This window comes from Paenibacillus sp. PAMC21692 (assembly GCF_014303795.1).
Lineage (GTDB): Bacteria > Bacillota > Bacilli > Paenibacillales > Paenibacillaceae > Pristimantibacillus > Pristimantibacillus agaridevorans.
Genome location: NZ_CP060293.1, coordinates 5,003,325 through 5,118,667 on the forward strand (window position 1 = coordinate 5,003,325; position 115,343 = coordinate 5,118,667).

The 115,343-nt window shown below is 49.2% G+C and carries 107 protein-coding genes, 2 pseudogenes and 1 riboswitch (2 of these 110 cut by a window edge); of the genes and pseudogenes, 58 read left to right on the plus strand and 51 right to left on the minus strand.

Annotation, left to right across the window (positions count from 1 at the left end):
* The 3 genes in view from H7F31_RS20000 to H7F31_RS20010 are tightly spaced (at most 22 nt apart) and all read left to right on the plus strand, a layout consistent with a single transcriptional unit that may run on beyond the window.
* Positions 1-654, plus strand: partial view of an ABC transporter substrate-binding protein gene (locus H7F31_RS20000; protein WP_187100214.1) — the end only. It extends 717 nt beyond the left edge of the window; only the last 654 of its 1,371 coding nucleotides appear in the window; its start codon lies off the left edge, out of view; its stop codon occupies positions 652-654.
* Between the two features lie 22 nt (positions 655-676).
* A complete protein-coding gene (locus H7F31_RS20005) occupies positions 677-1,711 on the plus strand; it encodes a Gfo/Idh/MocA family protein (RefSeq protein WP_187100215.1) in 1,035 nt (344 codons plus the stop codon).
* Positions 1,704-2,720: a Gfo/Idh/MocA family protein gene (locus tag H7F31_RS20010; RefSeq protein WP_187100216.1), complete on the plus strand. Its 1,017-nt coding sequence runs from the start codon at positions 1,704-1,706 to the stop codon at positions 2,718-2,720. Before H7F31_RS20005 ends, H7F31_RS20010 begins: the two co-directional genes overlap by 8 nt.
* Before the next feature lie 145 nt (positions 2,721-2,865).
* Here the strand turns inward: H7F31_RS20010 and H7F31_RS20015 are convergent, their stop codons facing one another.
* Positions 2,866-3,240 (minus strand): transposase, encoded by a 375-nt coding sequence (locus H7F31_RS20015; protein WP_261800063.1) that lies wholly within the window; start codon positions 3,238-3,240, stop codon positions 2,866-2,868.
* A gap of 1,073 nt (positions 3,241-4,313) precedes the next feature.
* On the opposite strand from H7F31_RS20015, the gene H7F31_RS20020 reads away from it, so the two are divergent.
* The 3 genes from H7F31_RS20020 (at position 4,314) to H7F31_RS20030 (ending at position 8,791) form a co-directional block, all read left to right on the plus strand.
* Complete coding sequence (locus tag H7F31_RS20020; protein WP_187100217.1) at positions 4,314-5,633, plus strand: deoxyguanosinetriphosphate triphosphohydrolase family protein; 1,320 nt, start codon at positions 4,314-4,316, stop codon at positions 5,631-5,633.
* 168 nt (positions 5,634-5,801) lie between these two features.
* Positions 5,802-8,084, plus strand: a complete 2,283-nt coding sequence (locus H7F31_RS20025; RefSeq protein WP_187100218.1) for a heavy metal translocating P-type ATPase — start codon at positions 5,802-5,804, stop codon at positions 8,082-8,084.
* Positions 8,081-8,791 (plus strand): sulfite exporter TauE/SafE family protein, encoded by a 711-nt coding sequence (locus tag H7F31_RS20030; protein ID WP_187100219.1) that lies wholly within the window; start codon positions 8,081-8,083, stop codon positions 8,789-8,791. Before H7F31_RS20025 ends, H7F31_RS20030 begins: the two co-directional genes overlap by 4 nt.
* Positions 8,792-8,905: 114 nt before the next feature.
* Here H7F31_RS20030 and H7F31_RS20035 read toward each other — a convergent pair whose 3' ends face one another.
* Positions 8,906-9,385 (minus strand): hypothetical protein, encoded by a 480-nt coding sequence (locus H7F31_RS20035; RefSeq protein WP_187100220.1) that lies wholly within the window; start codon positions 9,383-9,385, stop codon positions 8,906-8,908.
* 192 nt (positions 9,386-9,577) lie between these two features.
* Positions 9,578-9,799, plus strand: a riboswitch (cobalamin riboswitch).
* A 167-nt stretch (positions 9,800-9,966) separates the two neighbouring features.
* On the opposite strand from H7F31_RS20035, the gene H7F31_RS20040 reads away from it, so the two are divergent.
* The 20 genes from H7F31_RS20040 (at position 9,967) to H7F31_RS20135 (ending at position 32,174) form a co-directional block, all read left to right on the plus strand.
* On the plus strand, positions 9,967-10,956 hold the full coding sequence (locus tag H7F31_RS20040) for an ABC transporter substrate-binding protein (RefSeq protein WP_261800064.1): 990 nt from the start codon (positions 9,967-9,969) through the stop codon (positions 10,954-10,956).
* A gap of 4 nt (positions 10,957-10,960) precedes the next feature.
* Complete coding sequence (locus tag H7F31_RS20045) at positions 10,961-11,998, plus strand: FecCD family ABC transporter permease (RefSeq protein ID WP_187100221.1); 1,038 nt, start codon at positions 10,961-10,963, stop codon at positions 11,996-11,998.
* 1 nt (position 11,999) lies between these two features.
* A complete protein-coding gene (locus tag H7F31_RS20050; protein ID WP_187100222.1) occupies positions 12,000-12,833 on the plus strand; it encodes an ABC transporter ATP-binding protein in 834 nt (277 codons plus the stop codon).
* 25 nt (positions 12,834-12,858) lie between these two features.
* Positions 12,859-13,926 (plus strand): nicotinate-nucleotide--dimethylbenzimidazole phosphoribosyltransferase, encoded by a 1,068-nt coding sequence (cobT, locus tag H7F31_RS20055; protein ID WP_187100223.1) that lies wholly within the window; start codon positions 12,859-12,861, stop codon positions 13,924-13,926.
* Between the two features lie 13 nt (positions 13,927-13,939).
* Positions 13,940-14,572, plus strand: a complete 633-nt coding sequence (locus H7F31_RS20060) for a bifunctional adenosylcobinamide kinase/adenosylcobinamide-phosphate guanylyltransferase (protein WP_187100224.1) — start codon at positions 13,940-13,942, stop codon at positions 14,570-14,572.
* On the plus strand, positions 14,569-15,546 hold the full coding sequence (gene cbiB, locus H7F31_RS20065) for an adenosylcobinamide-phosphate synthase CbiB (RefSeq protein ID WP_187100225.1): 978 nt from the start codon (positions 14,569-14,571) through the stop codon (positions 15,544-15,546). Before H7F31_RS20060 ends, cbiB begins: the two co-directional genes overlap by 4 nt.
* Positions 15,528-16,340 carry an adenosylcobinamide-GDP ribazoletransferase gene (cobS, locus tag H7F31_RS20070; protein ID WP_187100226.1) on the plus strand — a complete coding sequence of 271 codons (813 nt, stop codon included), beginning with the start codon at positions 15,528-15,530 and terminating at the stop codon, positions 16,338-16,340. The genes cbiB and cobS overlap by 19 nt, the downstream gene beginning before the upstream one ends.
* Before the next feature lie 49 nt (positions 16,341-16,389).
* Positions 16,390-17,499 (plus strand): threonine-phosphate decarboxylase CobD, encoded by a 1,110-nt coding sequence (gene cobD / locus H7F31_RS20075; RefSeq protein WP_187100227.1) that lies wholly within the window; start codon positions 16,390-16,392, stop codon positions 17,497-17,499.
* Positions 17,496-18,200: an adenosylcobinamide amidohydrolase gene (locus tag H7F31_RS20080; protein ID WP_187100228.1), complete on the plus strand. Its 705-nt coding sequence runs from the start codon at positions 17,496-17,498 to the stop codon at positions 18,198-18,200. The genes cobD and H7F31_RS20080 overlap by 4 nt, the downstream gene beginning before the upstream one ends.
* A gap of 187 nt (positions 18,201-18,387) precedes the next feature.
* Positions 18,388-20,175, plus strand: a complete 1,788-nt coding sequence (locus H7F31_RS20085) for a copper amine oxidase N-terminal domain-containing protein (protein WP_187100229.1) — start codon at positions 18,388-18,390, stop codon at positions 20,173-20,175.
* A gap of 236 nt (positions 20,176-20,411) precedes the next feature.
* On the plus strand, positions 20,412-21,242 hold the full coding sequence (locus H7F31_RS20090; protein WP_187100230.1) for a phosphodiester glycosidase family protein: 831 nt from the start codon (positions 20,412-20,414) through the stop codon (positions 21,240-21,242).
* A 22-nt stretch (positions 21,243-21,264) separates the two neighbouring features.
* Positions 21,265-23,748, plus strand: coding sequence for an ATP-dependent helicase HrpB (gene hrpB, locus H7F31_RS20095; protein ID WP_187105440.1), 2,484 nt, complete (start codon positions 21,265-21,267; stop codon positions 23,746-23,748).
* Between the two features lie 37 nt (positions 23,749-23,785).
* On the plus strand, positions 23,786-24,085 hold the full coding sequence (locus H7F31_RS20100) for a DUF1294 domain-containing protein (protein WP_261800065.1): 300 nt from the start codon (positions 23,786-23,788) through the stop codon (positions 24,083-24,085).
* A gap of 63 nt (positions 24,086-24,148) precedes the next feature.
* The gene (locus tag H7F31_RS20105) at positions 24,149-26,275 is read left to right on the plus strand and encodes a HelD family protein (protein ID WP_187100231.1); all 2,127 of its coding nucleotides are present in this window, start codon (positions 24,149-24,151) and stop codon (positions 26,273-26,275) included.
* A 100-nt stretch (positions 26,276-26,375) separates the two neighbouring features.
* Positions 26,376-27,518: a DUF3900 domain-containing protein gene (locus H7F31_RS20110; protein ID WP_261800066.1), complete on the plus strand. Its 1,143-nt coding sequence runs from the start codon at positions 26,376-26,378 to the stop codon at positions 27,516-27,518.
* A 141-nt stretch (positions 27,519-27,659) separates the two neighbouring features.
* Positions 27,660-28,973 (plus strand): hemolysin family protein, encoded by a 1,314-nt coding sequence (locus H7F31_RS20115; protein WP_187100232.1) that lies wholly within the window; start codon positions 27,660-27,662, stop codon positions 28,971-28,973.
* Positions 28,974-29,081: 108 nt separating this feature from the next.
* Positions 29,082-29,525: a MarR family winged helix-turn-helix transcriptional regulator gene (locus H7F31_RS20120; RefSeq protein ID WP_187100233.1), complete on the plus strand. Its 444-nt coding sequence runs from the start codon at positions 29,082-29,084 to the stop codon at positions 29,523-29,525.
* A 51-nt stretch (positions 29,526-29,576) separates the two neighbouring features.
* Positions 29,577-30,518, plus strand: coding sequence for a ring-cleaving dioxygenase (locus H7F31_RS20125; protein WP_187100234.1), 942 nt, complete (start codon positions 29,577-29,579; stop codon positions 30,516-30,518).
* 15 nt (positions 30,519-30,533) lie between these two features.
* Complete coding sequence (locus tag H7F31_RS20130; RefSeq protein WP_187100235.1) at positions 30,534-31,592, plus strand: LLM class flavin-dependent oxidoreductase; 1,059 nt, start codon at positions 30,534-30,536, stop codon at positions 31,590-31,592.
* A 15-nt stretch (positions 31,593-31,607) separates the two neighbouring features.
* On the plus strand, positions 31,608-32,174 hold the full coding sequence (locus H7F31_RS20135; RefSeq protein WP_187100236.1) for an NADPH-dependent FMN reductase: 567 nt from the start codon (positions 31,608-31,610) through the stop codon (positions 32,172-32,174).
* Positions 32,175-32,293: 119 nt separating this feature from the next.
* On the opposite strand, the gene H7F31_RS20140 is transcribed toward H7F31_RS20135, so the two are convergent.
* Together H7F31_RS20140 and H7F31_RS20145 are read right to left on the minus strand one after the other, a co-directional pair.
* Complete coding sequence (locus H7F31_RS20140) at positions 32,294-32,587, minus strand: DUF3817 domain-containing protein (protein ID WP_187100237.1); 294 nt, start codon at positions 32,585-32,587, stop codon at positions 32,294-32,296.
* Between the two features lie 218 nt (positions 32,588-32,805).
* Entirely contained in the window at positions 32,806-33,420 is a 615-nt protein-coding gene (locus H7F31_RS20145) for a TetR/AcrR family transcriptional regulator (RefSeq protein WP_187100238.1), read from the minus strand.
* A gap of 163 nt (positions 33,421-33,583) precedes the next feature.
* Here H7F31_RS20145 and H7F31_RS20150 point away from each other — a divergent pair, with 163 nt between their 5' ends.
* Together H7F31_RS20150 and H7F31_RS20155 are read left to right on the plus strand one after the other, a co-directional pair.
* Positions 33,584-35,815 carry an MMPL family transporter gene (locus tag H7F31_RS20150; protein ID WP_187100239.1) on the plus strand — a complete coding sequence of 744 codons (2,232 nt, stop codon included), beginning with the start codon at positions 33,584-33,586 and terminating at the stop codon, positions 35,813-35,815.
* A 166-nt stretch (positions 35,816-35,981) separates the two neighbouring features.
* Positions 35,982-36,566 (plus strand): hypothetical protein, encoded by a 585-nt coding sequence (locus H7F31_RS20155; protein WP_187100240.1) that lies wholly within the window; start codon positions 35,982-35,984, stop codon positions 36,564-36,566.
* On the opposite strand, the gene H7F31_RS20160 is transcribed toward H7F31_RS20155, so the two are convergent.
* On the minus strand, positions 36,567-37,979 hold the full coding sequence (locus H7F31_RS20160) for a hypothetical protein (protein ID WP_187100241.1): 1,413 nt from the start codon (positions 37,977-37,979) through the stop codon (positions 36,567-36,569). It lies immediately after the preceding gene.
* Positions 37,980-38,197: 218 nt separating this feature from the next.
* On the opposite strand from H7F31_RS20160, the gene H7F31_RS20165 reads away from it, so the two are divergent.
* Entirely contained in the window at positions 38,198-38,467 is a 270-nt protein-coding gene (locus tag H7F31_RS20165) for a hypothetical protein (protein WP_261800067.1), read from the plus strand.
* Positions 38,468-38,539: 72 nt separating this feature from the next.
* Here the strand turns inward: H7F31_RS20165 and H7F31_RS20170 are convergent, their stop codons facing one another.
* A complete protein-coding gene (locus H7F31_RS20170) occupies positions 38,540-39,169 on the minus strand; it encodes a DedA family protein (RefSeq protein WP_187100242.1) in 630 nt (209 codons plus the stop codon).
* 211 nt (positions 39,170-39,380) lie between these two features.
* Between H7F31_RS20170 and H7F31_RS20175 the strand changes: the two genes are divergently transcribed.
* The 7 genes from H7F31_RS20175 to H7F31_RS20205 all read left to right on the plus strand — a co-directional run bounded on the left by H7F31_RS20175 (position 39,381) and on the right by H7F31_RS20205 (position 44,305).
* Positions 39,381-39,641 carry a hypothetical protein gene (locus H7F31_RS20175; RefSeq protein ID WP_187100243.1) on the plus strand — a complete coding sequence of 87 codons (261 nt, stop codon included), beginning with the start codon at positions 39,381-39,383 and terminating at the stop codon, positions 39,639-39,641.
* Between the two features lie 39 nt (positions 39,642-39,680).
* Positions 39,681-40,613: a serine hydrolase domain-containing protein gene (locus H7F31_RS20180; RefSeq protein ID WP_187100244.1), complete on the plus strand. Its 933-nt coding sequence runs from the start codon at positions 39,681-39,683 to the stop codon at positions 40,611-40,613.
* 284 nt (positions 40,614-40,897) lie between these two features.
* Positions 40,898-41,323, plus strand: a complete 426-nt coding sequence (gene fosB / locus H7F31_RS20185) for a metallothiol transferase FosB (protein WP_187100245.1) — start codon at positions 40,898-40,900, stop codon at positions 41,321-41,323.
* The gene (locus H7F31_RS20190) at positions 41,313-42,110 is read left to right on the plus strand and encodes a GNAT family N-acetyltransferase (RefSeq protein ID WP_261800068.1); all 798 of its coding nucleotides are present in this window, start codon (positions 41,313-41,315) and stop codon (positions 42,108-42,110) included. Before fosB ends, H7F31_RS20190 begins: the two co-directional genes overlap by 11 nt.
* Positions 42,111-42,154: 44 nt before the next feature.
* Positions 42,155-42,514, plus strand: coding sequence for a VOC family protein (locus tag H7F31_RS20195; RefSeq protein WP_187100247.1), 360 nt, complete (start codon positions 42,155-42,157; stop codon positions 42,512-42,514).
* Between the two features lie 77 nt (positions 42,515-42,591).
* Entirely contained in the window at positions 42,592-43,338 is a 747-nt protein-coding gene (hisA, locus tag H7F31_RS20200; protein WP_187100248.1) for a phosphoribosylformimino-5-aminoimidazole carboxamide ribotide isomerase, read from the plus strand.
* 235 nt (positions 43,339-43,573) lie between these two features.
* On the plus strand, positions 43,574-44,305 hold the full coding sequence (locus H7F31_RS20205) for a ZIP family metal transporter (RefSeq protein ID WP_087568550.1): 732 nt from the start codon (positions 43,574-43,576) through the stop codon (positions 44,303-44,305).
* A 193-nt stretch (positions 44,306-44,498) separates the two neighbouring features.
* Here H7F31_RS20205 and H7F31_RS20210 read toward each other — a convergent pair whose 3' ends face one another.
* Positions 44,499-45,626 carry a GntR family transcriptional regulator gene (locus H7F31_RS20210; protein WP_187100249.1) on the minus strand — a complete coding sequence of 376 codons (1,128 nt, stop codon included), beginning with the start codon at positions 45,624-45,626 and terminating at the stop codon, positions 44,499-44,501.
* A gap of 436 nt (positions 45,627-46,062) precedes the next feature.
* On the opposite strand from H7F31_RS20210, the gene H7F31_RS20215 reads away from it, so the two are divergent.
* The 9 genes from H7F31_RS20215 to H7F31_RS20255 all read left to right on the plus strand — a co-directional run bounded on the left by H7F31_RS20215 (position 46,063) and on the right by H7F31_RS20255 (position 59,877).
* Complete coding sequence (locus H7F31_RS20215; protein WP_187100250.1) at positions 46,063-47,079, plus strand: Gfo/Idh/MocA family protein; 1,017 nt, start codon at positions 46,063-46,065, stop codon at positions 47,077-47,079.
* A 4-nt stretch (positions 47,080-47,083) separates the two neighbouring features.
* A complete protein-coding gene (locus H7F31_RS20220; protein ID WP_187100251.1) occupies positions 47,084-48,127 on the plus strand; it encodes a zinc-dependent alcohol dehydrogenase in 1,044 nt (347 codons plus the stop codon).
* Positions 48,128-48,133: 6 nt separating this feature from the next.
* A complete protein-coding gene (locus H7F31_RS20225; RefSeq protein WP_187100252.1) occupies positions 48,134-50,515 on the plus strand; it encodes a GxGYxYP domain-containing protein in 2,382 nt (793 codons plus the stop codon).
* Positions 50,516-50,579: 64 nt separating this feature from the next.
* The gene (locus H7F31_RS20230) at positions 50,580-52,595 is read left to right on the plus strand and encodes a GxGYxYP domain-containing protein (protein ID WP_187100253.1); all 2,016 of its coding nucleotides are present in this window, start codon (positions 50,580-50,582) and stop codon (positions 52,593-52,595) included.
* Between the two features lie 98 nt (positions 52,596-52,693).
* Positions 52,694-54,013 carry a sugar ABC transporter substrate-binding protein gene (locus tag H7F31_RS20235; protein ID WP_187100254.1) on the plus strand — a complete coding sequence of 440 codons (1,320 nt, stop codon included), beginning with the start codon at positions 52,694-52,696 and terminating at the stop codon, positions 54,011-54,013.
* Complete coding sequence (locus tag H7F31_RS20240) at positions 54,010-54,981, plus strand: carbohydrate ABC transporter permease (protein WP_187100255.1); 972 nt, start codon at positions 54,010-54,012, stop codon at positions 54,979-54,981. Before H7F31_RS20235 ends, H7F31_RS20240 begins: the two co-directional genes overlap by 4 nt.
* Positions 54,982-55,087: 106 nt before the next feature.
* Positions 55,088-55,906 carry a carbohydrate ABC transporter permease gene (locus H7F31_RS20245; RefSeq protein WP_187100256.1) on the plus strand — a complete coding sequence of 273 codons (819 nt, stop codon included), beginning with the start codon at positions 55,088-55,090 and terminating at the stop codon, positions 55,904-55,906.
* A 58-nt stretch (positions 55,907-55,964) separates the two neighbouring features.
* Positions 55,965-58,721, plus strand: a complete 2,757-nt coding sequence (locus H7F31_RS20250; RefSeq protein WP_187100257.1) for an alpha-mannosidase — start codon at positions 55,965-55,967, stop codon at positions 58,719-58,721.
* 13 nt (positions 58,722-58,734) lie between these two features.
* On the plus strand, positions 58,735-59,877 hold the full coding sequence (locus H7F31_RS20255; protein ID WP_187100258.1) for a sialate O-acetylesterase: 1,143 nt from the start codon (positions 58,735-58,737) through the stop codon (positions 59,875-59,877).
* Positions 59,878-60,413: 536 nt separating this feature from the next.
* Here H7F31_RS20255 and H7F31_RS20260 read toward each other — a convergent pair.
* Positions 60,414-61,010 (minus strand): hypothetical protein, encoded by a 597-nt coding sequence (locus tag H7F31_RS20260; protein WP_187100259.1) that lies wholly within the window; start codon positions 61,008-61,010, stop codon positions 60,414-60,416.
* Between the two features lie 133 nt (positions 61,011-61,143).
* On the opposite strand from H7F31_RS20260, the gene H7F31_RS20265 reads away from it, so the two are divergent.
* Both H7F31_RS20265 and H7F31_RS20270 read left to right on the plus strand, forming a co-directional pair.
* Positions 61,144-62,079: a methylenetetrahydrofolate reductase gene (locus tag H7F31_RS20265; protein WP_187100260.1), complete on the plus strand. Its 936-nt coding sequence runs from the start codon at positions 61,144-61,146 to the stop codon at positions 62,077-62,079.
* Positions 62,080-62,532: 453 nt separating this feature from the next.
* Positions 62,533-63,342, plus strand: a complete 810-nt coding sequence (locus H7F31_RS20270) for a PP2C family serine/threonine-protein phosphatase (RefSeq protein ID WP_187100261.1) — start codon at positions 62,533-62,535, stop codon at positions 63,340-63,342.
* A 1,289-nt stretch (positions 63,343-64,631) separates the two neighbouring features.
* Here the strand turns inward: H7F31_RS20270 and H7F31_RS20275 are convergent.
* The 12 genes and pseudogenes from H7F31_RS20275 to H7F31_RS20330 all read right to left on the minus strand — a co-directional run bounded on the left by H7F31_RS20275 (position 64,632) and on the right by H7F31_RS20330 (position 74,062).
* Entirely contained in the window at positions 64,632-65,972 is a 1,341-nt protein-coding gene (locus tag H7F31_RS20275; protein WP_187100262.1) for an FAD-binding oxidoreductase, read from the minus strand.
* Positions 65,973-66,299: 327 nt separating this feature from the next.
* Entirely contained in the window at positions 66,300-67,112 is an 813-nt protein-coding gene (locus H7F31_RS20280) for an arsenite methyltransferase (protein WP_187100263.1), read from the minus strand.
* Positions 67,113-67,137: 25 nt separating this feature from the next.
* Positions 67,138-67,314, minus strand: a complete 177-nt coding sequence (locus H7F31_RS20285; RefSeq protein WP_187100264.1) for a hypothetical protein — start codon at positions 67,312-67,314, stop codon at positions 67,138-67,140.
* Between the two features lie 62 nt (positions 67,315-67,376).
* The gene (locus tag H7F31_RS20290; protein WP_187100265.1) at positions 67,377-67,826 is read right to left on the minus strand and encodes a MarR family winged helix-turn-helix transcriptional regulator; all 450 of its coding nucleotides are present in this window, start codon (positions 67,824-67,826) and stop codon (positions 67,377-67,379) included.
* Positions 67,827-67,925: 99 nt separating this feature from the next.
* Positions 67,926-68,354, minus strand: a complete 429-nt coding sequence (gene arsC / locus H7F31_RS20295) for an arsenate reductase (thioredoxin) (protein WP_187100266.1) — start codon at positions 68,352-68,354, stop codon at positions 67,926-67,928.
* Positions 68,355-68,358: 4 nt separating this feature from the next.
* Positions 68,359-69,783 carry an arsenic transporter gene (locus tag H7F31_RS20300; RefSeq protein ID WP_187100267.1) on the minus strand — a complete coding sequence of 475 codons (1,425 nt, stop codon included), beginning with the start codon at positions 69,781-69,783 and terminating at the stop codon, positions 68,359-68,361.
* A 15-nt stretch (positions 69,784-69,798) separates the two neighbouring features.
* Positions 69,799-70,110 carry an ArsR/SmtB family transcription factor gene (locus tag H7F31_RS20305; protein ID WP_187100268.1) on the minus strand — a complete coding sequence of 104 codons (312 nt, stop codon included), beginning with the start codon at positions 70,108-70,110 and terminating at the stop codon, positions 69,799-69,801.
* 313 nt (positions 70,111-70,423) lie between these two features.
* Positions 70,424-71,242, minus strand: a complete 819-nt coding sequence (locus H7F31_RS20310; protein ID WP_187100269.1) for an SDR family NAD(P)-dependent oxidoreductase — start codon at positions 71,240-71,242, stop codon at positions 70,424-70,426.
* A gap of 73 nt (positions 71,243-71,315) precedes the next feature.
* Positions 71,316-71,885, minus strand: a complete 570-nt coding sequence (locus H7F31_RS20315) for a TetR/AcrR family transcriptional regulator (protein WP_187100270.1) — start codon at positions 71,883-71,885, stop codon at positions 71,316-71,318.
* A 298-nt stretch (positions 71,886-72,183) separates the two neighbouring features.
* Positions 72,184-72,423 (minus strand): annotated as a pseudogene (locus H7F31_RS20320) (winged helix-turn-helix transcriptional regulator); the annotation flags it as partial.
* A gap of 28 nt (positions 72,424-72,451) precedes the next feature.
* Positions 72,452-73,363, minus strand: coding sequence for a hypothetical protein (locus H7F31_RS20325; RefSeq protein WP_261800069.1), 912 nt, complete (start codon positions 73,361-73,363; stop codon positions 72,452-72,454).
* A gap of 27 nt (positions 73,364-73,390) precedes the next feature.
* Positions 73,391-74,062: an HAD family hydrolase gene (locus H7F31_RS20330; RefSeq protein WP_261800540.1), complete on the minus strand. Its 672-nt coding sequence runs from the start codon at positions 74,060-74,062 to the stop codon at positions 73,391-73,393.
* 243 nt (positions 74,063-74,305) lie between these two features.
* Between H7F31_RS20330 and H7F31_RS20335 the strand changes: the two genes are divergently transcribed.
* Positions 74,306-75,088 carry an alpha/beta fold hydrolase gene (locus tag H7F31_RS20335; protein WP_187100272.1) on the plus strand — a complete coding sequence of 261 codons (783 nt, stop codon included), beginning with the start codon at positions 74,306-74,308 and terminating at the stop codon, positions 75,086-75,088.
* A 489-nt stretch (positions 75,089-75,577) separates the two neighbouring features.
* On the opposite strand, the gene H7F31_RS20340 is transcribed toward H7F31_RS20335, so the two are convergent.
* Positions 75,578-76,429, minus strand: coding sequence for a LysR family transcriptional regulator (locus H7F31_RS20340; RefSeq protein WP_187100273.1), 852 nt, complete (start codon positions 76,427-76,429; stop codon positions 75,578-75,580).
* Positions 76,430-76,652: 223 nt separating this feature from the next.
* On the opposite strand from H7F31_RS20340, the gene H7F31_RS20345 reads away from it, so the two are divergent.
* Positions 76,653-78,248, plus strand: coding sequence for an MFS transporter (locus tag H7F31_RS20345; RefSeq protein ID WP_222622714.1), 1,596 nt, complete (start codon positions 76,653-76,655; stop codon positions 78,246-78,248).
* Between the two features lie 174 nt (positions 78,249-78,422).
* Here the strand turns inward: H7F31_RS20345 and H7F31_RS20350 are convergent, their stop codons facing one another.
* The 4 genes from H7F31_RS20350 to H7F31_RS20370 all read right to left on the minus strand — a co-directional run bounded on the left by H7F31_RS20350 (position 78,423) and on the right by H7F31_RS20370 (position 81,594).
* Positions 78,423-78,938: an SRPBCC family protein gene (locus H7F31_RS20350; RefSeq protein WP_187100275.1), complete on the minus strand. Its 516-nt coding sequence runs from the start codon at positions 78,936-78,938 to the stop codon at positions 78,423-78,425.
* A 228-nt stretch (positions 78,939-79,166) separates the two neighbouring features.
* Positions 79,167-79,850 (minus strand): DUF998 domain-containing protein, encoded by a 684-nt coding sequence (locus H7F31_RS20355; RefSeq protein ID WP_261800070.1) that lies wholly within the window; start codon positions 79,848-79,850, stop codon positions 79,167-79,169.
* A 13-nt stretch (positions 79,851-79,863) separates the two neighbouring features.
* Positions 79,864-81,171 (minus strand): alpha/beta fold hydrolase, encoded by a 1,308-nt coding sequence (locus tag H7F31_RS34270; protein ID WP_261800071.1) that lies wholly within the window; start codon positions 81,169-81,171, stop codon positions 79,864-79,866.
* Positions 81,172-81,273: 102 nt separating this feature from the next.
* A complete protein-coding gene (locus H7F31_RS20370; RefSeq protein WP_187100276.1) occupies positions 81,274-81,594 on the minus strand; it encodes an ArsR/SmtB family transcription factor in 321 nt (106 codons plus the stop codon).
* Between the two features lie 108 nt (positions 81,595-81,702).
* Here H7F31_RS20370 and H7F31_RS20375 point away from each other — a divergent pair.
* Positions 81,703-81,849 (plus strand): annotated as a pseudogene (locus H7F31_RS20375) (CatA-like O-acetyltransferase); the annotation flags it as partial.
* Positions 81,850-81,959: 110 nt separating this feature from the next.
* On the opposite strand, the gene H7F31_RS20380 reads toward H7F31_RS20375, so the two are convergent.
* Together H7F31_RS20380 and H7F31_RS20385 are read right to left on the minus strand one after the other, a co-directional pair.
* Positions 81,960-82,334 (minus strand): hypothetical protein, encoded by a 375-nt coding sequence (locus H7F31_RS20380; RefSeq protein WP_187100277.1) that lies wholly within the window; start codon positions 82,332-82,334, stop codon positions 81,960-81,962.
* 207 nt (positions 82,335-82,541) lie between these two features.
* A complete protein-coding gene (locus H7F31_RS20385; protein ID WP_187100278.1) occupies positions 82,542-83,585 on the minus strand; it encodes a substrate-binding domain-containing protein in 1,044 nt (347 codons plus the stop codon).
* A 121-nt stretch (positions 83,586-83,706) separates the two neighbouring features.
* On the opposite strand from H7F31_RS20385, the gene H7F31_RS20390 reads away from it, so the two are divergent.
* The 3 genes from H7F31_RS20390 (at position 83,707) to H7F31_RS20400 (ending at position 86,454) form a co-directional block, all read left to right on the plus strand.
* Positions 83,707-84,981: an FAD-dependent oxidoreductase gene (locus H7F31_RS20390; RefSeq protein WP_187100279.1), complete on the plus strand. Its 1,275-nt coding sequence runs from the start codon at positions 83,707-83,709 to the stop codon at positions 84,979-84,981.
* Between the two features lie 236 nt (positions 84,982-85,217).
* On the plus strand, positions 85,218-85,883 hold the full coding sequence (locus tag H7F31_RS20395; protein ID WP_187100280.1) for a YjgB family protein: 666 nt from the start codon (positions 85,218-85,220) through the stop codon (positions 85,881-85,883).
* A 127-nt stretch (positions 85,884-86,010) separates the two neighbouring features.
* A complete protein-coding gene (locus H7F31_RS20400; protein WP_187100281.1) occupies positions 86,011-86,454 on the plus strand; it encodes a CBS domain-containing protein in 444 nt (147 codons plus the stop codon).
* A 67-nt stretch (positions 86,455-86,521) separates the two neighbouring features.
* Here the strand turns inward: H7F31_RS20400 and H7F31_RS20405 are convergent, their stop codons facing one another.
* Positions 86,522-88,051, minus strand: a complete 1,530-nt coding sequence (locus H7F31_RS20405) for a glycine betaine uptake BCCT transporter (protein WP_187100282.1) — start codon at positions 88,049-88,051, stop codon at positions 86,522-86,524.
* Positions 88,052-88,207: 156 nt separating this feature from the next.
* Between H7F31_RS20405 and H7F31_RS20410 the strand changes: the two genes are divergently transcribed.
* Positions 88,208-90,055 (plus strand): stalk domain-containing protein, encoded by a 1,848-nt coding sequence (locus H7F31_RS20410; RefSeq protein ID WP_187100283.1) that lies wholly within the window; start codon positions 88,208-88,210, stop codon positions 90,053-90,055.
* Positions 90,056-90,107: 52 nt separating this feature from the next.
* Here H7F31_RS20410 and H7F31_RS20415 read toward each other — a convergent pair whose 3' ends face one another.
* Entirely contained in the window at positions 90,108-90,632 is a 525-nt protein-coding gene (locus H7F31_RS20415) for a cyclase family protein (protein WP_187100284.1), read from the minus strand.
* Positions 90,633-90,769: 137 nt separating this feature from the next.
* Here H7F31_RS20415 and H7F31_RS20420 point away from each other — a divergent pair, with 137 nt between their 5' ends.
* Positions 90,770-91,552, plus strand: a complete 783-nt coding sequence (locus H7F31_RS20420) for an SDR family oxidoreductase (RefSeq protein WP_187100285.1) — start codon at positions 90,770-90,772, stop codon at positions 91,550-91,552.
* An 81-nt stretch (positions 91,553-91,633) separates the two neighbouring features.
* On the opposite strand, the gene H7F31_RS20425 is transcribed toward H7F31_RS20420, so the two are convergent.
* Entirely contained in the window at positions 91,634-92,170 is a 537-nt protein-coding gene (locus tag H7F31_RS20425) for a hypothetical protein (RefSeq protein ID WP_187100286.1), read from the minus strand.
* Positions 92,171-92,205: 35 nt separating this feature from the next.
* A complete protein-coding gene (gene eis / locus H7F31_RS20430) occupies positions 92,206-93,420 on the minus strand; it encodes a GNAT family N-acetyltransferase (protein ID WP_087568590.1) in 1,215 nt (404 codons plus the stop codon).
* A 166-nt stretch (positions 93,421-93,586) separates the two neighbouring features.
* Here eis and H7F31_RS20435 point away from each other — a divergent pair, with 166 nt between their 5' ends.
* Positions 93,587-93,877 (plus strand): DivIVA domain-containing protein, encoded by a 291-nt coding sequence (locus H7F31_RS20435; RefSeq protein WP_187100287.1) that lies wholly within the window; start codon positions 93,587-93,589, stop codon positions 93,875-93,877.
* Between the two features lie 53 nt (positions 93,878-93,930).
* Here H7F31_RS20435 and H7F31_RS20440 read toward each other — a convergent pair whose 3' ends face one another.
* From H7F31_RS20440 to H7F31_RS20515, 16 genes are all read right to left on the minus strand, one after another.
* Positions 93,931-95,364 carry a DHA2 family efflux MFS transporter permease subunit gene (locus H7F31_RS20440; RefSeq protein WP_187100288.1) on the minus strand — a complete coding sequence of 478 codons (1,434 nt, stop codon included), beginning with the start codon at positions 95,362-95,364 and terminating at the stop codon, positions 93,931-93,933.
* A 179-nt stretch (positions 95,365-95,543) separates the two neighbouring features.
* Positions 95,544-96,683 (minus strand): toxic anion resistance protein, encoded by a 1,140-nt coding sequence (locus tag H7F31_RS20445; protein WP_187100289.1) that lies wholly within the window; start codon positions 96,681-96,683, stop codon positions 95,544-95,546.
* 29 nt (positions 96,684-96,712) lie between these two features.
* Positions 96,713-98,401, minus strand: coding sequence for a vWA domain-containing protein (locus tag H7F31_RS20450; protein ID WP_187100290.1), 1,689 nt, complete (start codon positions 98,399-98,401; stop codon positions 96,713-96,715).
* A 13-nt stretch (positions 98,402-98,414) separates the two neighbouring features.
* Positions 98,415-99,149, minus strand: coding sequence for a hypothetical protein (locus tag H7F31_RS20455; RefSeq protein WP_187100291.1), 735 nt, complete (start codon positions 99,147-99,149; stop codon positions 98,415-98,417).
* 303 nt (positions 99,150-99,452) lie between these two features.
* Positions 99,453-100,268, minus strand: a complete 816-nt coding sequence (locus H7F31_RS20460; RefSeq protein ID WP_187100292.1) for an EcsC family protein — start codon at positions 100,266-100,268, stop codon at positions 99,453-99,455.
* Positions 100,269-100,434: 166 nt separating this feature from the next.
* Positions 100,435-101,145: an FAD-dependent oxidoreductase gene (locus tag H7F31_RS20465; RefSeq protein ID WP_187100293.1), complete on the minus strand. Its 711-nt coding sequence runs from the start codon at positions 101,143-101,145 to the stop codon at positions 100,435-100,437.
* A 33-nt stretch (positions 101,146-101,178) separates the two neighbouring features.
* Positions 101,179-103,434, minus strand: coding sequence for an ATP-binding cassette domain-containing protein (locus H7F31_RS20470; protein ID WP_187100294.1), 2,256 nt, complete (start codon positions 103,432-103,434; stop codon positions 101,179-101,181).
* Positions 103,435-103,471: 37 nt separating this feature from the next.
* Positions 103,472-103,867: an SRPBCC family protein gene (locus tag H7F31_RS20475; RefSeq protein ID WP_187100295.1), complete on the minus strand. Its 396-nt coding sequence runs from the start codon at positions 103,865-103,867 to the stop codon at positions 103,472-103,474.
* Positions 103,864-104,193, minus strand: coding sequence for an ArsR/SmtB family transcription factor (locus tag H7F31_RS20480; protein WP_187100296.1), 330 nt, complete (start codon positions 104,191-104,193; stop codon positions 103,864-103,866). The genes H7F31_RS20475 and H7F31_RS20480 overlap by 4 nt, the downstream gene beginning before the upstream one ends.
* Positions 104,194-104,386: 193 nt before the next feature.
* On the minus strand, positions 104,387-104,776 hold the full coding sequence (locus H7F31_RS20485) for a VOC family protein (RefSeq protein ID WP_187100297.1): 390 nt from the start codon (positions 104,774-104,776) through the stop codon (positions 104,387-104,389).
* Positions 104,777-105,011: 235 nt separating this feature from the next.
* Positions 105,012-105,542, minus strand: coding sequence for a type 1 glutamine amidotransferase domain-containing protein (locus tag H7F31_RS20490; protein ID WP_306299327.1), 531 nt, complete (start codon positions 105,540-105,542; stop codon positions 105,012-105,014).
* A gap of 80 nt (positions 105,543-105,622) precedes the next feature.
* Complete coding sequence (locus H7F31_RS20495; protein ID WP_187100298.1) at positions 105,623-106,663, minus strand: NADH:flavin oxidoreductase; 1,041 nt, start codon at positions 106,661-106,663, stop codon at positions 105,623-105,625.
* Positions 106,664-106,753: 90 nt separating this feature from the next.
* A complete protein-coding gene (locus H7F31_RS20500; protein ID WP_187100299.1) occupies positions 106,754-107,182 on the minus strand; it encodes a MarR family winged helix-turn-helix transcriptional regulator in 429 nt (142 codons plus the stop codon).
* A 113-nt stretch (positions 107,183-107,295) separates the two neighbouring features.
* Positions 107,296-109,362 carry an Ig-like domain-containing protein gene (locus H7F31_RS20505; protein ID WP_187100300.1) on the minus strand — a complete coding sequence of 689 codons (2,067 nt, stop codon included), beginning with the start codon at positions 109,360-109,362 and terminating at the stop codon, positions 107,296-107,298.
* 203 nt (positions 109,363-109,565) lie between these two features.
* Entirely contained in the window at positions 109,566-110,630 is a 1,065-nt protein-coding gene (locus H7F31_RS20510; RefSeq protein WP_187100301.1) for a saccharopine dehydrogenase family protein, read from the minus strand.
* Positions 110,631-110,681: 51 nt separating this feature from the next.
* A complete protein-coding gene (locus H7F31_RS20515) occupies positions 110,682-110,966 on the minus strand; it encodes a MarR family winged helix-turn-helix transcriptional regulator (RefSeq protein WP_261800072.1) in 285 nt (94 codons plus the stop codon).
* Between the two features lie 134 nt (positions 110,967-111,100).
* On the opposite strand from H7F31_RS20515, the gene H7F31_RS20520 reads away from it, so the two are divergent.
* Together H7F31_RS20520 and H7F31_RS20525 are read left to right on the plus strand one after the other, a co-directional pair.
* On the plus strand, positions 111,101-112,471 hold the full coding sequence (locus H7F31_RS20520) for a PepSY-associated TM helix domain-containing protein (RefSeq protein ID WP_261800073.1): 1,371 nt from the start codon (positions 111,101-111,103) through the stop codon (positions 112,469-112,471).
* 18 nt (positions 112,472-112,489) lie between these two features.
* Complete coding sequence (locus H7F31_RS20525) at positions 112,490-112,996, plus strand: FixH family protein (RefSeq protein WP_187100304.1); 507 nt, start codon at positions 112,490-112,492, stop codon at positions 112,994-112,996.
* A gap of 61 nt (positions 112,997-113,057) precedes the next feature.
* Here H7F31_RS20525 and H7F31_RS20530 read toward each other — a convergent pair whose 3' ends face one another.
* The 4 genes in view from H7F31_RS20530 to H7F31_RS20545 are tightly spaced (each overlapping or abutting the next) and all read right to left on the minus strand, a layout consistent with a single transcriptional unit that may run on beyond the window.
* Positions 113,058-113,801 carry an ABC transporter ATP-binding protein gene (locus H7F31_RS20530; RefSeq protein WP_261800074.1) on the minus strand — a complete coding sequence of 248 codons (744 nt, stop codon included), beginning with the start codon at positions 113,799-113,801 and terminating at the stop codon, positions 113,058-113,060.
* The gene (locus H7F31_RS20535) at positions 113,794-114,615 is read right to left on the minus strand and encodes an ABC transporter permease (RefSeq protein WP_261800075.1); all 822 of its coding nucleotides are present in this window, start codon (positions 114,613-114,615) and stop codon (positions 113,794-113,796) included. The genes H7F31_RS20530 and H7F31_RS20535 overlap by 8 nt, the downstream gene beginning before the upstream one ends.
* Positions 114,612-115,202: a nitrous oxide reductase accessory protein NosL gene (locus tag H7F31_RS20540; protein ID WP_187100306.1), complete on the minus strand. Its 591-nt coding sequence runs from the start codon at positions 115,200-115,202 to the stop codon at positions 114,612-114,614. Before H7F31_RS20540 ends, H7F31_RS20535 begins: the two co-directional genes overlap by 4 nt.
* Positions 115,199-115,343, minus strand: the 3' end of a protein-coding gene (locus H7F31_RS20545; RefSeq protein WP_261800076.1) for a right-handed parallel beta-helix repeat-containing protein. It continues 1,241 nt past the right edge of the window; only the last 145 of its 1,386 coding nucleotides appear in the window; its start codon lies beyond the right edge, outside the window — the gene reads right to left on this strand; its stop codon occupies positions 115,199-115,201. The genes H7F31_RS20540 and H7F31_RS20545 overlap by 4 nt, the downstream gene beginning before the upstream one ends.

The window sequence follows — 115,343 nt, forward strand, 5'->3', positions numbered from 1 at the left end:
GAAGATAATCGACTAGGCTATAACGATGAAAATCTTAAAGCATGGATGAGCATGTGGGAGACAGCACGCAAGGAAGGTATAGCTCCTCCCGCTAATATTACGGCTTCAGCCTTGCCGCTAAGCAATGCGGATCCGAATAAGGATGCGCTGTTAAAAGGAACAGTCGCGATGATGGGACCTACTTGGATTGCCGCTTTCCCAGCTTATCAATCCGTCATGACAGACAATGTGGATATGATATCTTATCCGCGCGCAGAGCAAACAGGCAGCGTACTGCAAACAGCGATGTTCTTTAGCGCCTCCGCTAAATCCAAGAAGCAAGAAGCAGCCGCTTTGTTGATTGATTTTCTAGTCAACAGCGAAGAGGCGGCAGATGTATTGGAAACGGAGCGCGGACTGCCAGAGAACAAAAAAGTACGCGAGTATTTAGCTCCGAAATTTACGGATCGCGACAAAAAGATGATTGCGATGCTGGAGCATGTATCGCAAAGCAATCCAGCCTGGTATGATGCAGGTCCAAAGGGAGCTGGCGAAGTAACGGCATTATTCGAGAAAGTTATTCAGAAGCATCAATTTGGCAAAGCCACGATCGAAGAAGCGGTTAAGGAATTCCGCGTAGAGGCCGACAAAATTTTTGCTAGAAATAACGGATAGTGTAAGACAGAGGAGAAGAGATATGGGAGAAAAAAAGTTTGCTATTATCGGCTGTCAGCATAATCATATTGAAATATTCATAGAGCAAATGTATCAGTCGGGCTACAGCTGTGCCGGTATTTTTGAGGAGCATGATCGAACATTAGCTGAAGTGATTGCGGAGAAGTACGAAATCCCGCTCGTGGAGAACAAGCTCTCCTTGTTGGGGGAAGCTATTGAAATCGTAGGCTGCGCAAGCATGAATAATGAAAAAATAGATGTGATTGAGCTGTGCGAGCAGTACGGTAAATCGATTATGGTCGATAAACCGGCTGTCGTAAATCAAGATGGACTGGCGCGTTTGGAAGCGATTATCGAGCGAAATCGGATAAAAGTAGGGATGCTTTTGACCGAAAGGTTCCATCCGGCTATTTATACGCTAAAGCAATATGTCGACCAAGGCAAGCTGGGGGAGCTTGTTCATATTGGCATGAGAAAGCCGCATAAGCTTAACGCTTCTTCACGCCCTGCATGGTTTTTTAACAAGGAGCAATGCGGCGGGATTTTGATCGACTTGTTAATTCATGACTATGACCTTCTGCGCTGGTTTACGGGGCAAGAGATTAAGAACTCTGCAGGTCTGGTAGGCAAAAGCGTTCTTCCGGAGCATCCAACCTTCTATAATACGGTGAATGTTCAAGTAGAGCTTGACGATGGTTTACTGACGCAGCTTTACGCCGATTGGCATACGCCGTCAAAGAGCTGGACCTGGGGCGACGGGCGTATCTTCGTTACAGGAACGAAGGGCTTTGCCGAGCTGAGGCTTAGCGGCGATCCTTTATTGGGGTCGAGCACTCCAATCATGCTTTACGCTAGCGAGGAAGAGGAATGGAACATGGTGGATCTAATCCAGCCTCATGCCACCATTACGGCAGATTTTCTTGGTTTTATAAGAGGAGAAGCATCTTTGCTTACGCACGAGGAGCTGATCAAAGCAAGCAGTGCTGTACTGGACGCTGATGCTGCCGTACTCTATAAGTTAATTCCATCATCCAAGGAGAGTGGGCCGCATGTTTAAGCCAGTTCGATTTGCGATTATGGGCTGTGGAGTTATCGCCGATATTCATGCGCAGGGCATTAACCGGCTTGAAGAAACGGTACTGTCCGCCGTTTGCGATGCAGATGAGGAGAAGGGCCGGGCATTCGCGGACAAGTTTGGCGCCAAATACTATGCGAGATATGAGGAAATGCTTGCGGATCCAGATATTGAGGTTGTAAATATATGCACGCCAAGCGGGATGCATCCCGAGCACACGATGCTTGCCGCTCGTGCAGGCAAGCATATTATTTGCGAGAAGCCGCTGGCAATCAAACTGGACGACCTGCTGCATATGATTCGGGTATGCAAAGAGGAGAACGTAAAGCTGGCAACGGTGTTTCCTAGACGGATGGCGCCAGCTGCGCAATATGTGAAGCAGCTGCTGGGAGAAGGCAAGCTGGGCAGACTCACCTTATGCGATGCTTACGTAAAAATTTATCGTTCTCAGCAATATTACGACAGCGCCGGCTGGAGAGGAACATGGGCGGTTGACGGCGGCGGAGCGATGATGAATCAAGGCATTCATATCGTTGACCTTCTGCAATGGTTTGCAGGTCCGGTGAGAACCATCTATGGAAAAGCCTGTGCTCTGCAAAGAAACATTGAAGTAGAAGACACAGCCGTTTCATCGCTTACCTTTGAAGGAGGCGGACTGGGGGTCATGGTCATGACGACAACCTCTAATCCGGAGCTTGGACAACGGGTTGAGCTTCATGGAGAAAAAGGGACTCTCGTCTATGAAGATGATCAAATCAAGCAGCTTATGATAGACGGTGAAGCCGTAGAGCTGCCGGCATTCGAGCCATTCGCCGTTCTTCCTGACGGCCACCGTATTCAGATCCGCGATATGGCGTATGCCGTGCGCGAAGGCCGGGAGCCTGTCGTAACGGGCGAGGACGGCATTCATGCGCTGCAAATGATATTGGGCACGTATGAATCTTCTCGAATAGGTAAAGAAATTGATTTGTGCATGACCGCAGACTGGTGAAGGATATTGGGTAAAATAAAAAAAGCGAAATATGATTAATTCCAGTCGGTATGGGGCTATCTCAAAAGTAAGATCGTTCGCTTGATGTAATAGCTCACTTGATGAATGAAACGTCTAAAATGAAAAAATGGTGGTGTTAGGGAGGCTATCCCTGCACCACCATTTTTGCTTTTTGGTCTATTGCCGCCTTCTTGAGCAAATTTTGGGCGAGCGAAAGCCGCCCGATCTCAATGCTTACCTTCGGCAGGCCTCGAAGCAGGAAACGTCGGAATCCCCGGTTATTCTTTATTTGCCCAAACACGCTTTCCGGTTCAATCATCCTTCGAACCGATAACGCATATCCTTCCTCGCTTCTGAGTTTTTCACGGGCTTGTTGCTTGTAACTTAAATACTTCATACTTACACTGATTTCGCGATTTCCTTTCGCTTTCGTGCACAATTCCTTAAACGGACAACCCTCGCAACTCTCGCTCCGATGGTGCCGCTTCTTTAGCTCATATCCACTTTCTGATTTCTCCACTGACGATGACTTGTGGGACAGACCCTTGGAGTCGCGCGGAGCGACTTGGGATGCGATAGCCCGAGAAAAGAGGCTATCGATTCATTGTTGCAAAGCTGGAAATGAAGCTATAATCGATCATCGACAACCTGTAAAGGAACTGAGAAGCCTTATTTTGATCATTTGGCGTGTTAGTAGAATCTAACGGAACTGGGCGACGTTATTTGTGAGAAATCGAGGCAAACCGCGAACTTGTGCCCCTCTTAAGAGCTGTCAGTTCCGTTAGAATTGCGGAAATGGCGTTTTTTGATGAAATAACGCCTTTCAGTTCCGTTGCAGTTGAGTCGCATGTATCGGTTGCATTTGGACACCTTGGGAGTGATTAATCCCAGGACCCAGGTGCCCTGGTCATGACGGCTTGGTTATGGCGCTCTCGGATGCAGATTAGTTTGTGCTGTTTACGCAACAATTGAGCGAAAATACACAATGATGGCGAGGTAAGAGCCATTCATTCGTATATTTGTACATATATACATAAATATTGGTTCAAAGGGGTCCCGAACGACGATGTGAAGTGAGGATTTGTGTATTTTCGTACAAATCGCTGTACAGGGGCCAAATAGGTTTCGGAAATTGGGGAGAAGTGTACAAATGTGCAGAGAAGCCGATGTTTGGGCCTCGCAATGTGCAAACGAATCCCTCTGAACGATATCCCATCGACTCAGACAAGATTGCATATTCATTTGCATGTATAGAGGGGTTACTAATACACCATGCAAAAATACTCCATACGTATGCGACAAGTCCGCTATGTTCATGCTATTTGGCGGCACTCGAACGTAAGGAGGGCTGTCCCAAAAGTGTTCAAATGATAGGGAAGCGTTCCAATTTACACGCAAAAGGACCTCGAATTCCACTGTAAAGTGGGATGAGGTCCTTTTCTTGAAAAAAACCGACTTGACGTGGGGCTCGAAAAATCCCAAATTGGCTTTTGGGACAGCCCCTGTTTTCTATAACTTATTAGATGTTTTTTTGCCAAACAGGGGCAAGTTATGCCATTATCATCTTAGACAATGCGGAAAAGGTGATGACAGATGAATATTCGCAAGCTCAGGCTGCATGACATAGGCAATACGCTATCGAGCGAGGATCGCGACGAATACGAGAAGGACTACGCCAGACTGATCCAGTCGCCGGCATTCCGGAGGCTGCAAGGCAAATCGCAGGTGTTCGGGGCGGGCTCCGGAGATTACTATCGCACCCGGCTGACCCACTCGCTGGAAGTATCGCAGATCGCCAGAGAGGTGGCGCGCCGGCTAGGCAAAACGTATTCGTTCCTGGCGAAGAACGAGCATCCGGGCTTGCTGCTGGTTCCCGAGGTGGTGGAATGCGCGGCGCTCGCGCACGACCTCGGCCACCCGCCGTTCGGCCACAAAGGAGAAGAGGTGCTGAATGATATTTTGCGGGCCGGATACGGCATTCCGTATGAAGGCAACGCGCAGAACTTCCGTATTCTCATGTTTCTGGAAAAGCGGGCCGGAAGCGAGCGCGGCCTAGACTTATCTGCCGCCGTACTTCTTGCGACAAACAAATACCCCTTTAATCTGAACGACCCTGGGCGGATGAAGGGCGTTTATCCCATGGAGTGGGCGGGAATCGACTATTTGCGCGGATTATGGGGGATGCCGGAGGGCTGCAGCACGCTGGAAGCCCAGCTCATGGATCTTTGCGACGATATCGCCTATTCCACCCACGACATCGAAGACGGCATTCGCGCGGGCAAAATCCTGTTGTCCGACGACTTTTTTGAGGACGATCGGCTTGTGAAGCGGGTCGTGCAGGAGATCATCGATGATCCCGCAACGATGGAGGCTGTCCATTGGGAGAAGGCCGATCTGAGGGGCATGGTAAAGACGGTCCTCGACGACTACTACCGGCAGTGGAAGGAAGTGTACGTCCAGTACGGTCGCGAAGCTTCGCGAACACGCCGCGAGATGAAGGCGCGGTGGGTCAGCAGGTTCGCCAACAGCGTCGGTATCATCGACGATCCCAGGACGGGGTGGAAACGAATTACATTCGTGAGAGACGGAGCCGAGGATCTGGAGCTGCTGCGGACGATGGAAATATTGAAGAAGCTCGCATGGGTGACGCTGATCAAGGATTTCCGCGTACAACGGCTGCAGAAGCGGAGCGAGAATATGTTGAAGCGTCTATGGGACAGCCTGGAAGATTACGAGACCGGGCGTCTCATCTTGCCGCCGGATTGGGTGGAGAGCTACGACACGCAAAATGGCGCATGGCCATGGGAACGGCTTGTCGCCGACTACATCGCCGGCATGACGGACGCTTACGCCGAGAAGGTGTATACGGAACTGTTCGCCAGCCGCTCGGGCTCCATCTATGAGCGGGATTAAGGGAAGTCGAAAGAAGCGGATCAAACAGCAGATGATTCCCGGCAGGAAGCGGGAATCATCTTTTTTGTTCTTCTGCATATAGTTTAGGGCAGAAGTACGAGCCCGTTCCGCTGGCGCCAGCCTGTTGGAGACGAGCCGTCAGTCCCTGCGGATCGGAGTCGATGGAGGATGAAGAGAAGCGCAACTTTCGAGGAGGCCGGTCGCGACGGAGTCGCGACGGAGCTGGATTTTACGATACAAGGGATGAGCTGCTCGGCCTGCGCGGGCAGAATTGAACGTGCGGTTGGCCGAATGGAAGGAATCCGTGAAGCGGCGGTCAGCTTTCCGCTTCGTACAGCGTGGGTGCAGATGGATGCCGGCAAGGTTTCGCGCGAGGAAGTCGAGCGCAAAATCAATACTCTCGGATTTACCGCTATGACGACGGAGTCGGCGGGACGAGGGCTGCGCAAGGAACGTATCGCATTGCTTATCCGCTTTATCGCTTCGGCGCTGCTCACGCTGCCGCTGCTGGCTTCGATGCTGCAGCATATTCCCTTCTTGCAGCCCCTAGCGAGCTTCTTGCCTCTATGGCTTCACCAGCCTTGGCTGCAGTTGATTCTGGCTACGCTGATCCAGTTCGTCATCGGAATGCCGTTCTACTTCGGCGCTTATCATGCCATCAGGCAGCGCAGCGCCAATATGGATGTCCTTGTTGCGCTGGGCACGACGGCGGCTTATCTGTACAGCCATTACGTCGTTTTTACGGAAGGTTTTGTTCATTCGGCGGATTGGCCGCATCATGCGGCTCCGCTTTATTTTGAGACGTCGGCGGTCGTCATTACGGCCATTCTCCTCGGCAAGCTGATCGAGACGAACGCCTCTCTGCGCACGTACGACGAATCGTTCGGTTTCGGGCAACTTCAGAGCGGCACGGCGAAAGTGGAGAGAGAAGGGGAGATCGTCGAGATCCGGACGGAATTCGTCCGCGAAGGAGAGATCGTCATCGCGAACGGCGGCGATCTGATTCCGGTAGACGGTACGGTCGCAAGCGGCGAATCCATGGTGGATGAGTCGTTGCTGACCGGCGAAAGTCTAGGCGCGGCGAAGCTGCCCGGCGACGATGTATGGGCGGGGACAAGAAATGTATACGGCACGCTGCGGATCAAGACCAAGGCGGCCGGTCACGATACGATGGTAAGCCGAATTGCGGAGCTGGTCAGACAAGGGCAACGCTCCAAGTCGAGCATACAATTCCAAGTAGACGCGGCTGCGGGCTGGTTCGTTCCGATGATGCTTATAGTGGCTGCCTTGAGTTTATTGTTATGGGGATTATGGCTGAAGCCCGGCGATTGGGGGCATGCGGCGACTTGCGCCATTGCCGTCCTGCTCGCCGCTTGTCCGTGCGCGCTGGGACTGGCGGCGCCAATCTCGCTCGCCATCGCATCGGGCAGACTGGCGAAGCGTGGCATCATCGCAAAGGAAGCGAGCGTGCTGGAGCGGCTTGCCGCGATTCGGACGATCGTTCTCGACAAGACGGGAACGTTGACGGAGGGCAAACCGAAGGTAAAGCATATGCAGGCATTTTCGATGGGCCAATCAGTTTTGCTGCGAGTGACCGCAGCCTTGGAAGCGGAATCCCGCCATCCCTTGGCCGAGGCGTTGCGGGAGGAAGCGCGAAGGCTCGGCATGAAGATCACGGCAGCGGAGGAAATTGTGACGACCGTTGCCGGTGGCGTGAAGGGACGCATACATGGCATTAATTACACGTACGGCAATCTGAGGCATATCGAACGCGAAGGATATCGCATTGGAGCTGCTGCCGGGCAGGCGGCCAAGCTGCGGGAGCGGCTAGGGGAGACGGTGCTGTATGCGATGAAGGAAGGGGAATGTATCGGTATCGTCGGTTATTCGGATCGTTTGAAAAGCGACGCGGCACAGACTGTCAAGGATCTTCGCAAGCTCGGCGTCGAACCGATGATCGCGACCGGAGATCATGAAGCCCCCGCGAGAGCCGCGGCATCGACGCTTGGCATCCGCGATGTAAGGTCGTCCATGCTTCCGGAAGACAAGCTTGCTTATGTCGAAAGCTTGAAGTCTCATGGCGCAAAGGCTGCTTTTGCCGGAGACGGCTGGAACGACGCGCCGGCGCTGGCTGCCGCGGATGTCGGGATCGCGATGGGAGACGGGACGGAAGGCGCGTTGGCTGCCGGCCATATGACGCTGCTGTTCTCGAGGTTGCCCGCCATACCGGAGGCCATACGGATCAGCCGACAAACCTTGCGCAATATTCGGCAAAATCTGGCTTTCGCGCTGCTTTATAACGCCTTCATTATCCCCTTCGCCGCGATGGGCATGTTGCAGCCATGGATGGCCGGAACCGCGATGGCGCTTAGCTCGGTATCGGTAGTCGGCAATGCGTTGCGCCTGCGGGGAGGCTTGAGTATGACGGAAGCAAGAGGATTGCAAGGATGATCACCTGGCAGACGGCCGGACTGGTGCTTCTAACGGGATTGTTCAGCGCTCCGCATTGCATCGGCATGTGCGGCGGCATCGTATCGTCGGTATCGCTGCATTCGGGATTGACGGCTACGAGGTCGATGCTGTTGTACAACGCGGGACGGATTTTGTCTTATAGCGCAATGGGCGCGATGATGGGCGCCGTAGGTTCGTTCGTCGATGTTGCGGGCGACCTGGCTGGCGTGCGGGGGCTGGCCTCCATCATCGGAGGCGTGTTCGTGCTTCTCTGGCTTTGGCGCAGATTTCAACTTCCGCTTATGGGCAGGCTGTCCGGCATGCTTCATCGAGGTCTGGCGGGCGGGGGGGCTTCGGCGGATGGAGAATCCGTTGCGCGCCCGAGTCGTACCAGCGACTCCATGCACGTGATCGCGACGGGAATCGCCTTCGGCTTTTTGCCTTGCGGCTTAACTTATGCCATGGGGATGAATGCAGCGGCATCAGGCTCGATGCTGGAAGGCGCTTTGATCATGATGCTGTTCGGTCTCGGCACCTTCCCTGCGTTGGCGGCAGCCGCATCCATCGCGGCATTCGCGAACCGTCGCTGGCGGCGTTTTATGCGGAGGGCAGGTGTCGTCACGGCGGCTGCCGTCGGCATTGTCGCGATTCTCAGAGGGCTGGCGGTAAACGGATGGATTCCGTCGATCTCGCCTTGGTTGTGGTAATCCGCCGGCGAATGCGAACACGAACACGAACGACTTACGGTGCAAGGCAGGGCGTCATCGCATAGAGCAGCATCAGAAAGCTGTACAAGTTATTGTAATTAAATATTAATGACATTAATATATTGCCTTCAAAGTTCTGGAGATTGTAAAAGATTCGCCGTTAGCAGGCTCAATAACTGCGGTCGCACGCCATAGGCCAGCCATAAGCGGCATGCCATCTCCTTCGTATTGACCGGGGTATGTTTCCTGCAAGTCGAATAAATAATCGCCGCATAACATATTCAGCATTTCCAGCTTTACGTTAATAACGGAATCCGTTAGGGGCTCGCCGAAGTCGTCCCGCAAGACGAGTACAAAAGGATTCGGTTGAAGTACGACGGCCGGATATTGTTCGATGGACCATTCGATTTGCACATCGGGCCGATCATGCAGCGTTGTTGCGGAATCGGCAGCGTCGGCAGACAATGAGAGCGTGGTCAAATAGATGACAATAGCTATTAATAGAATGGCTGCTGCCCAAAGCATATATTTCCATCGGTTTGACGATCCTGCTGCATTCTGCCCGGTTGCATTCGTAAGCTCGGTTTTATACAAGCGATTACCTCCTTTAAACATGTGCCGCCGGGTTCCGGAGCAGGTTCCCGTTTCTTACTCGTATGCAGGGACGCGCACCCGTTATGCGAATCAGTCATTAAAAATACGGATATACGATGGACAAATAGGGGGAGCAAGTGTATAGTTACTACTGACCAAGTTGAATAGCATTGATAGAGGCGTCAAGCTCTACCGCAAGGCCGCTGCACAGCGTCCCGCGCGGTTGAGCCTTGACTTAATTGGGGAAGCCGGTTGAAATCCGGCGCGGACCCGCCACTGTAAGGAAGGGAGCCTGCAGAGATTGTTTGCATGGTCTCCGAGCGCGGCAGCATGAAAACATCGAACATTCCGTTCGATAAAACATGCCGACTCAACTTCCAAGCCAGGATACCAGCCTGTATCTTTACGCCGTTGCCTACGCGGAATTAGGCTGGTGTTGGATGGGGCAATACCTGGCCGATTTGGCGGGTATACGCGAGCATTTCCGGCACATGTGCTGGAAGTGCTTTTTTGTTGTTAATTTCGCTGAAATCATGAACTGTGAAACGGGTCTAAGATGAAGAGAGAGTGGGGAACCAACCTTGAAACAAAAAAAAGTATGGAGCGCGAAATCCTGGCTTAGCTTGCTGATGATCGTCCTTATGCTGACGCTTGCGGCATGTTCGGGCAACAATGACAAAACGGCGGGAGGCGCATCGGCCGAACCATCGCCAACGGCGTCGACACAACCGCAAGAGACGGAAGCAACAGCCGAAGAGACGGTTTATCCGCTGACGATAGTCGACGTAACCGGGACGGAGCTTGTGTTTGACAAAGCGCCGACTGCTGTCGTATCGATCGCCCCTAGCGAGACAGAATCCATCTTTGCCATCGGCGGCGGCGAAAAAGTCGTTGGCGTCGACAGCAACAGCAATTATCCGGAGGAAGTGAAGGGATTGCCGCAGGTCGGCGATTATATAACGAATATCGAAGCCGTTGCCGCGCTGAATCCGGATCTCGTCCTGGCTGCTTCTATGAACGGCGATGCCATTACGAAGCTCCGCGAACTGGATATTCCCGTATACGTAACGGATCCGAAGTCTTACGAAGAAGTCGTTGCCAAACTCGAAGATCTTGGTAAAATAATGAATATGAATACTGCCGCTGCGGAAGCGGCCGATAAAATGCGCTCAACGCTTGCCCAAGTGACGAACGCGGTGAAGGATGCCGAAAAGAAAAAGGTTTACCTGGAGATTAGCCCAGGCTGGACCGTCGGCTCGGGCGAATTTCTGGACGCTATGATTACGCTGGCCGGCGGCACAAACGTCGCAGCTTCTCAGCCAGGGTGGTTCGAGGTCAACGTCGAGGAAGTCATTACGCAGAATCCTCAAATTATTATCTATCCTGAATACGGAGAAGGAAGCCCGACTGAAGCGGATATCGTGGCGCGCCCAGGCTGGTCTGAACTTGACGCCGTGAAAAACGATGCCATCATCGCCGTCGCGAACGATCCCCTCGTACGCGTGGGTCCGCGCCTGGCCGACTCCTTGCTGGAGCTGGCCAAGGCTATTCATCCCGAGCTTATAAAATAAGCACATGAACAGAACATTAATCGGTTATGGAGGAGCAGCTATGCTCCTTCTTGCTGTTTCTATCACTGCCAGTTTGTCTATGGGCTCCGCGGGGCTGTCTTTCGCGGACGTATGGGGCATCTTGCTCCATCAGCTGCCCTGGATGCCGGAAGCGGATACGATATGGTCCCGCGGCGAGGTGGCGATCGTCATGCAGGTCAGACTGTCGCGCGTGCTGCTAGCCGTGCTAGTCGGCGCTTGTCTTGCGCTTGCGGGCACGGGTTTTCAAGGCGTGCTTCGCAACCCGCTTGCTGATCCGTACACGCTTGGCGTTGCGTCGGGGAGCTCGGTTGGCGCTGCTTTCTTGATTTTATTCGGCTTTCAGCTGGCCATTGGAGTCTGGACGATTCCGATTGTCGCTTTCCTGACGGGAATTGCGACCCTGCTAGGCGTAATCGCCTTATCGCGTTCCAATGGCGTGATGCAAATCCAGACGCTTATTTTGTCGGGAGTCATTCTGCAATCATTCCTTGGCGCTTTCGTTTCGCTGATGGTGTCGATGTCGGAGGGCGTCGTCAATCAAATCCTGTTCTGGATCATGGGCTCGCTCGCGATGCGAGGATGGGAGCATGTGACGATGCTGCTTCCGTTTCTATTGATCGGGCTGGTCATATTGATCGCATACAGCGGCACGATGAATTTATTCGTACTCGGAGAAAGGCAGGCCGCCCATCTTGGCGTGCGGGTCGAACGAACCAAACTGATTGTCTTGGTCGCGTCCACGCTGCTAACGGCAGCCGCGGTGTCCGTCTCCGGCGTAATCGGCTTTGTAGGTCTCGTTGTGCCGCATATGATCCGGCTAATCGTCGGACCGGATTATCGGTACATCACTCCTTTGTCGGCGATTGCCGGCGGTATTTTTCTACTGTGGGCGGATACGCTGGCCAGGACGGCGCTTAGTCCAAAGGAACTGCCGCTCGGAGTCGTTACGGCGCTGGTCGGCGCGCCCTTTTTTGCTTACTTGCTGCATCGCCGGATGAAGGATCAGAGAGGAGAGGAGTAGGATGGAGCTTTCGCTGAATAACATCTCCTATTCCGTGCCAGGCAAACGAATCTTGCAAAATATAAACGAGAGTTTTAAACCGGGGCGATTCTACGGCATTATTGGGCCTAACGGCGTTGGCAAGTCGACGCTGCTCAAGCTGCTGTCCGGGATCGAGAAACCTGAGCAGGGCGAAGCTCGTTTGGACGGACGCGACATTAGCGCTATCCCGCGCAAGGAACTTGCTCGTGACGTTGCGGTTCTGCAGCAAGGCGGCTTAGCGCCGGTTGGTTTTACCGTAAAAGAGATTGTGCGGATGGGCCGTTTTCCATATCAGAGCTGGCTTGGAGGCGAGTCCGCCGATCCGGAGCCGTTAATTAATGAAGCGTTGGAGTCGATGGGATTAACCGGGCTGCAGCATCGTCGCTTGCATCAGTTAAGCGGAGGCGAACGTCAGCGCGTTGCGCTTGCCAAGCTGATGGTGCAGCAGCCTCGGATTTTGCTGCTCGACGAACCTACGACGTATCTCGATATCGGGTATCAGCTCCAATTGCTGGACAATGTGCGTGCCTGGCAAAAGAGCGAAGGGCTGCTCGTTATCGCCGTTTTGCATGATCTGAATTTGGCGGCGATGTATGCGGACGAGCTTCTTGCTTTGCATGACGGCAAAGTGCTGGCGAGAGGCGTGCCGGATGCCGTTTTGCAGCCTGATCTCATCGAGACGATGTATGAGACGCGAGCGACGATCATTCGTCATCCCGAGCTGGACGTTCCTCAGGTTATGCTTGCACCTGGCGTTATAAAATCTAACGGACTATTATCCCGAAGTTTAGAAGCGCATGTAAGACGTCTTTAGCCGATATCAAGGAGGAAGTTTCATAATGGCAATCGAGGAATTGGAGCAGAAGTTGAAGGACGTCATCATGTCTATTCCTGCATATGACACGGATGCCGCTGAACGGGCACGGCGACATTCGGATCAATTGACGAAGCCTCCCGGCAGCTTGGGCAAGCTGGAGGAAATGGCGGCAAGGCTGGCTGGCATAAGCGGCAAGCTGTGGCCGGACCTGTCGCGGCGAGCGGTTATCGTGATGGCCGGCGATCATGGCGTATGCGAGGAAGGGGTCAGTGCGTTTCCATCCGCCGTAACTCCGCAGATGGTCATGAACTTCCTGCATGGAGGCGCGGCAGTGAATGTATTAGCCCGCCAGGCCGGCGCGGAGGTGGTCTGCGTAGATATGGGGGTAGCGGCAGATCTGTCTCATCCGGATTTGATATCGCGTAAAGTTGTTTATGGAACCGCCAATATGGCGAGAGGCGCGGCAATGAGCCGAGAACAGACACTTCAGGCCATTGTGGCAGGCATTAATATCGCCGAAGAGAAGGCCAAGCAAGGCATCGCCCTGTTCGCTACCGGAGAGATGGGAATCGGCAACACGACTGCAAGCGCGGCAATCGCATCCGTGCTGGGCGGTTTGTCTGCGGAGCTGGCCGTCGGCAGAGGGACGGGTATCGGAGATGAAGCTCTGATGCGCAAGATCGAAGTCGTACGCAAGGCCATCGCGGTAAATGAGCCAAATCCGGGCGATCCCGTCGATGTTTTGGCCAAAGTGGGCGGCGCGGAGATCGCAGGACTGGCGGGCGTTATGATAGGGGCCGCGGCGAACCGTTGTCCCGTCGTTATCGACGGGTACATTTCGTCTGCCGCGGCATTGGCGGCTGCGCGGCTGGCGCCAGGGGCGTTGCCTTATATGTTGGCGTCCCATTTGTCGCATGAACACGCGCATGGCGCTTTGCTGGAGGTGATCGGTCTGTCTCCGATCATTCATCTTGAGATGCGTTTGGGTGAAGGAACGGGAGCTGTGCTTAGCTTCCACTTGATCGACGCAGCTATTCAGTTAATGACGGAGATGGCGACGTTCGACAGTGCGGGCGTCTCGAAAGGATAGGAGGAAACGAAGTATGGCCGTTCTTATTACGGGAGGAGCGCGCAGCGGCAAAAGCGCGTTCGCGGAGCGTTACGCCCGCTCCATCCGCAAGGAAGGCATCTACGTGGCGACAGGACAAGCGTTTGACGACGAAATGGCGGATCGAATCCGGCAGCATCGCCTCGATCGCGAGAAACAGGCCGGGATAACGTGGACAACAGTCGAAGAACCTTTCAAGCTAGCGGAATGGCTGCAAACTTACACGGACAATGGCCATTCTAATGGTAGCCTCCAATCAGAGCCCCATCATTCCCGTCCGAATGCGATAAGCGGCAATTTGCGTAGTCCCGTTATTCTTGTAGATTGTTTGACATTATGGCTGACCAATCATCTCCTGAGGGAAGAGGAAGACCCGTCTGTACAGCTATCCGTGGAAATCGACAAGCTGATCGCCGCCATTTCCGCGTTCCCCTTGCCACTGCTCCTTGTCACCAACGAGGTCGGCGACGGAATAGTACCCAGCTATCCGCTCGGGCGGCGATTCCGCGACGAAGCAGGGCGATTAAATCAACGCGCAGCTGCCGTGTCCGAACGCGTTTTTCTCGTGACGTCCGGCATCCCGGTTGATCTTCGTTCCATCGCGTTCCGCTTCGAAGAGGATATATGATCTACAGCTTTCAGGAGCTCCTGCTGTTATCGGCTGCGGCCATCGTTATTGACTGGATCATCGGCGATCCCCGTTGGCCGACGCATCCCGTTATCTGGATAGGGCGATGGATACGCTGGATCGAGAAGCGGCTATTGACGGATCGGCATCGGAAACATCCGTTCGCGGGGCGATCATTAGGTTGTCTGCTTACAGTTTCTACTATGCTGCTCTGCATGGGGACGGTATGGGGAATAGTCGCAATCGCCGACTTCATTCATCTTTGGCTTGGTTATGCGGTTTCGGCTTGGCTGATCTCGACGACGATTGCGGTCAAAGGGCTGAAAGATGCGGCAATGCTTGTCTATACACCGCTTGCCAATGGCGATCTGCCGGAGGCTCGCCGTTATGTCGGCTACATCGTCGGCAGGGATACTTCCAGTCTCGATGAACGGGAAGTGACGCGGGCGACAGTCGAGACCGTTTCGGAGAATACGGTTGATGCGTTCGTTTCGCCCATTTTGTTCGCGCTTTTGGGAGGCGCGCCACTGGCCATGTTGTATCGTGGCGTTAACACGCTCGACTCTATGGTTGGTTACCGCAATGACCGTTATCGTTATTACGGATGGTGTTCCGCCCGAATGGATGATCTTCTCAATCTTATACCGGCCAGAGTAACCGGCCTCTGCATGATTATCGCGGCAGCTATTATGCCGGGAATGAATCCATGGAGAGCATTGACAAGCATATGGGTTTTCGCCCGCCGTCATCCGAGCCCGAACAGCGGCATTCCGGAATCGGCAACTGCTGGCGCGCTCGGAATTGAGCTTGGGGGACGCAATGTATACTTTGGCACGGTCAGCGAACGGGCGAAAATGGGTTATCCGTTGCGGCCGATTTCTATTGAAGATACCCGCTCCGTCATCAGGTTGTTATATGCCGTTAGTTGTATGGTTGGAATAGGAGTGCTGCTGACATGGTTCGTCGTTCGTTGAAGGAAGAATGGTTCGCGGCCATTGCGGCCATCCAATTTCTCACCAGATTGCCTATACCCGTTGTCGTGCCTTTCGAGCCGCGTGTTTTGGCGCGGAGCGTGGCTTACTTTCCATTGGCTGGTCTGGCTATTGGCGTTTTGACTGCTGGATTGGCATGGTTGCTGTCATTCGTGTTGCCGCTCTGGCCAGCATCGATTCTTACGTTAGCCGTTTGGCTCGGACTAAGCGGCGGACTTCATCTCGATGGCTGGATGGATACGGCAGACGGCGTACTGAGCCATCGTTCCCGCGAGCGAATGCTGGATATTATGAAGGACAGTCGGGTTGGCGCGATGGGAGCGGCGGCGGCAATTCTGCTTCTCATGCTCAAAGCATCGCTACTGGTTGAACTGATGGGTTATGGGATAACCGCTTTGTTGCCCGCACTGATTGCTGCTTCCTGTTTTGGAAGAACCGCGATGGCTTTGGCGATTGTCGGCTGGCCGCCAGCACGTAAAACGGAAGGTTTGGGCTCGTTGTTTAATGGGGTTAATAAACGACGGACGGCCGTTAATTATGTTTTATCTGTCGTATTTTGTTACATTATATTAAATGTTAACGGGGTTAATGAAATAAATTCATTGTCGATATCGCTCGTCGCATCATTGTTTATGTCGTTAATTGTCTGGGGATTTGGCGGCTGGTTGGCCCGGAAGCTTGGAGGTTTGACCGGCGATACATATGGAGCGATTAACGAAGCGGTCGAAGCGGCGATTCTGATCCTGACTGTCGTCGGTGTACGACTTTGGATGTAAGTGGCAGTTTTGAAAAGCAAACGATTATTGGCATTCGGGAGGTGCAATCATGTTAGAGAGGTATGGACACGGAGGCGATCTGAGGACGGCCTCGGAAGTGTTCGGCAGAAGCACGGAATCCTTCGACGATTTCAGCTCGAATATGAATCCGCTTGGACCGCCGCCGTCGATAAGGAATGTACTTGCAGGATACCTGGAACATATTCATGCTTATCCGGACCCGGCTTCACGGGCATTAAAGAAGACGCTTGCGGACAGACACGGCATACCGGAGAACGCGATTCTTGTCGGCAATGGAGCGGCCGAGAGTATTGATCTTGCCGTAAGAGCGATTAAGCCGGGAGTAACCGCGCTTGCGATGCCATGCTTCGACGAATACGGGGATGCCGTTCGCAAGTTGGGCGGAGAGATCTATCCCATCCCGTTGGATGCGGCGAAAGAATTCGAATTGGGCGAAGCGGAGATCGATGCGGCAATAGAGCGATCCGGCGCCGACTTATATATGTTGGGTTCGCCAAATAACCCGACGGGGAGGCTGGTAGATTCCGGCCTGATTTACAGGTTGCTGGACAGCGGCGCGCATGTCGTACTGGATGAAGCCTTCCTTGACTTCGTCCCGGACGAAGGAAAGGTCACGCTTGTGCAAGCAGCTGCGCGGCATGAACGTTTTATCGTCATTCGTTCCATGACGAAGTTCTATTCGGTTCCGGGCATACGGTTAGGGTATGCCGTCGGAAAACCTTCGACAATCTCTCGGTTGCGCAAGCTCCAAGTGCCGTGGAGCGTCAATTCGCTGGCGCAGCAGATCGGGGAAGCAGCATTGATGGACGCGGAATTTGAGGCGAGAAGCAGGCAATGGCTGGTGACCGAACGACAGTGGTTAACCGATGAGCTTAGACGTTTGGACATGCAAGTCACTCCAAGCGAAGCGAACTATTTGCTGCTCCGCTTGCCGGAAAGTTCCCGGCTTAGCGCAAGTCAGCTGCAATTGGAGATGGGACGGCGCGGCGTCCTCATTCGCGATGCTTCCCGCTTTCAGGGTCTGGATCATCGCTACATTCGTGTAGCGATTAAGCTTCGGGAGCAGAATGAACGGCTGCTGCGCGCATTATCGGAATGCCTGGTCGCCGCAGAAGACGGAAGCGGGGATTCCGCATGACCCAGCCCTTCCGAACAATGGCCCAATACTCGCCTGTAATATGGCCGGAGCTGAGTCTGGAGCTGGAGGAAGATTTGCTTCGCGTCACGTTTCCTGTCGGGCTGCATGTACTGAGCAGCGCCATATTGCCCGGCGGCTTCTCGAAGGCCGAAACGCTGCTAAACTGGAAGGTGCCGCTCGATTACGGCGGCGGCGATCCATTGTCCCAGCTCAGGTCACGATGTCAGCTGGCGGGGGAGGACCCGGCACGAACGATTGGATTTATGACGGCGGCGAAGCTGACCCATGCCTCCATCCAGGAGCGTGACGGAGATCAGTGCAAACTTGTATGCTGCGCGACCGCCGGCACGCGCAACGCCGCGCGTGCCGGCTATGGACGCGAGACTTATTCGGCCTATGATCCGGGGACGATCAATATAGCGATCTTTATAGACGGACGCATGACAGAATCCGCGATGGCAGGAGCTATCATCACGGCAACGGAAGCGAAGAGCGCCGCGCTGCAAGAGCTGGGTATCAAGGAATGGGGGACGGAGCGTCTGGCGACCGGCACCACGACCGACGCCATAGCCGTCTGCGTCAGTCAGCGAGGGAGCAAGACGCATGCTTATGCAGGCGTTGCGACGACGATCGGCTGCGCGATTGGCGAAGCTGTCTTCCAAGCCGTATGGGAAGCGGTTGCTACGCAAAGCGAAGCCTAGCGGGAGGTTTGAGCCGGATTCGACAGGGGAATGCTGAACAAATCGATCTTTTTTTGTAATGACCCTGCAACTTTTCCATTATCTGAACGTCTATACGATAGCGCGCAGGGACGGCTTAAGAGGGCGGCATACGCCTCTAGCGGACCATACATGGCATTGCGCAGGAATAGATAGAGGAGTTGTAGAGATGCTGCAAGGACAACGCAGACAAACCTGGAAACGGAAAGCCGCTGCACTGACGATAGCCGCTGCACTAATCGCTTCGCCAATCGGACGGGTGTCGGCGCTGGACTCGCCTATTACATCGGGCACCAGCTACGTCATTTTGTATTTGAATAACCAGGAGGCTTTCCTGAACGGGGAGCAGGTTACGCTGGATTCGCCCGCGACCGTCAAGAATGGACGTACATACGTACCTGTCAAATTCCTCGGAGATGCCTTCGGCATGAAGGTGGAATGGCAGGAGTCCACACGGACGATCGTCATGGAGACGCCGTCTCACGAAATTTTGTTGGACACGGTGAACAAGTTTGCATGGGTCAACGGCATCCAGTTTCCATTCGATGATGTCGCGATGCTCAAGAACGGCAGGCTGCTTATTAAATTGACGTGGTTATCGGATTACATGGGCGCCACATACACGTACAACCATGAGCTTCGGCGCGTCGATGTTCTGTACGTCAACAAGCCGGAGGGCAATTATGACCCGGACCAGAACAATTCGAAGCCGGTTGCAAAGTTCGCTTTCGGCAAACCAACCTACCGGATCGGCGAACCCGTCAAATACATCAATCTGAGCTACGACCCCGATGCGGAAGGCGTTCGCATGGAGTGGGAAGGCAATGAAGAAGTTTTCTTTAAAGCAGGAACTTATCCCGTTACATTGACGGTTACGGATCAGAAAGGCAACAAAAGCAAGTCGTACACCCGTCACCTTGTCATTGAAGACGAAATCTACATGAACGAGGTCGAATATCCGATCTATACCAAGCCGATCGGCGGTTACATTGCGACGGATTGGAAGACGTTGTACGCTCATTATTTCAACCTGCCTGATTTGGCAAAGACCGTGACCGAAGACAAATCGCGGACCTTGCTGCTCAGCGATAGTCCGGAGACGTTTACGGAAACCGGCATTCTGTATCAGGATGTCATTAATGGCAAAGGCCGACTGTACGCGGATCATCTCAATGGTACGGGCAGCAAGGTCGGTTTCGCCATTATGGCAACAAACAAGACGGAAAACCCCGTCAAAATCCTGACGACGAACAAAGGCGAGGTGTTCCCGTCCATCTACGCGCATCTTATCGGCAGCGAAGCCATGGTGGACTTTCTTGCGTACGACGCAAAAACCGAGACGATGACGATTCCGCCTGGCGAGACATTCGTATACAAGCAGTTCCCGGATTTCTATCCCGGACAAGGCGTTAATTTGATGTACGATGTCGAGACGGACGGCGAGGTTCAATTTACATTCGCGACAGCCGATACCGTGTCGAAGAACATGCTGGATATGACCAAGCTTCCTTTCACCGGCCATATTCGCGGGACATTCCAGATTGCGGGCTTTGATTGGAAGGTAGACTTAACCGCGAACGGCTTAAAGAAACCGACTAAACTTGTCATCGGCGACGGCAAGATCGATCCGTTCCAAATGGGCTACGATCCGCAGCGCGGCGAAGAAGCTACGCTTTGGGGCAACTATGGGACGGTGTACCGCATCCATTCCGACAAGCCGCAGAAGATGGCCATCATGATACTGGCCAAAGGCGGTCCCTTCAAAGGTCCGTTCAAAATTAACGGAGAGCTTGTAAAGGTGCCGGCTTCCGGCGTATTGACGGCTTTCGACGGCATGATTATGCTTCACAAAACAACGGGCAAGGAAAAGTCGCTCGATATTGAATTCAGCCCGCCGGCCGGATCGGCTTTCCCGATTAACCTGATCTTCTATCCGCTCGACGATCGCTCGTTATAAGCGCAGTTATGTCAAGGCCATATGCCGCACCAATGAACAGGCATCGCTTCCTTCCTTCGAAGGCTGCGATGCCTGTTCCGCGCTAATCTTCATCTGGACAACTTGTGCGCTTCATATTAAAATATTAGTTCGGGTTTATTCGGGTCGTCGTTTTTGAACAGTCGGAATTTAGAAAGCGCTCTAACGCTTGCGGCACGCAAACCCCGGCATGAAGGAGCGATGTAAGGAGGAAGTTGATGAATCACGAAGCAGGGATGCCGCCCGGCAGTAGAAGAAAGCAGATCATCATTGTCGTATCGGTGTTCATAGCCGTCATTGCAGTCGCGGCGGTCATTTTCATGTTGCTCGTCCAATCGCTGAATCAGAAATCGGAACAAAAAAACAATGTGCTGGATTCCGTGTCGGGCTACACCTACCTGGCGGCCGAAGCGACGAATGGTTTGAAGCTGCATATCCTCAAGACGAAACCTTCGAACGTGACATTGGAGGTTATCTCGAACAATGTGACGTTGTCCGGCAAAGCGGGCGTTAACGGCGGCTTCTTTTACGGGACGGATCTGATGAGTCTAGCCGTGATCGGGGGCCATCCGGTTAACGGTGCCAAAAGTGATTACGGCAGCGGCTGGGAAAATATGAAATATGCGCGAGGCACCCTCGTTTGGGACGGAAAGTCGGATTCTCTAAGCGTTCAGGTCGTGAGGCAATCCGCGGAGCTGAAGATAAAGGATGTCGAGCGCTTCTGGGCGCAAGGCGGAATCAGCATGTCGCTTGGCGATGATGCGGGCTGGCAAGCGCAAACCCTTGCAGAGGCAGCGCCATTTCCGGATGATCTAAGGCTGCGATCGGGCGCCGTATATGACGATAAAGGTTTCCTGTATTTAATCGTGAGCGAAACGCCTGGCACATTAGAGTCGTTCCGGGACGGGATTAAGGAACTGCTGGACGATCAGGGACTAGTCGACGGCATTTTTCTGGATGGAGACGGATCCTCGCAGCTGCTCAGCAAAGAAGCGGCGCTGCCGGGGGACAATCGGCCAGTCGTTCAGATGATTCGTATTATGAAATAAAGCTTGGAAGGGTTGGATGGAGATGGGGCCGTTGCCGATCGACGAAGTGTTGCCGGAGCTGCTGGACTCGCTTGCGCGCGGACGCAATGCCGTGCTGGTCGCAGAGCCTGGAGCAGGCAAAACGACACGTGTGCCGCTGGCGCTGCTGAAGCAGAATTGGCTTGCCGGCAAGCGCATCGTTATGCTGGAGCCAAGACGGCTTGCCGCCCGTTCCGCCGCCATCTATATGGCTCGCGAACTTGGCGAGCAGGTCGGCGACAGGGTCGGTTACCGCGTACGGCTGGAATCGAAGATCGGTCCGCGTACCGTCATCGAGGTAGTGACGGAAGGAATTTTGACAAGAATGCTTCAGGACGATCAGGCGATCGAGGAAGTTGGAGCCATTTTGTTCGACGAATTCCATGAGCGGCATCTGCATGGGGATCTCGGTCTTGCGCTGAGTCTTCAGACGCAGACATTGCTTCGCAACGATCTGCGCCTACTCGTGATGTCCGCGACGCTGGACTCCGCTCCCGTTGCGGAGCTGCTTGGCGGAGCGGACATCATTACAAGCAAGGGGAGAAGTTATCCGGTTGAGACTGTGCATGCTCCCATGAAGCGGGATCGCGTATCGATTGACCGTTCTATGGCGGCGACGATTGCCAATGCTCTGCGCGTGCATGACGGAGACGTGCTGGCCTTTCTCCCGGGAATCGGGGAGATCCGTCGAACGGCAAGAGCGCTCCAGTCGCTTAACCTGCCTTCCGAAGCGGATATCCGCGAGCTGCATGGCGGCATGCGGCTCGAGGAGCAAACGGAAGCTGTCGCGCCTTGTCCGGCCGGCAGACGCAAGATCGTGCTCGCGACGTCCATCGCAGAATCCAGCTTGACTGTAGCAGGCGTGAAAATCGTCGTCGACAGCGGGCTCATGCGCGTCTCGCGCTTCTCGTCACGGACCGGGATGAGCCGCCTGGAAACTGTACCCGTGTCCAAGGCTTCCGCGGATCAACGACGGGGACGCGCGGGCAGACTGGCGCCAGGCGTCTGCTATCGCATATGGTCCGAGGAAGAGCACCGTTATCTCCCGGAGCAAGGCAAGCCGGAGATTGCGGAGACGGATCTTGCGCCTCTGGCGCTGGAGCTGTCCGTGTGGGGCATTAGAGATCCCGGCGAGCTGGATTGGATGACGCCTCCTCCGGAGTCTGCCTACGGACAAGCCGTTACGCTGCTTCAGGAGCTTGATGTGCTGGACGCATCCGGCTTGCCGACAGCGGAAGGCAAGCGGATCTGCAAGCTGGGTTTGCATCCCAGGCTTGGTTCCATGCTGCTTCGTTCCGCCAGGGAGGGCAGCGCCCGGGAGGCATGCGAGCTTGCCGCTCTCATCAGCGAACGAGACCTGCTGCCGTCGGAGCGCAGTCCGGATATAGGCCTGCGCCTGGCGGAGCTTCGCCGAGGCAACGGCTATGATCCTGCCATCCAGCGGATAAGACAGCTGGCGGAGCAGTGGAACAGAATGCTTGATCGGGAAGAATCGGCGGTTAGAAGCGGGGCAGAGCGTTTATCCATCGGCCGGATGCTGGCGTATGCCTTCCCGGACCGGGTGGCCAAACGCAGAAGCGACGGCCGTTATTTGTTGGCGAACGGCCGTGGCGCCGTGATGAAAACAGACGGTCCGCTGGCGCAGCTCCCGTATCTGGTTGTAAGCGAGCTTGACGACGCGGGGCAGGAGGCCAGCATCCGATTGGCGGAAGGGATCACCAGCGCAGAGATGGAATCCGGTCTTGAGGACTTCCTGCGACTCGACAAGGTTGTGGAATGGGATAGCGGAGCGAGAGCCGTAAGGGCGCTTGAACGGTTAAGATTGGGAGCTATCGTGCTGCAGGAGAAGCCAATGGCTGACGCCGATCCGGACCGGGTTGCCAATGCGCTGCTCGAAGCCATTAGGCAGCGAGGGTTGACTATGCTCCCGTTCAGCAAACAGGCACTCTCCTTGCTGGGGCGCATACGGCTGATAAATGGAAGCGGAGCCGCGGACTGGCCCGATGCAAGCGAAGAGGGGCTGCTGTCCACGCTAGACGAGTGGTTGAAGCCTCATGTGTACGGCATACGCAGGGAAGCCGAGCTGCAGAAACTAAATATGCAGTCTATCGTAGAGGACATGCTGACATGGAAGCAGCGTCAGGAGCTCGATGAGGAGGTACCCACTCATTATGTGGTGCCGAGCGGCTCGCGTATCCCTATCGATTATAGCAATCCCGAGATGCCTGTACTGGCTGTCCGCCTGCAAGAGATGTTCGGGCAAAAAGAGACACCTCGCATAGCGAGGGGCACGCTGCCGCTTACGCTTCATCTGCTGTCGCCCGCGCAAAGGCCCGTTCAGGTTACCCGGGATCTCGCAAGTTTTTGGGAAACTGCTTATTTTGAAGTAAAGAAAGACTTAAAGGGGCGCTATCCGAAGCATGTATGGCCGGATAATCCATACGAGGCCGTGGCGACAAACAGAACGAAGCCGCGGCCAAAGTCTTGAACGAGGGAAAAGGAATCTTGATTAAGGGAGGAACGGCATGATGACGATCATCTATGTATGTATCTTGTTATGGTTCGGATTAAGCGGGTGGGCGTTCCTCTTGATGGGCTGGGACAAACGAAGGGCCAAGCAGCGCGGGAGACGGCGCGTGCCGGAGAAACAGTTGTTTTTGCTTGCCGCCATCGGAGGAGCGATTGGCATTTGGGCGGGCATGAAGACGTGGCGACACAAGACGCAGCACCGAACATTTACGGTAGGCATACCTTATCTGGTCGCCGTGAATATCCTGGTTTATTTGACGTTGATCGGGTTTAGCGCCATGCGGGCAATGGAATAACAGTAAATGACAAAGCAGCTGAGTCTGAACGGACTCGGCTCTTTACGGTTGGGAGGAAGAGAGATGGAAGAGCAGGACATCTATACGGAGGAACAACGCAGATTGGCAGAGTCGCTCCGGGATATCGAGGCGCAACTTGGAGAGATCGGACCGCGCTATACGGGCAACGATTTCACCGAGCAAATGCTCGATTTGCAGCGCGAGGAGCGGAAGCGCCGGCTGGAAATTGCGAGGAAAGAGCCTTATTTCGGACGAATTGACTTTCAGGAGTTGCCGGAGTCCAAACAGACTTCGATAGAAGCGGAAGCGGGCAAAGAGAAAGCTCTATATATCGGCAAGGCAGGAGTGGCCAAGGGCGGCAGCAACGAGCTGCTCGTCATCGATTGGCGGGCGCCCGCCGCCAGCTTGTTCTATTCGTTCACGGGCGGCGATGCGCCGGCGGTATATGACTCTCCCGACGGGGAGGTCTCCGGTTACGTTCACCTCAAACGAAATCTGATGGTGCGCAGCGGCGAGCTGATCCGTGTCGTCGACAGTTATGTTCGAGGCCAGGAGGAAGGCGCCGTATCCGATGAATTCCTGCTTTATCGCCTGGGGGAGAACAAAGACAACAAGCTGAGGGATATCGTCTCGACGATTCAAGAGGAGCAGGACCGCATTATCCGTGCGGAGCGGAATAAGGCGCTATTTATTCAGGGCGTCGCGGGCAGCGGCAAAACGACAGTGGCGCTCCATCGATTAGCTTTTCTGCTATATCAGTACGAAGGCCGGATCAAAGCAGAACGAATGATTATTTTTGCGCCCAACCGCATGTTCCTGGATTATATCTCAGGCGTATTGCCCGAACTCGGCGTTGGCGACATTAGCCAGACGACCTATTCCGATTGGGCGATCGGACTGCTCCAGCATGAAGTGGCGTTATCCGATCCTTCGGAGACAATGGCTTATTGGTTCGAGCAGCCCCGGACGCACGCGGAGCTTGATCAAGCCTCCGGATTATTTAAGGGAAGCCTTGACTTCAAGGAGGCCATCGACGAGCAATTGAAGGAGCTTGCGGACAACATCGTTCCGGATGTATCGTTTATGCCGTTGCCGCGGATGGAGCTTAAACCGGAGCAAATGCAGGAGTGGCACGATACCGATTATGGCGAGCAATCGCTTATGGAGAAGCGGGATCGTCTTGCCAGCCGGATTCGCCGCTGGTTGGAGTCGGAGCTTAAGACAAAAGGAATCGCCGACAAGAAACTGCGTTCCACGGCGTTATCGAAGCTTAACGCCTTCGTAAAACGTATGCCATCTTATACGGCTGTTAAGCTGTACGCCTCGCTGTTCAAAGGAAAACAGGCGCTGACTACCGTACCGAAGCCGATCGCCAAAACGACGTCGGAGCGGCTGGCCCGAGGCGAAGCGGCGGCCGAGGACTTGGCGGCGCTTGCTTATATCCAGCTTCGATTATACGGATTGCAAAATGCTCCGTTCGATCATGTCGTCATCGACGAAGCGCAGGATTACTCGCCGTTCCAGCTCGAGACGTTGAAGCTATGCCAACGGACCGTGTCCATGACCGTGCTCGGCGACCTGCAGCAAGGCATTCATGGCTATACGGGGATTCGGCATTGGGACGAGCTTAAACAATTATTCCCGGACGATCAGGCGGACTACTTCGAGCTGAACCGAAGCTATCGATCGACGATGGAGATCATTGAGTTCGCGAACGTCATCCTGGGAGGCATGACTGGCGGCGTCAAACCGGCCGTACCTGTTTTCCGCAGCGGAGACCCCGTTACAGTAGAACATGCCGGGGCGACGAATGAGGATTGGCTGCGGCGTATTGCGGACACGGCCAGGCAGTGGCAGGAGGCTGGCGAATACGATACGATCGCGATTGTTGGCCGAACGGCCAGAGAATGCGAGGACATTTACAGCTATTTTATGCGAGATGGAATGACGGCATCGCTTGTCCTCAGCAAGCAGCCCGCTTATGAAGGAGGACTTACCATCGTTCCCGTCTACTTGTCCAAAGGGTTGGAGTTCGACGCCGTGCTGATTGCGGATGCAGGAGCAGATGCTTATGGTCCCATGGACGCTAAACTCCTATACGTAGGCTGTACCCGCGCGCTGCACAAGCTTACGTTATTCTATCGCGACACTAGAACATCGCTATTGGAAGGCTGGCATCCTGCCGATTAATCAACATTGACAAGGGTACGACTAAATACGTTATGTCTCCTCCGCGTTCCGTATGATATTCTATAATAACGACACAATTTTATCGGGGGGAAAAACTGGCGTGGATTTTCGTATGGAGTTTTTATCTTTTTTTGTCATCCTGACCGACGGGGACGGAGACGATTCGTCCGGCAGGCGGTTCAAACATTATCAGACGCTGGATGGCGTCGATTACGAGCAAAGCGAGATCAAAAATTTTTTGGATGAGGAATTCAAACGAATCGTGAAACGCAAGGTGGAGCGCAACCCGAACAGCGCCGGTGCGCCGACGAAGATCGGACGATTTATGGTGGAACCGGGATACGAGCTTGGAAGCAATCAGAACTACAATCTGTTCCAGCGGCTCCGCGACGCCGATACGCGAGAGAGGTTCATTGGCATTGCCGACGAGCTCGTGCGCATCTATATGGATACGAGCGCGGTGCGCGGCGGCGCCTTCGTCATCGCCCGCGCCAAGCTGAATACCTATTTCGACGAACCGTTTTTGTTTTTGTTGAAATGCGATTTCGAGCCCAAGATCGCCCGGATCTCCGACGAACGTAGTTTGATCTCCCATGTGGAGATGGCGATCAGCGCCAGGAGCATCAAGTCGATCCAATATCCTCATATGCCGGAGGAGGGTTCGCTCGATCAGTGGGAGCTTAAAATTCATCAAGCCTCGCATGCGCGTTATTTCGAGGATTTCTTGAAATATGTATCTTACGAGAAACCGCTGCCTGAAGTCATCGGCGATCAGGTGGTAGAGATGGTCCATCAATATATTGCGGACAAATGGCAGGAGGAGACAAGCTCCGAACGCAGCGAGGAAGAAAACGCGGTTGAAGTATGGGCGGCAAGCGAGAAGCGGGAGCTGCAAGAATGGTGGTCGCAAGAGCAGGTCGAGACGGCAGCCGCCGCGCTGGTAGAGCAGAAGCCGGATCTTCCGTTTAGCTTCAAGCTGGGCGGCGTAACGGTAAAAGGATTGTTGTCCGACTTCGGAAATTCGCTTCGCTTCGCCAAACATAACGGCCGATACATTGCGGTCATCGAAGGAGACTTTTTCCAATTCGAGAAGGGAATGTCGCCCGTCGAGCTGTTGCAGCCGATGGAGCTTGTCGACGTCATCCCCCTCATCGGCACGAAGGTGGAACAGCAGGAGGACGCAACCGGCCGCTACAACGAATCAGAAGCAGCGGCAGGCAGCGATGACGACGTTCCCTGGTAAAGAGTTAATGGACTGGCTAGGTATGCCGACCCGTTTTGCGGGCAAGGATGATAGGTAGACGATCAAACCCTGGGGAGACGGTCCTTGACCGTCTTTCCAGGGTTTGCTTGTTCCAACTAACCTTTTGAAGGGAGTCCTATCATGATTATTAATCTTGCCGCATTCGCCTTGTTGCTTATATGTACGGCTTTTTTCGTCGCGGCGGAATTCGCAATTGTACGGATGCGCCCCAGCCGGGTTGCGCAGATGGTGGATGAAGGCGTCAAAAACGCCAAGTCCGTTCATCATGTGACGTCGCATCTCGACGGCTATCTGTCCGCATGCCAGCTCGGCATTACGGTCACGGCCCTTGGATTAGGCTGGCTTGGCGAACCTACGGTGGAAAAGCTTCTGCATCCTCTTTTCCATACGCTCGGTATTGAAGGCAAGGGGCTTGCGGTACTTTCCTTTCTGATCTCGTTTCTACTTGTCACTTATCTGCATGTCGTCCTGGGCGAGCTGGCTCCCAAAACCGTCGCCATCATTCAACCTGAGCGGATCAGCTCATGGACGGCGCCTGTTCTGATCGGATTCCACCGCGTAGCGTATCCCTTCATCTGGCTGCTTAACGGCTCCGCTAATGGATTGGTCCGACTGCTTGGCTTACGTCCAGCCAGCGAGCATGAGGCGCACTCCGAGGAGGAGATTCGCCATATTTTATCCGAGAGCTTCGAAAGCGGCAAAATCAATAGCAACGAATTTGGTTATGTAAACCGAATCTTCGACTTCGACGAACGGCTTGCCCGTGAAATCATGGTGCCTAGAACGGATATGGTATGTTTGTTCGTCGGTCAGGATCGCGAAGAGCATGCTGCCATCATTCGGCGAGAACAATATACCCGATATCCGGTGGCGGACGGAGATAAAGATACGATTATTGGTATTCTAAATACAAAACATCTGTTTATCCACGATTACGGGGAGGTAAAGCCCAGCCTTCGGGAGCTGCTACAGCCAACGATGTCCGTACCCGATGTTATGCCTGTCAGCAAGCTGATGGGGCTGATGCAGATGAATCGGGTACATATGGCTATTCTTCTGGACGAATACGGCGGCACTTCCGGACTGCTTACGATGGAGGATATCGTCGAAGAAATCGTTGGAGAAATTCGGGACGAATTCGACGAGGACGAAACCGTTGAGATTGAAAGGCTGGAGAGTCGTCATTATCTGGTTGATGGCAAAGCATTAATTAATGAGGTTAATGATGCAGTAGGCATTGGGTTGCCTGTGGATGAAGCGGATACGATTGGCGGTTGGATCTATCGGCAGCAGCCGACGTTGTCCGAGGGCGAAGTCTGGCGTTATCACTCGACGCGATTCATTATTCGGGAGCGGGACGAACACCGCATTCGCAAAATCGAAATTTTCGCCGACGATGCGGAAAGTGAAATGAGCGAGTATGGACATGCATAGCTAAAAATCAACTAAAAATTAATAATCTCAAATTAAAGATTCTTAGCTTGCATTTTATTCATTTGAGTGGTAAAGTGATAACGAGGTTACCGAAGGGGAGGAAACGAAATGCGCAATAATACAAGAGGTTCATTAATCTGGTTGAGATTATTGCGTTTTTCGAACCAGAGTAACCAGTTTTCGAACGAATTTTTAAAAAGATTTGATCTAACAACAGCACAGTTTGATGTACTAATACAAATCAAAGTATATCAGCCGCTTACGCAAATGGAGTTAGCAGAAAAAGTAACCGTCACGCAAGGAGGTATTTCCCGCATGCTTGCACGTCTTGAGAAAGAAAAATATATTGTTCGCAAGCAAGATTGGAAAACGAAAACGATTCGTTTAACCGAGAAGGGTGAAGCGATTGTGGAAAAAGCAATGCCCGCTCAGCTTGCGCTGCAATCTTCCTTTTTTGAGGATGTATTAAATGAGGAGGAAATGAAAACATTATATTCACTGATTACACGCGTGCATAAACATAGCTTAATCAAAGAAATACCGCCCGAGTAGTTTTTTAAAGTATCACTTGATTAATCAAGCGAAAATAGAGGAGGAATTATTATGTATAAAATCCCCGGACATCATCATATCTCGATGATCACAAAAAATGCTCAGACGAATAATCATTTTTATCAACATGTGTTGGGTTTACGAAGAGTTAAAAAGACGGTCAATCAAGATGATCCATCCATGTATCATTTGTTTTACGGAGATTTAACGGGAAGCGCAGGCACGGAGTTATCCTTTTTCGAAATGCCTATGGTTGGAAGAACCGTTCGCGGGACAAATGCAATTACTCAAATCGGTTTATTGGTACCATCCATTGAAAGTCTGGAATATTGGAAAAATCGTTTTGATCATTTTAGTGTCAAGCATGGAGAAGTGACCATGTATGCAGGTCGAGCGGCACTTCCGTTTGAGGACCCAGAAGGGCTGCGGCTTATTTTACTAAACAATAATGGCGAAGAGATACCCGACTTCTGGTCGCCTTGGGATGGTTCTGCAGTTGAGCAAGACCATCGTATTTTAGGTATGGGTACAGTGGAATTGACTGTGCGTTCTTTGGAAAAAACGGCGAGAACATTAAGGGATATGTTTGGATATATACAAGTGTCGCACTCGGATCGCGAAACCATATATCAGTCCGTTGCAGGACAAGCATTTGGCGAAATTGTTGTAAAGCAAGAAGATGGGCCGAGTGAAAAGCCTGGTCGAGGAAGTATTCATCATTTGGCGATTCGGGTGAAAAACGAGGAGGAGCTCGGTTATTGGGACAAAGCGGTTAAAGATCGCGGCTTTCATTCGTCAGGTATCGTCGATCGCTTTTACTTCCAAAGCTTATATTTCCGTGATCCGAATGGCATTTTATTTGAAATCGCAACAGATGGACCCGGGTTTACAATAGATTCTCCCGTTGAAGCGTTAGGAAAAGAATTGGATTTACCGCCATTTCTAGAAGCGAGACGACAAGAAATCGAAGCCAATTTAAAGCCGCTTGATTAAAAGGAGAGGACGATAATGGAACAATATCGCATTGATACAAAAAAAGGTTTGGAATTTGGTTTATATTCGATTGGCGATCATGTACTAAATCCCGTAACAGGGAGCCAGATTAGCGCCGAACAACGAATCCATGAATTAATTGAGGCAAGCAAGTTAGCCGATGAAGCGGGTTTAGATGTATTTGCCGTTGGCGAAAGTCATCAATTGCATTTTACTACCCAGGCCCATACAGTCATTTTGGGAGCTATAGCTCAAGCGACAAAAAATATTAAAATTGCGAGTTCCGCAACAGTGCTGAGTACGTCTGATCCCGTACGTGTATATGAAGATTTCGCAACACTCGATTTAATCTCAAAAGGCAGAGCCGAAATTGTTGCTGGCCGTGGCTCACGCGTCGGGGCATATAGCTTGCTTGGATATGATGTACGCGATTATGAAGAATTATTTGAAGAAAAGATGGATCTTCTAATCCAATTAAATGCCGAAGAAAAGGTGACCTGGAAGGGAGAATTCCGTGCACCGCTGGAAAATGCGACGATTCTTCCACAACCTCGAAACGGTCATATGCCGATTTGGCGAGCTGTAGGCGGCCCTCCGGCAAGCGCCATTAAAGCCGGCTATTCTGGTGTACCTATGATGTTGACTACATTAGGAGGCCCCGCTATTAGTTTTAAAGCCTCTGTGGATGCGTATCGTGAGACCGCAGAGCGCAGCGGGTTTGATCCATCGACACTGCCAATTGCGACAACCAGCTTATTTTATACAGCAGAAAATTCTCAGGATGCACTACGTGAATATTATCCATTTATTAATTCAGGCATGCAGGCATTACGCGGCGGCGGCTATCCAAAGCAACAGTTCGCACAAGCTACTGATTATCGAGATGCGTTAATGATTGGAAGTCCGCAGCAAATAATCGAAAAAATGTTATATCAATACGAGCTTTATGGTCAACAACGATTCATGGCCCAAATTGATTTTGGCGGCGTGCCGTTTGATAAAATCGCAAAAAATATCGAGCTGATTGCAACTGAGATCTTGCCGGCAATCAGGAAGCATACAGCCCAAAAGTAAGGAGGAGAAGAGACCATGAATATCGTAGGAATAGCAGGATCAAATGTTGGATCGAAAACAAGAACCGCGATCGATTATACCCTTAAGATGGCGCGCGATAAATATCCGGATGCAACGATTACGTTACTTGACCTTGCAGAAAATAAAATGGTTTTTAGCGATGGACGTAATTACTGGGAATATGAGGGTGACACTAAATATGTGACAGAAACAATAATGGCAGCGGATGCCATCATTATAGGCACGCCTACGTTTCAAGCTTCTATTCCGGCCACATTAAAAAATATTTTCGATTTGTTGCCGGTTAACGCTTTTCGGGATAAAGTGGTGAGTATGCTAGTAACCGCAGGAACAGCCAAACATTATTTGATGGCCGAACAACAGTTAAAGCCGATTTTAGCTTATATGAAGGCTCATATTGTACCGACTTATGTATTTATAGAAGATAAGGATTACCTTAGAAAAGAAATTGTAAATGACGATATTCTTTTCCGATTGGATCGACTCGTAGAAGATACCGTAGTTCTGGTCGATGCTTATGCAGCGATTCGACAAGCAAAAGATGCGGAATATGATTTTTAACGAACAACTCATTCGCAAAAATCTTATCCACGCGAACAATCGCGGCTCCTCGGTGCAACTGCCGACTGCCGCGATTGTTTTGTGTTCTGGCATATAAACCTATGTGGCAAGGTTAGCCGTTATTTCTCTTCGCGCAGAATCTTGCGGTCGAAGATGAACGGGCCAAATGGAACGACGGACGCGATACATGCGGCGCCGAGCTTAAGGATCGTCCAGCGGTAACGGAAGGCTGCCCAGACGGCAGCGACCAGATAAAGCACGAACAAGCCCCCGTGCAGCGCGCCGACCACAGCTACAGCCTCCGGAATATCCGCCCAGTATTTGAGAGGCATGGCGACAAGCAGCAGGACGAGGAACGAGGTGCCCTCGAGCAATCCGACAAAACGAAGTCGGCCGATTGCGGTATTATTCATACAAAATAACCTCCGGATGCAGTAATCGTTTAATGTAGTTCAAAAAGTCCGCTTTTGATCACGAAGTATGCCAAGAAGCTTACTCGACATCGAATCTTGAATTCAGGCGAAACTTCCGGTGCTCACGTAGCTTCCACTACGCTCCGCTCCTCAGTTTCTACCTTCTTTCAATCTTCTCGGTGCTGAAAACCGAACTTTTTGAACTCGCACTATTAAGTCTAGACAGGAGCAATGCCCGTCCATAGCAATTGTACGATTTCTTCGGCGGCTTGTCCCGAAGTTCTCAGATCGTTCACAATTTCCGTCCGATTGCGAACTGTCATCATGGCCACGAACGCATGGGAGAGCAGCAGAGGATCGCACCGGTTCATCTCGCCGTCATCCATTGCCTTGGCGAACAATCGCTCCAGAAGCCGGTGAATATCCGCTTCACGCTCGCGTACGGAACGGATTTGCTCCTCCGAGAGATCGGCTGAAGCTTCTCGCATCATCGTCTCGAAGTCGACATGTTGATTGCGCATATGGCGCCTCGCCACCTCTTGCAGCCGTTCCTTCAGCGTTCCAGGACCTTCGATGACGGCAGCAGTCTGGTCATGCGCCATCTTGAGGACGAACAGCAGCGCCTCGGTAAAGATGACGGATTTATTGGCGAAATAATAATAAACGCTCGCTTTGGTAACGCCGCATGCCTGCGCAACCGTCTCCAGCGACACTTTCTCGTAGCCATGTTCCATAAAAAGGAAGGAAGCGGTGCGCAACAGCAGCGCCATTGTCTGCGGAGACTCGCTCGCTTTAGGACGTCCCGGCTTTCTCTTGATTTTGTCCGACTTCAATGTCGTGTACCTCCTGTAGATACCCGTTCAACGAATGTTAACAAATTGCTCATTGATTAATTAACCTTTGGGTATATATAATAATGTCATCAACTTTATTTTACCACGAGTTGCCGTCCGAACCAAAGTCTTAACATCGTTCGGGATCGAACAAGGAGGAGTAATGCACATGCTGGAGAAAATGGGGGCCTGGTTCGCCGGGCCGCGATCACGCTGGGTGACGCTTCTGGTCTGGATTGCCATAGCCGCAATCTTGACGTTGACGTTGCCGGCGGTAGGGGACAAAGAGATTAACAATGCGCCGAACCTGCCTGCCGACAGTCCATCGGTCATCGCGGACGAACTTATTCGTACGCACTTTCCGAATGAATCGGGATTGCCGGCTTTGCTGGTCTGGAACAGAGCTGGCGGACTGACGGAACAAGATTATGCCGCCATGCAGGCTTTAACCGCGGAGCTTGCCGAATCCCCTCTGGAAGGGCAAGAGGCAATCATCCCCCTTCACGAGATGCCGGCACCTGCGTTAAAGGGTATTTCATCGGAGGACGGGACTACACTCGTGTTGCCTGTCACCTTTGAAACTTATCTGGAGACGGATATCGTAAAAGAAAATTTGCATGCGATTCAAGAGAAAATTGAAGGTTTGACAGGCGGATTGCCTTTCGAGGCTGCCATTGATTCGGATTCGGAACTCAGCGTCCGTGTAAGCGGGCCAGCAGGAATTAGCGTTGACGCAACCGGCTTGTTCGAAAATGCGGACTTCGTGCTGATGGTAGCGACAGTATTGCTTGTCCTGGTGCTGCTGCTGCTCATCTACCGCTCGCCCATCCTTGCAATTATTCCGCTTATCGGCGTCGGGTTCGCTTATGCCGTAACAAGTCCCATCCTCGGCTGGATGGCCGGAGAAGGCTGGATTACGGTGGATGGACAAGCGATCGCCATTATGACGGTGCTGCTGTTCGGCGCAGGCACAGACTATTGCCTCTTTTTCATCACCCGCTTCCGTCAAGAGTTAACCCGGGAAGGCAACCGGATGTCGGCGCTCCGCCGCTCCTATAAAAATGCGACCGGAGCGATTGCGATGAGCGGTTTCACGGTTGTTCTGTCGCTGTTCGCATTATTGTTCGCACAATACGGTGCCGTCCATCGATTCGCGGTTCCGTTTAGCCTCTCGATTTTCATCATGATGATTGCAAGTCTTACGCTAGTACCGGCGCTTTTGTCCATTATCGGCCGCGCATCGTTTTATCCGTTCATCCCGCGTACGGAGGAGGAGGCCAAAGCTCGTGCCGCTGCAAAGGGGAAAACGTATGTTCGCCGGGATCCGGAGAAGAAGCTTGGCGCGAAGATCGGCAATCTTGTCGTTCGCAAGCCATGGACCGTTGCGCTCGTAAGTACGCTGTTGCTAGCAACGCTTGCTTCCTTTGCGCTGCCGGTCAAATACACGTACGATCTGCTGTCTACGTTCCCCGAAGATACGCCATCCGTTGAAGGCTTTAAAGTCATCTCGGAGGCTTATACGCCGGGCGAGCTGGCACCTGTTACCGTTGTCGTTCGTTCGGAAGGAGGAGCGCCTGCCGCCGTCGCGGAGAAGCTGTCGCAGCATCCTCTGGTCGATCACGTAGGCGAACCTGAGGTCAGCACCACTGACACTGCGCTCACGGCGTATTCCGTTGTTTATCGTATGAATCCTTACAATCAAGAGGCAATGAATGCAATTCCGGAGCTTAAGGAAGCTGCTGTTGCAGCGCTTGCCGAAGCAGGGACGGCCGATGCGGCCAGCAACGTCTGGATCGGCGGGCAGACGGCCGAGCAGCATGATTCCCAGCAAGTTACGGTGCGTGACAACCAATTGATCATTCCGATCGTAATCGGTCTAATCGTAGTCTTGTTATTGGCTTATCTGCGCTCCATTACGGCAACGATCTATCTTGTCGCCACGGTCTTGCTCTCTTACGCCGCTGCACTTGGTCTGGGCTGGCTGATCCTGCACGAGCTAATGGGAATCGAGGCGATACAGGGCTCCATACCGCTGTACGCGTTCGTATTCTTGATCGCCCTTGGGGAGGACTACAATATCTTTATGATCTCGAGCATCTGGCAGAAACGCAAGTCCATGCCTCTGCGTCAGGCAATCAAGGAAGGCGTTGCGGAGACGGGCGGCGTAATTACGTCAGCCGGCCTGATCCTCGCCGCCACATTCGCGGTGCTAGCTACGTTGCCTATCCAGGTGCTTGTCCAATTCGGCTTGATTACCGCCATTGGCGTACTGATGGATACGTTTATCGTACGTCCGTTCCTGGTGCCGGCCATAACTACGATTCTGGGCAAACGAGCGTTTTGGCCAGGCAAGGCGGAGGAAGCAGGCGTTAAGATGAAAGAAGCGGGACGTTAATCGGCTTATATCGTTATAAATCTGTAAAGGCTGCATAACTTGCCCTTATTAATAGGGAAGGTTAGGCAGCCTTTTCAATTTGCCTGGCGGAATGCAACATTTTACCATTCTTGTTCGTTGTATAGTGGAATGGTATTCATAATAGAGTACAAGCAAGGGGGACACAATGAGAAAAAGAGTACATTTGGGAATTTCCATGCTCCTCGCCATCATTATTCTGGCTTCCAGTCTCGCATTGCCGCCAAAGCCGGTCTATGCGTGCAGCTGCGCCATATCGGATTCCGTGTCGGAGGCGCTGAATCGCAATGATGCCGTATTCGACGGAACGGTTGTTGCCAGCCATACGCCGCGGAAGTGGTTCAGCTTCAGCCAATCGTCGGCCGATCCCGTCACATGGACGTTTGAAGCCCATGAAGTATGGAAGGGAAAGGTTGCTCCCCGAATTACAGTAACCTCTGCGCAGAGCAGCGCAAGCTGCGGCTTTGAATTCCAAGAGGGACAGCGATATATCGTGTACGCGAGAGGGACGGGTGACTCGCTGGAGGTCAGCTTGTGCAGCCGGACGACATTGACGTCAGCCGGCGGCTCCGATCTGGCAGAGCTCGGCAGCGGTTCGATTCCTCCAAAGCCTTCATCGGGAGAGGATGGAGCGGGAGCATTCGGTATTAGTCAAGTGATGATATTGCTCGGTCTTATCGTGGTATTAGCAGCAGCTATCTACGCAGGGTTGCGTATCAAGCGGCAAAAGTAATTAAATCAAGAAAATCGCGACTAGCGTTGTTACAGCCAGACCAATCAATACAGGCTTCAAATTGCGGCGTGCCAGCTCGAAAGGGCTGACGCCGCAAATCGCTGCGGCAGGAATGAGCGCCCAAGGAATGATAGTCCCTCCGCCTACCCAGATAGCCGCGACTTGCCCGAGCGCGGTCAACGTGGCAACGCCCGATCCGAGTGCGTGACCGAACAGCGCAGCGACGGAGCCGGCAAGCGATATTCCGGAAAATCCCGAACCGTCAAGCCCGGTAATAGCCCCTACAACAGTCAATGTGATCGCTCCGATCGTACCGTTTAAGGGAACTTCCGCTGCAAGCGCGACGCCAAGATCGTTGACAATACCGGCAGATGCCTCAGGAAGCTTCTCGCCGAACAAAGAGAAAAAGCCGGCGTCGCCCAGATAAAAGAACGCCGCGATTGGAATGACGGGTCCGAACACACGGAAGCCGAATACAAAACCTTCGATCAAATACCCCGTTGTTTTCTCCAGCCCTTTGCCCCGATGCGCCAACATGGTAATGGCAAGCATAATCAGAATCGACGTGCCGCCAATAAGCGCCGTTGCATCGCCTCCCTGCAGATTCAGCAAGAACATCGCGACTACATTAAGCGCGAACAGGAGCGGGATGATAACCGCAAGCCACCGCCTCGTCACCAGCGACAACAATTCGCGGTCAACCGCTTCATTGCTGTTTTCGCCAGAACCACTTGTATCCACAGACGCAATTAAGCCATCATTCCAGCGACCCAGACGTTGATCGCGACGCATCATCCAGAAAGCGGTCACCGTCGTTACGACGCCCATGACGATAACCAGCGGAATGCTCGCAAGCATCACTTCGTCGACATGAATGCCCGCAGCGCCGGCTGTCAGCCCGGGAGCGCCTTGTATAATATAGTCGCCGGACAACGCGATGCCATGACCGAACAAGTTCATCGCCACCGCAGCGCCAAGAGCAGGCAACCCTACTCTCATCGCGACGGGCAACAGGACAGCGCCTATTAACGCCACCGCCGGAGAAGGCCAAAAAAATAACGATACGGTGAACATGATGATGCCGATACCCCAGAAGGCGAGTGTTGGCGTTTTCAAGAATCGTGTGAACGGAGCAATCATAATTTCATTAATTCCGGTTCGAATGAGAATCCGGCTTAATGCAACGATCACGGATATGATGAGAATCGTACCGAGCAATTCCTTAATGGCATAAATAAAACTGTTAAAAATACCGCTCACGGAACCGTCGATCGACACCGTCGCCAATATGCCGATGCCGAGTATGCCCGCGATGCAGACGAGCGTAGTGTCCTTGCGCATCAGCATAAAGCCGATGATCGCAACGATGAAGGCCAGATAGACCCAATGCAGTGCAGTCAGTTCGATAACCATGCCTCTTCATCCTCCCGACGAATTGCGACAGCCTGCAGGCGCTGCCGTAGTGTACAGTATGCAGACGGGAGGGTAGGCGTTCATCCAAGTATCGCCTGTGGTTCCTTGCCGGACGCAGCCTCTCAATTGGGAAGCAGCCATTGTTGCACAGGCGATGACAGCTGTGCTATTCTACTTAGCAGACAGCACCGGATGTAGGGAAAGGAAGGGATATACATATGTTGCAGATCTTCATTATCGACGCTTCGATGACTCATTCCAAAGAGGATGGTTTTGTAGGCAAAGTGCAATTTAGCGTAGAGGGCCACGACAACGAATATGAGATCGCCTTGCAAAGCAAACGCGGTTCGGATTGGGGGTACGGGTTGTTTTTCTTGCACAATTCGGGTAACGAGGAGCAGCTTCTGGCGCTGGAGGACGAATTGGAAGAGGATGACGAATTGTTCGATTACCTGATTCAAACGGCAAAGAGCAAGCTGGAAGCATAACGAAAACGAAGAAACCTCTGCTTGCCGGGAACGGCTGATTGCCATTCTCGAGCTTTGCAGAGGCTTCTTTTTTTACATCTGACGTTCGATGGAGGAATCTTGGCCTCGGACCTTGTTGCGCTTCTGGACACGGTACACGAAGTAAGCAGCCGCGACAATGGCAAGCGCTACAATGATCCAAATGCCATACCGGTAGATGACATCCGCAATATGCTGAACCTGGTCGCCGACGAAACCTCCGATGAGGAAGTAGATCATCGTCCAAACGAACGCAGAGGGATAAGCAAATAACGCGAAGCGGCCGTACTTCATTTTGTTCATGCCCATTACATAAGGAGTCACGTGTCGCAGGAACGGCAAGCATAAGCTGATGCTGATCGCATATCCGCCGAATCGATGGCTCAGCTCCTCGGAACGGTCGATAAAGGCTCCGATATTTTTGCGCTTGCGGAACCAGTTGGCGAGTCTGGCGCCAGCGAATCGTCCGATGCTGTAACCGAAGCTCATGGCCGAACATATGCCCAGGCAAGTCATGATAAAGGCGGGAACGGGAGATAATACGCCTGAGAAGGCAAGAGCGCCTCCCGTCATTACAACGGCTTCGTTCGGGATCGGCAAGCCGATCAGACCCAGACATAACACCAGGAACAGCGCGACATAACCGAGTTGTTCAATTATAGATAATAATAAATCATAGCCCATATGGCATTTGCTCGCTTTCTGAACATCACTCGTTTGATATTCGTACAGTCTATAATTATAAGTTATCACAATTTCGAAGGCCTGAGAACCTTACTTACGTCTCCTGAGCGGTCGGCGTTTCACTCTTTAACCATTTCGTAACTATTTTCGACGGCTGTTGCGCTAACATAGAAAATAGCGAATTGGGAGTTCCGAGGGAGAGAACGTCGAGATGTATGCATTCCAGCAAAAGGTGGCAGAGCTTAGAGAGATTGAGCCTATTGTATATACAATATGTTTGTCCCTGACGGATAACGAGCAGGCTGCTTGTGACGTCGCCAAGAGGGCGTTAACGGCTTTATTTCAGGATAACGAATTTTGGATACTGGATGCGCGGAATCGAAGGCCCTATATTCTCAAGCAATGTTTGCGCAGTCAAATGGGGCAAGAAACAACGAATTTTCAGAAAAAGCAAGCTGCTGCAGGTATTTGAACGAATAAAATGACAACATTTACATACAGGAGCGCTATCATGTCTTACTTACTCGAAAAGGGGCAATGGAGAGATTGGCAAATCACTTCGGTAATCGTCCATAAAGGAGATCGAAAGGAGACAGAGTGGCACGAGGGGGGCGAGGACGCCATCGGACCGCTCTATTCGTGCACCAAAAGCGTATTATCGGCGCTAATCGGTATCGCCATCGACAGAGGTGACTTGCCGGGAGTAGATGAACCCATTGGCAGGTGGTTCCAGCGATATGCAGCAGGCGGCGGGGACGACTCTTGGGGGCAAATCACGATAAAACAATTGCTTACCATGACGCCTGGATTCGAATGGCCGGATTTCGACAAGCCTTATTGGGAGCTGCGCAAATCCAGGGATCCCGTCGCCTATGCGTTAAATCAGCCCCTAGTACATTTACCGGGGCATGCTTTTACATACAACTCAGGCGGATCGCATCTTTTATCTGCGATTCTGACGGAAGCGACTGGGAAGTCTGCTCTCCAATATGCGAGGGAGCATCTGTTCGAGCCGCTTGGATTCCGCGCGGCAAAGTGGTCGGAGCGGGGAGGCATTAGCGAGGGCGGGACGGGACTTGCGCTGACAGGAAACGATCTGGTGAAGTTCGGGGTCCTTTATTTGAAGGAGGGCCTATGGGATGGCAAGCGGATTCTGTCCACATCGTGGATATCGGATTCAACGACCATGCATCATCGTGCCTTATTGCATTACGAGCCCCCGATCTACGGCGGCTTCGGGTATCATTGGTGGTGTACGCCATCCAACCATAACGGCGTAGCCGATGGTTACTTCGCTTTCGGCCATGGCGGCCAATATTTAATGATCGTGCCGGAATTGGATACGGTCATTATGGTGCGCAAACGGATTACGAAGCGTAATGAAGCGATCTGGTCGCGCAAGCTGATATTTGACATTATTCTTCCGGCGCTGCTCCGGACCTAGTTAGTCCTAACAAGTTCTAACGTTGTCATCAATCGGCTTTCGTTCCTGTCGTCAGTTGCCAAACCGATTCGTCGAATGATGTCCGACATGTTCGAATTACGATGACAATTGTACGATATTAGTCAGAATTACCCAAAACTAGTGATTGGCAAAGAATAGGGCTTTAACGCTGGCTACAAAAGTTGTATAATCATGGAAGCTGCCAAGCGACACAAAACCCAACCTAAGAGAGAATAGCTGATCTTGGGCTGGGTTGTTTTCTTTAGAAATGGAGATTAATAGCGATGAACGTACATTCTATCAACCATTTATGTTTTTCAGTCACGGATCTTGAACGATCTATCTCCTTCTATCAACATGTGTTCGACGCGAAGCTGAAAGTAAAAGGAAGGAAGCTAGCTTATTTCGAGTTTAACGGATTATGGATCGCGCTTAATCAAGAAGATATCGAACGGCATCACAATGTTCGCACGTATACGCATATTGCGTTTACGATTGCGGAAGAAGAATACGACAACGAAGTCAGGCGGCTTGAAGCGCTGGAAGTTGAGTTGTTCGCAGGGCGGCCAAGGGATGATCGGGACAAAAAGTCGATCTACTTCCTCGATCCGGACGGTCATATGTTCGAATTGCATACCGGAACATTAAACGATCGGCTTGCCTACTACAAAGCGGATATGAGTCATATGGAGTTTTATGATGAATCCTGACGAACGCGTAAAGGCACTGGTACAGTCCGAGATGGATTATATGTCGGACCGGATGACGGCTATGCTGGAGCAGCCGGGCAACCCTATGGGAGTCGAGATGCTGCGATTGGACAATGCCATCGCTTATTACAGTCGGAGTATGCCATGGTCGCTATTCAATCATGTAAAGGGGCGATTGTCCCCCGATGATGTTGAAAAAGTAATCTCGTTCCATGAGGAACGAGGTCGTCAGCCGGAGCTTCAAATCGCGCCAAGTCTTTATGAAGCCGATACATTAAAGCTACTCGCTAAGCGGGGGTTCTACCAATCCGGCTTCCATGTATCCATGTATAAGGATTCGGTTAAGGAGTCGGATGCACGCTTACCCGATGACAAGATCGAAGTCCGAGAGCTGTCGGATGACGAATGGTCAACCTATGGTGACATTCATTGTCTGGGTACAGGACTTTCCATCACCGGAAGGGATCACGTCGTGGATAATAACCGATTGCTTCATGACAGACCAGGCTGGCATTATCGGATAGGCCTTGTAGATGGACGGGCTGCTTCTGTAGGCGTTATGTTCGTGAAGAACGGAGTGGCTTCATTTACCTTCGCGGCTACATTGCCGGAGGAGCGGGCTAAAGGTCTTCATACCGCTATTCTCAAGGGTCGTCTGCTTCTTGCTCGTCAGCTTGGATGCAGTCTTGTTGTTGCACAATGCGCATATGGATCTGCAAGCCATCGCAATATGGAACGGGTTGGCATGAGGATCGGCATGACTCGATCCACTTGGTCCAAACTTTAGTTGACATAACTAATATTATGACACTTTACGGAGGCTTTCCTTTTATGCAAAGTCCTATACTTAATCGGATAAGCGGCATTTTTGTACCCGTGAGCGATATTGAAGCGGGAAGAGCCTGGTATTGCGAATTGTTGGGGATGGAGCCAAGTATGGATATTATCTCAGGCCATTTGTGCTGTATCTCCATGCAAAGCGGACAAAATATCGTATTGGATAGCAAAGTGTATACGCCTGAGAACGTGTTTAAGACGCCGATGTTTCATTTTGACACGGACGATATTGATGAGGCTTTTTCCTATATGAAGGAAAAGGGAGTAACGCTGACAACCGGCATTGAAAACGGCCATTGGTTCGGATTCCAGGATCCAGACGGAAACCATCTAATGATCTGCAAGATCGATTAATGTATTGCTTACCATAAAGGTGTGTGTCACAATAAGGGCAGCACGAGCAGAACAACAGAAAGAATCGAGGGTTATCCGTGAAATTCAGACCTTGTATCGATCTACATGACGGCAAAGTGAAGCAGATTGTAGGCGAGACGTTAACAGAGGGCGTCATCGTCGAAAACTTCGTCTCCACATACGATTCGGGCTATTACGCCGAGTTGTTCAAACGAGACGCTCTGACAGGCGGACATGTTATCATGCTCGGCCCAGGCAACGAAGCTGCAGCCATAACGGCACTTAACCGGTACCGGAACGGCCTGCAGATCGGAGGCGGCATTAAAGCCGACAATGCCGCTCTTTATCTGGAGCAAGGAGCGACCCATGTTATTGTAACGTCCTATATTTTCCGGGATGGCAGATTGGATGAAGACAACTTGTCCCGAATCGTTAGCGAAGCCGGCAAGGACAAGCTCGTCATCGATCTAAGCTGCAAGCAGAAAGACGGCAAGTGGTACGTGGTTACGAATCAGTGGAAGCTCTTCAGCGACTTCGAGGTCAATGCGGACAATATCCGTTATCTGGAGCAGTATTGCGACGAATTCCTCGTACATGCTGTAGATGTGGAAGGAAAGCAGGGCGGGATTCAACAAAGCTTGGTAACCGATCTGGCAAAGTGGACCTCCATTCCGACTACGTATGCGGGCGGAGCCAGATCCATTGCCGATATGGAGCAATTCCGCGATTTATCCGGCGGCAAGCTGGATTTGACTATCGGCAGCGCGCTGGATATATTCGGCGGCTCCTTGCCGTATGAAGATGTGGTGCGGTTCGGACGTTGATGTTTCATAATCTCGTTAAGTCATAAGAATAGGATTGCCGCAATACATTAATAGAAGTTCTTAACACCAGGAAGCCGACGTTCCCGTAGAGGAACTCGGCTTTTTCGGACTTTCTGCATGACAAAGGGTATCGAGTGCATTATAATGTGAAACGATGGTAAAATCGGGATCGTAAGGGAAGGGATCTCTTTAAATAGGCTTAATCGTATTTATTCGTAAACAGGAGGGATTCCGAATGACCGCCGCGCTGCTAGGCAGCTTTATCTCCGCAATGGCCACCGTTCTAGGGGCGGTGCCGTTGTTATTCGTTCGATCATTGTCCGAGCGCTGGAAGGATATACTGGTCGCCTTTACAGCCGGAATTATGGTATCGGCATCGATGTTCGGTCTGCTCCCGCAGGCACTTAAGGAATCGGGGCTGATCCAGCTCACGATTGGGCTTATACTGGGCGTCGTGGCGCTCGATTGGATTGAGAAATCCATTCCTCATATCGACGTTGAGCAAAAAAAATATGTCAGCTCCTTCGATTCGAAATCTCTGCTCGTTATGTTTGCGTTATTTATCCATAACATACCGGAAGGGTTAAGCACGGGGTTCAGCTACGCGAGCGCGAATGAAGGGCTGGGACCCATGGTAGCCATTGCGATCGGGGCGCAGAATATGCCTGAGGGGCTGGTTTTGGCCGTATTTTTGACAAGATCCAATGTAAGCAAGCTCAAGCTGATGCTTATCGTCACGTTAACCGGACTTATGGAGGTCGTATCGGCGATTGCGGGCTACTTTACGGCGAGCTATATCAACGCATTAATCGGGTATGGCCTGGCATTCGCTTCCGGAGCGATGCTGTTTATCGTGTATAAGGAACTGATCCCGGAATCGCATGGACATGGCTTCGAAAGGTCTGCTACTTATTCGTTTATATTGGGATTGCTGCTTATGATCTACATTAGTCATTTCTTCGGATAAGGATAACCTTTGGGTTGTCCTTCAACCACTTAAAAGTTTACATAATAAATTATATGTTAATATACTGATGTTCGATAACGTAATAATTATTATGCAAACAATTGCGACTAGTGATTTTATTTAATGTGATTAAGTATAAATAAAAAACGCGAGTTTCGGGCTGAAGCGGTCCCGGAACTTGCGTTTTTTTGTTTCATCTTTGACTTCTTGTGAAAATTTGCGTGGTTTGTCTCTCGTGCAGCGATACCGGGATAACGATTTGCTCCAGGGTGGAGGGGTCTCGAATGGTTTTCAGTAACAGTTTAACGGCTTCAGTGCCAATCAGCTCAAAGTTTTGTTCGATCCAACTGAAGTAATCATTGTCCAAATTTCTGATTTGGGGATGATCAAAGCAGAGGATCGCGAGATCCTCGGGAATTCTCTTGCCAAGTTTGCCTGCCATCATGGCAAGATAAATGGCTGTTTGCGGAGAAAAGGTGAAAACGGCAGTAATTTCTTGTTCTTTTTGCAGCCACTCTTCTATCATTTCTTTCATGCTGTCTTCGTCCTGATAAGAGATATCATCAAATTGGGTCAACCAATAATTGGTTTCAAGTTTAAGCTTATTTTTTTGGGCTGCATCCAGATAACCACGAAACCGGTCTTCCGAGCTGGATGTCTTGGATTTGGTGAAAGACAAAATACCAATATGCTGATGGCCCAGTTTGGCCAGGTAATCGGTGCCGATCTGCCCGCCATCATAGTTGTCGGAGTAGACCGCATTTGTTTTAATGCCAGGGAGATAGCGATCGACCAGGACAAAGGGGAACTGCTCCGATTTAAGCCTCAGTATTTCATCACTGTAAGCTTCTCCATCAACGGGAAAGATAATTAATCCATTTGCACCGGCTTCAATCATTTGGCGGATGGCGGCACGTTCTTCAGACTGCGTCAAAACGGATTGAACCATCAAAATGATCCCTTCATCCCGGCACACCTCTTCGATGCCTCGTAATAACTGGATGCTTAGGACATCTCCGATTGCAGGCATCAAAAAACCGATTTTATTAACTTGGTAATCCAAGACTCCTTCTTGTCTCGTCGGTTGAAGCTTAGGCGAGGAAACAAAAGAGCCTTTGCCTGCCACGCGATAAATCAGGCCTTCGTCCACAAGATGTCTTAGCGCTGTCTTGATGGTAATCCGACTGACTTGAAATTGATTAGTCAGATCCGTTTCTGTAGGGATTTGATCTTCTGGTTTAAGAGCGCCTATGTCAATCTGATTTTTTATATATTCTCTGATTTGAATGTAAAGCGGTTTGTTTTTTTGTTGGCTTTTCATATTTATCCCTTCCGACTAAATAGTAGGAAAACCTAAAAGCATATTATTATATGATATTATCATCTTTCTTAATAAAGTTCCATACATAATACTTCGCTACGAAGCTTGGGCCCCCTTATCGATAAAAACTTTTTGAAAACAAGAGTTGAATCAGAGAGGTGTTTGCCTATTTTATTATAACAAAGTTTTTCAAAAAGCCAAATATTATATTGACATATTACAATATGAAATATAGGATGGTGAAGAGCAGAATTGCTTGACTAGCCAGAGCTTGATTTTGGTTATTTTGGGGAAGAGGGGAGGGAGGCGCGTATCTTGTAATGTGGAAGTGATCAATATCGTTTTGGTAAGCGGTTGCAAGATGAAGGATACTTTCATTTTCAGACATGGATTAAGGGGCCAGGAATCATTTCAAGGGAGAGGAAAGGTACGAACTATGAAAGTGAATATTATTGGGGCTGGCAACATTGCGGATTACCACGCACGGTCCATAAAGGCTTTGGGCTATGAATTGGGAATTATTGCGGATTTTAATGAGAAGGCGGCACGGCAATTGGCAGATAACTATGGCTGCCGCTGGACAACGAATACGGATGAGCTGTTGGCAGAGAAAGCGGATTTAGTGACGGTCGCGGTTCCAAACGCTTTTCATTTTGATGTTGCAATGGCTGCTGTAAAAGCGGGGCATGCTGTTCTATGTGAAAAACCGATGACTCGCTCAGCGCAACAGTCCAGACAACTCGTTGAGCTTGTCGAGCAAAACGGACAGCCATTTTTTGTTGGCTACATGAAGCGGGTGCACCCAACGGTGCAGAAGTTTAGAGATTATGTAGCGCGAATTGGAACGATGCGAAGCGGATTGGTCAGGGTGTATCATCCCATGCCAAGTTCGAGTTGGTCAATCATAAGAAACCAGCTTGCCCAATCTCCAAATGCGGCATTGGACGGGGTGTTCGTTAATTCAGGCAGCCACATGCTGGATTTGCTGCTCTATTTGGCAGGACCGGTAAAGAAGGTACTGGCTGCGCGCATGCAATACCAGGAAGGCTGTTATCCAAAAGTGGATCAGATGACCCATGCGCTGCTGGAGATGGAGAATGGGGCGACAGTAACTGTCGAGTGCGGGTGGCTTCCCTTGTTCGGCGTTGGAAAAAGGGAGAACGGATGGGATGAGCTCATCGAACTTCGCGGCGAAACGGGATTAAGTACGCTTCATACCACACTGTGGGAGCGTCCGCAGTATGAATCGCCGGTAGCTGAATTGTGGGATGAATCGATAAAAACGAAAGAGTCGTTTAATGCGGGCATGGTGGATAACTTCCAGGAAGAATATCGCTTAATCGAAAAAGCGTTGTCGGGAGAAGCGGTCGCTTTGGCTACGGCGCAAGAGGCCTTCGCTGTTGATCAATTAATTGATGATATCTTTGCTGCCGCCCGACAGACAGGAGAATAATGTCATGTTAATTAGAACCGCCTACTTAAAGTCGCCCTGGCAATGCACATTACGGACTATAGATTTGCCTAATGAAATACCGGATGGCCATGTGTTGATACGAGTTGAGGCATGTGGCATTTGTGGTACAGATTTGAGCAATGCAGCCGAAGGAACGGCGGATTGGCAGCCATTCGGTCATGAAATAGCCGGAGTTATTCATGGGCTGGGCAGTAATTGCGAAGGCTTGAATGTCGGCGATCGCGTCGTTTTGGAGTCGGCTGGATTTTGCGGGAGATGTGACTTGTGCCGGAAAGGCAGAGTGGATTTGTGTAATAAAGCGCCGCATTTTTGGCATGCAGGGCCTTCTATGGGATTCAGCGAATACATGTTTGCTCCGGCTTGCGGCGTGGTTCGCTATGAAGGGCTGACGCCCGAAGCGGCCAGCTTGGCGGAACCGGCAGGCGTTGCGCTTGATATGGTCAAAACAGCGGATATTCAACATGGTGATCGCGTTTGTGTAATCGGACCGGGACCCATTGGATTAATGGCCATTCCGATGGCGCTGCGAAGCGGCGCAGTTGAAGTGGTGTGTATAGGCCGAACCAGAAATCAAGCCCGACTGGAAGCAGCAGCGGTTTTGGGTGCAGAAGTACTGGCAACGGACCGTTCTCTAATCGAGCATGAAGAACTGCACCGGCAGTTTGATCGGGTACTGGTAACCGCCCCCGTCTCGATTATTCCGGAGGCGATTTCTTTGTTAGCCTATGGGGGAATCATCTCCTACATTGGCATAGGGGCAGGCTCCGGAACGATTCAATTTGATGCAAACGATTTTCATTATAGAAAGCTTCAACTGCGGTCCAGCTTCGCCAGTCCAGCCCTATATTATCCGATTGTATTAAACATGCTGAAAAATGGCACTATTCCTTCCGACATCATTATATCCCATCGTCTGCCCCTGAATGATATCCAAGAGGCAATGACATTGTGCAAAGAAGATAAGGGCAAGATCGTTAAAGTCGTGGTGGTGCCGGAAACGGATATGAAATCGAATAAGGGAGGTTGAATAACCATGTTGAAAAGGCGAGTGGTCTCCTTGGCCCTGGCACTTATTATGGCGGCGACAACATCGATAACCTTGCAGGCGGAGAGCGCACTGGCGACAGGCAGCACGTTTCCCAAGATGGAATCGGCTGACACGCTGCATGTCTATGACATCCGGAACGATTCGGCTGAAGCAAAGCTGGCTGCATTGACGTTGCAAGGGTTGATTAACCAGAGCTCGGCCGAAGTTTATGTATTGACGAGAGAAAAGAATCTTGACCAATTGTGGCTGGATGAAAGCGGGAAAAGTTATACGCCTGTCACCTTGGTCACTGGAAGCAACCCCGGGCTAAGAACGATGTACAGAGATTATCAAACGTTGATCGACAAGCTTATCGTATGGGAGGGCAGCAAAGACTGGACCTTCAACATTGCCTTGATGAAAGGAGCCTTGGAGGCAGGTTTGCCTGTAACGGACAGTATCCGGAGCAGTCTGATTTCAGAGTTTGGAAGCCAAATGGTCGAAGACATTCGCTCCAATTGGAATGGCCGAGTCGATGCGTACGAATGGGCGGTCGATCATCTTATGCCCTCCCTGGACAAACGAATTTTGTTTTCTGCCGGTCTGCGATTGCCCGATTGGGTAGGTTATCCGTGGAATATCTTTGATTACGCGGTAGCGAGCAAATCCTTCACTTTCTATCTGGATCCTCGCAATCCTGACGAATATGATGTGTTGTTACATATCATCCAAGAGGGAGGATACCCGCCGGGTACGTCAGTGCTGGGTTATGCCCCGAATTCGGATGACCTGAACGCATACACCAATCCCCTGGGGGTCGGGTACGTGGTCTCTGATTTCTATTCCAATGGAAGCGTCTGGTCAAGCTTTAAGAACAAGACCTATACCCAGCCAGCCGGAGCGGCTGTCGAGGCAGAACCTGGCAAGGTTTATGTGTCCATCACGGCGAGCGACGGCGACAACCTGCAATACGCTCAGCAACTGATTGATTATTTCCAGGATCCGGCTATGGGCGATGTTCCCGTAGGTATTACCATTGCGCCGGTTCTGCGTGAGCTGGGTTCGCCAATCCTGGATTACTTGTACGCCGAAAAAGGCAATAACATTGAGCTTGTAGCGGGCCCGTCAGGCTATCAGTTTATTTACCCGGATCATTATTCGAGCAGCGGATACGAGGCATGGTTGGATAACAACAAAAAATGGTTGACGGAAACGGGGATTCATACCGCAAATGTATGGCGCATGCCGATAAACAGCGTGTACCACAAACAGATGGTAGACAGCCTGGCGGGCAGCGGAGTGACGGGGATTTTGCGGGGAGACGATGTCCAGCCGATTAATGCCTACCATGGTATTTATACAATGTCTCAAGGCAATATGCTCATGAACGACGGAGATATCTATAACATTTTGAGTAATGTATCCGCAGATGCTTCCCAGCCTGTTTTTCACAATCTGTACCCTATATTGGCTTATTACGGCATGGACGCCAATGGAGAGGCAGTGTTCTTTGAACGCTTAAAAGATGAGGTAGCCAGGCTGCAGCAAGACTTTCCCGGCAAATATGTATTTCTTAAACCTCAGGATATCGTAGCCACCATTGACCAGTTGAACACGGACATCCGAGGCGTCAGCTTTGCGGCCAACAACTCGGATAAAGAGACGCTCCATATCTATGAAGATCAATTTTCCAATCTTGATAACGGTCATAGATTTGCAGATGGCGATACAAGCTGGGTCTATAAATTCGATCTCGCGGATGATGTTGATCGAGCTACTCTCACTTTGGATATTGGCGGAGATTATGAAGTGGACATATCCAAGGATGGCACGAATTGGAGTGGTGCTGCCAGGGCTAACGGCAATATAAACAGAACTACGGTGGAAAGCGACATAAGCGGGTGGTTGATTAACAATCCATCAAAAATCATCTATGTCAAATTTACTGATGGAAGCCCGTTGGATGGAAATGGACCGAGCTTGTACCATCTTACGCTGTCATCGGAGATAAGCGACATTTCCCTGACGACTCCAAGCTATCTGGATAACCAGTTCATTGTTCAAAATACAGGTTCGATTGACAACGATCATCGTTATGCCGACGAAGACAGGGTCATCGTTTATAAATTTGATTTGACTGACGATGTGACAGACGCGACGCTTTCCATGGATATAGCCGGCAATTACGTAGTCGATGTGTCCAGTGATGGAATCAACTGGATCACTGCCGCCAATGCCAATGGCAATTTAAGCAGGACTACGGTGACCAGCAACTTAAGCGGATGGTTAGCCAGTAATCCGTCCAAAATCGTTTATGTGAAATTTAGGGATGGAAGCCCGTTGGATGGGCATGGACCAAGCTTGTACCATCTTAATGTATCTACTTGAGTTGGCCGAACGCTATCCGTGACAGTTCTGCATCTATTTTGCCGTTTTTGGGGGGAGAAATAGGATGTTGAAGAAATGGCATATAACAATCGCGCTTGGTTTGTTATGTATGGTTATCCTGGCAGGTGCAATAGTAGCGCTGCAGATTAGAAATACACAGTCAGCAGGCAGCACGTTTCCCAAGATGGAATCAGCTGACACGCTGCATGTCTATGACATCCGGAACGATTCGGCTGAAGCCAAGCTGGCAGCCTTGACGTTGCAGGGGCTGATTAACCAGAGCTCGGCCGAAGTTTATGTATTGACCAGAGAAAAGAATCTTGACCAATTGTGGCTGGATCAAAGCGGGAAAAGCTATACGCCTGTCACCTTGGTCGCAGGAAGCAACCCCGGACTAAGAACAATGTACAGAGATTATCAATCCTTGATCGACAAGCTCATCGTATGGGAGGGCAGCAAAGATTGGACCTTCAACATTGCCTTGATGAAAGGGGCTTTGGAGGCTGGTTTGCCTGTAACGGACGGGATCCGAAGCAGCCTGATTTCAGAGTTTGGAAACCAAACGGTCGAAGACATTCGCTCCAATTGGAAGGGTCGAGTCGATGCGTATAAATGGGCGGTCGAACATCTTATGCCCTCTCTGGACAAACGAATTTTGTTTTCTGCCGGTTTGCGATTGCCGGATTGGGTAGGTTATCCGTGGAACATCTTTGATTACGCGGTAGCAAGCAAATCCTTCACCTTCTACCTGGACCCCCGCAATCCTGACGAATACGAGGCGATGAAACACATCATTCAAGAGGGAGGCTACCAGCCCGGTACAGCTGTGTTGGGCTATGCCCCGAATGCGGATGACCTGAACGAATACACCAATCCCCTTGGGGTCGGGTACGTGGTCTCTGATTTTTTCTCCAACGGCAGCGTCTGGTCGAGCTTCAAGAACAAAATCTATACCCAGCCAGCCGGAGTAGCTGTTAAGGCAGAACCCGGAAAGGTTTATGTATCCATCACGGCGAGCGACGGCGACAACCTGCAATATGCGCAGCAGCTGATGGATTATTTTCAGGATCCGGCCAAGGGCGATGTTCCCGTAGGTATTACCATAGCGCCGGTTCTGCGTGAGCTGGGTTCGCCCATTCTGGATTACTTGTACGCCGAAAAAGGCGAAAACATTGAGCTTGTAGCGGGCCCGTCAGGCTATCAGTTTATTTACCCGAATCATTATTCGATCCATGGGTACGAAACCTGGTTGAATGAAAACAAGAAGTGGCTGACGGATGCCGGCGTTCATACGGCAAATGTTTGGCGGATCCCTTTAAACAGCGTATACCACAAACAGATGGTAGACAGCCTGGCGGGCAGCGGAGTGACGGGAATTTTGCGGGGAGACGATGTTCAGCCGATCAATGCCTACCATGGAATTTATACGATGTCTCAAGGCAATATGCTTACGAGGGACGGGGATATCTACAGCATTTTGAGCAGCGTATCGGAAGATCGCGAGCATCCGGTGTTTTATAATCTATACCCGATTCTGGCATTTTACGGTGTGGATGACACTGGAAAAGCAGTGTTCTTTGAGCGCTTAAAAGATGAAGTGGCCAGGCTGCAACAGGATTTTCCCGGCAAATATGTATTTCTTAAACCTCAGGATCTCGTAGCCACCCTTGATAAATTGAACACGGACATCGAAGGTGTCAGCTTCGAGGCCGATAACTCCAGTGCGGAAACTCTATACCTGTATGAAGATAATCATTCCGCTATGGATGGAGGTTACCGGTATGCAGATGGAGATGCCAGCTGGATCTATAAGTTCGACCTGGCGGATGATATTGAGCAAGCTACGCTTACGTTGGATTTAGGCGGAGATTATGAGGTGGATGTGTCCAAAGATGGCACCAGCTGGCGTGCTGCTGCCAGAGCAAACGGAAATATGAACAGGACTACTTTGGATAACGACTTAGCAGATTGGTTGACTAACAATCCATCCAAGACCCTTTATGTCCGATTTAAAAGCGGGAATCCGCAAGGCGAAAATGGAATGATTTTATATTACAATTCTTTAAAATTATTATATTGACACATTATAATATAATATATAGTATGACATTGGGAAGCGTTTGCAATACGATTGAACAAACAAAGGGATCTTACAATGATCAAAGGAGAGGTACATGTATGAAAGAAAGCAGAAAGACATTATTTAAATGGGTGGCAGCGATGGCGATGGTCGCCATGTTGGCAGCTTGCTCTACAAAAGCACCTGCACCATCTACAAACACACCTACGAACTCTGTAGGAGACAGCGATCCGATCAGGCTAACGGTGTGGGCCCAGCCCAGTCTGGATTGGCCAACGAATACGGACAAAAAAAACCAGGATTTATACGAGTATATCCAAGGAGAGATGGAGAAGAAATTTCCCGGAATCATTATTGATTATGTAGGTAAAGGCTGGGGGGATGATCTTCGGCAAAATCTGATGTTAGCGGTTATGGCCGGGAATCCGCCGGATGTATCGTTTGGTGAGGATTTTGTCCCGGAATTAGCGAAGCTGGGTGCTCTTTCCGAAGTGCCTGCTGATTTTACAACGGATCTTGCAGACGGGCCCATGGAAGCAGCAAAGTTTGAAGACAAGATCTACGCGGTATCAGGTATGACCGGGATTTTCGCATTAATGTATAACAAAGATGTTATGACAAAGGCGGGTTTAAATCCGGATGCGCCTCCGCAAACTTGGGATGAATGGTTAGACATGTCCAAGAAAATTACCGAGGCAGGCAAAGGCGAATATTTTGGCTCGGTGGTTCAAACGACGGGGCTTGGCGGCACGTTCCGAATCGCACCGTTTATGAGACAGCTTGGAGGGGATCTGACATCACCCGATTCGGAAAAGATAACTTTCCAGTCGCCGGAAAATGTGAAAGCATTAAGCTTTTTGAAGGAACTTTCCCTTACAGCTCCCAGCGGTTCAACCGCTTTGAACGATGAAAATGCGTTGTATAACTTGGTCCATCATGGAAAAGCGGCATTTGGTGTTGCAGGTCCATGGCACATCTCCTGGTCTCAGAACGAAAAGTGCAATTGCGGCTTTGCTCCGTTGCCTGTCCCCGAAGATGGGGAGCGAGCTAATGTGATCGTAGGCAATACATTGTGGTTTGTATTAAAGCAATCGAAGAACCAGGAAGCGGGAATGGAATATCTGAGAATTATCGCGAGCAAGGAATATCAAGAAAAGTTCGCTATTGCCTCAGGCAGAATGCCTTCCAATAAATTGGCGATTGCTAATACTGAACTGGTAGAGCTTGTTCCTGAGTTGGCGGTTTATGGCGAGATTGTAGCAAATGAGCAAGCCGGTCCGCTTCCGTCATACCCGAAAAACGGTCCAAAGATCTGGGAGGCTTGGCATAAAGCCCAGGAGTCCGTATTAATTGGAGATAAGTCCATCGAAGAGTCATTGGCCGAAGCACAGAAAACCGCGGAAGACTTATTGAAATGAGCAGGATTTTAAACAAGAAGGCTATCCCCCGTGAAACTTTGGTTTCCGGGGGAGGTTCTGCTCCCGATAACGTACAGTCAACTCGCTTGCAAAAATGGATGCGCCGACATAAAGAAGGAATCATTGGCTATTCCATTTTATCTCCCATGATATTGTATTTTTCGATTTTCGCCGTGTTCCCGGCTTTGTTTGTTATTTATTTATCGTTAACAGAATGGACGGGTGTGACCGGATTGCCCGAATGGGTGGGAATAAAAAACTTTCGCACTTTTTTTACGCAAGGTGATTATGTAGAAACGCTGATACGAGCCGGCGTATATGGCCTTATCATTTTATTTTGCAGCTTGATCATCGGTCTATTGATCGCCCTGTTATTGAATCAGAAGGTATTTGGAAGCGGGGCCATACGTACAATTTGGTATTTGCCGGTGCTTGTCCCCTTCGCAGTCGTTGCCCAGATGGTTAATACCTTGCTCAGTCCGGTTGATGGGGTAGTTAAACAAATGATGGTTCGTTTTGGCATGGAGCCTATCGTGTTTCAAGAGAGTGCCTTATGGATGAGCTTTTGGCTCATTATCATTACCGTTTGGAAAGGAGTCGGAAGCACGGTCATCATTTATTTGGCGGGGCTTCAGGGGATTGACACAACTTTATACGAAGCAGGTAAGGTCGACGGTGCGAGCAGATTGAAAATATTTTGGTACATCACCATTCCTTGCCTGAGGCCAATTACGATGTTTTTATTAATTACGGGAATTATCGGCAGTTTTCAAATTTTCGAACCGGTACAGCTTATCACGTATGGAGGCCCTCATGGCGATACGAACATTATCTTGTATCGCATCTATCAGGATGCTTTTCAGGCCTTTAATTTCGGGATGGCGAGTGCATCTTCGGTCGTCGTATTGGTCGTGACCTTGATCTTGTCCGTTATGCAATATCGCATTTCGCAACGCCGAATGACATGATCAACCGAAGCTGGATTGCTGATGAAAGGAGAAAGTCAGGGTGCAAAAACGAACGCGCTTAGAGTCCTTTATAATCTACGGGATACTTGCAGCAGGAAGCCTTATTATGTTTTATCCCTTTTTATTTCAACTTATGGCCTCTTTGGGGACGAATAAGGACTACTATGATACTTTCATTGTCCCGATCCCAACGGAGTGGCAATTGGAGCGATACATTAAGGTGTTTACGGATCCACAAGTGTATCGGCTATACATCAACACTTTAATACGTTGTCTCTGGTACATTTTTACAACCTGCATTATTGCTCTTGTGGCAAGCTACGTGTTCTCCAAGCTCAGGTTTAAAGGCCGGGATACGGTATTCCTTATCTTTCTTGCCTCCATGATGATTCCAAGCCAGGTAACGTTAGTGCCTACTTATTTGCTTTATGTGCGGTGGCCGTTGGCAGGCGGCAATGATTGGTTGGGCCAAGGCGGTCACGGCATGCTTGATTCCTGGGCAGCTTTATTGGTAGGCGGATTAGTCCCCGTATATGCCATCTTCTTGATGAAACAGATGATGGATTCTCTTCCGTTTGATTACGAGGAGGCGGCACGCGTGGATGGTTCGGGAGTGTTCCATACCATTTTCCGAATTTATTTCCCCATGACCCGTCCGATTCTAGCCGCACTGATTATCATAACGTTTATCGGCATATGGAACGATTATTTATGGCCCCTTATTGTGATCAACAGTATGGATATGCAAGTGATAGCTACGGGGATTTCCTCCTTGATGGGGGAAGCGAAGCAGGTGGGAAGAGTACCGGATTATCCGTCGATCTTCGCCCTGGCAACCATTACGATGATTCCGCCTATCCTCGTTTATTTATGGCTGCAGAAACATTTTATTCAAGCCTTCGCGATGACGGGAGTAAAAGGATAAGAGAATGGCATTCTAAAAGACTTTCAACTATTATTTATTGAATTGGGAGAAACTGAAAATGAAAAAAAAACAAATCGAAAAAATGTATGTTCTCTCGCAGACCCACTGGGATAGGGAGTGGTATCAAAATTTCCAGACCTTTCGCACCCGCTTGGTCTACATGATGGATGAATTGATTGATTACATGGAGCAGAACGCCGACTATCGCTTTTTTACGATGGACGGCCAAACCATCATGCTCGATGACTACCTGGAGATTCGCCCGGAGAATCGTGACAGATTGCAACGGTTAATTCAGGATAATAGAATTGCCATCGGCCCCTGGTATGTAATGCCGGATGAATTCCTAGTCAGTGGCGAATCATTGATTCGCAATCTTTTGAGGGGAATAAGGGATGCTCGTTCCTGGGGCGTTCAACCTATGTTGTCGGGGTATGTCACGGATATGTTCGGACATAACAGCCAGCTGCCACAAATTCTCCGCGGCTTCGGTATTGATAATGCCGTGTTGTTCCGAGGTTTCCGCGGGGATGCGGATCCTGCGGAAATGTGGTGGGAGGGGGCCGATGGCAGCAGAGTATTGGGATTGAAGCTGGATGAAGACCGTTCGTATAGCGATTTCTATTTTGCGTTGAGGTGGCCCTTTTATGATCGGGATAATGCTTATGAGGAACATCAGGATGAACTGATGGAGCGGGCCATGATGTTGATGGATTATAAGAATAAACGGGCCACCACCACAATAGCTTTAAGCATGGATGGGGTAGATCACGTAGAAATCGAACCGCAATTGCCATGGATGCTTAAAACCTTAAGTGAGAATAAAAAGTTGAATGTGCAGTTTGTTCATGCCCATCTTGAAACCTATCTACAAGACTTGCGTGGAAAAGTCGGGGATTTGAGGGTTTATAAAGGGGAGCAAAAGGAGCTTGCTTATAACGGACTAAACAACTGGGTTCCGGAGAACACCTTGTCTTCGCGCGTCCATTTGAAGCAGCATAATCAGCATTGTGAAAACTTGATCGAAAAATGGGCCGAGCCATTGGGCGTAATGACGGCTTTGGAAGGTCGAACGTATTCCAAAAGCTTTATCAAAAAAGCATGGGAGTTTGTGCTGCAAAACCATCCCCATGATTCCATTTGCGGTTGTTCGATTGACCAAGTACACCAGGATATGATTTATCGGTTTGACCAATCCCGCTTGATAAGCGAACAGATGATTAATGAACAAATGAGCTACATATCCAATCATCTAAACCAGGAGCAGCTTGGGGAGAATCACGCCTTTACGGTATTCAATCCTTCGCAGTCTTCCGTAGAGGGGATCATTGAGGTTGAGCTTAGTCTTCCTGTAAACTCGGATGTTTCGGTAACGATGAAAAATTCATTAAACGGCACTTCTTTTCGAATTTATGATGCGGAGCGCAATGAAATTCCTTACCAATTGCTCTCTATTCAAACGAACAGCATGCACCTGTATAGACCCTATAGAGAGCTTCCCCGTGGTGAAGCATTGGATCGGTTTCGCATTGCAATGCCAGGCAAGGTACCTGCTTTCGGTTATGCGGCCTATACATTGGAAAGGTATACGATTGAAAATCATGCTCCTTTGGAATACAGTGCACCAAAGCTTATCGCGCCAGTGCGCTACCCAGGCTCCATGCAGACGGATGAACATACCTGGGATAATGGACGCATTCGATTACGCGTAACTTCCAATGGTACAATTCAAGTAACGGATGTCCAAACGGGACGCTTTTATGAAGGACTATTATTATTGGAAGATGAAGCGGATATCGGAGACGGCTGGAGTCATGTTGCACCTATAAATAATGAAACCGTGCGTTCTTCCGGTGTGCAAGCTACGATATCCACTGTGTATGATGGACCCTATCAAGCGTGTATTCGTATCCAACTCAATCTTCGTGTTCCCAGAGGAATTGAAAGTGATGAGAACAGCAGAAGCAGGGAATGGGTTGACTTGCCGATTACGACTTGTGTCGAGTTGAAGAAGGGTGATCCCATAATTTATTGCAGGACTTCTGTTCACAATACAGCTCGCAATCATCGGCTGCGCATCTTGTTTCCCAGCGGATTGGATACGCAACATTACCATACAAGTACCCCATTTGATTTGGTGAAACGTCAGATTCGGCGGCCGGATCGGTCCGATTATTTGCGCAAGGACTTTGAAGTTGTGCCGCATAACGGGATTGTTACCGTGGATGATCACAAAGATGGCCTGGCAATCTACAGCAAAGGACTTTACGAGGTTGTTGTCCGGGACAATACTCACCGCACAATCGCGTTAACTTTATTTCGTAGCACGAGCAAGGAGGTACTATCGGACGGCAGCGATGGAGGTCAATTGCTGGGAGAGCTCGAATTCAGTTATGCGATAAGACCTTTTGCAATCGCAGAAACTCATCCTGCGCCGCTCTGGAAGGAGCATCAGCAATATGTGACCGGTATTCGTTCGCTGAACCGGAAACCCGGCAAGCTATATCGGGAAACACAACAGCAAGGAGCAGGCGGATTATCCTTAAGCAAGTCGTATTTGACTCTTGCATCCCAAGCATTGATTGTGAGTGCCTTCAAACAATCGGAGGACCACGACAACAGCTACATCGTTCGATTATTTAATGTAACCGAACAAGAAGGGGCAGGGACATTGACTTTTGAGCGAGCGATTGCTTCGGCGGAATTAGTCAACTTAGACGAGGCTCCAATAGCCGATTTACCGGTTACGGCAAGGGAGATTCATGTTACTGCAAAAGCCAAACAAATCATTACAGTGAAAGTAACTCTAGTTTGATAAGGGTGATGGTATGCTTGATGAGCGAATGAATGTTCCCGTAGTTTTCCTTACACATCCTAAGCCGTATCAAGTGATCCAACGAAAAGGTTATTGTGCGGCGCAAGCTTATGCTAATCACTTGGGCGGACCAAGCTTGGGAGAAGGGACTTTAATCATTGCAGGTTCAGTTTCAGGGCGAAAGCATGGCAGGCTGGAGGCGAGAACCTTGCTCCTCCATGATGCGTATGGAATTGCAGTAGACTGGAAGGACCTGGATGCGGAATGGGAGGGAGAGCAGTTCGAAGCGGCATTTCTTGTTCCGGCAGGTGGCTGGTATCGATTAGAGCTTCGCTACATCGACATGGAGCGGGGGAAACAAAGCGAATCAGTCGTCGTGGAGCCAGTTGGCGTTGGCGAAGTTTTTATCATAGCAGGGCAATCGTATGCGGAGAATTGCAATGACAGCTGTATGCGGATAGAAGATCCGCAAGGAAGAATAAGCGCATTAGACCCTCGCACGCAAGAATGGAGAGTGGCCCATGATCCGCAGCCGACGGTTAATCGCAGTGACGATAATGAGCAGAGCAGGAAGGGAACCATTTGGCCTGCAGCGATGAACCACTTGCTGCCATTGCTAAGGGTTCCGATTGGCATGGTGAATGTAGCGGTTGGAGCTACATCCTCCAGACAATGGATGCCTGGCGAACCTTTATTTGAAAATCTACAGCATGCAGGAAAAGCTGTCGGCCCCTTTAGAGCCCTGCTGTGGCAACAGGGAGAATCGGATGTGATTGAGGGGACTTCAACCGAGGTCTATAAGTCTCGCTTGCTGGCCATAAAAGCAGAACTGGAAGAAATCTGGGGACATTCATTCCTGTGGCTGCCTGCCAAATCCACCCTGCATCCAACCGTTTACATCAAGCCATTGGAAGAAGGGAGTATTCGGTTGGCGATTGATGAGCTCTGGTCTGAGCCTGGTTTTCTGCCGGGCCCGGATACTGATATTCTGGCAGGCATCGGGCTGCATCGTGCAGTGGAAAGAGATAGCGGACATTTCACTTTGTTAGGGCAGCAGCAGGCCGGTTTACTGTGGTGTATAGCTATTTGGAACCTGTTGCAGTTAAGCGGAGTTGTGAATGAACAGTATGAAGATGTGGTGCGGTTCGAACATTGATGGATCGTAATCGTGTTTAGTCATAGGAATGATAGAAGTTCTTAACGCCAGGAAGCCGACGTTCCCGTAGAGGAACTCGGCTTTTTCGGACTTTCAGCATGACAAAGGGTATCGAGTGCATTTTAATGTGAAACGATGATTGCTTCGAACGGTTCGCTACTTACTCGTTTATACTAGGATTACTGCTTATGATTTATATTAGTCATTTCTTCGGATGAGGATAACCTTTGGGTTGTCTTTTTTTATTTGTCGTAATAGTTTACATAATATTATGTATGTAAATAATAGAAATTTCGAAAGAGGAGCTCCAATTGAGGTTCCACATGCGATTTGAAAACTGGAGCGTTCGGACGATCTGTTTCGCGACATTCTAATTCAACTAATGGGAGAGGAGAGCATCTCGACACGACTGCAGTCGGCCACATTAACGGTTGCCATTGATCGTTAAAGTAACAAAATAAGGCTAATGATTCACGTTTTCGTCCGGATAATCCGTTCGCTAGAAACAGATTGAATGCTGCCGTAAGCTGGAGCATTTAAAGGCCTGAGTCAATTCCCGCCCAGTCTCTAAGTTGTCGAGGCGCCCTTAACTCCTCATCATATTTTCGAAGTTCCGAATCTGGTAGATAAATCTGAGAAATCATGTCCTCTAATTTGGAGGAAAGATCCAACTCGCCCATGGCTATAGCTATTTCGCTACGAGCTGCTAATAATCTGGCATACTCGATTCCTGTTTGGTTTTTTATTCCTTCCAGAGCGCGGTCTAGTGTCCTGGCTGCTGCCTTATCATTGGCATAGATATCGCGCAAGACCCAAACCTGGTTGAGTATTTCCTCTGTATGATTTTGGGCTTCAAGATACAGAGGAGGGGCATATTGCTTATTGAAGAAAACGAGCATGTTACCAAACGGATCAAATACTCGAAATTGGCTTCCATCCCTAACTTCTGCGAATCGGTAAGGAAACGTCTCACCTAAGAACAGAAGGTGTATCTTTGAACCAGTTCGATTCTGTTGCTGATTTCGAATCATTTTACATAAACAGAGTTTGATTACATTTCGATCGATGACACGACGGCAGCGGCCAGCGATTGGCTGTCGTTGCTCGTTGAAGTAACGGGCAGTTATGCTCAACTAACTCCATGCCTAGTTATAGCTTCAGGCTATAGTAGAATATAGGAATTGGAAGTTACCTGTTAGCCAATCGACAATGCTATTATTACTAATAGGTTATTGTAGACTGACTGCTTTGGAGGCTAAATAGTATATGTTTAAAGAAAAAATATTGGGTAAAGAGGCTGGTATTTTAACATATGGTATGACGCCGCCTAAGTTAACTAATACCCCACAAAAAATAGCAGAGATTTCACAGAAGCAAATTGAAAGAATAAACGATCTTGATATAGATGCATTAATTCTATATGATGTTCAGGAAGAAGCAGAACGAGTTGAAGAACAAAGACCATTTCCGTATTTGCCAACTATTGACCCTGAAACGTATAGTGATAAATATTTTAACCAATTGCGTGTTCCCCAAATTATATATCGTTGCGTGGGAAAATATAGTGAAGAACAGTTTGTGAATTGGGTAAAAGCAGACGCAGAAAGAGAAAGATATTCCGTATACGTAGGTGCTTCTTCGAGTAGGCAGGCGGTTAACTTAGATCTTTCAGAGGCTTCTAAATTAAGTAAGAGATTAAATAGCAAATTAACTTTTGGGGGAGTTATTATACCTGAAAGACATATGAAAAAGAATGACGAGCATATACGAGTTAGCAACAAGATCAAAAATGGATGTACCTTTTTCGTTTCACAGGCAACATATAATGTAGAGGCATCGAAAAATTTCTTATCGGATTACTTTTATTACTGTACAAATAACGGAATGGAAATGGCGCCCATTTTGTTCAATCTTGCACCTTGTGGCTCTGAAAAAACTTTGGAATTCATGAAATGGTTGGGAATCAGTATCCCATCATGGTTAGAAAATGACTTGAAATACTCAAATGATATACTGGAAAAATCAATAAGATTGTCTCAATCAATTTTTGAAGATATATTAGATTTTGCACTGGAAAAAGGAATCCCTGTTGGTTGCAGTGTTGAAAGTGTCTCAACTAGAAAATTAGAAATAGAGGCCTCAGTACAACTGGTTAGAGACATAAAATGCATGTTAGACAAGAAACTGAGAAGACAGCAATAAATTCACACCGATAAATGGATCAAACATTGTGCGGAGAACAAGAATTGAACATTTATGCCTAAGAGATGCCGCGGGAACAAAACGGCAGTCCCATTAAGCTATTGGGCAGTTTAGCTCAATAATATTCATTGACAGGAATCCTTTGGGAATTATATGCTTGGTTCAAATAAATTACAGCTAAACACATTGATTGGGAGTAATAAGGGTCATCTATTGCTCAGAGAACTGTCGATAGGTGCGAGACAGTCGATAGTGCACCCAAGTCACCCATGAACGGCAAGACTGAAAGGTCTTAACGGTTAGCCTCCGTAATTAGGTTCAAAGATGGTTCGTTATTGACTAAATAGCGAATCAAAAAGTGTGGTACCGCAACGGGAAAACCTATTGCCTCTTTGTAGACAATAGGTTTTTTGTTGCTTTATAAACAAATATTTCAGATGGCAGGTGTCTAGTATGATAGGAAGTCAATTTGTTTGGTTAGGTGATGGAGATAGGCATCTAGATGCCCCCTTTGTAACAAATTATAAAGAAATCACTATTGGGCTATACGGAGGAAACACTTCTTCTGGTGCCAACAAAAATGAGGACGGGGTACTTGTTTGGCGAAGTGAGGATAATAGTTGTGAATTTATTGCGATTTTAGATGCTCATAATACCGCACAAAGTGCGGAATTAGTAATCCGTAGTTTAGAATCAATAATGCCTGAAATTCATGAGGGGTTACTAACATGTACTGATTATGTATTTGAATCAATCAGAGAATTGATTGTGAATTTATTCAGTTCAGATGATTTCATTAATAAATGCAAAGACATTGTCGGAGAAACATCATGTCTAATCAGCGTTAGAAAAGGACAATATTTATGGTGGCTTAATATTGGCGATTGTGTCCTTTACCTACTCCATGAAGAACTGCAAAAAAGGGGTCAGTTTGCAATGAACCAAAGGAACTTTTACGAATGGATTGGAAATCAGAGTACATTTAATTATGGTATTCCTTGTTATACGACTGGATTACGTGAACTTCGTCCTGGAAAAAATATGATTCTTATGACCACTGATGGTCTTTTAGAGTACGGAGAATGTCATTACAACAATCCGATAAATATATATGAATGCTTAAAATCTCAATTTGAATCTTCATTAGACAAGTGTGTTCAAGAATTGCTAACAGACGTTCACGTTGGCAAAGGTAAAGATAGTGCGACGATAATTTCTTGGACCATTGAAAATAATTCAACTGCTTGTTACCCATCTGATTAAACTAACGAAGAACGATAGTTTAACAAGAACAGCGGCTGTCTAGGACTTTCTTGTCCTTGGCTGCCGCTGCTTTATATTAATGACTCCGTCTAAAACTTATTTCGCAAAAGCTGACGATTCTTCAATTCAAAAACACCGCTAAATCAACAACTCCAGTCTAATACTTTATTTTCTCCATACAACAAGTTCGTTGTTAGCCTTTCGGCTAACGAATGAACAGCGGCCTTTTTCAGATTAGATCCGGTGCGTGACGAGTTGGGAGGAGGTTGAAATTATACCAGGGACGACCGTTTATTTAACGGAAAAAGGCAAGGAAAAGAAAATCACGCCGAGTAAAAGGTAGGTTAGAGTTGTAGTAAGGTAGGTAATGACGTGCAAAGAAATAAATAGTTAACCACCACTATTTGAAAGGAGCATAGGCGTTCAATTAGAAGGTGAAAGAATCTCCTCTATTATGGGCAAACCTCCCGATTCAAATCCAAAATTTAAGTGAAATGCAGACCTTCATAAGTACAGTAATTTTAGGGAGGGAAAGCGAAAAGTAAATGCTCCAGACATTAAAGTATATAAATGTAGTTAATGAGGTTAATTGAATGAGGTTGTGTATTCGCAATGAGTATAATGTAATAATTACGATTTAAAAAATGGATTCGAGAATATGTGTGGTGTTTGAAATGAATAGTTACGTAATTATAATTATGTAAACAACTTTGAATCGATTTACGATTAATGTGGTTAATTGTTAGAAATTATGTTCGTTCACGTAGATATCGACACAAACTGAGTAAATCACTGGCCGTTCCAAAATGATCTGAATAGCGAGCTGTGCGAAATAACTAATGGCGTTCCGGCTTTTTTGCTGATCCATAATCAGAATCAAATTCATAAAACTATTATAAAATATGAGCAGCCGGACAAACATATCAGATAAAAACGTAACAGATAAAACTTGAAGTCATAAATGACCAGGAATCAAAGACAAGTATAAACACCAATCAATGCAATGCCATATGTACAAAAGCAAGTATAAGGAATACACGCTGAATACAAATGAGATCAATAGACATTCATTTTCTCTTATATACATTTTCACAAAACTCGTATTTTGTACATATGTATGCAAATTGAATCAACCCTTTGATATGACTGGTTTTGAATGGATTGTGTCACAATCAATCACTTGCTTTCAGTTTACTTTTTTATTACCCTCTTTCTCGTTTTGTTTTTTATAGTCACTCAACCAAGAAGCCAAGATCAGTAGTGATCTTGGCTGGACAGGAAATATGATATTAAGCCGGCGGAATACTTTGTGGATTATTAAACACATTTTTAGGATCGTATTTAGCTTTTGCTTTCCGCAATCTTGCATAGTTCTTGCCATAATAAACTGGGCCGGAATATTTAATACCTTGGTCTGGTACGTTAATATACGAACCTACAATGTAAGGCTGTAACTTTTTCCTGGTGTTCCGAGCTAGGGCAATATTCCTAGCCGCATGAGATGGCTTCACCCACGAGCTGTTCCATTCTACATAATATTGCGGATCACGCCAGTAGAAGGCTGTAGCACGAGGAGCAATATTTTTTAAAGCGCCACCCCAGTTAAGGAAGAAAAATCCAGCTGGTGTGCCTCCCTCCGCTTTTTCCAAAAACTCTCGCATAGGCTTAAACGCTTTATCAGGGAATGGCTTTCTGCCGAAGCCACTGGAGAACTGGTTGCTGAACTTTTGAGTCAAGATGGGATCGGGAGCTAACATGTATTTAGTAGCTTCCAGGTAAGGAAGGTTCTTGATTTCTTTTGTTGGTGTCCCAACACTAAGAATTGGCTTAAGGAAATGAAGAGCTGCCTTTTTCGATCCGAGGTAAATGCCTAACATGCTAACATTACCGCCCTTTTTTGGACCAACAGACAATTCGCTGCCCAGCTTCGTACTTGTGAAAGGAGCCCAGCGTTGCCATGCTTTAACGATCTTCTCAAATTGGTTCCATGGCCAGGTGATAGTGAATACGGTTGCATTCTCTGGAGCGCGCCTTACTTTGAATTTATATTTGGTATATACGCCAAAGTTACCGCCGCCACCCCCACGGGAAGCCCATAGAAGATCGGAGTGACGTTTATTGCTGGCACGAAGAATTCTACCTTTTGCGTCAACCATTTCAAGCCCGATGAGATTATCGCTGATAAGGCCGATCGTCCGTTGGAGCGGCCCGATACCTCCACCTGGCGTAATACCACCGATACCGACGGTAGGGCTGTCGCCAAACGGGGCCATATATCCTTGCCTCGCAAGCTTATCAACGATTCTTCCTACTCGGTTGCCCGTCCCAACAACTACGGTGCCGCATTTTTTGTCCAGTTTAATGGACTTAAGTTCGCTTGTATCGATTACGATACCACCATTAACCTGCGAAAGGTTAGTTTCCAAGGCATGCCGTCCGCTTCTTGGTCGTATAGGAACATTATTTTTACGGGCCCATCTTATAGCGTTCGCTACATCCTGCGTTTTCTTTGCAAAAACAAAAACTTTAGGACATCTGTCCGTATGAGGATCCCAGTTCTTTCGAGCTGCGTTATAACCAGGATCTCCTTTAAATACTACTCGCCCAGTAAGCTTAGTTATTGAATTCACTTATCCATCTCCCTATGGGTGAATGATATACTTTTTTGAAAATTAGGCATTCCCATATAACTTATGATGAAAGACTTAACCCGGCATGGGCTGTTGCTGATATTATGGATGAATTGTCTAACCTCTTCGACCGTAGATGCTCCTGGGACGCAGCTTGCAAAAGAATCAAGATCACTTATTAATTCTGTTAGAAGTTCAATTGTCAAAACTACATCGGAAACGGCCAAACGCCCTCCTGGCTTTATTATTTCACCTGTCTACCGTATGGGGAGCATATCAAAGGTCACTTTTTGACCTTATGGGACAGCCTCTTCGTGCATCGTTTAATTATGGTTTAATGGCTTTGATTACAGCTGAAGCAATATATTGTTCGACATTTGAGCCTGTAACCCAATCTTTGATAAACGATCTTGATTCTTCTTTAGGCTCCACATGTACTTCCGAAAAGCCGCTTTTGGCTAACATAACTTTAATCTCTTCCACTGAAGAAGCGCCAGATATACAACCGGAGTACATTCTATCCAGATCCTCTTTAATTTCCGCCGGTAAATCTGCAGTTGTGATGACATCTGCGATCGCGAGACGTCCTCCAGAGCGCAACACCCGATAGGCCTCATCAAACACTTCTTGTTTTGCTGGAGATAGATTAATGACACAGTTCGAGATAATTACATCGACTGTTCCGTCTGCAACAGGCAGATGCTCAATCTCCCCAAGTCGGAATTCAGTATTTAAATATCCACCATTCGTTGCATTGTGACGGGCGCGGCTAATCATTTCCGGAGTCATATCTACCCCAATCACACGGCCCGTCTCGCCAACTTGCCGCGCCGCAAGAAAACAATCAAAGCCACCGCCACTACCTAGATCAAGAACGACCTCCCCTGGAATTAGTTCCGCAATAGCCTGAGGATTGCCACAACCCAGACCGAGGTTTGCCCCTTCCGGTGCTGCAGTTAATTCCTCGCCAGAGTAACCAAGCTGCAAAGATAAATCTGCAGAAGTGCCAGGCGAACCACAGCAACTCGAACTTGCTGCGGCAGGAGAACAGCAAGAACTTACTTCAACAGGCTGTAACGCAATCTCTTTATACCGGCTACGAACGTTTTGACGAATTTGATCATTGCTTAATTGACTCATGACTCCACTCTCCTTAAATTATTTATTAGCAGCAACCAGCAGCGCAGCAAGACGCTGTTGTGGCGTTAAACTTGCGTTGTAGCTCTTGGCTCATTGTTTGGTTATCAGGCGCTACTGACCACTTCCATGTCTCTCTTGCCTTTAATTCAATTGTTTGTTGGCGCTCTCTAATGAGCATTTCTGTTGCATACCAATTGTCCATGTCGAACTCTCCTTAGTTTATGTATTTATATTTGCAAGTTGCAAGTAATGAGTGAAAGAAAATCACCCGATAGGGGTGGAACAACATATACTGGATTTTGCCATGGCGTCGTTCAAAAGTTTGATTGATCGTAAGACTGTCTCTTTCTCAAAGTCGTTCATATGCGAGAACACTTCCGTTAGATATTCCTTCATCTGCTGATCAATTGTCGTGGCCACATACTTGCCTTCTGTCGTAAGCGAAAGAATTTGTACTCTCCGATCATCCGGATCAGATACTTTCTTTACTAAGTTCATTTTAATGAGCGCCTGAATTTGCCGACTAAACGTTGTAATATCCGTACCCAACGCTTCGGATACTTGCTGTATGGACGGTCTATGTTGTCTGTCAATTTCATAAAGAATATGACTTTGAACTAGCGTAATATCGCAGCCTCCGGCCGTGCAGCAATTTTTATTCAGAAACCCAAAGCGGCGTGTCATGATTTGAAATAGACCGCGTATATCCTCCATGCAGCTTCACCTCATGTATTCAGTTATACAATATAAATTTGCAGAATACAAGTAATGTTGAAAAGAAACCACTAATGAAGTGGTTCCTCCGGTATTCGCTTATTTTCCCACTTCAACAAACTGTTGGATACGTTCTTTTATGGAATCACGCACTGTTCGAAATTGTTCCATGATTTCCTCTTCTGTGCCGGTTGCCTTGGCAGGGTCGTCAAATCCCCAGTGCCACTTGATTACATTTTGGTTCGATATAACAGGACAATGTTCATCGGCATGTCCACAAAGCGTAATGATGTAGTCAGCCTGGTTAAAAATAGCTGGATCGATCACATCGGAGCTGTTTTGGCTTATATCTATGCCGACCTCTTTCATTACAAGCACTGCCCGTGGATTAAGTCCATGTGCCTCTAACCCGGCACTTCTCACATCGAAATGATCTCCTCCTAAAGCCTTTAAAAAACCATCTGCAATCTGGCTTCTGCAGGAATTGCCTGTACATAAGAAATAGACAAGTGGTTGGTTATTTTCCATGATTCTAGTCTCCTTTTGTTGTATTTTCTTGACTGTTGACATACGGCCGTAGCTTCAATCGTTTCGTGACGACAACTGCGATTAAAAGAAAGACTATAGCTACGCCGGATGTACCCAACCAAGGATTGATTTGAAAAGTCTCAAGGATGGTAAGCCAGACAAATAGACCAACAAGCGTAATCAATAACGTAGGAACCGTAAGCAGAATCCCTATTTTAAAATAGTATCCCCAGCTGATCTTTACATTTTTTGTGGATAGGACATGCAGCCAAAGTAGCGTTGCAAGTGAACCGATAGGCGTGATTTTAGGACCTAAATCCGATCCTATCACATTTGCATAAATCAAGGCTTCTCGAATAAATCCATTCGTTTGTGTATCTTGAATAGCTAATGCGTCAATCATAACGGTAGGCATATTGTTCATAACAGAAGACAAAATGGCGGCAATAAACCCCATCCCTACCGTCGCAGCAAACAGTCCCTCGTCCGCAACCATCTGGATGACATCGCCTAGCGCATCGGTAAGTCCGGCATTTCGGAGTCCATATACGACGACATACATGCCAATGGAGAAAAATACGACAGCCCAAGGCGCATTTTTTACCAGCTGCCAAGTGTGAATCGCAGGGCTATTCCTCGCAGTAACTAAGAACGCTAGAGCCGCAAGGCCTGCAATGATGGATACGGGGATCTGGAACCACTCACTAACGAAATAGGCGATTAGCAGCGTTCCTAAAATGCCCCACGATAGTTTGAATAATCGAATATCTTTTATCGCCTCTCGTGGCTGTTTCAAATGCGATAGATCGTAATTCCTTGGAATGCTTTTGTTGAAAAATAGATAGAGCACGGTTACACTCGCGACGATGGAGAAAAAGTTCGGTACAATCATTCGCGTAGCGTATTCTGCAAAACCAATGCTGAAGTAATCAGCGGAAACAATATTGACCAGGTTGCTGACGATGAGTGGTAAAGAAGCCGTATCTGCAATAAAACCGCTTGCCATAATAAACGGAAGGCTCATTTTTTGCTCGAATTGCAGCGCTCTAACCATTGCGAGTACGATTGGTGTGATGATTAACGCCGCTCCATCGTTTGCAAACAATGCAGCAACTGCAGCTCCCAGTAATATGATGTACAGGAACATTAATAAGCCGTTTCCTCGTGCCAGACGCGCCATATGCAAGGCTGACCATTCAAAGAACCCAATGGCGTCGAGCACCAATGAGATGAAAATAATTGCTACAAAGGCCAGTGTAGCGTTCCAGACGATGCCTGTGACTGTTCCTACATCGGCAAAACTCACAACGCCAAAGATTAAAGCAAGGATAGCGCCTGCTGTTGCAGACCAACCAATATTTAATCCCTTCGGCTGCCAGATGACGAAAGTCAAAGTAGTCAAAAAAATAAGAACAGCTAAAATAACCATGGAATGTCCTCCATACTAATTGCACTCATTTTTTAATTGAACCACTTTTTCCTTTAGGGATGGAAGTAATCCCACAATTGCCTTCACTTCAGGTTTATCTTCGATGTGAAGGGAATAATAGATCCATTGCCCTTTCCTTGTTTCACTAACTAGCCCTGCTGCCTTTAATTTACGCAAATGTTGGCTAGCATTTGGCTGTGACGTTTCCAGTAACTCGGCAATGTCGCAAACGCAAAGTGCACGCTCATTCAACATGGCCACTATCGTAAGTCTAGTTTTATCCCCTAGCAGTTTGAGTTGTTCTGCCATGGTATAAATTTGATTCATCCTGCCCTCCTCCTTCCACTAAGAGACCGCAAGTATAACTATATACGAATGTAATTATATAAGTAAATGATTATATAATAAAGAATTTGTAAATTGTTCTTTAATTCCACTGAGTCATTTGCCGCACTCATAGCATTACTGCAAGTTCTCCCGGTTGCGTTACTGCACGGCTCATAGAGTAAGGTGCACGGGTTGCCTGTTTATCTTTCCAATCATCGTATGGTAAAGGGATCGAGAAATGAAATCGCTCTGGTCGTCAGACATAACTGTGATTGTTAATTTTTCATTTTTGTCTTTAATAACATGGGCTTCATCATCCATTTTTAAGTTTCCGTATATTTCTAATTTTTTGTAACCAGGCTTGATCTAACAATCTTGGGAAGAGACGATAAATACGCCATGCCCACCGAACGGAAGCCGGGAAAATAATGATAGCTTTATTTTTGATAATCCCCTTTAATATAATATCAACAGCCTCGATTGGATTCATTGCCCCTACGGGTAGAGATTCCACTATTTTTTCATTTGCAACATTGGCAACCGTCATATTCTTATAAATGTCGGTTTGAACATGTCCGGGACAGATGATACTAACCTTAACCCCCACATCAACTCCCTCATACCGTAACGATTGTGAAAGACCGACGACTGCGTGTTTACTTGCGCAATATGGCGTGTTGCCGGGCTGCGGCATTAATCCTGTGGCAGAGGCTGTATTGATGATATGTCCAAATCCTTGTTTGGCCATCACCCGATAGGCTGTCGTCGACCCATAAAGGACACCATTCAAGTTGATATCCATAACTTTTTTCCACTGCGCTAGGGTCAAATCTCTGACATCCCCGCCAATCGCAATGCCGGCGTTATTAAACATATAGTCAATCCTGCCATATTGTAATACAGTATCATCAATTAGCTTTTGAATATCGGTTTCGCTAGCGACATCGACACGCATATAATTTGCGGTTCCACCGCTATTCATGATCTGATCAGCAGTCATTTTAGCATGATCTTCACGAATGTCTGCAACAACAACGCTCGTTCCCAATTTAGATAATTGGAAACAAAGTTCTCTTCCGATGCCAGCGCCTCCGCCAGTTATAATGGCAACTTTATTCATAAAATGATTCACTATATACACCCTTCCCCTGCTGACTGACTTGAGTCAATAAAATATAAAAATAATACAACTTCCGAAGAAGTTGTTAATCGATGCCTAACATGCGTTTATAAAAATACTTTAGCTTCCCTACTCTTTCTTCATCAGAGATGCTTGAATCGATCGACTGCCAGCCGTATAAACAGAATTTCGCTGTTTCCTCAGGATACAAGCAATTGAAGGAACCGTCCGCATTTCCAATTTCAATTAATTCTTTGAATATAGGGAGAATCATTTTTATTCCTGTGCTGCCAATTCGCTTGTGAATCTCCTCATTCTCGTGCTGATGTATGGTTGCAATTAAAGAAGCATCTTTCTTTAACATATTGTTTGTAAATAGGAACATTTTTTCTAATCGATCCGCTGCGCTTATTGTGTTGTCTTTCATCAGAACCATTAAATCTACCAATATTTCTTTAGCCCACTCTTCAACTACGGCATCGAGCAATTCTGATTTTGATTTCACGTAGTGATACACAAGCCCATGTGCAACACCCATTTTATTCGTAATATCACTAATTTGTGTTCCTTCATAACCCTTCTCCTCAAACAATTCCTTGGCTGTCTGAATAATTTCAGCGCGCCGCTCCTCTGGTGGCTTTGTCTTTCGGGCCATGAATGTTAACCTCCTTTTGAAAACCATCGGGTTGTTTCAAAAATGAATATAACATGTTCATTGACTTGAGTCAATCAGAATTCATGCCGGCCCTACTTATTTTCTGCTTGGGGTACCACCGCCGCCGGAACAAGGGTCGGACTTTACGGAATCATCGTCATGAGCTCTTAACTACGGGTTAGATGTTGACACTTACTTTTACAACAGTACCTGTAATAAAAGTGCGTACTTACGTCATTGGTCATTTTTTTTTATACTCAAAATAATCAAGAAGGAGGAACTTGCATATGAATACTCTTACTTGCGGATATTCCTCGCGTATAATAATTTTATCCGCCTCCATTTCTTTCAACATGATACTGAGCGTTTTAAAGGTGATCGAACCGATACTTCGTTTTAGTTCGTTAAACCGCATAACCTTATTTTCTGATAGCCAATACATAATGATCATTTTATATTTGCCGCTTACTATGGACAACGTATATCCGAAGCAGGTGTCTTTTAGTTGCACTCCGGCTGGAACACAGGTATCAAGCAATGTATTCACTCTCCATATCTTTAGTTTTCTATAAAATCCTGTTGAACTTTTGAAAATCGGCAAAATCGCGTTCAGCCATCCGATTCAGTTTTAGATAACTGAATGCGTATTTATAATAGTGTCCGTGCCAGTTGTCCGATAATGCTTGTTCCCAGTAGGAGGCTTCCAAGGGACTCCATCTCTTCTCAGATACTGCAGTCGAAGATGATACGGCCTCTAATTGGTTCGCGAAATTTAAAATATCTATCCTTGTGAAAAGGGCCTCATCCAAGACATCTAAGCCAGCTCCATTAATAGCTTGCTTGAGTTGTACGATAGCATGACCGTGGGTAAGTATATGCCCCAGCTGCATATCGCTTTTTTCCATTTGAGGCATCCTGGAAAATCCGTGGAATAGATCAAGTACTATTGCTGGAGTAAGCTTGAATCTTTCGACCTTTGTTTCGAGCCCATCCGGATGGATGACTACATTCTCCCCGTTAATGGTTACATAACCTGGGCCTGATTCTCCGAACCCCTCAAGTAACTTCTTCATGGCCTGATATAATTCGGCGGTAGCGGGAACGTCGGAGCGAGTGAGTAAATCCAGCATATAATACGCGTAGATGACGTCATGTCCAAGCGAATTGGCAGTACCGCTATTCTGAATCAGCAGTTCTATCAAACCGGATCGGCAATCGTTATAAGCCTTATCATTCCGATACTTCTCTGAATTTACATGCTCCTCAACTGTTTTATCGAGATTCTGATAGATTAGGCTTTCTAACTCGCTGGGTACCAGTTTTTCTTCTAAAAGATGAATCAATGCCAACACCGCACACGCCCAATGACCATCCCAAATGTTACTATGGGAAGCTTCAATCATTTTTTGGCATGCCCATCTCCTGAAATAATCATGACTAACCATGCAACCACCCCATTTTTTATTAAACTCGTTCATAGGCCCAACCTAACAGATTATCCACGTTTAAAGAATCTTCCAGCCGTGCCGTTTAGCCTCCGCAAGGAAGTCCGGTGTCGGAGATACGGCAACAGGGTAGCCCACCGACTCCAACATGAATCGGTCCGGCAGCGTATCGCCATAGGCGAAGCTTTTCTGCCAGTCGACAGGACGATTCGTTCGCTCCTCCCAGTCCTGAAGTCGCTTCACTTTACCAGATCCCGAACAGAAAATTCCAACTATGCGCCCAGTCAAGCGACCATCGGAGGTCATTTCTAGCTCAGTCCCCAGCGCTTGCCCACCTAGTCGTTCTGCAAAGCGCTCCAGTAAGGGCTGGACGACCGCAGAAACCAGCAATATCTCACGCTCCTCAGCCTGATGACTGCGCAGAAGGTTCGCCACTGCTTCCCTGACTTGTTGCCGCTCCACAGTACGATGAAAATATGGCTCTAGGGTAGTTAATTTGTCGCCGGCCATCCACCGAACGATGAGAGTAGTGCCAATCAGGGTAAAACTTTCGCTTGAAATCAAGCGTAGTTTTCTCAACACTCCGGCACCGCATGCCAGGCCAAAAACGAGCACCCCGCGTATGCGCCTGTAGCCGCCTTTCCAAAGCTCCTTGGCCAAATCCGGCATCACACTCTTGTTGCCCTCCAACAAGGTGCCGTCGAGATCAAATGCTGCAATTTGCTTCGACATCTTCAAATAAAGCCCACCTCTTTCATCGTATGTTTTTGGTTCCGTTCATCTCAAAGTTTTACATTAGGTTCCTCAAAGAATACCAAACTGTTTGGTATTGTAACAAGTGCAATCTATCCTTCCGAAAGCCTTTTCGTTCTCTGTAGCTGATGTTCTATGTTTCTTCCACAATCGCCGGCAATCACCTATGCCCTAACTGTGAGTATAATATTAGATGTACAAAACGGATTCGGAGGGATCGATGTGGGACGTTTTATTACGGTGGAACCCGGCATTAACATATTTGTGGAGGATATTAATCCGGCGGGCAGGAAAACAATCTTTTTCATTCATGGCTGGCCGCTTAACCACAATCAGTTCGAATATCAGTATGATGTACTTCCAGCGATGGGTTACCGCTGCGTCAGCATGGACTGGCGTGGATACGGCAACTCAGATAAACCAATCACGGGCTATGGCTTTGACCGTTTGGCGGACGATCTACGAATCGTCGTGGGAGCGCTGCAACTGAAGGACTTTACACTGGCAGGTCATTCGACCGGCGGGGCGATCGCAATTCGGTATATGGCGCGGCACCAAGGTTTTGGCGTAAACAAACTCGTGCTGATCGATGCGGCAGCGCCGTCTAGCGTAGACAAACAGACGGCAAACGAGTTTATTACAGCCACCTTGAACGACCGCCCCAACATGCTGCATAACCTGACTAATTTGTTCTTCTTCCAGCTTATTACAGGTCCTTTTGCCAATTGGTTTATGCAGATGGGACTGCAGGCAGCTGGCTATGCCACTGCGGCGATCATGGCCACGCTGCGGGACGAAAACGTATATTCTGATCTTCAGAAAATCGTCGTACCTACACTGATTGTACACGGCGTACACGACAAAATCGTTCCTTTCGCCAAAGGGCAGGAAACGAGCAAACTTATCAAGGGCTCGCAGCTCCTCCCATTCCAATACAGCGGCCATGGCCCTTTCTGGGAAGAACGCGAACGTTTTAATCAACTGTTGATGCAATTTGTTGGGTGAACTGTTAACTCGATTGTCTCAAATAATTGCCTGATTCTCTCTAATGGCGGAAAGACGCAATGTCTCCCTCCAACTTTTTTTGTTTACTTGCTTTTTCAGGAAAGTGGCGAGGTGGATGCCTGCCACTTAACATTCAACCAAAACGGGGCGTCCAGCATTCCGTTTTCACTGATTTATTGGATAATCTTTTGCCAGGTGCAGGCCTGTTCGGTGGATTGTGTATGAATTTTCATACACGTTTGGCCAGATCCTGGCCTGTTTAGTGAATTGTGTATGAATTTTCATACACGTTTGACCATGTGCCGGCCTATTTGGTGAATTGTGTATGAATTTTCATACACGTTTGGCCAGATCCTGGCCTGTTTGAGGATTGTGTATGAATTTTCATACACGTTTGACCAGTTTGGTGAATTGTATATGAATTATCATTAAGCCAGAACTACATTTGACTCCTTGGGGCGAATGCATTGTCATCTGCCCTTATTCTCTTTACAGACCTTCCTCATTAACTAGATCCGCAAAAGCTTTGTAAGCATAGTCCAAATATTTTTCTCTTCTTCTGATAAGACCTGTTTCTATAAATCGATATGCTTCGGGTATAGGGTACACATTTAAATCTTCATATGGACCTTTTAAAACCGATTTAGGTAAAATGGTTGACGTCAACCCCGCTTTTACACTGCTTAAAATCGTTTCTAATGAACTAATCTCAATGAAATTCTTTAGTGCAACTCCCTCATCCTTCAACCATTGTTCCAATTTCATTCTGAATGGACAACCTCTTGGAGAGACTGCCCACTTTTGATCTATTAAAGCTGAGACATCTAATGTCCTGCCAGATAATAATACAATTTCATCCGTTAATAAATAGTCTGTAACGAGATTTGTTTTAGTCAGTTCACCTGTTACAAAAGCAGCATCTAACTCGAAGTTCTTTACCTTCTCCATTAATTCTAGAGGATTGCCTGTTTCTAAACTAAGAGATACTTGTTCATACCGCGATTGATAAGAGGCAATTAAGTTCATGAAATTCCCGCACGTGACCGTTTCAACAACACCTATTTTTAATGATCCACTTGCTTTGCCGTGATCTTGAAGTATTTTGATCGACTCATCTGCCATTTGCAAAATTGAATCGACATACTTGCGAAAAAGTGCGCCTTTTTCTGTGATCTGAACTCCTTTAGGTTTTCTATAAAAAAGCAAGACTCCTACCTCATCCTCTAGTTTACGTAACCTTGCAGTTACATTGGACTGAACATAATCTAATCGCTCTGCAGCCCCAGAAATGCTTCCTTCTTCAGCAATTGCTTGAAATATCCTCAGGTCGCTTAGTTCCATGAATCACACCTCCATCATGAAAAGTGATACTAATATCACTAACAATCATTATACTTGATGACAATATGCATGTATACTCGACACAGACTATTAAGAGTGGAGATGGGGAAATGGAACACTGGCCTTCCCGTCCGGCTTTCGGTCATGTGGTGCCGAATATAGGAGGTCGTTTCCTCCTTGCTCATGGTAATTTAAACATTAAAGATCAGAAGGAGTGATTCTCTTGGCAAATTCATCTACCACTGAAGGGTCTGAGGGAAGAACGATTCAGTCCGTGAGGTTCGCCGGCCCGCGCGAATGGGCCGGGCTCGCGCTTCTCTCCCTACCAACCATCCTGCTCGGACTCGATCTGACGCTGTTGCATCTGGCGTTGCCCGCGCTAGCAATCGATCTGCAGCCAACGAGCGCGCAGGCCCTATGGATCGTGGACGTCTATGGCTTTATGATCGCCGGCTTCCTCATCACGATGGGAACGCTGGGTGATCGCATCGGGCGGCGCAAGCTGCTGATGGTCGGTGCGGCTGCTTTTGCAATCGCTTCTGTACTCGCGGCCTATTCGACCAGCGCATCCATGCTTATTGTAGCACGTGCGGTACTTGGTGTGGCTGGCGCGACACTAATGCCATCGACGCTGGCACTTATCAGCAACATGTTCGTAAACCGTCACCAGCGTGCGCTGGCGATTGGGGTGTGGACGACCATGTTCGCGCTTGGCATGGCGGCCGGCCCTGTCGTGGGCGGTATATTGCTAGAGCACTATTGGTGGGGTGCGGCCTTTCTTGTCGCGGTGCCGGTGGTCGGGCTCCTGCTTGTAGCCGCACCATTTCTCCTTCCGGAATACCGGGCACCACAGAACGGCCGGTTGGATATCCCGAGTGTCACCTTTTCGCTACTAGCCCTGCTGCCCATCATTTACGGCATCAAGCAGATCTCCAAAAATGGGTTCAGTACCGAAACAGCGCTTGCGATTGCCGGGGGATTCGTCTTCGTGATCTTGTTCGTTCGGCGACAGCGCCGATTGGTAAACCCTCTCTTCGACTTGGATCTTTTCTCTAGCAAGGTGTTCAGCGTCGCATTGGCCGTACTCCTTGTTGGCCTCATCGGCGTCGGCGGAACGATGCTGCTAGTCACTCAGTACCTACAATTGGTCGCCAGCCTACCGCCGCTGGTAGCAGGGCTTTGGATGGGGCCGCCGGCGCTCGCTATGCTGGCCGCTGGCATAGCGGCTCCACTGGCATCGCGATGTATCCGGCCCGGCTATGTGATCTCGGTCGCGCTCGGACTGTCGGTCATCGGTTATTTGATGCTCACGCGACTCGAAAACGGGCCTTCTGGCATTGCTCTGGTCACCGCGGCGTTTTCACTCGTCTATCTCGGCCTTGGCACGATCGCCGCTCTAGGCACGGATCTGGTGATAGGCGCGGCGCCAGCGGAGAAAGCAGGTTCAGCCTCGGCCATATCCGAGACTGTGCAGGAACTCGGCCTGGCGGTTGGCATTGCCACGCTGGGTAGTCTCACGACCGCCGTCTATCGCAGCCGGATGTTCGAACGAATACCCGATACGCTGGATCAGGATGTCCACAAGGCAGTCGGAGACAGCCTCGCGGGAGCTTCCTCGGTAGCGCAAAAACTGCCTCACGGATTGCTTGAGGAGGCGCAGGCAGCATTCACGGCGGGATTTAATGCAGCAGCGGCAACAATCGCAGTAAGCATCGCGATCCTCACCATACTCGCGGCCGTCATCTTGCGTCATATTGGAACTAACGGCGGTAATGCCGACGGCATCGAAGCGGTTAATTCCAAACAAGCTGATTCGTAATCGTTTCCATCCTTCCAGGTTTATTAATCTTCATCTAGAATGGGCTGCTGAAATAATTCAGCAGCCTATACGGGGTCGTACCAACGAAGCTCTCATGAAGTGACAAGTACCAAAATAGTTCCTCGCTGCGAACTACGCTGGTACTACTCTTAGATGTTGCGTCGGCAGTGTAATTCATTGGTTCGATCTCATGAAGCTGTCAGTTCGATTGAAGTATTGCTGCGTCATTGGCTTCTCAAGTCGATGCTTCGGCACTGCGCCATACGTCACTCCATGCTCCAGGTAATATTTGAGCAAAGTCAAAGCCTCGCCCCATCCGACCGCGCAATCGGCGAATGCCTTCAAGTCCGTGTCGGTTTGCTTATAGCCCGACTCCGCTAATGAAACCAAAGTCCCTTCGCCCAGTCTCGTTAATACGAAGGAAATCGTCGTCGTCGATTCGCCCGGCGTCCACTGATAGACAAATTTCTCGCCAGGATTCGCTTCGAGAACCGTTCCCCCATCCTCGAGCGTGATATGGTCGGGCCCAAAATCTTGGAATCGAAAATGAATCGTTCCGCCCGGTCTTGCATCTACGGTCGTTCCCTGCGTAAACCACGCGTCCCAGCCCGCACCGGTTGCAATCGCCTCATAGACCTCGTCCGGCGTGGCGTTTATAAACGTACGATGGTGAATAGTAAGTGTCTTCATAACTTGATCCCTCCAACTAAAATTTATATACCCTTTACAATCTTAATATTACCATTTGGTTATATATCTGTAAAGTAATATAATGGAGATCACAACATACTCCCTTTTATGCCTAAATTGCGTTAATGCCCTATTTCAGACGAAAACCGGCTGCAAGCGCGATGCGGCCGGTTTTCGATAATTCGACGTTACATGATTTTTTCTACTGCCTTATACCTCTATTAAGACTTACTTAGTAGCTCCCAGCTTGGCTGCATGAATTCCCACAATGATTAGCCACGCAATGTCGGCCAAGATTAAGAATCGTCCGAACAAACCAGCCAATACCTCCGGCCCGAATTGCCCGTCTTGCGGAATTTGAAGTACAAATACGAGCATCGCGACGATTGCAATAATCGCACTTGTGAGCAGCACTCTCTTCATAGGTCTCCAAACATCTATTCGACATAACGAAAGACTAATCAGCAAGGCAGCTACCGGCGTGTAGTCCAGCATCGCTCCGATCGAGTGCATGCTGCCGCTAAACGTTGCATCATCCGGATCAATGGAGATGGGATCGGTCACGAAGATACCCGCGATTATAACGCCAATCGCACTGATTCCAAGAATGACAAGTCCGATGTATCCCGAAACCGTTCGAATATGCGGAAAAATCGTAATCGCCACACTAATTTGAGCAATTGCCAGCAATCCAAATGCGAGGTGCATCATCCAACAATAGTCGCCAAGAGCATATTCGCTGATAAAACGCCATGTTGGATCAAATTCAGGTTGCAGCAGATGCAGGCTGGTTAGGAAAAGCACAAACAATGCTCCTGAAAAGATCGATACAAGCGCGAATTTAGAGGCCGTCGCCGTCAATGGTTTTGCCATGTACCGACTAATCGATCCAGAGTTTGAAGAATCAGTCATACTCCCATTCTCCTTATCGTTCGAAATCAACTATGGCCTTCGCCACTACATCAGGAGACATGACAACCGCGGAATGGTCTTGACCGGCGAGTAAATGAGCAGTAGCCCCTGGAAGAAGCTCGACAAGCGCGCTTGCCGCGTTATGGAAAAGCGGTTCGCTGTTTTCCCCTGTCATTACCATAGTAGGAATGGCAACGTTCCATCGGCCAGCCTGCAGTGGGTTCCCGGATTGTGTCGTTCCCATAATCATGCCATCGTAAGCAAGCGTATGGGCCAAGGACTCCATTTTGTTCCAAGAAGTGTCGGCCTTCATGTAGCCGATAAATTCTCCAGGTATGCCTAGAGCCTCGGATGCAAAATATTCGACTGCTTCAGACCGCTTATCGGCTTCAATGAGCGCATTCAAATGTTCTACGTAGTCAACAGGCACAGGCTTACGGCTGTCGTTAATAATAAAAGGTGGTTCGTACAAATAGAGCTTAACGATCGAGGCCCCTAACAGGTTTGCTGCCTCAAGCGCCAACACGGCTCCGGACGAGCTTCCGAACAAGTAAGCTTGTCCCCCGGCAACTGCAATTAATGCTTCGATATCTTCCACTTCCCGTGCGGCTGCGTATGGCGCGGTATCCTTACTCTGTCCACGTCCGCGACGATCGTAATTGTATACGGTGAAGTTGGCCGACAAGTGCTCGGCTAACGGTAAAGCATCCTGATGGTCAGCTGCTGCTGATGATATGATGATGATTGCAGGACCGGTTCCTTGTTTGGTATAAGCAATCTGTGTCCCATCTTTCGAAATAACGGTTTCCATCGTGTTTTTGCCTCCCATTAAGGTTTCTAAGTAGTCTTCCAGTCGATCATAGGCATCGGTGAATCCTTCGATCATGCCCATAGCTTCCGCGTTGTCCAATTGTTCATTGGTAGCGAATCGCGTCACGATGCTAATCCGCGTTCCTCCGTTAATTTCCTCGAACAACACGGTCGTGTACATTTCGCTATCCGAAACCATATTCCAATCGCTGTCGGCAAAAGTGTCCATGTAGACCAGTTTGCCCGGTGCCTCCACTTCTTCATATGTAGCTCTGCAATAGGCTTCTTCGCCGCTATTGTCATCGGCTTTGAGACTATATCGCCATACCCCGCCTGGCCGTACATCCATTTCATAAACGGTGGTCGTCCAGCCTTTTGGCCCCCACCAATTTATAATATGTTTAGGGTCCGTCCAGCCTTCCCATGCAAGCTGGACAGGCATCGCGACAATACGCTCGACAGTGAGTTCTCTGCGCTCGCGGTTTTTACGAACCGTTGTTTTTCTTTTCATCTGCAGACATCCTTTTTAGGTAGTTTTCAAGGGAATCCAGCCTTTGGTTCCAAACGTTGCGATAATTTAGCATGTAGCTCGCGATAAAACTGCCGATAACTTTCATAAGTCCTCCTTCTTCTTAGAATCCAGCATATACTCCTCGAAATTGTCGAGACGTTCTTCCCATAGAATGCTGAAGGAATCAAACCATTCATCCAGCTCCTGGAACGGTCCGGCTTCGAGACTGTAAATGCGCAGCTGTGCTTTGCTGCGTGAGCGTACCATCCCGGCTTCGCTCAAGATGCGCAAATGACGGGATACGTGCGGCTGGCTGATGCCTAGTGCCTGGACAATTTCTCCTACCGATTTTGGCCCATTTCTTAACAGCTCAACGATGTTGAATCGATTGGGTTCGGCAAGAGTAAGTAACGTTAACTGCATGGTTGCTGATCTCATGACCTTAATATATAGGAAAGTGTATATACATGTCAATATATATAATGGTGTTACATTAGACGATCATTAATCCTTTTGTTGAATAAACGTTCTGTTACAGCAGGAAAATTCATTAATAAAGGTAATTCGAAATATTTACCGTTATCTTTACAAGTCCATCACTCTGTTTGTGATGGTTATCATGCAGGATTGTTTATGAACTCTGTTCAGGAATTGGCAAACGGTGGAATATATTGGTGAATGATCTGAACCAAGTGTTATATAACTAAAACGCAAAATTGCCCTGTCACAACGGACAGGGCTTTTCATTATGAAAATGCAGACATATGTTAAAGTTTTTATAGCTGCATTCACATAGTGAGAGCGGTAACCCAAAAACATATAGCTGCCGCAAACGAAAGAGGCGTGGCAAAATATTTTTCTTTTTTGCTATTTGATAAGAAGTTGATTATGGTATTTAAGGACAAATACACAGCAAAGAAAATACATATGTACTTTGTGGCTATTTCGGAAAACCACAGCGTTAATAATCCACCCGCTTGCAAAATAATGATAATCGCAAATATTTGAATTGCAAAAGAAATCACAGCCATAAATCTTAGTTTTTCTGGGAGAACTTTGTATTTCCCGCCCATGGTGAATTCTCCCAAAGGTATGCCACAAGCCACCAGAATGGTCAAAATGGCGACAATCGCAAACAAGAAGGCACCAATAATGGCTGTCATTAACTGATCACCTATCCAAAATGAAATTAGTGCTTGCCGAACATAATTTTACGATAAACGAATCAGCTCCCTCTGTCCAGAAAATTATTCCAGGCAACACATTTCCATTATTTAACATCGTCTCTATCGTAAAATCCATCCATTCTTTCAAACGGAGACCTTCACCTGGACTTCCTAAGTTGGGATATTTGTCTGAATAATTCACCTCTATGGTTTGATCCTAATGATTGTTTCGCCCTGATAAAATGTCCCTCTCAGCCTCACTTGCTCGTAAGGCAGCAGCGGATTCGCGATTCTTCGCAGCATCAGCTCCGCCGCGCGTTCTCCGGCTTCCCGGACGAGCAGCAACGGCCGCGACATGGCTTCATAACGGGGATGCGCTTCGTTCTCCATCCCGACAAGGGAAAGATCACCCGGAATGCTCAGCTTTAGAAAACCCGCCGCGACTCTCACCCATTCGGCTATGCCAGGTATGGCGGCAATGGCAGCCGTGTATCGACCGGAGCTCAGCTTCGCGGTCAAACGTTCCATCCATGCGGCACGGTCCGAAGAACTCTCCGTTACGTGCTCTGCCGGGTTAGCGAGGCCATGTAAGCCAAGCCGATCCGCGGAAGCGGCGAACGCGCTCCATCGCATACGAAATCCTCTAAGCCGCCCGAGCTCCCCGATGTACAAAATGTCGCGATGTCCCGCCCGGTACAGCTCTTCCATCGATTGATGGATAGCGAATTCCACATCCCAGATGACGCTGTCGACAGCCGTCACGTCAGGCGGGTAATTGATAAGCACCTTGGGCAGCGGAAGCTCCAGAAGAATGGTCTCCATCCACTCCGGAATCACCGCGGTCAGGAACAGGCCATCCGCGAAGAACAGTCCGTTGTTATCCAGCCAATGCCGAAGCTCATCCTCGCCGGATATCTCGGCCGGCACGAGCAGCGGATAAAGCGAATGTCCTAATTCGTTCAGACGCACGCGAACCCCTTCCAACTGCATCTGATGGAATTCGGAGTCGCCGACGATCAGCATCGCGAAGCGCCGAGGTTTCGCCGACGACCAAGGAATACGTTCCGCCGAGATGCCCGCTTCTTGCTCCTTCGTCCGGTATCCCAGCTCTCGGGCGAGATCCGTGACGGCCTTGCGCGTTGCTTCGGACATGCCGGGCAACCCTCTCAGCGCCTTGGATACGGTATGAATGGTCAAGCCAAGCTCATCGGCGATCGTTCGTAAAGTCACTTGCTTTCTAATCGACATCCATGCTCCTCCTTGCAGGTTATGCTGCTTCTAATTGTAACAAAAATGAAACTATAAATCATGCTTCATTTTCCTTACAATTGAAAGCAAGAATAACAATTTGCCAAGGGAGTTGGTCATTGTGTCAAATCGCGAAATCAAATTGGAACGCAGCGTTCCCGTATTCGATGAAGTCGACGTCATCGTTGTCGGAGGAGGCCCGGCTGGTACGGCTGCAGCCATCAGTTCCGCCCGCAGCGGACAAAAAACAATTTTGCTGGAGCAGTCGGGGCAGCTGGGCGGTATGGGAACGCTAGGCAACGTAAGCGTATTCATGGGCGTCGGCAACGTAACGGGTATCTATCGGGAGATCATCTCGGAGTTTTTGCCCGAGGCGCTGCCGGATTCGCATCACGTTTCCATTTGGCCGCAATATTCGCCGTTCGAGCTGCGGCATTATTTAAACGTCAAGCTTGAGAAAGAAGGCGTTGAGGTTTATTACCATACCAGCTTCGTCTCTTCTATTATGGAGGGCAAGCGTGTAGCTGGCGTTGTGGCCAATACGCGGGAAGGGCTGCGGGCGTTCACGGGACGCGTTGTGATAGACTGCACCGGCGATGCCAGAGTCGCCCAGGATTCCGGCGTGCCTACCCGGTCCGGACGCGACGAGGATGGGTTGACTCAGCCGATGACGCTTATGTTCATGATGCAGGACACAGGCAAGCCGGTCCGCCAATATTTGCCCGACGATTGTTATAAGTACGAATCGATCGAGGAGCTTCCGCAAGGCCGCCATCTGTATTGGGGTGGCATGGGCAACGGCACGTTGCTCGTCAACATGACGCGCGTCAAGGGCAATGGAGCGAATATTAAAGATATTAACTACGCCGAGAAGGAATCGCTTCGACAAGTGTTCTCTGTCGCCAATTACCTGCAGCGAACGAATCACCCGAACCATATTTTGTCCCATGTTCCCGGACAGGTAGGCGTCAGGGAGACAAATCAGATCGAAGGCCGTTATACGTTGACCGAAGAGGATCTGACGAGCGGACGCCGCTTCGAGAACGTGGTTGCTCAGACCAACTACGAGATCGACATTCACAACCCGACCGGCGGAGCGAACACGGACGAGCGCAAACTGGACGGTTACGATATTCCGTATGGCTGCATGCTTCCTCAGAGCGTAGAAGGCTTGATCGTCGCTGGCCGCAGCATCTCCGCCACGCATGTAGCCATGTCGTCGATGCGCGTGCAGGCGACCTGCTACGCGCTGGGCCAAGCGGCCGGCGTCGCTGCTGCGCTTGCCATCGAATCGGGTTCCAACCTCGCGGACATCTCCATCCCTGCTTTGCATAAACAGCTTGCAACTCAAGGCGTTGTTTTTTACAAAGAAAACGGAGGCGCCAGAACTAGATAGGCGGTTAACGGCCAGACCTAATCGAAAATGGTGACGTTGCCCTCCTTCCCGCCTGTAGATAGCGATATTCTATGCCCGTCTCCCCCCCCCGCCGAAGTGGCGGGGGGTGTTGTTTTTGATGTGAGTCCGTTAGCCATGCCCGTTTTGTGCAACCTTGAGGCTACGTGGCTCGTCTGTTACACCATATTTCGAGCAACAGACAACATGCAGAGACAGACAAAGGAGTGTGGATCCTGATGAATATGAAACCATGGCTTTACGCAGCAGCTTTGGCTGGCGCGCTAACGATGACGGCTTGCGCTAATGGCGGCGATAACGGGAATGAAGCTTCACAATCCCCTACTGCCACCGCAACCGCTCAACCCTCTCTGGAGAGCACATCACCCCCCACTGCGACGACTCCGGGAGCTACGGCCACCGAACAGCCGACTAAGCCCAGCGAGCAGCCCCAGCAAGACGGTTCTGCCGCAACCGCGGACAAGCTGATCGAAATCCGGAAGCTGGCAAGAGAAGGACGCGTGCCGGGCCAGTCCTATACGGTTCATACCACTCTGATCGACGACATCGAAAAGGATTGGGGCGAAGCAGACCGCACCGATGCGGCGGGCAAAGGGATTTACGCCACGTACGAAAGCCATCATGCTGCATTCGGCTACAATAAGGGAAGCGTCGTTTTCGACGTGCGTTCCTATTCCGACGACCTAAAGGATCTCTCGCTTCGCGATATCGAGCAAACGCTTGGCAAAGCGGATTCCGTCACGGAGAATGGCGACGACGATATCTACGTGTATCAAGTGAACGAACAATACGAACTGAAATTCGTCATTCCGGCCAGCAAGGAGCGGGTCGATCATATATCCGTGTTCTCTCCGAAAGATGCCCATAATAATATGGCGGGCTGAGTTTCTGTCTTAAACCTTTTCTCGCAGCGTGCCAAGGATAGAATCCATTATTCGGAAGCATCCTATCGATGTGTGGCTGTCTCCGGATCATGTTGCCACGTTACGAATACGAAAGGTGTTGAAGGAATTGAAACAAGTGAAAGATCTCATGTCCACGAATTGCAAAACGGTTACGCTCCAGGATAACGTGTACGAGGTTGCGGTCATCATGGCCCAGAACGATGTAGGATTCGTACCCGTTGTGGAAACCAATGACTCCGCCAAGCTTATTGGCGCAATTACGGACCGCGACCTGGTCGTTCGGGGATACGCCCAAAAGAAACAGGGTTCCAGTTCGGTCAGCGAAGTGATGAGCGAAGCGCTGGTAACGGTATCCTCTACGACGGATGCCGAGGAAGCCGCGGATATTATGGCCGCTCATCAAATCCGCCGCCTACCGGTCGTCGACGACGGACGACTCGTCGGCGTCATCTCTCTTGGCGATCTCGCGCTGGGCAACACGACTAGCAGAGACGCGGGTCAAGCGCTTAGCGAGATTTCCGAGCACGAGAATCAGAACGCGGTGCACTAAAAAATGACAAAATCCCATCCAGGCCAAAGCGGCCGGATGGGATTTTTTACAACCGATTGGCGTTCTGTCAAAGCTCCTTTTCCAGAAGCTGCTTTAATCTTCGGCGCTGCTGCTTCTCCTTCATGCGTCGTTCCTTATCTTCCGTCTGAAGAGCTTTCAGCAAAGAGAAGCAGATGCCGATGATAATAAATGCAAACGGCAATGCGACCACAATGGAAGCCGTCTGAAGTCCGGCCAAGCCGCCGCTGATCAGGAGCGTCACCGCAATGGCAGATTGCAGAACTCCCCAGGCGATCTTTACTTTATTGCCTGGATTTAGATCGCCGTCCGTCGTAAACATCCCCATTACAAATGTCGCCGAGTCGGCCGAAGTAATAAAAAAAATCATAATTAAAACCGTTGCGACTACGGACATGATCATACCGAGAGGCAGGTTCTCCAATGTGAGAAACAGCGCAGTAGTTGTATTCTCCTTAACGCTCTCCGCCAGTTGCGCCCCGTCGAACAATTCCTGATGAAGTCCCGTTCCGCCAAAAACGGAGAACCATATAAAACCAAAAAGACTGGGGATCATCATGACAAAGATGACAAACTCCTTGATCGTTCTTCCCCTCGATACCCTGGCTATGAAAGTACCGACGAATGGCGCCCAAGCTATCCACCAAGCCCAATAAAACAACGTCCAGGTACCTACCCAGGTTCCTTTGGAAAACGGAGTCATTCGCAGGCTCATATTAATCAAATTTTGAAGGTAGCTGCCCAGTGTGGTCGTAAACGTTTCGAAAATAAACGCAGTTGGACCTGTCATCCATACAAAAAGCATCAGCAAAACGGCGATAACCAGATTCGTGTTGCTCAATAATTGGATGCCTTTATTCAAACCCGAGACGGCGGATATCAGAAATAACACGGTCACGATGACAATAATCATAATTTGGGTCCAGACCGTAAGGGGCACACCGAACAGATGATGGAGCCCGCCGTTAATTTGCAATGCACCCAGGCCCAGAGAGGTGGCGACGCCAAATACAGTCGCTATAACAGCCAAAATGTCGATGGCTTTGCCAATCCCTCCGTTTGCTAATCGTTCACCAAGAAGCGGGATAAACGCGGAGCTGATCAGTCCCTTGTAGCCTTTGCGGAATTGGAAATATGCGAGAGCAAGCGCAATAATGGTATAGATGGCCCAAGGATGAAGACCCCAGTGAAAAAACGAATACCGCATGGCCAGCCTCGCCGCATCCGCAGTCCCTCCTTCCGCGCCCTCCGGCGGCGACAAGTAATGAGAGAGCGGTTCGGCCACACCCCAAAATACCAGTCCAATCCCCATGCCTGCACTAAACAACATCGATAGCCAGGACAGGGTCGAATATTCCGGCTCGTCGTCGTCATCTCCAAGTCGAATATGACCGAATCGGCTAAATGCCAAATAAATCGCAAAGACCAGAAAGAACAATGTAGCAATCAAATAAAACCATCCGAAATTGCTTATCGAGAAATTGTATGCCCATCCGGAAACAGTTGCCAGTTGCTCCGGAGCAATTGCACCCCATATAGCAAACAGAGCAACAATGATGATCGAGACGGCTAATACCATGTAATGTCCCCCGCTTTTAATCATATCTGCATGGATTCCAGTCCTCCACAGTATGTGCAGACCGAACAAATTCCAACCCTCTCCAAAAACAAGAAACTTTTCCGCTGTTGAAAGCGTTATACTATTAAATCTATACATAAGAAAGAGAGGATTCGAATGAAAAGAAAGAGATTTAAGCAGCGCGGCAGCTTGGTAGCAACCAGCATTGCGGTTCTTGCGCTAACCGTATCGACTCTTGGTCCAGTTCCCGTCCGTGCAGAGGATGGCGCAACTACCCAGTTGCCGCCTTCGATGATCGAGGAGCTTGAGCAATGGAAAAAAGGCGTCTACGTTGAGTTCCGCAATCTGCGTATTGGGTTAAGCGAGCAGCCAAGGCTGAAGGACGGTATCATGATGGTTCCTGCACGCGAGCTGCTGATCGGCCTCGGTTACACCTTATCCTGGAACGCTTCCGATCGCTCGCTGCATGCCACGAAGCCGGACCAGTCGCGCCCCGAGCTTTTGATCCGCGATGGCAGATCCGAATTGCAGGCGGGCGGCAAATCCGTCGCTGGAGGCACAGCTTCTTTTATTGACGATGGCAAGCTATGGATACCGCTTCGCGCGACTGCCCAATCCATTGGTTTAAAAGTGGAATGGGTCCCTCAGAATCGACTTGCCGTAGTCTCGGATCCGTTGGCTACTCCCCAGTTTAGAATCATGACGCTGATTCCGGGGCAAGTGGTCGAAACACCGTCGGTTTTGCTGGAACAGCTCAAAAAGGCTGCGAAGGCCGATGCGGAGATCACCTGGGTAGGCCCTGACCATTACAGACAGAAGTCCATGGTCATGATCGCAGCTGGCGATATGCCGTCTATTATGTTGTTCGACCATCCGTATTTTATCCCCAATGATATTACGGAGAGCATTACGGTTAACCCTGGCCCTTATTTGGACGATTATCCGACTTTGAAGAAGCTTGCGGAAGAAGGCCCCGGGTCAAGATATCTCAATGGAGATCCCTATTTCATACCGCGTCTGAGCGACCCCCATCATGCGTCCTTCCCGGCTATCCGCAAGGATTGGCTGGACAAGCTGGGGCTAATCGCCCCATCAACAATGGATGAGCTGTACGAGGTTATGAAAGCTTTCGCGAATTACGACCCGGATGGAAACGGCAAGGATGATACCTATGGTCTGACAGGCGCCATGTTCGGAGAACAATCGATTGCTTGGGTCGAGCATGTTTTTACCGGCAGACCGGAACGTTTTTCGATCAAGAACGGACAGGTTATCGACCATGCCGTATCCGAGGAAGAAACGAAGGCGCTGCAGTGGCTGGCCAAGGCGTATCAAGAGGGGCTTGTGGATCCTGAATTCGCGGTGCTCGGTTCTCAGCAAGTGATCGAACGTTTAGAGAATGATACCGCTGGTCTTGCTTCCCTTACGATTGAGCAATCGGCGGAGCAAAGCGAAGATGATGCCGTTTGGGTACCGCTCGGGTCTCTAAAAGCCGACTCCTCCAGTGCTTCGATTGCGCCTTGGAATTCGGCTGGCAACGGGTCCTACATAATATCGGTAATGGCCAAAGAGGATCCCGATCTCCTTCTCCAATGGCTGAACTATGGCATAGAGACGACTTTAAAAGGCGGTTGGAGCAAGCTCGAAGGATGGAGCGCCGCTGATCAGGCAGCCGTCAACAGCTTGTTCGGACAGCCGGATCTGCTCCAACATAATCCCGTGCTCGATACTTTGCCGGAGAAGGTGCTCGATCAGTATAAAGCTTCCGTGGAGCAATGGCGGAAGGTGTCGTACGAGGATAGCGCCTTCCCGGAAGCCGAGCTGCTGTGGAGCCAGGGCAAATATATCGAGCTTCGTGACGAGTTGAACATGAATAAAACAAAAGTCATTATGGGAGCCATTAGTATTGACGAATGGAAAACCTACCAGCAAAAGCTCGTCGAGACGGACAGTTATCTTGCCATGATGAAAGAACTAAACGAGCTGCTTAAAGCTCGACAGTAGATCTGGCAATGAAAAAGAACGGCATCGTATATCCTGATGCCGTTCTTTTTTCTTATTCGTACACAACCGCAACGGCTCTAACGGGGGAACCATCGCCTGAGACAATGGGCAGAGGAAATCCGTAAAACATAAAATCCGTTCCGACAGGAAGGCGTTCCATACTCTGCAGTCCCGTATACGTCACAATATTAATGCCTAATAACGCACGCTCCAGTTCTTCGGACAGTTCACCGCCGACAAATGGCGGCACCAGAGCCGCGAGACGATCAAAGCAATCTATTCCAACGGATTCGTTAAAAAACAGTCCCCGTCCTTTCGGCCAATCCGTTTCTTCGAGCCTTACTAAACGCGAGGGTCCAAAAAATCGCTCCAAGGGCAAATCGTCCAATGTTGCGGCACCGGGATGCATATGAGAAGGCGCGTCCATATGGGTTCCCGTATGACTGCCCATCGAAAGCTGCCGTAATTCCCAAGAGTGGCTCTCGAAAGTATGAGTTATCTTTACGTTGACCTCTGGGTCGCCGGGATAGACGTCCATCCCATCCACGATAGGCATCGACAAATCAATGACTTTCAACCAGTTGTCCCCTCTCCTATTTTTTATATACCAGGCTAAATTTAACTCTATCGACATCCTTCTCTTGCTTGTCCATCCATTACGCTATATGATTTTACTGATGATTGGAGATTTTTTCTAAAGGAGCTGTTACAAGCATGCAATTGGGATTGCAAGGAAAACGTGCCATCGTTACTGGCGGCAGTAAAGGAATCGGCTTTGCTACGGCGATGCTGCTTGCATCGGAAGGCGCCCAGGTCGCTCTCATTGCCCGGGGCCTGGAGTCACTGGAGAATGCTGCAGAGCAGATTGCAGCGAAGACGGGAACGAAGCCCCTCGTTATTCAAGGCGATGTGTCACGACAAGAAGATGTCAATCGCGCCGTTGCTGTCGCGGCCGAGCAATTCGGAGGCATCGATATCCTCGTTAATAATGCAGGCGCAATGGCGGGCAAGCCTTTCGAGCAGGTAGATACTGCATCCTGGTCTGCGGATTTGGACCTTAAGTTATTTGGCGCCATACATTGCTCGCAGGCTGTGCTGCCGTATCTGCGCCAGTCCGGAGATGGAGCGATAGTCAACGTTGTGGCTATCGGCGGCAAAACGCCTTCCAGCTCGTCACTGCCCAGTTCGGTCAGCCGTGCATCCGGATTGGCTTTAACGAAAGCGATGAGCAAGGATTTGGCCGCAGATAACATCCGAGTGAACGCGGTATGCATCGGAGCCATCCAAAGCGACCAGATTGAACGGGTTTGGCAGGCAACCGCCCCGGAATTGTCCTGGGACGAATATGCTGTCCTTCCCAAGCATAACATCCCTCTCGGCAGAATCGGCCGCGCTGAAGAAGCGGCGAATGTGATCGTATTTCTTGTCTCGGCCGCGGCTTCCTACATAACCGGCACGGCTATTAATATAGACGGCGGCATGTCACCGGTTCTGTAACTATTACTATCATCGATAAAAGCCACTTTACACGTCTTAACGAGACAATTAAAGTGGCTTTTCCCATAACGTTCAAGCAAGTCAGCTGTTTTCTTCGACCTCCCACCGATGTCTATATTTCGTGAGTTTAGGATGAGCGTCAGGCGGCGGTTCGCTTATAATTAGACGGATTTTTCCGATCCACTCTTCAAAGGAATGGAAGGAAGCGAAGGCATTCGCCATTGCCGGCGTGACATACAGGAATAACGGTTGCGTATATACATCCATCAAATGCCGCAGCGCCGCTTCGATCGGGGTATACTTCTTGCGTTTCCCTTCCCAATTCTCGACGGTTATGTTTCCACTGTCCTCCCGCTCCTGCCGCCAATCAAATAAATACTGCTCCCGCTTGTAGTAGGGTTCGATCGGCCGCTTCCAGATTCGTCGGGCAGTCTCTTCGTGAAGCGGATACAAGACAAGCTTCGTAAACGAGCGTGAAGTTGCCAATGAAGCTGCCCGCTCCAATTGCACATCGGAAATATCCTGGAAAGTATCGTAAAACACCAATGTTCCCTTTCCCGTACGCGTGTCCAAGTGTTCCTCGTAACCAAAAGGCACTTTGTTAATGGCGCGATCCATCCAATCCCTCCGTTCTTAATTCTTTAACCTGCCACTTAGAAGAAATCCGAGAAATAAGGCGTTTGTTGCTCGATGGCGTCTTCTAATAGATCAAGCGTCTCGGGAGAACAAGCGATACGGCCAATCCTATGCAAATATTCGGGCCGTTTGTAGCCAAGCAGCATTGTAGTCATGGTCTGAATATTGATGCTGTCTTCGTTGCGACGATTCTGGCTTCGCGAGATCGTACCTTTGCCCTCTGGCGTAATTTGCAGTGTAAACGTTCCTTGATTCCAGGACAACAATGGATCTTCTAAAGTGAAGGTCCATTCCCTGATGATGTTGGCTGGTTTAAATGGATACTTCGAAATAAATTGTTCGACGTCCACGATCCGGGCCATATAATAAGGCGAGATCGATTCTTTAATATCGGCATCTTCCAGCAAAAAGGAAAGCTGCTCATCCATATGAATGTTGCCTACGACTTTGGATATCATGGAAAAATGAGCGCTAATAAAGTTCCAAAGACCGCTGCGAGCTTCTTCGTGAATAAAAATCATGTCTTTGACATGAAAAACCTCTTCTTCGATCCAATATAGAATATAACCGTCAGGCTGTCCTTCTTCGCCATAATAGACGGCGGCGGTCAAATCATCGGAATCCCAGCGCCAGTATTCACTCCAGGCTAGTTCTTTGCGAAGCATCGCGCCATGCGTCTGCATCGAATATCGTTCATAAGCCCTTTTTACGTCTTCGCTTTCCGGTTCTATACGGGCGACGTCGCCAGGGACGGGTTTATTTTTGGGCAGTTGGTAATCTTGCACCTCGAATACGATTTTATCGGAGACGATCTCCCACCCTTTGCGGCGATAATAGGGAATCGAGTACGGGTACAGGTACGAAATCGATTGTTTTTTTTCTCGCATATTGGTGAGAGCCTGCAAGAGCAGCTTATTCATTAAACCTTGTCCGGAATATTCCGGGAAGGTGCCTACCCCGGTCACGCCGCCCATGGCATAAGTTTGATTGAACACCCGAACTTCGAATGGGTAGGTAGATACTTGAGAAATCAGCTTGTCATTGTCGAACCAGCCCAAAACGTCCGCTTGTTGCAATATGGGAGATTTAGCATGGACGATCTCCTCTTCCTTCCAGCCTGACTTGTAAAGATCATTGCGGGTTACCTGAAAGACATAGCGCAATAACTGATTATATTGTTCCAGATGCGATACATCCACTTTTTTCATTTTCAAATTTCGTTTGCGACTCATTTCGATTCATCTCCTATTTCTAAACAGGAATACTTTGGTTCAGTATATTATAGCGTATTTCTTTAGAATGCCCATAGTTTGGGCAATCATGACGAATGTGCTCTTGCAAAAGTCTGATGGTATAATGAATTGTAGTCATACAAATTATAGAAATGGAGGAAGTGGCATGAGCCGTTTACGTAGTATTAAAGAGCAGTTCGGACTTCACTTTACCCCTTTGGACATTCACAACAAGGAATTTTCCGTCAAATATAGAGGATATGACAAGGACGAAGTGGACGAGTATCTGGATTTGATCATTAAAGACTATGAAAAAATGTCGGCCGAATTCGCGAAGCTGCAAGAGCAACAAAACATAGGAGATAATCATCAAGAGGTAACCAGATCCGAATTCACTAATCTGAAAGAGAGAGTGATCAAGATGGAGGGAATGCTCAATCGCGCGGGTATTTATTAATTCCTTTAATGAAAAAAGAGGAGCCTGATGGCTCCCCCCTTCCCCTACCGCAATTAATGCATGGAATGCATGGTGGAATGACTGACTAAAACACGGCGTATAGTAAGCGCAATCCCAAGACTGATCAAAGTAACGACGAATGTAAAGGTAAAGACATGCTGTGCACCTTGCATCATCGCATTCGCAAGCTCCGTCGGCAATGTCGGCGAAGCGGAATTGTGCAGATACTTCTCGCTTCCGCCCGACAGAAGGCTGATGGCAACCGCAGTGCCAATCGCTCCCGCAACCTGCTGGAGCGTATTCATCACGGCCGTACCGTGCGGATATAATTCAGGCGGCAGCTGGTTTAACCCATTCGTCTGCGCAGGCATCCACACCATGGAAATGCCTACCATCAATCCGATATGCAATGCGATGATAAAAGCTACGGAAGAGGTTATCGTCAGTGTCGTAAAGAACCAGACGGTGACGGACACGACTATAAAACCCGGTATAACCAGCCACTTCGGGCCGTACTTATCGAACAGACGCCCCATTCTCGGCGACAATATGCCATTTAGCGCGCTGCCCGGGAGCAGCATGAGGCCCGTCACGAGAGCGGACAGTCCCAAACCTTTCTGCAGAAACATTGGCAATATAATCATGCTCGACAAAATAATCATCATGCACGCCAAGACCATTAACAGACCAACGATAAACATAGGGTGTTTAAACACGCGCAAATTCATCATCGGTTCTTTCATCGTAATCTGGCGGATCACAAACAATGCAAGCGCGACTAGGCCAACGGTAATGGAGATGATGACGACCGGATTGCTCCAGCCTTCCGTTCCTTCGCCCGCATTGCTAAAGCCGAATACGACTCCGCCGAAACCAATCGTAGACAACACAATAGAGTATATATCGATCCGCGGTTTGGACACTTCCGTCACGTTTTCCAGATACTTCAGACCAACCAGTAAACCAACAATCAAAAATGGCAGCGAGAACCAGAAAATATAATGCCAAGTTAAATACTCAATTAATAACCCTGCTACTGTCGGTCCTGTCGCTGGCGCGAACATGATGACAAGGCCGACAAACCCCATAGCCGCTCCACGCTTCTCGGGCGGATACACGACCAGGATGGTATTAAACATAAGAGGTAGCAATAACCCCATACCAAATGCCTGCATGGCGCGGGCTGCCATCAACATTTCGAAATTTACCGCGAGTGCCGCTATGATTGTACCGACAATGGAACTCGCAAGCGATCCGATAAATAGCTGCCTGGTCGTGAATCGTTGCAGCAATAGTCCACTCATCGGCATTAAGATACCTAGAGTTAACAGAAATCCGGTCGTTAACCATTGAGCGGTCGCGGCCGATATCTGGAACACGTCCATCAAATTACTGATCGCGATGTTAAGTGCCGTCTCGCTAAACATGCCTACGAAACCGCAGATTAACAGCGATGCCATTATGGCGCGTGTATTGTACTTCTTCATGAAATTCACTTCTCCCAATCTGTGTAGTTAATCATGCGCGATGATGACATTCTTGCCTCCTCCGTTTTTAGGGCTGAATTCTATTCTACACGCTTTTGCCTTCGATTCAATAGCGAAAGTCGATTTAAAAAGAAAAAAACCGCGATAAACGCGGTTTGAAGCAATCGTATATCATATCTTTATAGTCCAACTGCATTGCCTCGTTCAAGCCGAACAATTTGCTGCTCTCCTGCTTCCGCTAATTGGCGGAATTCTTCGATGCTCGCTCTCATGCGGGGGAGCGCCTCCTGCTTGTATTGACTAATCGCTTCCATTGCGGCAAAGGTGTCGGCGAAGGCCTGCTTCAGTGAGTCCACCGAGATGCTCGAATCAATGGCTCCTTTATGAATTTCCGTCCCTTGCGTGTTCAACATTCTTGCCGTGTTTTCGATAAAAGTATTCGTTGTCGCATACAAAGCGTTAAGCTGATCCAGCACGATTTTTTGGTTTGCGAGAGCGCTGGCGACGGTTGCCGCAACCCGCAAAGCCGATACGGTAACCGTGTTGGCACGATCAACGCCACGGATGAGCTCCTTGTTGTTCCGAATAATAATTTCGAATGCCATGTAACCTTGTTGGTTGACGGCCATCATGGATTGCATATCCATCGTACGCTGACGAAGCGGGAACAACACTTCTTCGATGATAAATCTGATTTTCTCCGGATCCTCGCTGCGCAGCTTCGCTGCTTCAATCTGAGCCTCGATCGCTTCGTCCATAAAAGCAGCCAATTGAATTTCCTTCTCCAGCTTCTTCGTTAGATCCCTCAGCGCATGTTGTTCGATCATGAGCGTCGTATTATCGTCTTTTAAGCCGGCTTTGCCTTTCTCGAGCAATTGAACAATCTTGGCGATGACGGCGTCCGCCTTCTCAAACTTCTGGAAGTAAGCCCGTAACGGATTAAACAGCTTCCCGAAAAGACCCTTCTTTAAAAAGTCAATGCCGCTTGGATCAAGATCCTTCATATACATATGAAGCTCGCCAAGCCCTTTGGCTACAACTCCGCCCTCTTCGCCTGACTTGGACAGACTTCCCAGAGACACTTGCAGCAATGCGTTTTTGGATGACGAGGTTTTCATGGTATCATATCCGAATTGCTCCACGGACGTAAGAATGGATTTCCGTTTCTCAAGCGAGTCCATGTCGATCGACATAATGGCCTTTACATTCTGGTCGGCTTGTTCCTTTAGTTGTTCAACTTCTTTCGGGATGGGTTTAATCTGTTCCTCAACGATTTCTTTAAGCTCTTCGACGCTTGATACCTGCATGGAAAATGTCATTGAAATTCCTCCCTTAATCTATCGTTGGATTACATTTGAACATTAAACAGGTTGCTGATTTTATACACGACATCGTCCGTATCGGCATTGATGCTTGCTGCTTCGTTAATGCTGGATATGCTTTGAAGGGCTTGAATATCCGCGTTGTATCCGATGGTATAGATCGGGATTTTGTAGCCTTCGATTAGACCGCGAATATCCTTTAAGGAATGGCCCTCGTTGGTTTCGCCGTCGCTAAGCACAAAGATGAGCGGCTTTACATCAGGGTTGGCGGCCATATAATCCTGCAGCATCTTGATCGCCACGACCACGCCATCAAATGTCGCGGTCCCGCCGCTTGCTTGAAGACTGTTAACGGTTCCGACGAACAAGGACTGCTGATTCGTGTCATATCGCGCGATCGGCAGGTTGATCGTTACATCACTGGAGTAAGAGACCAGTCCGATCATGTTGTCTTTGCCTAAATATTTCTGGCCTTGCGTTAATGACTCTTTTAAACGATTAAGCGCCTCGCCGTCCATGCTACCCGATACATCCGTTACGAATACTGCCGCTATCGGTTTAGCGCCGTTTTTCTTCTCCTTCCACACCTTTTGCGCCGCGCTTAATGTAGGACCGTCGAGAGGTTCAAGCTCGGCTTTATAATCATCAAGGCCGTTAAAACCTCTTTCTTTTGCATTGACTTGATATTTTTCGTCGGTTACAAAGGTGGTGAAGGCTTTGAGAATCTCCTTTTTCTCGTTCGAAATGTCGCCAAGCGCATAGAGCGGGCTGTCATGCCTGACACCAAAAGGCGTAAAGACATACTCATTTTTAAGATCGCCGGGCGTGTTAACGAAAGTCTGATACTCCAGTACGAATCCATCCAACATGCCGGAAGTCGCTGCATCGCGCATTTGAATGGTCGTCGAAGCGATAAAAGGGACATTGACCTGGAATTGCTCAAAACCCTGTACAGCCTCGCTGCTTAACGGATTTCCGTTATCGAAGGTTTTCAGAGCCGTAACGAGAAAATTGAGGCCCGTCGAGCTGGCGAATGGATCTGTATATCCCATAGCAAATTCATTATTGGCGATCGCTTCCGTCACGGTTTTTACATTGATCGCGCCGTAGCTATTAACGAGTTCATCATGTTTCGCCTTTGCAATAACGATACCTGGCACATTGCCAACCAGTCTGCTCGAAATGAGCTCTGTCTTCACCCCTGCCGCTTTCACCATCTCTCCCCAAAGTTCATTGGAAGGCGTAAAGGCATCGGGTATGTATTTACCGGATTTGATATAATCGGTTGCGGTCCCGGAAGCAATATTCCTGATCATGACGGATACGGGCTTCCCGTTAATGGACGGATTAGACGAGTTAAAATCAGATGCAGCGTCGCTTAACCATCCGTCTGTACCGGTACCGCCCTTTTCCGTCGACGAGAAAATCTCTACATATAAGTCCGTAGTATTAGTCACTGTTATTGGAAACTTCGATATTTCCGGCAACGATTCCGCAACGTCCACGGGATTTATATCGATCTGGCCTTTTACGGGTTCGGCAGTGTTGACAGATATTTTGGAGTATAGTTTTTCCAGACGTTTGCCCGCATCTTCGGCCGACACCTCGGCATCGGATTTCCCTAAGTTGGAGGTTAACGTAATCCCCGCGTACACAGCAATGAAAACAATGATAATTAATGAACTAGCTATAAGGAAAAACTTGCCCTTATTCATGTAGTCATCTCCTTTATGATTTATATAATCTGGTTTGTTTAATTAACGTATCGATCTCTTGCATGCATGGCATGGTCTCCATATCTTTAAGCTCCACCGTATCCAGACGAGACACTTCTAAGATCAGCTTGTCGAGCTTCAGCAATATCTCTTCATTTGTTTCAAGAGAGCCTCGAATAAACATCAGATATTCTTGGAAAACCTCTTTTTTTCTCAGTTGAACCTGCGAGGCGGAAGCAGTTTTTTGAGTCATGACACGGTTATATTCTCTTTCGTCAAATACATGAAGATGAGTCAGGATACCGCGAATGTTGTTGAAAAATAGATTTTCGACATCCTTGGTGGTGTCGGCGAACTTGACGAAACTAAGACCTCCAGGCACAAATCTTTGATTCAGCACATTAAGGAGAGTGTCGTGGCGCTTTTTGATTCTGTCGATTTGGTGGAGCGCCAAACTTACGTCGTTCTCAACAGCCTTAACTTTTTGGAACTGCTTCAACGCGATTTCGAATTGTTCGGGCGTATGAACTTCAAGGATTGGAATACGAGCTTCTTTCTTGAGAAGCAGCGTATAGCTGCTATATAAAATGATTGCAGCGCTGCCAGCTAACGTGGCTGCGGCAGTTGCGCTTTTTAGCGCATTCTCTCCAAAACCAATGGCCAAAAGTCCTGGGGATAAGATGGCAACATCAATAAGGATGACCGTCAATACAATGAATAATAATGTTATAATTTTTTTTGCATCCACTCCGGCAGCCCCCCTTTCTGTCATTAAATTTGGAACTCTAACATTTGTTAATAAGTGTATTACGATAAATATTTCATTAAGACTCAAATTCCTAAGCGCGGCAATCATCTAGAACTGCGGAAGTATCTGTATTCGCAACCTCTGCCGAACCTTTTTTTGTTCCTTCGGAACCAAATTATACCTTTCGTACCTGTTGGTTTCAATGATTTTATTTAAAACCTGATGCCATTTCCAAACAAAAAAAAGGCCCGATTCCCTCTATTTCAGGATTCGGGTTGTTGCAAGTAAACCTTCGGCTCGCCATCAAGGCGCCTCGATTGTCTTCAATTTCTCAAGAATTCGCCGTTTTCGATACATCATTTTGCCTGTTTCGCTGACATCCATAAGCGTGGATCGATTTAAATATGCGCCGAACAAGATGCCTGCGATGGGAATCATCTGGAACAGCTTTTTCCAGCCAAAATTGTCTCTATATGTGAGCATGACCTCGCGCCAGCCTTGAAGTTGGGACATAACCTGCCCGCTTCTCTCTTCCGAATGGAAGGCTGAAAGCTCTTCGAGAATCGCCTTTTTGCCGACGATATCGGAGGAGGAGAACTGCATGCATTTTACGATGAAAATACGTTCCGACTTTTCGTTGGGGTCATAGCCGTAGCTGAGCGCAACCTCCTGGAGCGCTTTGAGCGAGATGCCAAGTAACAGCGGAATATCGATAGCGATCGTAAAGATGCCTCCGATGCCTGTCGTTGCGCCCTGTACGGTGGCCATCTTGCTGCTTGTTGCGATTACGCGATTAGCCGTTTCATCCATTGTGCTCAAAGGCAGCTTGCCGATCCGATCTAGGGCCGGTGCTTCGTCTTGCTCTTCGTCCGGAAAAAACTTGCGATACATCTGTTCCTTGCTGATCAGATAACGACCGCCGTTCTGAATATAGCTGCCAAGCTCGTCCAGCGCTGTGCTTATTTTGTCCTGTATGAACTTCGGCGTAATTCGGTCCAGAATGGCAAAGGGCAGCCTTCCTAGCTTCTCCCAGAAGAACAGTCCCTTTTGATCATTTTCCCACGTTTCTATTTTCTTTAATTCCAACTTCAACGCTTCCGCGGTTTCTATATTTGTCATCCCGAAAGTAATACCTCGCTTCGATAATTGATTTAGACCTTACATACTGCTCGAAGCGCCAAAACGTTTCACCTTTGTGCGGAGCTATTTTTGATCAGAATTTCGAATGTAATCGAATGCGCCATAAATGACAACAAAAAAACCGCGAAAATCGCGGTTTTTTTACTTACGAGTAGCCCCAAAAGGCATCCTTTTTAATATTTCCTTTGGCCACATCAAGCTGCTTTAACTTTTCGGTATGCAAGTCGACGAACGACTTCGGTCCGGCTATATAGTACCTGCCGTTTACCTTATGAGAGGCTGCAAACCTGCCAATCTTCTGCTGCAAGTCGTCCCTGGAGTCCAGATACGTAATCCGGAACGACATTTTGTTTGCAAGGGCATCAAGCTCATCCTTGAAGATATAGGATTTATTGGTGTCCGTATATACAAGATGGATATGGCTGGCGTCTTTGTTTCCTTCAGCATCCAATTGCTTGAGGATGGAACGAAACGGAGTAATTCCGATCCCGCTGGCGATCAACAGCGAAGGGTTGTTGTCCGTCAAAGTAAACGCGCCGACAGGACCGCTCATTTTGACCTTCATGCCTTTCTTCAATTCGGACATCGCCGTCTTGAATTCGCTTGGATTTTCGCCGACGCGCGTCGTCAGTCTAATGACATTTTCTGAAGGCGCCGATGCAATGCTGAAAGGTTTTGTTCCGTTCTTGATTTTTTTATGAGTAGGAGTGAACAAACCATATTGACCGGCATTCCACGTCAGATCCTTCGGTTTCTCGAATAAGAAGGAATAGACTTGGCGATCCTCCTGGAGGCTCTCCAAGAACACTAATTCTTTTTTATTAAATATGGCGAACATATCTTTGAAGAAACTCAATTCTTCCTCATCCCCTTAAGTGAGCTTTACGGCTTACGCCAAATATTTTCCCGTGATCGATTTCTCCGCTTGAATGATCGCCATAGGCGTGCCCTCGAACACCACCTGACCGCCCTTGCTTCCTCCGTCCGGCCCCATGTCGATGATCCAGTCCGCTTGGCTGATGACATCGAGATTATGTTCGATGACGATGACCGTATTGCCGCTGTCTACGAGACGGTTCATGATCGCCATAAGATGGCCGATATCGGACATATGCAGTCCTGTAGTCGGCTCGTCCATTACATAGATGCTCCCCTTCTTGTGCAGCTCGCTCGCCAATTTGATCCGCTGACACTCTCCGCCGGACAATGTGCTGAGCGGCTGACCAAGAGTAATGTAGCTCAAACCTACGTCGCTCATCGCTTGAAGCTTGCGGACGACTTCTTTCAGCTGGAGAAATTCCAATGCCTGCTCGACAGTCATCGTCAACACTTCAGCGATCGACTTGCCATTCAGCTTGTATTCGAGGACCTCTTCCTTGAACCGATTGCCGCCGCATACATCGCATGGCAGTTTCACGCTGTCAAGAAAAGCAAGGTCTGTGTAGACAACGCCAAGTCCTTGGCAATTCTCGCAGGCTCCTTTGGAGTTGAAGCTGAACAAGCTCTGATTGACTTTATTCGCGGATGCGAACGCCTTGCGAACATCATCCATAATGCCCGTATAAGTCGCGGGATTGGAGCGTGTAGACACGCCGACTGCCGATTGATCGATGACAATGGCATCCGGTTGCTGTTTCAGGAAGATTTCGTTGATCAATGTACTTTTGCCGGAGCCGGCAACTCCCGTCACGACCGTCAGAACGCCGACAGGAATATCCACGCTCACGTTCTGCAAATTATGCAAGCTGGCATTTTTAATGGAAAGCTTGCCGGAGTGCTCTCTGCACTCGTTCTTAAGCTGAAGCGGGTGCTTCATATGGTTGCCCGTAAGCGTACCCGACTCCAGGAGGCCGGAGTAGCTGCCTTCGTATACGATGTTCCCGCCGCGTCCGCCGGCATGAGGTCCTACATCGACAATATGATCCGCCACCTTGATGACATCGGGGTCATGCTCGACGACGATCACGGTGTTCCCCTTGTCGCGCAGCTTTTGCAGCAGCTCATTTAGACGGTGTACGTCTCGCGGATGCAGGCCGACGCTAGGCTCATCGAAGATGTAAGTTACATCGACCAGACTCCCGCTCAGATGTTTAACCATCTTGACGCGTTGCGATTCGCCGCCTGATAAGGTATCCGTCTCGCGGTCCAGCGTCAAGTAATCAAGTCCGATATCTACCAGATGCTGCAGCCTCTGAATCAGAGACTTTACGACCGGCGCCGCTACAGGATCGTCGATCTCCCGGATGACACGGATCAGCTGACCAACCTCCGTGGAGGACATCTCCGCGATGTTGAGGTCGTTGATCCTGCAGTTCAAAGCCGCTTGACTGAGTCTGGCGCCATGACAGCTGGTGCAAGGACCCTCGGAGATGAATGGCGAGACTGTTTTTTGCGTTCGTTCGGACATCGTCTTTAGATCGCGTTTAATATATTTGTTGGTGAACTTCTCAATGACTCCCTCTACAGTCAGGTTCATAGCCTTCCCGCCGAACATCACCTGAACTTTGCTAGCCTTCGCATAGAACAGCTGGTCCCGCTCTTCCTGCGAATAGTCGTTCAGCTTCTTATCGAGATCGAATGTTCCCCACTGAGGGATCATATTCCATTCCCATCCGTTAACCGCATAATCGGGCAGCAAAAGAGCTCCTTCATTAAGCGACTTGGACATATCCACCGCTTTGCTCATGTCCACGCCAAGTCTGCGTCCGAGTCCGCTGCAATCCGGACACATGCCTTGAGGGTCGTTGAAGGAGAACATATGAGCCCCGCCGATATGCGGCTGACCGACTCGGGAGAACAGCAAGCGAAGAATGGGCGAAATATCGGTTATCGTGCCCATCGTAGAATGAGAGCCGCCGCCAAGTCGTTTTTGATCGACAATGACAGCCATGCTCAAATTCTCTATGGCATCCGTATCCGGCTGAGGCACGCGCGGCAGGAAATTACGCACAAACATACTGAAATTTTCATTTAGCAAACGGGTAGATTCTGCGGCGATCGTATCAAAAACGATCGATGACTTGCCGGATCCCGATACGCCCGTAAAGATCGTGATCTTCTTCTTTGGGATGCGTAACGAAACATTGTTAAGATTGTTTTCTCTTGCTCCCGAGATAACGATAAAATTATGATTATTTTCGCTCATTCATGACATCCTTCCGATCTTATTGTTGGCAAGCTTCTTACGCCAATGCTTTTTCCAGCTCGCCGCACCAATTCGTCCAGCCATGTCTGGCTCCTTCAAGGCCGTGTATATTCGAGAATCCGGTTTGTTCCAGATGCAGGTTAACCTTACCGTCTTCGATTTCCTGAAGGGTCCAGTTCACGGTATGCTTCTCTTCGCCGACAGCCCAAGAATAGGACAAGTGCGATGGCGGGTCCACGATTAATACTTCGCCATCAATAATGCCATCCCAGTACTCATTGGGTTTGGCGCGGAATTGGAATTGATGGCCCACTACAGGCTCGAAATCATTTTCCAACACCCATTTCGCCAATTTGTTGGAATCCGTTAATGCCGACCATAGCTTCTCGATCGAGGTCTTGTATTGAAAATCCAGCTCCAGCTTTAAACTCATTTGTCTTCCTCCTCTAGTAAGAAACCTAAACTTAGTAAATTGGCAGTCCAGAACTTGTTATAGAATGAAAGCCAATCCTGCACTTCTCTAAGCGGTGAAGGATTCAGCTTGAATCGCGTTTCTCTGCCAACCTTTCGGTCCATAACTAGCCCCGCTTCTTTAAGTATGCTCAAATGTTTGGACACGGCTGTTCGGCCCATCTGGAATTGCGTCGTCAATTCATGCAGCGGTATATCGTCTGTCTCGGCTAACAGCCGTATAAGTTGGCGTCTGGTTGGATCTGCAATCGCGTCAAATACATCCCGCAACTGTTTGTGTACGCTCACAACACCCTCTCCTAAGGAATGATATTTAACTGTTAATTGGACACCATTTGGTGACTTTTAGATTATAGGACACCGTTCGGTGTCGTGTCAACTGCATGAAAAATGAAACAACGATAGCCAAGAACGAGAAAAGTCCTGGACTGTCGCTGTTTTTTAAAATGCTGACGTTTTTGGTTAATTGTATATGTATGAATTACTCCGCTTGAAACAAATCAAATTGATTCCCGTACAAATCCTCAAAACCGACTCCTTTTCCTCCCGGAACTATGGCTGGTTCTCCGTGGAAAAAGACGCCCCGTTCTTTCATTTCAAAGTAGTCGCCTTCGATATCATCTGTTTCAAACATGACCAGGACTTGGTTAGCGCTCTGTTTGCCTATCAATGCCAGTTGGTCTGATGTTTCCGCCTTTACCAGTTCAAACAACGTTTCATTACTCTCTCTCGGAGCGACCGCCAGATATCGCGATCCCTGACCAAAATCCATATCCGAGATTACGATAAACCCAAGTCTCTCCGTATAAAATTGTTTGGCTTCTTCTTGATCTTTCACAAGAATCGTAAGTTGGGCCGCTTTAAGAATCATGTCCGAGTCCCTTCCTTCTAATATTATTCGAAATCAAAGTTTCGCGATTGAACACTCTCGAAAAAGCAGTTGTGAACATGTTCCGATTATAGCACATACGTTCGTATCTATCCACCGGCAAAATAGCTTGACTCTTTCAAACAGCTAGCCAGACATTAAACAGAGGACTCAAGTCGTTACTTTAACGACTAAGGAGTCCTCTTCTTTATAATATGAGCTTCTGAGCTTTATGCAGTTACCAGGCATTAACGCCGAGACGTTCGACCGTCTCTCGAATGAATGCCGGCTCGTCTTCCGGCACGCGCGAAGTGACGAGATTACGATCCACGACGACTTCGCGGTTAAGGTACTTCCCGCCCACCGCCTCGATCTCCGAAGAAATGCCGGGAAACGCCGTTAACGTTCGGCCTTCCAACACGCCTGCCGCAGCCAGTACTTGCGGTCCGTGACAGATCGCGGCAATGGTTTTCCCTTCCCGGTCGGCTTCTCGAACGAAACGATTGACATCTTCGTTATACATCAGATAACCTGGCGAACTGCCGCCCGGGATGATAATGGCATCGTAATCCGCCGCATGGGCATCTTTGATGCCCAGATGCGTAGTATACGTCACCGTACCTTGTTTGCCTGTCAGCTCCTCTTGTGCCTCTAGTCCGATGATCACGGTCTCGTGACCGTTCTTTACCATCTCTTCGTAGGGATTAACCATCTCGGAATCCTCGAAATCCTTAGCAAGCAAAAATGCTACTTTTTTGGCTTCAGTCATCTTCATAGCTCCTCTCCAAATCATCGACATAAAGGTAATATACCCAAACATGCCCATGTTGAAGCGGCTAAGCGATGGAATTAATACAAAGTTTGGAGCGCTTGAGGCGTGAAAGGAATCAGCTCATCTAGGTTACCGTCTTTCATTTTTTTGACCCAAGCCGGATCTGCAAGAAGCGCTCGGCCGATCGCCACAAGATCGAATTCTTGATTCTCGAGCTTGGGAATCAGGCCATCCAAGCTGGCGTTGCCTGCACCGCTTCCCTTTGTAAAAAATGTCGAGACATCGCCATCCAAGCCGACAGAGCCCACCGTAATGGTCGGTTTGCCGGTCAAATGTTTCACCCAGCCCGCAAAATTCAACTTGGAGCCTTCGAATTCCGGTTCCCAAAAGCGACGTGTCGAGCAATGGAAGATATCAACCCCTGAGTCAACCAGCGGTTCGAGAAATTGCTTTAGCTCCCCCGAAGTCTCCACGAGTTTCGCCGAATAATCGCTGCCCTTCCATTGCGATATCCGTAAAATAATAGGGAAATCGGGACCAACGGCTTCGCGGCAAGCTTTCACCACTTCTGCGGCGAAGTTCGTACGCGCGAGCAGACTGCCGCCGTATCGATCACTGCGCTGATTCGTTTTCTCCCAAAAGAACTGGTCGATCAGATATCCGTGAGCGCCGTGAAGCTCGATGCCGTCAAAGCCCAGCCGTTTCGCTTCCGCCGCGGCTTTGGCAAATTCCTGCACGATACCGACGATCTCGTCTTGGGAGTACTCGTTCACGTTGCCACGGGCGCCCATGTGCCAGATTTGAGGGACGATCTTGCCACCTGCTTCGTGCACTTCCGATAAAACGTTAGCCCAGCCGTTTAAGGCATCTTCCCCATAAAAGAACGGAACGTTCTCCTGATTACTGGAATCGGCATGATCGATGACCGTCCCTTCCGTGATGATCAACCCGACTCCGTTCTCGGCTCTGCGGCGATAATAGGCGGCGACATCCGGTCCGGGAACGCCGTTGGGCGATTTTTGACGCGTCATTGGCGCCATTACGGTCCGATTAGACAATGAAAGCTTTCCCAGCGTAAAAGGACGGAACAGGGATTGCACAGTTTGCGTGTTAGTCATGGTTACCCTCCAATAGGCATATTCTTTATTTTTAAAAGCATGCGCATGCATATAAATTATCAAAAAGAAAAGAGCCCTGTCAAGAGGCTCTCATCTCAGAAGCTGTTGTACAAGCTTCTCCAGTTCGGACATCGTCCCATCGCGGCGTAATTCAGCGTCAAGCACGTCATTTACGATAGCAAGGGCCCGCTGATACTTTTGTTCGCCCGTTTCCGTAATGCGGGTATAGATGCCTCGTCGATCATTGGTGCAAGTATGCCGTTCGAGAGCGCCTACATGAGGGGCTTCCATGCGATCCACTAAACGTGACGTCGCGCTTTGGCTTAATCCCACCATCTCTTGAAGCTGCTGCAATCGCAGCTCCTTGCACTCGGAGCCGGAAACGAATTTAAGAACGTAAAATTCCTTTAAGGATATATCGAATTGCTTCAGCAGCGCTTGTTCCAACTTGTCGTTGACGCTGGAATGGATGAGGGATACGGACAGCCATAGATCCAATCGTTCGTTGTCGTGATGCAAGATTGACCACCCCGTAAATAATTGTTGATTCCGTCGTCTTATTGTATCAAGGTTGCTCGGAATGGTCAAAATCTCGCAAAACGACTGTCTTACTCAGCCTATCATTTGTACAATTATACGCCTGTGAACGAAAGGCTAATATCTTCGTTGCCGTTTTTGATCTGCCAACCGTTAAAGCCAGCTGCATCCGTAATGCCCGGCTTAAATGTCAGAACATAGACCTGGCCAGGCTTCAGATCATTGGACATCTTTAGCGTGACTTCGGTGACGACCGCACCAGTGTTGTTTAATTCGTCATGGGAGATGCGAACCGCTTCTCCCCCCTGCTCAGCCAAGGCAAAGAAGGTTTCATTCACGTTTTTTACCGGTTCGCTAAATAATACTTTGATCGTCGAACGGTTAATGACGATGACTTGCTTTGCGTACGGCGCTTCATTAGGAACGACAGTACCCGCGAAAGTTGTGTCGTTCTCTCCGTTTTGGGTATACAGGGACGATACGCCCGTTACTCTTGCAGAATACACTCGGCCTGGCTGGAACAAGTTCGGATTGGCGTCGTTGCTTGTTCGGAATTGGACGCTAACTACTCTGTTCGTGCCTGCTTTCCGCACAGCGTACTTGCTCCAACCGGACATCGAGACATTGGCTCCGTTATCCTTTAAAATCGTTACGACAAGCGAGCCTACGTCCAAATCCTTAATATCGCGATCGAAGGAAACTTCGATTGTATTTTCATTAACCGCCGTTATGCCCTGCAGCTTGACCGGAAGGACCGGATTGGAGATGCCTCCGAACAGGAGACCGGACTTCGTATCCATGACGTTGCCGGCCAGATCGGGAATGCCCGATACGGTCAAGTTGTACACGGTTTTGTCTTGTTGCGCGGAAGTCCGCAGCGTGACGGTACGACCTTCATTGTCCAAGCTTGCCGAGACGACAGCCAATCCGGGGATGCTGTAGCGTCCGGTCTGGACCGCAATATCCCGATTGACCTTTTCGCTGAACCTAACGGTCAAGGAGGCATCTGCGTTAACCTTGAAATCCGCTTCTACGATCGTCGGCTTCGTGGCGTCCGCGCTGCCTACGATGGACAAGTCGGAACGCGTATCCATAATGTTGCCGGCCAGATCCTTAATGTTTTTGACCGTCATCGTATAACGGGCATTATCCGACTGATTGGATGTTGTAATCGTCACTTGTCTCTTATCTCCGGACAATTGCACCGCCGACAGCTTAAGTCCGCCGGAGAACGAATAATTCGAAGGATTGGTAGCTGTCGCTTGATCCAGCGCCTCCGAAAAAGTCAATACGTAGACTCGCGCCGTTATCCGATCGAATGCGGTGATCACGGGCTTTGTCATATCCGATCTCGTCGAGTTGTAAGCCCATGACTTTCCGTCGATGGTTAAGTAGTGCGTTCTATTCTCGGCCTGATACCCTGTCGTGATCAGTATCGACATGCCGTCGCCGCTTAGGGAAGAAAGCAGGATCGGGACGATGGTATTGCGATCGTCTCTCAGACTGAACCTTGAAATATCGGCGGACTCAGCCTTGGATTTCAAGTTGACTCGTACCGTCTGGACGCTAACGGCCTCGACAGACTTGACATCCAGCAGAAGTCCCCAACCTGTATAAACAGCATAAACGGCATCTACGAGAACGGCGCGTGTTGCGTTAATCGTATAGTCGTTCCGATGAGCAATCCAGCCTTTGCTAAGAGCGGTTCCTACAGCAGCTTTCGCCCATGGCGATACTTTGCCTTCGAAACCGATGTTGGAGTTAGGCGTAATATTGTTGACCTTTAGCAATACAGAGGCCAACTCCTCCACTTTCACTTTTGCCGTCGGTTCGAACCTGTTTTCGCCTTTGCCTACCATAATCCCAGCGCCTCGGACAGCTTGGATCGCTTCATACGACCATCGCGTCTTCAATACGTCGACGAAGCTTGGCGTGGATTGGGAACGAGGCAATTCAAGAAGCTTGTAGAGCACGGTCGCAAACTGCTCTCTGGACATCGTTTCGTGGAGACGTGAAGACCCATCCTCGAAGCCGCTCATGATGCCTTGATTTTTTAACACCTGGAACTTCTCTTCCGTTGTCAATGTTGCCGCGCTTGCAGTAGGGATGGCCAATCCGAACAACAAAGTTAATGCAAGCAGAGTCAGTGCTATTTTCCTCATCTTCAGGGTCCTCCTAATGGATTTCTGCTGGGACCTCGTATAATCAATAAGTCCGGTTGCGGCCGCGGTCCAGCGAGTGTACCCTCTTTAACGTTGCTATTGAGGAAAATGTTTCTGACGAAAGCTGTCACATCCAAAACTAGTCATAATTCGAGTAAACTCCTTAAAATCCGAGTGAAAGCTTTGAAGGGAAGCCGTTCCTGTTATTTGTACCCAATCCTCTCTTCTAATGTAAAATGATGGGAAAGCGAAGCGAACAGCTCATCCGGCTGAAATAACTCTTCGATATGAAACACGCCGCGTGGGTACTTCTCTTCGTACAAACATCGAGCCACGTAGGCCGCGACTTGACCGGTCATATGGAACTCCTTGTCTCCGCTTATAACGCCATGGTAACGTACGTTTCTGCCGTCTTTTTGACCGCTTACCTCGACTTTGACGGCATAGATTTCTTTTCCCCAATTCGTGTTGAGGATGGAGTCGACAACTTTGTTTCTGATTCCGGGCTTGAGCAGCAATCGAGTGATTCTTAAGCGCGCCGAAGCGGCAAGCAGCCAAGTCACGAATCTGGAATCGAAGCAAAGCCTGGTCGATACGGTAGGAATATGCAAGGTTCCAGGCAAGATATGTTGATCCGAGAAGTTGAAACGATAAGCGCTTCTGCGGCCTATATCCCGATTGAACTCGGTTTGAAGGCCATCGGAGAAACCGGAAAACTCAACTTGCTGTCCCTTGTCGATAACCGCGAATTCGGCATTGAAGTTATCGACAGTCCATTCCACCGCCTTGCGTCCATGCTTCTCTCCTAAACCTAACAGAAGGAAAATATCGGCGGCGTCCGCTTGATCCAATTGCTGTACGCCCCGCTTCACAAGCATATTGGTGATCCCTGGTGCCAGTCCGACGCTCAACACCGTTGTGGCTGAATGGGACGGAAGCCTCTGGATTCGTTCCATCACGGAGTAGTCTGCCGTCACATCGATATAATGAATGCCCTTCTCCAAGCATTGTGCAATGAAGCTGATGTTCCGCACGTCCAGGCACATGATGACGACGGACACGCCATCCGGCCAATTCTCCGGAACGCCCCCGTCTACATCCACTTCAAGCGGCAGCACTTCCCCATTCATAGCCCGGGAGAACCGTTCCGCTTTCTCCAGGCTTCTGCCCGCCGCATATACGCGATAGGGATACCTCTTTCTCAATTCATCGCAGATGACTCCGCCAACCTTGCCGTATCCGCCTATGACAATTATTTTATGATACATGTTGCCGCCACTCCTTATAGTTTAGTAACTAAACAATATACGCAAAAAAAATTAGTCTCTTTGTAAATGACGGCAAAGCGTCTCTAATCCTTTCTCCAAAATTTTCATCTCGTTATCGTCCAGATTGGCGCTAAGCTCGCGGTACATCGCTTCTTGCATCTCGTCGTGGACGAGGAGCGCTTTCAATCCCGTTTCCGTCATAAAAACAAGGACGCTTCTGGAATCGGCGGGATTGGGGTTACGCTGCACCAATTGTTTATGCTCCAAACGAGTGATGATCTGCGTCACGGCGCCCTTTGTCACGTTCAACCGATCGGCAAGCACGCTCATAAGCACGCCTCCTTCCGGCCCGATCGATCACACGACCGACACATCTCCTTGCAAGATAACTACAAAGAGCTATAGTACCAGGATCTCGCAGATTTTATAATTCGACGTAGCTAATGTATTCAGCATCCAAGGAGGTTCTTATGGTTTCGTCAACCCGTTCGCGATTACTATCTTCCCTGTATCAATCGGTATGGAGATGGCATTTTTATGCCGGCATTATTTTCGCCCCTTTCCTGATCGTCCTGGCCGTCAGCGGCTCCGTCTATTTGTTCAAGCCCCAGATCGAAGGTTATTTGTACAAAGAGATGTTAACCGTGAGCGAGGTCGGTGCGGCGGCTATGTTCGCCGATGACATCATCGCCAAGACCGAACGGGCGTATCCAGGCACGTCCATTACTTCCGTCGTCATCTCGAATGATCCCCGAGAAACGATCAAGCTGTCCGCAAACCGCGACGGAGTTGCCAAGATCATGTATGCCGATCCTTATACGGGACAGATCGTCGGCATGATGAACAGCGACAAGACATTTGCCTCCTTCTTCAAAAAGATGCACAGCGAGCTTGTCGTCGGAGGAACCTGGGGCAACAGACTTGTCGAATTGGCGGCTTGCTGGGCTCTAATTCTCGTAGTGACGGGACTATATCTGTGGTGGCCGCGCAATCGTTTCCAGATCTGGGGCACGATGCTGCCCAGATTCAACAAACCCGGCAGCCGCCTGTTCTGGCGTGATCTGCATGCCGTTCCAGCCTTCTGGCTCTCGCTGTTTATCGTTATTCTGATCGTGTCGGGCCTGCCTTGGTCCGGCATCCTCGGCGGGCAGATCGATCGTCTGGCGAATGTTACCCATACGAACTATCCTAAGTATGCGCATAGCTTTATGCCAGGTCCGGAATCCGTTACCGTTACGAAGGATATCGCGGAGGATGTTCCTTGGGCTTCCGAGAATTTACCCGTTCCCGAATCGGCGGTTGGAGGCTACATGAAGCTGAAGGTCCAGGAAATAAAGGGAATTGCCGACAAACAAAACGTTGCTCCGCCGTATACGATCTCGCTCCCGCGAGGAGAACGAGGCGTCTATACGATCGCTACCTCTCATTCGCGGCCCGGCGACGATGCGACTCTGCATGTGGATCAATATAGCGGAGCCGTGCTCACCGACATTCGTTACGACAATTACGGCCTTATGGCCAAGGGTATAACGATGGGAATCGCTCTGCATGAAGGTCGACTCTTCGGTCTCGCCAATCAATTGCTGGGCTTGATAACCGCGTTAGGCGTTATCCTGCTAGCGGTCAGTTCCTTCTTCATGTGGCGCAAGCGAAAGCCGGACGGAAAGCTCGGAGCGCCTCCCCGAGTCAAGGATCGGAGGATAACGGTTGGCGTGCTAGTCATCATGCTTGTTTGCGGAGCTATCATGCCACTTGTCGGTTTGTCCATAATCGTCGTCGTACTGCTGGACTGGCTGATCATTCGGCATATTAAACCGCTGAGAGCCTGGTTCTCCGTATAAGAAAGGGAGGAATAGAAGTTGATCGACACTTATCAATGGCGCCGTATCGGGATAACCATGCTGCTGTCCGCTTCCTTGTCGTTAGGTGCGTGTACCGCTAATGAAGGAATGACAGACGAGAACGGTCTGCGGCCGCATCTGAATGTAGATTTGCAAGTCCCTGGGATCTTGAAACTGCATGAAACCTCTCCGTTCAGCGTTACAGTAACCCAAGCAAACCAGCCCGTAAGGGCGGATGAGATTCTGTTCCAGTTCTGGCCGGAAGGATCGCCGGATCGACTGGTTACGGTGGCGGGCCTTATGCGTCAAGAAGGGGTATATACCGCCGAATACGGCTTCATAGAGAATGGCGTTTATGTTGTACGCAGCCGTGTAACAGCGGGCTCGTTGGAAGCCATGCCGGCCAAACGCTTTGCGATAGGCGAAGAAGCCGTTCTTCGGCTCGCGGCGTTAGAGCAGCAGGAAGCGCAAGGAGGATTAGCGTTAGCGTCTTCGGATCACGGTTCAGGCGATCATCATCATTAGATAGCGTTGCAAAGCAACAAAAAATGCTATGCCCATTCGAAATCCGAAGGGCATAGCATTTTTATGATTTACCTCGATTCCCCGCCCCCGCCAAACCGAACAGTTCGCCGAACACCTCGTGCAAGCCGTCGCTTCCGTAAGCGCTCCGTATGTCGGCCGTATTACCGTCCAGTACGATGCCCCCATCCTTGAGGAACACGATTCGATCGGCTAACGTCTCGGCTATGGGCAGTTGATGCGTCGAGAATAACACGGTGCTTCCACTCGCGGCAGCCCCCCGGACCAGACTTACGAACGATTCCATCCAATAGGGATCCAGTCCGTTCGTCGGTTCGTCCATGAGGATGAGCGGCGGCTTGGCGAGCAGAGCTTGACCGAACAATACCCGTTGACGCATTCCCTTCGAGAAGGAAGTGACCGGTTTTTTGCCCGTATTGGATAACCCCACGAGCGTAAGCACCTCGGCAGCCCGTTCCTTGCCAAGTCCTCTCAGCTTGGCCCAGAACGTCATCGTCTCCATCGCCGTTAACCCCGCGCTGAAGCGATAGTCATCCGGCATATAGCCGATCTTTTCGGCGTAGGCCTTCCGATTCTCCTTCCAAAGGATGCCGTCAACCGTAATGGATCCGCTTGTCGGCAGCATGATGCCGGCCAGCATGCGAAGCAGCGTGCTTTTGCCGGCTCCGTTGCCGCCGCATAAGGCCACCGCGCTTCCACGTCCAATGCTTAAATTCATGGCTTCGATGACGGTAATGTTGTTATAGGCTTTGTGAACGGAGTTGAACCTTACCAGCTCTTCAGCCACGACCTCTCCTCCTCTCCCACAGCACATAGGAAACGGTAAAAATAATCATAATCCAGAGTAAAGCGATGCCGGCAAACGCTGGAGTTCCCCAAGGTTGCAGGATCCACTTCACCCACTTATAATATTCGGGACCCAACGTAGAGCCTCCGCCTAATTTCACGACGGTGAACAATCGGGTCAATTCCGCCGGATTAAGAAAGACGAGCACGGTTACTGCCGGCTTAATCCAGAGATAGGGCAACATGCCGAGTACGGCGATCAGCAGCGACGGCCAGGCAATAATGGCGAAAAACCAGACGCCGACGGCCGCTGTAAGCGCCTGCCAACGATTTTTCGAGAGCGTGCCGATCAACAGCGCGATGGCTAGGAAAAATAATGATAATAGCGCAGCGAAAATCAGCAATCGCCCATAGGTAGCCAAGTCGAATCCTCCGCCAAACATGTATCCGGCGAGCCCCGATAATCCGAAGCCTGCGGCAACAATCGTGAGAAGCACGATGGCAATCCCGATATATTTGCCGAGCAGGTACGCTCCCGTTCCCAGCGCGTATGTGGACAGCAGCTCCCAGTTGCCCTCCTCCTTGTCGCCGGTAAGCGAGAAGGAGCCTAACATCAGGGCCATCAAAGGCAACAGGTAAATAGCCAGATTCAGCATCGTGCCGCTCACGCCGGAATAGCCGCTTACATAACCTTGCAGATTGATCAAGAGCAGGCTGAACATGAATAGCGTAAAAAGGGCCATAAACGAATAGGCCCATGGATTACGAAATCCGATTTTCAATTCCCTTGCCGCAACATGCCTCAGAAGATTCACGAAGCGTGTCCTCCGCCATCATGAGTGCCGCTCTCCTCAACATGTCCATGCTCTACTTGACCGTGAGTATCAGACTCGCCATGCCCTTGATCATCGGAATGATCGTGACCGTGCATATCCATCATTTCATGGTTAACAGCCCAGGAATGGCTGGCAAGATCATCTGCGGACATCAGCGTTCCTTTGCCTTGCTCAGCGATATAAGCCTTGGCATCCTCTTCCTTCTCGAACGATACGATGCCGTAGGCCATCGGTGTTTGAAAAGTAGGATCATAAGCATAATAAGCTTTCTCGTAACGCAGCCACTGCTTTGAGTCGAAATCGCGTACAAACGCAGCGCCGATCGTTTCCGTTCCGTTTTCCTTCTTCCAAGTGTTTAGACAGCCGATATCGTCGAATTTGAGCGACTGGCCGTCCTTCGTTACGATTTGCGTGGCATATTGATCATCCTTGATTGCCATCTTGCAGATGACGCATACATCCGTCTCTTCGTTAATGGCTTGCGCCTCGTATTTCTCTCCGCCGCAACCCGCTAGCGTCAGCACGAACACCAGTGCGAGGGCGAGCAGGCTTATTTTTTTGTTCATAACGTTCTCCTCCTGTTCATATACAACAAACCGATTACTGCGATGACTAACAGCAGGCTCAAATAGCCTGTCGCCTTGGAACTTCCATGACTTGGATTAGCGCCGTCAAAACCCGGTGGTGCCATAAGCGGCTTGACATCC

Coding starts and splice junctions, on each gene's coding strand:
- H7F31_RS20005 (WP_187100215.1), top strand. CDS start 677: ATGGGAGAAAAAAAGTTTGCTATTATCGGCTGTCAGCATAATCATATT.
- H7F31_RS20010 (WP_187100216.1), top strand. CDS start 1,704: ATGTTTAAGCCAGTTCGATTTGCGATTATGGGCTGTGGAGTTATCGCC.
- H7F31_RS20020 (WP_187100217.1), top strand. CDS start 4,314: ATGAATATTCGCAAGCTCAGGCTGCATGACATAGGCAATACGCTATCG.
- H7F31_RS20025 (WP_187100218.1), top strand. CDS start 5,802: ATGAAGAGAAGCGCAACTTTCGAGGAGGCCGGTCGCGACGGAGTCGCG.
- H7F31_RS20030 (WP_187100219.1), top strand. CDS start 8,081: ATGATCACCTGGCAGACGGCCGGACTGGTGCTTCTAACGGGATTGTTC.
- H7F31_RS20045 (WP_187100221.1), top strand. CDS start 10,961: ATGAACAGAACATTAATCGGTTATGGAGGAGCAGCTATGCTCCTTCTT.
- H7F31_RS20050 (WP_187100222.1), top strand. CDS start 12,000: ATGGAGCTTTCGCTGAATAACATCTCCTATTCCGTGCCAGGCAAACGA.
- cobT (WP_187100223.1), top strand. CDS start 12,859: ATGGCAATCGAGGAATTGGAGCAGAAGTTGAAGGACGTCATCATGTCT.
- H7F31_RS20060 (WP_187100224.1), top strand. CDS start 13,940: ATGGCCGTTCTTATTACGGGAGGAGCGCGCAGCGGCAAAAGCGCGTTC.
- cbiB (WP_187100225.1), top strand. CDS start 14,569: ATGATCTACAGCTTTCAGGAGCTCCTGCTGTTATCGGCTGCGGCCATC.
- cobS (WP_187100226.1), top strand. CDS start 15,528: ATGGTTCGTCGTTCGTTGAAGGAAGAATGGTTCGCGGCCATTGCGGCC.
- cobD (WP_187100227.1), top strand. CDS start 16,390: ATGTTAGAGAGGTATGGACACGGAGGCGATCTGAGGACGGCCTCGGAA.
- H7F31_RS20080 (WP_187100228.1), top strand. CDS start 17,496: ATGACCCAGCCCTTCCGAACAATGGCCCAATACTCGCCTGTAATATGG.
- H7F31_RS20085 (WP_187100229.1), top strand. CDS start 18,388: ATGCTGCAAGGACAACGCAGACAAACCTGGAAACGGAAAGCCGCTGCA.
- H7F31_RS20090 (WP_187100230.1), top strand. CDS start 20,412: ATGAATCACGAAGCAGGGATGCCGCCCGGCAGTAGAAGAAAGCAGATC.
- hrpB (WP_187105440.1), top strand. CDS start 21,265: ATGGGGCCGTTGCCGATCGACGAAGTGTTGCCGGAGCTGCTGGACTCG.
- H7F31_RS20100 (WP_261800065.1), top strand. CDS start 23,786: ATGATGACGATCATCTATGTATGTATCTTGTTATGGTTCGGATTAAGC.
- H7F31_RS20105 (WP_187100231.1), top strand. CDS start 24,149: ATGGAAGAGCAGGACATCTATACGGAGGAACAACGCAGATTGGCAGAG.
- H7F31_RS20115 (WP_187100232.1), top strand. CDS start 27,660: ATGATTATTAATCTTGCCGCATTCGCCTTGTTGCTTATATGTACGGCT.
- H7F31_RS20120 (WP_187100233.1), top strand. CDS start 29,082: ATGCGCAATAATACAAGAGGTTCATTAATCTGGTTGAGATTATTGCGT.
- H7F31_RS20125 (WP_187100234.1), top strand. CDS start 29,577: ATGTATAAAATCCCCGGACATCATCATATCTCGATGATCACAAAAAAT.
- H7F31_RS20130 (WP_187100235.1), top strand. CDS start 30,534: ATGGAACAATATCGCATTGATACAAAAAAAGGTTTGGAATTTGGTTTA.
- H7F31_RS20135 (WP_187100236.1), top strand. CDS start 31,608: ATGAATATCGTAGGAATAGCAGGATCAAATGTTGGATCGAAAACAAGA.
- H7F31_RS20140 (WP_187100237.1), bottom strand. CDS start 32,587: ATGAATAATACCGCAATCGGCCGACTTCGTTTTGTCGGATTGCTCGAG.
- H7F31_RS20150 (WP_187100239.1), top strand. CDS start 33,584: ATGCACATGCTGGAGAAAATGGGGGCCTGGTTCGCCGGGCCGCGATCA.
- H7F31_RS20155 (WP_187100240.1), top strand. CDS start 35,982: ATGAGAAAAAGAGTACATTTGGGAATTTCCATGCTCCTCGCCATCATT.
- H7F31_RS20160 (WP_187100241.1), bottom strand. CDS start 37,979: ATGGTTATCGAACTGACTGCACTGCATTGGGTCTATCTGGCCTTCATC.
- H7F31_RS20165 (WP_261800067.1), top strand. CDS start 38,198: ATGTTGCAGATCTTCATTATCGACGCTTCGATGACTCATTCCAAAGAG.
- H7F31_RS20170 (WP_187100242.1), bottom strand. CDS start 39,169: ATGGGCTATGATTTATTATTATCTATAATTGAACAACTCGGTTATGTC.
- H7F31_RS20175 (WP_187100243.1), top strand. CDS start 39,381: ATGTATGCATTCCAGCAAAAGGTGGCAGAGCTTAGAGAGATTGAGCCT.
- H7F31_RS20180 (WP_187100244.1), top strand. CDS start 39,681: ATGTCTTACTTACTCGAAAAGGGGCAATGGAGAGATTGGCAAATCACT.
- fosB (WP_187100245.1), top strand. CDS start 40,898: ATGAACGTACATTCTATCAACCATTTATGTTTTTCAGTCACGGATCTT.
- H7F31_RS20190 (WP_261800068.1), top strand. CDS start 41,313: ATGAATCCTGACGAACGCGTAAAGGCACTGGTACAGTCCGAGATGGAT.
- H7F31_RS20195 (WP_187100247.1), top strand. CDS start 42,155: ATGCAAAGTCCTATACTTAATCGGATAAGCGGCATTTTTGTACCCGTG.
- H7F31_RS20205 (WP_087568550.1), top strand. CDS start 43,574: ATGACCGCCGCGCTGCTAGGCAGCTTTATCTCCGCAATGGCCACCGTT.
- H7F31_RS20210 (WP_187100249.1), bottom strand. CDS start 45,626: ATGAAAAGCCAACAAAAAAACAAACCGCTTTACATTCAAATCAGAGAA.
- H7F31_RS20215 (WP_187100250.1), top strand. CDS start 46,063: ATGAAAGTGAATATTATTGGGGCTGGCAACATTGCGGATTACCACGCA.
- H7F31_RS20220 (WP_187100251.1), top strand. CDS start 47,084: ATGTTAATTAGAACCGCCTACTTAAAGTCGCCCTGGCAATGCACATTA.
- H7F31_RS20225 (WP_187100252.1), top strand. CDS start 48,134: ATGTTGAAAAGGCGAGTGGTCTCCTTGGCCCTGGCACTTATTATGGCG.
- H7F31_RS20230 (WP_187100253.1), top strand. CDS start 50,580: ATGTTGAAGAAATGGCATATAACAATCGCGCTTGGTTTGTTATGTATG.
- H7F31_RS20235 (WP_187100254.1), top strand. CDS start 52,694: ATGAAAGAAAGCAGAAAGACATTATTTAAATGGGTGGCAGCGATGGCG.
- H7F31_RS20240 (WP_187100255.1), top strand. CDS start 54,010: ATGAGCAGGATTTTAAACAAGAAGGCTATCCCCCGTGAAACTTTGGTT.
- H7F31_RS20245 (WP_187100256.1), top strand. CDS start 55,088: ATGTTTTATCCCTTTTTATTTCAACTTATGGCCTCTTTGGGGACGAAT.
- H7F31_RS20250 (WP_187100257.1), top strand. CDS start 55,965: ATGAAAAAAAAACAAATCGAAAAAATGTATGTTCTCTCGCAGACCCAC.
- H7F31_RS20255 (WP_187100258.1), top strand. CDS start 58,735: ATGCTTGATGAGCGAATGAATGTTCCCGTAGTTTTCCTTACACATCCT.
- H7F31_RS20265 (WP_187100260.1), top strand. CDS start 61,144: ATGTTTAAAGAAAAAATATTGGGTAAAGAGGCTGGTATTTTAACATAT.
- H7F31_RS20270 (WP_187100261.1), top strand. CDS start 62,533: ATGATAGGAAGTCAATTTGTTTGGTTAGGTGATGGAGATAGGCATCTA.
- H7F31_RS20280 (WP_187100263.1), bottom strand. CDS start 67,112: ATGAGTCAATTAAGCAATGATCAAATTCGTCAAAACGTTCGTAGCCGG.
- H7F31_RS20285 (WP_187100264.1), bottom strand. CDS start 67,314: ATGGACAATTGGTATGCAACAGAAATGCTCATTAGAGAGCGCCAACAA.
- H7F31_RS20290 (WP_187100265.1), bottom strand. CDS start 67,826: ATGGAGGATATACGCGGTCTATTTCAAATCATGACACGCCGCTTTGGG.
- arsC (WP_187100266.1), bottom strand. CDS start 68,354: ATGGAAAATAACCAACCACTTGTCTATTTCTTATGTACAGGCAATTCC.
- H7F31_RS20300 (WP_187100267.1), bottom strand. CDS start 69,783: ATGGTTATTTTAGCTGTTCTTATTTTTTTGACTACTTTGACTTTCGTC.
- H7F31_RS20305 (WP_187100268.1), bottom strand. CDS start 70,110: ATGAATCAAATTTATACCATGGCAGAACAACTCAAACTGCTAGGGGAT.
- H7F31_RS20315 (WP_187100270.1), bottom strand. CDS start 71,885: ATGGCCCGAAAGACAAAGCCACCAGAGGAGCGGCGCGCTGAAATTATT.
- H7F31_RS20325 (WP_261800069.1), bottom strand. CDS start 73,363: ATGAACGAGTTTAATAAAAAATGGGGTGGTTGCATGGTTAGTCATGAT.
- H7F31_RS20330 (WP_261800540.1), bottom strand. CDS start 74,062: ATGTCGAAGCAAATTGCAGCATTTGATCTCGACGGCACCTTGTTGGAG.
- H7F31_RS20340 (WP_187100273.1), bottom strand. CDS start 76,429: ATGGAACTAAGCGACCTGAGGATATTTCAAGCAATTGCTGAAGAAGGA.
- H7F31_RS20350 (WP_187100275.1), bottom strand. CDS start 78,938: ATGAAGACACTTACTATTCACCATCGTACGTTTATAAACGCCACGCCG.
- H7F31_RS20355 (WP_261800070.1), bottom strand. CDS start 79,850: ATGACTGATTCTTCAAACTCTGGATCGATTAGTCGGTACATGGCAAAA.
- H7F31_RS34270 (WP_261800071.1), bottom strand. CDS start 81,171: ATGAAAAGAAAAACAACGGTTCGTAAAAACCGCGAGCGCAGAGAACTC.
- H7F31_RS20370 (WP_187100276.1), bottom strand. CDS start 81,594: ATGCAGTTAACGTTACTTACTCTTGCCGAACCCAATCGATTCAACATC.
- H7F31_RS20380 (WP_187100277.1), bottom strand. CDS start 82,334: ATGACAGCCATTATTGGTGCCTTCTTGTTTGCGATTGTCGCCATTTTG.
- H7F31_RS20385 (WP_187100278.1), bottom strand. CDS start 83,585: ATGTCGATTAGAAAGCAAGTGACTTTACGAACGATCGCCGATGAGCTT.
- H7F31_RS20395 (WP_187100280.1), top strand. CDS start 85,218: ATGAATATGAAACCATGGCTTTACGCAGCAGCTTTGGCTGGCGCGCTA.
- H7F31_RS20405 (WP_187100282.1), bottom strand. CDS start 88,051: ATGGTATTAGCCGTCTCGATCATCATTGTTGCTCTGTTTGCTATATGG.
- H7F31_RS20410 (WP_187100283.1), top strand. CDS start 88,208: ATGAAAAGAAAGAGATTTAAGCAGCGCGGCAGCTTGGTAGCAACCAGC.
- H7F31_RS20420 (WP_187100285.1), top strand. CDS start 90,770: ATGCAATTGGGATTGCAAGGAAAACGTGCCATCGTTACTGGCGGCAGT.
- H7F31_RS20425 (WP_187100286.1), bottom strand. CDS start 92,170: ATGGATCGCGCCATTAACAAAGTGCCTTTTGGTTACGAGGAACACTTG.
- eis (WP_087568590.1), bottom strand. CDS start 93,420: ATGAGTCGCAAACGAAATTTGAAAATGAAAAAAGTGGATGTATCGCAT.
- H7F31_RS20435 (WP_187100287.1), top strand. CDS start 93,587: ATGAGCCGTTTACGTAGTATTAAAGAGCAGTTCGGACTTCACTTTACC.
- H7F31_RS20440 (WP_187100288.1), bottom strand. CDS start 95,364: ATGAAGAAGTACAATACACGCGCCATAATGGCATCGCTGTTAATCTGC.
- H7F31_RS20445 (WP_187100289.1), bottom strand. CDS start 96,683: ATGACATTTTCCATGCAGGTATCAAGCGTCGAAGAGCTTAAAGAAATC.
- H7F31_RS20450 (WP_187100290.1), bottom strand. CDS start 98,401: ATGAATAAGGGCAAGTTTTTCCTTATAGCTAGTTCATTAATTATCATT.
- H7F31_RS20460 (WP_187100292.1), bottom strand. CDS start 100,268: ATGACAAATATAGAAACCGCGGAAGCGTTGAAGTTGGAATTAAAGAAA.
- H7F31_RS20470 (WP_187100294.1), bottom strand. CDS start 103,434: ATGAGCGAAAATAATCATAATTTTATCGTTATCTCGGGAGCAAGAGAA.
- H7F31_RS20475 (WP_187100295.1), bottom strand. CDS start 103,867: ATGAGTTTAAAGCTGGAGCTGGATTTTCAATACAAGACCTCGATCGAG.
- H7F31_RS20485 (WP_187100297.1), bottom strand. CDS start 104,776: ATGATTCTTAAAGCGGCCCAACTTACGATTCTTGTGAAAGATCAAGAA.
- H7F31_RS20490 (WP_306299327.1), bottom strand. CDS start 105,542: ATGACTGAAGCCAAAAAAGTAGCATTTTTGCTTGCTAAGGATTTCGAG.
- H7F31_RS20495 (WP_187100298.1), bottom strand. CDS start 106,663: ATGACTAACACGCAAACTGTGCAATCCCTGTTCCGTCCTTTTACGCTG.
- H7F31_RS20505 (WP_187100300.1), bottom strand. CDS start 109,362: ATGAGGAAAATAGCACTGACTCTGCTTGCATTAACTTTGTTGTTCGGA.
- H7F31_RS20510 (WP_187100301.1), bottom strand. CDS start 110,630: ATGTATCATAAAATAATTGTCATAGGCGGATACGGCAAGGTTGGCGGA.
- H7F31_RS20520 (WP_261800073.1), top strand. CDS start 111,101: ATGGTTTCGTCAACCCGTTCGCGATTACTATCTTCCCTGTATCAATCG.
- H7F31_RS20540 (WP_187100306.1), bottom strand. CDS start 115,202: ATGAACAAAAAAATAAGCCTGCTCGCCCTCGCACTGGTGTTCGTGCTG.